We start from the raw sequence: 114,388 nt of genomic DNA on the forward strand, positions 1-114,388 counted from the left end.
TGGCGGGTCGCGCTCGCCTGCGTCGAGGGGCTGGGGAGCCTGGGGGACGAGCGTGCCCGCCCGGTCCTGGAGGCGGCGCTGGCGCACCCCCGGCTCGGCACGGCGGCGGCGGAGGCGCTCAGGCGGCTGCCGACGGGGTGAGCGTGCGGACGTACCTGACCTCGGGCACCAGGGCGCCTCCCGCCTCGAAGGCCTCCGCCGCGCCGTCAGGCCGGAAGCCGGCCCGCTCGTAGAAGCGCCGGGCCCGCCTGTTCTCCTCGAGCACCCAGAGGGACATCGCGTCGAACCCGTCCGCGCGGGCCCGCGCGACGGCCTCGGTCAACAGGGCGCGCCCGGTACCCGTGCCTACGCGGTCCGGGTGCACGTAGAGCGCGTACAGCTCCGCGCTCCCGGGCCGGGCGCTCGCGTCGCGGCAGGGTCCGTAGCAGGCCCAGCCGGTCACCGCGGCGCCCGGCGCCCCGGCCACCAGGTTCACCGGCCCGCCCTGTGCGATGAGACGTGCGTGCCGGCGCTCCGCGTCCTCGCCGGCGTCCATCGCGTCCAGATACCCCTGCGGGATCAACCCCGTGTACGCCCACCGCCAGCCGCGCACCCGGATGTCCGCCACGGCGGCGCAGTCGTCGAGGCACATGTCACGTATGCGCACGCCGGGGGCGTACGTGGGATCGGGGCGTGTGGTCACGCGGCCATCCTGGCGTACGTCCCCGGCGCGGGGGCCTGTTCCTCAGCCCCGGAAACCGAGCAGGCCGTGCAGTGTGGTGCCCTTCGTGTTCGCGGCCGCCTTGGTCGCGGGGGCGGGCTTCGGCTCCGGAAGCGCGGCGCAGACCGCGTCCGCGCCGCTGCCGCCGCCGGTCGGCAGGGTGCCGTCGGTGAGGTAGTCCACCAGGTACTCGTCCAGGCAGTCGTTGCCGCTCAGGGTGATGCCGTGGTTGCCGCCGCCCTGCTCGACGATCAGCGAGGAGCCCTTGAGCTTGCGGGCCATGGTGACGCCGCCCTCGTAGGGCGTGGCCGCGTCGTCGGTGGCCTGGAGGATCAGCGCGGGCGGGATGCCGGCGTTCGTGACCCGCACGGGCTCCAGCGGTTCCACCGGCCAGGTGGCGCACGGGGCGTTGTACCAGGTGTTGTTCCACGACATGAAGGGCGCCTTGCGGTGCGCCTGCCAGGTGTCGTTGCGCCAGCTGCTCCACGTCCGGGGCCAGCCGGCGTCGCGGCACTGCACGGCGGCGTAGACGGAGTAGCCGTTGTCACCGCTCCTGTCGACAGCGGCGAACTCCTCGTACGCCGCGGCGAGCGTCTTCTCGTCCTCGTCGTTCACGTACGCCGCGAACGCCTGGGCGAGGCGCGGCCAGTAGCCGTTGTAGTAACCGCCCGGCAGGAAGGTGTCCTCCAGCTCGGCCGGGCCGACCTTGCCGGCCGCCGGGCGCCCCTTCACCGCGTCGCGCATCCGGTACCAGGCGGCTTCGACCCCGGCCGGGTCGGTGCCCAGCCCGTACCGGGCGTCGTTCTTCGCGACCCACGCCATGAAGGCCTTGTGGCGGGCGTCGAAAGCGTGGTCCTGGGCGAGGTTGTCCTCGTACCAGACGCCGTCGGGATCGACGACGGAGTCCAGCACCAGCCGGCGTACGCGCTCGGGGAAGAGCTTCGCGTAGACCGCCCCCAGGTAGGTGCCGTAGGAATAGCCGAAGTAGTTGATCCGCGGTGTGCCGAGTGCCCGGCGGATGACGTCGAGGTCCTTCGCCGCGCTGACGGTGTCCATGTACGGCAGCAGGTCGCCGTGCTTCTCGCCGCAGGCGGCGGCGAAGGAGGCGGCCCGGTTCCGCGCGGTCCTCTCCGCCTCGTGGGACTCCGGCACCGAATCGGGGCGCACGGGCTCGAAGTACTCCGGCACGCAGTCCAGGGCCGGGGTGCTCTTCCCGACCCCGCGCGGGTCGAACCCGATCACGTCGTACTGCGCGGCGAGCTCGCCGGGCAGCGAGGACGCCACGAAGCCCGCCATGGAGAGCCCGCTGCCGCCGGGGCCGCCCGGGTTGACCAGCAGGGGGCCCTGCGAGGTCTTCGCCGTGTGCGGGATCCGGGAGAGGGCGAGGGTCACCTGCCTGCCCGACGGGTTGTCATGGTCGAGCGGCGCGCGGACGGTTGCGCATTGCAGCGCCGGATACGTCTTCGTCCCGCAGCCCTTCCATGAGAGCGGTGCTGCGGCGGGTGGCGCGGCGGACGGGGCGGGCGGGGCGGACGCGGTGGAGGGTACGGCGGTCACCAGACCCGCGACCGTGGCGCCCGCGGCGACCAGGATTGCTGCACGTTTCGTCATAGGGCCTCCCGAGGCCGGGGAACGGGCTGTGGGTGGCACAGCCCCCGCCGCATGCTTCCCTCAACCGGCTCGGGAAGGACACGTGTCGCCGAGAGTTGACCCGTTCGGGCAGGGAGACCGCTGCGCTCAGAGCAGGGTGAGCTGGGTGGCGCCGGGCGTGTCGCCGTCCGGGAGGGCCTTCGGGGCCTCGGGGGCGACGCGGCGGGCGCCGCCCCGGTCGGCGGGGCCGATGCCGTACTCGGCCGCCAGCTCGTGCACCCGGCGGGTGATGCTCCGCTGGTACCAGGTCGGCGCGTACGCCCCGTCCGCGTACATCCGTTCGTACCGGTGGACGAGGTGCGGGTGGTGACGGGTGAGCCACTGCATGAACCACTCGCGGGCGCCCGGTCGCAGATGCAGGACCAGCGGAGTCACCGAGGTCGCTCCGGCGGCCGCGACGGCGCGGACCGTCGCGCGCAGCTGATCCGGGTGGTCGCCGAGGAAGGGGATGACGGGGGCCATCAGGACACCGCAGCCGATTCCGTTGTCCGCCATGGCGCGGACGACGTCGAGACGGCGCCCGGGTGAGGGTGTGCCCGGCTCGACCGTGCGCCAGAGTTCGTGGTCGGTGAAACCGACGGAGACGGAGACGCCGACCTCGGTCACCTCCGCGGCCTGTCGCAGCAGGTCGAGATCGCGCAGGATCAGCGTGCCCTTCGTGAGGACGGAGAAGGGGTTCGCGTGATCGCGCAGCGCCGCGATGATGCCGGGCATCAGCCGGTAGCGGCCCTCGGCCCGCTGGTAGCAGTCGACGTTCGTGCCCATCGCGATGTGCTGGCCGTGCCACTGACGGGAGGCCAGATGGCGGCTCAGCAGCTCGGCGGCGTTGACCTTCACGACGATCTGGGAGTCGAAACCGAGACCGGTGTCCAGGTCCAGGTAGCTGTGGGTCCTGCGGGCGAAGCAGTACACGCAGGCATGGGTGCAGCCCCGGTAGGGGTTCACGGTCCACTCGAACGGCATCCGGGACGCCCCCGGCACCCGGTTCACGATCGAGCGGGCCCGGATCTCGTGGAACGTGATCCCCCGGAATTCAGGGGTGTCGAAGGTGCGCGTGGTCACCGCGTCCGCAGCGAAGAGCGCGCCGCTCCCCGCCTTTGTGGTGTTCTCTGCCAGATTGTCCCAGCGCATGGACGCCTCCTCGGTAGTACTCCGCAGACAATAGAACATGTGTTCCCTTGATCGTGCGTGCCAGCGCGCCGGGCCCGATTTTGAGGCGCCGTACCCGAGGTGGTTGGCTCAGCGGGACCCCGAACAACCGAGTGCTGGAGGAGCAGGCATGGCGCAGGTCGAGGCCACGACAGAGCGGATCATCGCGGCGGACGCAGAGACGGTGTTCGACGCGCTGGCCGACTACAAGGAGGTCCGGGGCAAGGTGCTGACCGGACACTTCAGCGAGTACGAGGTGCGCGAGGGCGGAGACGGCGAGGGCACCCTCGTCCACTGGAAGCTCCAGGCGACCAGCAAGCGGGTCCGCGACTGCCTGCTCGAGGTCACCGAGCCGACGGACGGGCAGCTGATCGAGAAGGACCGCAACTCCACGATGGTCACCACCTGGACCGTCACCCCGGCCGGCGAGGGCAGGTCCAAGGCCGTCGTCACGACCGTGTGGAACGGCGCCGGAGGCATCGGCGGGTTCTTCGAGAAGACCTTCGCCCCCAAGGGCCTCGGCCGGATCTACGACGAACTCCTCCAGAACCTCGCCACCGAGGTCGAGAAGTAGCCCTGCTCCCCCTGTTGTCGGCGCAACGGCCGGCCTCACCGGAACGAGTGGTTCTCCGGGGTGGCCGGTTGCGCGCCGCAGTGCCTCCCACCGGCGCATAAGCCCTCCGTGTGCGCCGTGCGCGCGCCCGGTGGCGTTTGCCCCGCCTTGCCGCCTGATGCGAGAAATGGGCGGTGCGGCTGCGACAAGGGGAGCGTCACGTGGTGGGTGGGATCACTCTGGTGGAGGACGAGCCGGGAGGCACGGAGCACAAGCCGCCGGGGACCCGTGCGGAGCCCGGCGCCGAGGCGGGGTCCGAGCCGCCCCCGCCACCGTCCGCCTCCCTCCCGCCCGCACCGCCGGACGGGATCAGCCCCCGCCGGATCCGGCTGGTCTTCCTCGGGCTGATGCTCACCCTGCTGCTCGCGGCGCTCGACCAGATGATCGTCGCCACCGCCCTGCCGAAGATCGTCGGTGAGCTGCACGGCCTGGACAAGATGTCCTGGGCGGTCACCGCCTATCTGCTCGCCTCCACGATCGGCCTGCCGCTCTACGGGAAGCTCGGCGACCTCTTCGGCCGCAAGAGCGTCTTCCAGTTCGCCATCGTCGTCTTCGTCATCGGATCCGCCCTCGCCGGCTGGTCGCGCACCATGGACGAACTCATCGCCTTCCGGGCCGTCCAGGGCATCGGCGGCGGCGGACTCATGATCGGTGTCCAGGCGATCATCGCCGACATCGTCCCGGCCAGGGAACGAGGCCGCTACATGGGCCTCATCGGGGCCGTCTTCGGCCTCGCCTCGGTGGCCGGACCGCTCCTCGGCGGCTTCTTCACCGACCACGCCTCCTGGCGCTGGTGCTTCTACATCAACGTGCCGTTCGGCCTCGTCACCCTCGTCGTCATCGCCCTCGTACTGAAGCTGCCCAAACCCGCCGTCCGCCCCCGCCTCGACGTGCTGGGAGCGCTGCTCCTGGCAGCCGCGTCGACCTGCCTCGTGCTGCTCACCAGCTGGGGCGGCACGGAGTACGCCTGGGGCTCCCGGACCATCCTGGGTCTCGCCGCCGGGGCAGCCGGAACGACCCTGCTCTTCCTCGTCGTCGAACACCGGGCCGCCGAACCGATCATCCCGCTGCGCCTGTTCCGCGACTCCGTCTTCAACGTGACCTCGCTGGTCGGCGCGGTCGTCGGGGTCGCCCTCTTCGGGGCGGCCAGCTACCTGCCGACCTACCTCCAGATGGTCGAGGGCGTGTCCGCCACCGAGTCGGGGCTGCTGATGCTGCCCATGATGGGCGGCATCGTCATCTCCTCCGTGGTCTCCGGTCACCTGGTCTCGCGCACCGGCCGCTACCGCGTCTATCCACTGGTCGGCGGAGCCGTGTCGGCCGTCGGCATGTGGCTGCTCTCCCTGCTCGACACCGGCACCTCGGCGCTGGAGTACGGCCTCTGGCAGGCCGTGCTGGGCGTCGGGATCGGCCTGGTCATGTCCATCCTGGTGCTGGCCGTCCAGAACTCCGTGCGCCCGTCCGACCTCGGCACCGCCACCAGTGCCCACAACTACTTCCGGCAGATCGGCGGCAGCGTGGGAGCCGCGATCTTCGGCACCCTCTTCGCGGGGCGGCTCTCGGACGCGCTCGGGGTGCGGCTCCCCTCCGGCGCCGACCTGCCCGACCCGGAGTCCATCACCCCGCAGCTGGTCCACGCCATGGAACCGGCGCTCCGCGACGCCTACATCCAGGCCTACGCCGACGCGATGCCGCGGATCTTCCTCTACCTGGTGCCCGTGCTCCTGCTCGGCCTGTTCCTCGCCTTCTTCCTCAAGGAGAAACCGCTGGTGTCCCACCACACCCCGCAGACCGCCCCCGACCCGACCGTCACGCACTCCGCGATCCCCGCCGCCCGCACCGACCCCGGCCCGCCGCAGCCCGGCCCCGCCGCGGGCGTCCCGGTGTGCGGATGCGTCCAGCACCCCGACGGAACGCAGGTGGGACGTGCCGCGCTCACCCTCATCGACGTACAGGGGCGGCAGGTCGGACGGGGAGCGAGCGGCGACGACGGGCGGTACGCGCTGAGCGCGCCCGGAACGGGTTCCTACGTGCTGATCGCCGCGGCGGGCGGACACCAGCCGCAGGCTGTGAGTGTCACGGTCAGTGACCGGCCGGTGGAACTCGACGTGGTCCTCGGCGGGGCGGGACGGCTCGCCGGCGCGGTCCTCACGCCCGACGGCGCCCCTGTCCGCGACGCGGCGGTCACCCTCACCGACGTACGGGGCGAAGTCGTCGCGACGACCCGCACCGGGCGTGAGGGCGCCTATGTCATCAGCGAGCTGGTGGCCGGTGAGTACACCCTGGCGGCCAGTGCCCCGGCCTTCCGCCCGGCCGCCCTCCCGGTCAGCGTGCAGGCCGCCCGGGAGACCAGGCAGGACATCGAGCTGGCGGGCGGCGCCGTGCTGCGGGGGATCGTACGCGCCCCCGGCGGGCGGCCCGTCGAGGACGCCAGGGTCACGCTGCTGGACGCGGCGGGCAACGTGGCGGGCACCCTCACCACCGGCTCGGACGGGGCCTTCCGGTTCGTGGACCTGTCGACCGGCGAGTACACGGTGATCGCCGCCGGCTATCCGCCGGTCGCCACCGTCCTCCAGCTCCCCGGAGGGGGGAGGACCGAACGCGACCTCCAGCTGGGACACGAGGACTGAACGCGTCCGGCCGCGCGGGGGTGAGCGGGACATCGCGCCACCCGTGGCTTCCGCCCGGCCGCACCGGCTCAGCGCAGCGGGGCTTCCCGGACGAGTCTCATCAGCGCCTTCGCCCCGGGGCTCATGGCCCGGGGCGGCGGAAGCACCACGACGCTCTCGTAGGCAGGTCCGTGCGCTCCGTCGAGCTCGACCGTGGTCAGGGCGCGCGCCTCCGGCTTACGGGAGAAGTGGTGGGGCACCACCGCGATCCCGAGGCCCTCGTGCACCAGCTCCAGCAGGCTGTGGACGTCGTTGACCTCCAGCGCCACCGTGCGGCGGACACCCGCCGCGGCGAACGCCTCGTCCGCTGCGCGCCGGGGCCCCCAGTCCGGGTGGAAGTCGATGAACGACTCGCCGGGCAGCTCGCTCCACGCCACCCGCGAGCCCTTCCGGGCGAGCCGGTGGCCGGAGGCGCACAGGACGACCATGCGCTCCCGCGCCAGCGGCACGAGCTCGCCCCGCCACTCCGGCGGGCTGACCGTCGCCGCGAACGCCAGGTCCAGCCGGCCACCGGCCACCCCTTCCAGCAGGCTCGACGTGCCCTCCTGCCGGAGCCTGATCTCCATGTGCGGATGCTCCCGGTGGAAGGCCGCGAGCAGCCGCGCCGTGCTGACCCCGGCCACGCACTGCTCCACCCCCAGGGTCAGCGTGCCGCGCAGCAGCCCCCGCACGGCGTCGACGGCGTCCCGGGCCGCCCGGGCTCCCGCCAGCGTGCGCTCCGCCTCCACCAGCAGTGCCGCTCCCGCCTCGGTGAGCCGCACGGTGCGGGTCGTACGGCTGAAGAGCGGCGTCTTCAGCTCGTGCTCCAGGGCCCGGACGGACGCCGACAGCCCGGACTGGGACACGGCCAGACGTTCGGCCGCCCGGGTGAAGTGCCGCTCCTCGGCGACGGCGACGAAGTGCTCCAGCTGACGCAGTTCCATGATTGAGCAATCTAGGCGATGAATCCCAGCGGAATCTCCTGTTGGACCGCTGGATCGTTCTGAGCCAGTCTTGGGGGAGCGCACCAGACCTGGCGCGCGACGCCGTGCCCCGTGGAGTGCCCGCATGTACCTTCCGTCCGCCGACCGCTACACCGCCATGCCCTACCGGCGCACCGGACGAAGCGGGCTGCTGCTCCCCGCGCTCTCGCTCGGGCTCTGGCACAACTTCGGAGGCGACCGGACGCCGGAGAGCCAGGGCGAGATCCTGCGCAGGGCCTTCGACCTGGGCATCACCCACTTCGACCTCGCCAACAACTACGGCCCGCCGCCCGGTTCCGCCGAGATCGCCATGGGCCGGGCGCTCAGGACCGATTTCGCCGGGCTCCGTGACGAGATCGTCATCTCCACCAAGGCCGGCTACCACATGTGGGACGGGCCTTACGGGGAGTGGGGATCCCGCAAGAACCTGCGCTCCTCGCTGGACCAGAGCCTGACCCGGCTCGGCCTCGACTACGTCGACATCTTCTACTCCCACCGCTTCGACCCGGACACCCCGCTCGAGGAGACGATGGGCGCGCTCGACACGGCGGTCCGCCAGGGCAAGGCGCTGTACGCCGGCGTCTCCAACTACTCCGCCGAGCAGACCCGCGAGGCCGCCCGCATCCTGAACGGACTGGGCACCCCCCTCCTCATCCACCAGCCGCGGTACTCCCTGCTCGACCGCTGGGTCGAGGACGGCCTGCTGGACGCGCTGGACGAGCTGGGAACCGGTTCCATCGCGTACTCCCCGCTGGAGCAGGGCATCCTCTCCGACCGGTATCTGCACGGCATCCCGGAGGGATCACGTGCGGCGGGGGCCAGCCCCTTCCTGTCGGCCGAGACCGTCACCCCGGACCTCGTGAGCCGGCTGGGCGCACTGAACGACCTGGCGCGTGAGCGCGGGCAGTCCCTCGCCCAGATGGCGCTCGCCTGGGTGCTGCGCGGCGGCCGGGTCACCTCCGCCGTCGTCGGCGCGAGCAGCGTCGCCCAGCTGGAGAACAGCGTGGCGACGGTCGGCAACCTGGAGTTCGGCGAGGACGAGCTCGCGCGGATCGACGAGCTCGTCAAGGGCACCGGCCGCGTCTGACCCCCGCGCCGTCCGCCACCCGCACCCGGGTGGCGGACGGCTTCACCGGACTGGACCAGTGACAGATCACCGGGGCTCTGGTCCGGTGCTGTCCCGGCGCGTACCGTGATGCGGCACGAAGATCCTCTTCCCGGGGACGGGCGGGGGAGTGACCGACCAGCGACAGGACCGCGCACGTGAAGATCCTCGTCAGCGCCGACATGGAGGGCGCCACCGGAGTGACCTGGCCCGCCGACGTGCTGCCCGGCACCCCGCAGTGGGAACGGTGCCGTTCGCTCTTCACCTCGGACGTGAACGCCGCGGCGCTCGGCTTCTACGACGGGGGCGCCGACGAGGTCCTCGTCAACGAGGCCCACTGGAGCATGCGCAACCTGCTTCTCGAGCGGCTCGACGAGCGCGTCCAGATGCTCACGGGCAAGCACAAGTCGCTCTCCATGGTCGAGGGCATCCAGCACGGCGACGTCGACGCCGTGGCGTTCGTCGGCTACCACACGGGCGCGGGCACGGAGGGCGTGCTCGCCCACACCTACCTCGCCAACTCCATCACCGGGGTCTGGCTGAACGGGGTCCGCGCCAGCGAGGGCCTGTTGAACGCCCATGTCGCGGCGGAGTACGGCGTCCCCGTCATCCTGGTCACCGGCGACGACCTCACCTGCGAGGACGCCGGCGGCTACGCCCCAGAGGCGCGCACGGTCGCCGTCAAGGACTACGTCTCGCGTTACGCCGCCGTGTGCCGCACCCCCGCACGCACGGCCGCCGACATCCGGACGGCCGCCGCCGGCGCGACCGCGCTGGCCGGACGCCACGCACCCGTCACGAGTGGGTCCTACACGGTGGAGCTGGAGTTCGACGCCGAGCATCTGGCCGCCGCCGCGACCGTGGTTCCCGGCGTGGCGCCGACCGGCGAGCGGCGCGTCGCCTACACCAGCGGGACGATGTACGAAGGTATTCGCACGTTCAAGGCGGTGACGACGATCGTGTCGGCCGCCGTGGAGGAACAGTATGGCTGAGGCGGACAACCCCACGGTGCCGGCTGACGAGCGGGCGCTGGAGGAGTCGGTGACGTTCACCTCCGAACTGATCCGGATCGACACGACGAACCATGGCGACGGCACCTGCCGGGAACGCCCTGCCGCGGAGTACGTCGCCGAGCGGCTCGCCGACGCCGGACTCGAGCCCGCCCTCCTGGAGCGCACGCCGGGCCGGACGAACGTCGTCGCCCGGATCGAGGGCACGGACCCGTCGGCCGACGCCCTCCTCGTACACGGTCACCTCGACGTGGTCCCCGCCGTGGCGGCCGACTGGACCGTCCACCCCTTCTCCGGAGAAGTCCGCGACGGTGTCGTGTGGGGACGCGGGGCCATCGACATGAAGAACATGGACGCGATGGTCCTCGCCGTCGTCCGCGCCTGGGCACGCGCGGGCGTCCGCCCGCGCCGTGACATCGTCATCGCCTACACCGCCGACGAGGAGGCCAGCGCGCACGACGGTGCCGGCTTCCTCGCCGACCGGCACGCGGAGCTCTTCGAAGGCTGCACGGAGGGCATCAGCGAGTCCGGGGCCTTCACCTTCCACGCCGGGCCGGGCATGTCGCTCTACCCCGTGGCGGCGGGTGAACGCGGGACGGGATGGCTGAAGCTCACCGCAGAGGGCAGGGCCGGCCACGGATCGAAGGTCAACAGGGCCAACGCCGTCAGCAGACTCGCCGCCGCGGTCGCCCGGATCGGTGCGTACGAGTGGCCGGTACGGCTGACCCCGACGGTACGGGCGGCCCTCACCGAGATCGCCGCGCTCCACCACATCCCCGTCGACCCCGACGCCCCCGGCTTCGACGTGGACGAGCTCCTCGGCAAGCTGGGCCCGGCCGCCGCTCTGGTCGAGCCGACCGTGCGCAACAGCGCCAACCCGACCATGCTGGACGCCGGCTACAAGGTCAACGTGATCCCGGGGCACGCCACCGCCCACATCGACGGACGCATGGTGCCCGGCGGCGAGGACGAGTTCCGCGAGACCCTGGACCGCCTGACCGGCCCCGGCGTCGACTGGGAATTCGACCACCGCGAGGTCGCCCTCGAGGCCCCGGTCGACTCGCCGACCTACGCGAAGATGCGCGCGGCCGTCGAGCTGTTCGACCCGGACGCGCGTGTCGTTCCCTACTGCATGTCGGGCGGCACGGACGCCAAGCAGTTCTCCCGGCTCGGCATCACCGGTTACGGCTACTCCCCGTTGAAGCTGCCCGCCGGCTTCGACTACCAGGCGCTGTTCCACGGCGTCGACGAACGGGTACCCGTCGACGCCCTGCACTTCGGCGTCCGGGTCCTGGACCACTTCCTGCGCACCGCCTGACGGTCCGCGCACCCGACGCAGCGCACCGCCCTGACCGAGGAGGGGGAACCGACCATGGTGTCCACAGCGGCGTACGGCACGTGGCCGTCACCGATCGACGCGGCGCTCACCGCCGCGCACGACGGCCGGCCGGAGTTCGTCGGCACCGTCGGCGACGAGGTGTGGTGGACGGAACCACGCCCGGCCGAAGGGGGCCGCCGGGCCCTGGTGCGCCGCACGGCCGACGGCGGCATCCGGTCCGTACTCCCCGGGCCGTGGAACCCCCGGAGCCGCGTCATCGAGTACGGCGGAGTCCCGTGGGCCGGTGCGCCGCGTGAGGAGGGCGGGCCCCTGGTCGTCTTCGTGCACTTCCCCGACCAGCGGCTGTACGCCTACGCGCCGGACGGGCCCGACGAGCCGTGGCCGCTCACTCCCGTGTCGGACGTCGGTGGCGGACTGCGCTGGGTCGATCCGCAGCTGCACCTCGGACGTGCTGAGGTGTGGTGTGTCCTCGAGGAGTTCACCGGCGCGTCGGCCACCGACGTACGGCGCGTGATCGTCGCCGTGCCGCTGGACGGATCAGCTGCCGGCGACCGTGGAGCAGTGCGCGAACTCACCGACGGCGCACACCGGTTCGTCACCGGCCCCCGGTTGTCGCCGGACGGCGCCCATGTCGCCTGGATCGCGTGGGACCACCCGCGGATGCCGTGGGACGGCACCGTCGTCATGCTGGCCGACGCCACCGGTGACGGCGCCTTCACCGGTGCCCGGCCCCTCGCCGGCGGCGACGACGAGTCGGTCGTCCAGGTCGAGTGGGACCGGGACGGATCGCTGCTCTTCGTGTCGGACGCCGGGGGCTGGTGGGAACTCCAGCGGCTCGGGCCCGACGCCGTCGCGGGCGCCGTCGTGCCCGCGGACCGGATCTGCGCCGGCCGGAGCGAGGAGTTCGGCGGGCCGTTGTGGAAGATCGGACTGCGCTGGTTCCAGCTCCTGGACAACGGGCTGATCGCGGTCATCCACGGCCGGGGCACCACCGCCCTCGGCGTCCTCGACCCCGAGACCGGCGAGCTCGTCGACGCCGTGGGCCCGTGGACCGCATGGGCGGAGACACTCGCCGTGCAGGACACCAGGGTCATCGGGATCGCCGCCGGCCCGCACACCTCCTACGAGGTGGTCGAGCTGGACACGGCCACCGGGCACACCCGGGCCATCGGCGCCCCCCACCGGGACGCGGTCGACCCGGCCTACCACCCGGAGCCGCTGATCCGTACCTTCACCGGACCGGCGGGCCGCGAGATCCACGCCCACGTGTACCCGCCACGCCACCCCGGGCGGACCGGGCCGGACGGTGAGCTGCCGCCCTACGTCATCTGGGCCCACGGCGGTCCCACCGGCCGGGCCCCGCTCGTACTCGACCTGGAGATCGCCTACTTCACCTCGCGGGGCATCGGCGTCGCCGAGGTCAATTACGGCGGCTCGACCGGCTACGGCCGCGTCTACCGCGAGCGGCTCCGCGGGCAGTGGGGCGTCGTCGACGTCGAGGACTGCGCGGCAGTCGCCCTGGGGCTGGCGGAGGAGGGCTCGGCCGACCCGGACCGGCTGGCGATCCGGGGCGGAAGCGCCGGAGGCTGGACCGCCGCCGCTTCGCTCACCGGGACCGCCGTGTACGCCTGCGGAGCGATCAGCTACCCGATCCTCGATCTGGAGGGCTGGGCGACCGGAGAGACGCACGACTTCGAATCGCGGTACCTGGAATCGCTGGTGGGCCCGTACGCCGAGGTGCCCGAGCTCTACCGGGAGCGCTCGCCCGTCAACCGCACGGAAGGGCTCACCGCGCCGTTCATGCTGCTGCAGGGCCTCGACGACCCGATCTGCCCGCCCGTCCAGTGCGAGCGGTTCCTCGCCGCGGTGGAGGGACGGGGGATCCCGCACGCCTACCTCACGTTCGAGGGGGAGGGCCATGGCTTCCGTCGCGCAGACACGGTGAGGCGTGCTCTGGAGGCCGAACTCTCCCTGTACGCCCAGACGTTCGGCATCGAGCGCTCCGACGTGCCCCGTCTGGAGCTGGAGAAGTGACCCTGGAGCCCCTCGCCCGCCCGGCCCGGCTGCGCCCCGGCGCACGGGTCGCGGTCGTCGCCCCCAGCGGCCCCGTACCCGTCGAACGGATGGAGCGCGGTCTGGATCTGCTGCGCGGCTGGGACCTCGATCCCGTCGTGGCACCCCACGCACTGGACGTCCACCCCGGGCTCGGCCACCTCGCCGGCACGGACGAGCACCGTGCCCGCGACCTCCAGGAGGCGTGGTGCGACCCGTCGGTCGACGCCGTGCTGTGCGCCAGGGGAGGCTACGGCGCCCACCGCATGGTCGATCTCCTGGACTGGTCCGCGATGAGGGCGGCCGGACCGAAGGTGTTCGTCGGTTACAGCGACATCACCGTGCTGCACGAGGCGTTCGCGCTGCGGGCCGGCTTCTCCACCCTGCACGGTCCCATGGTCGCCACCGAGGTGTTCCTGACGGACGTGGCCACGCAGGAGGCCCTGCGCTCCACGCTGTTCGCGCCGGAGTCGGTGCGGACCCTGGGCCTGGACTCGGCCGCCCCGCTGGTTCCCGGCACGGCCCGGGGCGTCACCTTCGGGGGCTGTGCCTCCCTGCTCGCGGCCGACGCCGGCACTCCCGGCGCCCGTACCTCCGCCGCCGGCGGGCTGCTGGTGCTCGAGGACACGGGGGAGGAGCCGTACCGGCTGGACGGCGTCCTCACCCGGCTGCTGCGCATCGGCGCCCTCGACGGGATATCCGGTGTGGTGTGCGGTTCGTGGGAGGCCTGCGGACCGTACGCAGGTGTGCGGGCCGTCCTCGCCGACCGGCTGGGCGGACTCGGGATCCCGGTGGTCGAGGAGCTGGGATTCGGGCACGGCCCCACCGCGCTGACCGTCCCGCTCGGTGTGCCGGCGGTTCTCGACGTGCCGTCCGACGGCGGCCGGTGCACGCTCACCGTCCAGGTGCCCGCGCTGGTCTGAGCCCGGAGGCTGCGGAGGCCGGTCAGGGCATGCGGCGCGGGGTCCGGAGCGCTGTCTCTCCGGAAGAACCCGGCTCCCGCACGTTGACAGCGGTATGAGGTGTGTCACAGCATGGGCCCGGTCCGGTACTTACCGGTCAGTAATGAGTCCTCGGCGTGGAGGTCCGTGTGTCGCGTGCTGTGCCCAGGTTCCGCCGTCCACTCACCATGCTCGCGGGTGCGGCCCTGCTCGCCCCGCTCGCACTGACCGGTGCCCCTCCGGCGTCCGCGGCCGGCCAGTACACCGTCACCGCCCTGGAGTTCACCGTGCGGGCCGGTGACCGGTCCTGCACCGTGGACGCCGACCTGTACAAGCCGGCCGGTGTCGACGCGCGGCACCCGGCCCCGGCCGTCCTCGCCACCAACGGCTTCGGGGGCAGCAAGTCCGACGGTTCCACCGACGTCATCGGCAAGGCCTTCGCCGAACGCGGCTACGTCGGTCTCGTCTACTCGGGCCTGGGCTTCGGCAAGTCCGGCTGCCTGATCACGCTCGACGACCCGGCGATCGACGGCAGGGCGGCCTCCGGACTCGTCGACTTCCTCGCCGGCACACGTGCCGCGGACGACGGCACCGAAGCCGACTTCGTCGCGTCGGACGGCCCCGGCGACCCGGTGGTCGGCATGATCGGCGGATCGTACGGGGGCGCCGTCCAGCTGGCGACCGCCTCGGCCGACCACCGTGTCGACGCGCTCGTCCCGCTGATCACCTGGAACGACCTGGCCTACTCGCTCGCCCCCAACGCCGCCGGGGCGGTGCGGGGGGTCTCCTCAGGCACGCCCGGCGTCTTCAAGTGGCAGTGGACCAACGGCTTCTACCTGATGGGCGAGGGTCAGCCCCTGCTCGTTCCGGGCCTCGACCCGTCGCGCTTCAACAGTCTCAGCTGCCTGCACTTCGCCGCCCAGGCGTGCGACACCATCCGCCTCCTGAACTCCGGCCGCTATCCCGACGCCGCGACCCGGAAGATGCTGACGTACGCACGGAGCGTCTCACCGGTCTCCTATCTGGCCGGCGTCACCGCACCCACACTGCTCGTGCAGGGCCAGGCCGACAGCCTGTTCAACCTCAACGAGGCGACCGCCACCTACCGGGCGCTGGAGGCCCAGGGCACCACGACGAAGATGATCTGGCAGGCCTGGGGCCACAGCGGCGGCCAGCTGCCCGGCGAACTGGACCTCAGCACCGGCAACCTGGAGACCAGTTACGTGGGCCGGCGCATCCTCGCCTGGTTCGACCGCTACCTCCACCACGACGAAGACACCGCCACCGGGCCCGAGTTCGCCTACTACCGCGACTGGGCGAGCGGGTACGGCACCGCGTCCGGGGTGCCCGGCCTGTCCCGCACGATGTACCTCTCCGGCGACGGTGCCCTGGTGGACAGCCGCTCGGAGGTCACCAGCGGCAGCCGCGGGTACGCCAACTGGCTCCTGCCGACCAGCCACTCCGAGAGCTCGCTGGCCGGGCTCATCGGCCTGTCGGACCCGGCGCCGTACGACACCAAGGGCACCCACCTCGGCTGGACCAGTGCTCCGCTGACCGCGCCGGTGGATGTCGTCGGCGCGCCGAAGGCCACCTTGAAGGTCGTCTCACCCAGGACGGAACGGGTGCAGAACAGTGGCGACGCCGCGGACAAGCTGGTGCTGTTCGCCAAGGTGTACGACGTGGCACCGGACGGCACCCAGAAGCTCGTGAACCGTCTGGTCGCGCCGGTGCGCGTCCCGGACGTCACCCGCCCCTTCACCGTCGAGCTGCCCGGCATCGTGCACCGCTACGAGGCAGGGCACCGGCTGCGCTTCGTGATCGCGGGCAGCGACACGGCGTACTTCGGCAACCGCGGCGTCAAGCCGGTCACCGTGGTCAGCGCCCCGCAGGACACCGGAGTCCTGGAGCTCCCCGTGGCCGGCTGACGGTCACCCGTCCGGCCGCGCTCACCGGTCCCCGGCCCCAGGGCGAGGGCATCCTTGGGTCCGGGGGCCGCCGTTCCCGGCCCCGGACCGAAGACCCAGCGAAAGGGCCCGTTCATGAGCCCCAAGGACGTCTCCAGCGGGAGTGCGGGCGCGTTCGGCCCCGCCCGGATCGCCGTCACCGTCCTGGCGGTGCTGACGATCGTCTTCATCTGCGTGAACACGGCCGAGGTCACCATCCGCGTGATCATTCCGAAGGTCACGATGCCCCTCTGGGCCGCGCTGCTGGGGGTCTTCGTCGCCGGCGCGCTCTGCGGGGCCTACCTGCTGCGCAGGCGGTCGGCCCGCTGAGGGAGGCGGCGGCGCGTCACGGCCGTGCGGTGCGCGGGGCCGAGCGGCCCGCACACGGTCCGGAGTCTGAACGGTGCTCCCGGGGGTATGCGCGGGTCAGCACCCGCCAGGGCGTACCGGGCGGAGAAAGGAACGTGACGTGCGGACTGTCGGTGTCGAGGAAGAGCTGCTGCTCGTCGACGCGGAAAGCGGTGACCCCCGGGCACTGTCGACCGCGGTACTGGCGCTGGCTGAACGCCGCGCCGAGGGGGATTCCGCCTTCGAATCCGAACTGCACGACCAGCAGCTGGAGTTCGCCACCGAGCCACGGGCCAGGATGGCGGACCTGGCGGAGGAGATCCACCGCTGGCGGGCGGAGGCGGCACACAGCGCCGCTGAGGCGGGTGCCGCCGTGGCGGCGCTGGCGACCTCTCCCATGCCGGTCAGTCCGGCCATCGGCGAGGGCGAACGGTACCGGTGGCTGGCGGAGCGCTTCGGCATGACCGCGCAGGAGCAGCTGACGTGCGGCTGTCATGTTCACGTGTCGGTGGACTCGGACGAGGAGGGCGTCGCCGTACTGGACCGGATCAGGCCCTGGCTCCCCGTCCTGCTGGCGCTGAGCGCGAACTCCCCCTTCTGGCAGGCGCAGGACACCTCGTACAACAGCTACCGGAGCAGGGTGTGGGGCCGCTGGCCCTCGGCGGGGCCGATGGAGCTGTTCGGCTCCGCGGACCGCTACCACGAACTGGTCAGGGCGCTGGTCGGTACGGGAGTCCTGCGCGACGAGGGGATGATCTATTTCGACGCGCGGCTCTCCCACCGCTACCCCACGGTGGAGATCAGGGTGGCGGACGTGTGCCTGGACCCGGCCGACACCGTCCTCCTTGCCACGCTCGTGCGCGGCCTGGTCGAGACGGCGGCGCGCGCCTGGCGGGCCGGTGACCCGCCGGACCCGGTGCCGGCGAGCGTGCTGCGTATGGCCGGCTGGCAGGCCGCCTGCTCGGGGATGGAGGGCCCGCTGCTCCATCCGGCGACCATGCGCCCGGAGCCGGCCGCCGATGTGGCGGAGGCACTGCTGGCCCATGTGCGCGACGCACTGGAGGACAGCGGGGACCTCGCGTCGGCGGACAAGGGGCTGCGGGACGTGCTGACGCGGGGAACGGGTGCCCGGGCGCAGCGGGAACTGCTCGCGGCCTCGGACAGCCTCCGGACCGTCGTGACCGAGTGCGCGGTCCGGACGCGCGGCTGACGCACCCGCGGCGGGGCCGCGCGGCCCGCGGACAGGCGGCCCCGCGGAGGTCACCCGGCGAGGTGCCTGTGGCCGTCCGCCTGTTGTTCGTCCACCACGTCGGCCAGCCGGCCCAGCATGGCGCGGTGGCGGATCTGCAGCACCGCGTCGATGGCGACGTTGTGCAGGATGCCGCCGAGCCCCTGCAGCGGGTGCTCGTTCAGCAGGACCAGCGTCTCGTCGCCCCAGGGGCGGATGTCGAACGCGATGCGCGCGGTTCCCAGGGGACCGCTGAGCGCCTCCAGTTCGAGCACCCGCGGCCGTTCCAGCCGGCGTACGACGGTGCGGCCCCGGACATCCTTGGGACCGAGGCGCAGCGTGTACTCGATGGAGGAACCGACCTCGGGCCACCGCCCCTCCAGCGGGCGGGAGTCCTGCGTCCCCACGACCCATCTCCCGTACAGGTCCGGTTGTTCCAGCACCGCCCACAGGGCTTCGGGCGGGTGATGGATCACATGGTGGCGAACGGCCATGGGCACCTCCACGCACGGGCGTCGGGCAGGGGGAACGGCTGTGTGACCACCAGCCATGCTACGTGGCGGGCCCCGAGTCGGCCTCCCGGCCGCGTGCCCGGCGGGAGGCCTCGCGAACACTCACCCGTTCGGCCTAACGGGGTCCTGGCCCTCCCGGGCCGGGACTCCGGGCCCCGGCGGGCCCTACCGCCGGGGATCCGCCGGAAGTCGTGTTCACGGTTCGAGCCCCCGCGCGGTAGACCGGATGGGCGACATACCGGGAGCCCACTCGGACGAGCGAGGAGAGAGCGCATGCGTGCACTGACCTGGCAAGGACGGCGGGACGTCCGTGTGGAGACGGTCCCCGACCCGGTCGTCCAGGACCCGACGGACATCATCGTCCGGGTCACGTCGAGCGGTATCTGCGGATCCGACCTGCATCTCTACGAGGTGCTCGGCCCCTACCTGGAACCTGGCGACATCCTCGGCCACGAGCCGATGGGCGTCGTGGAGGAGACCGGCCGTGAGGTCACCGGCGTCAGGCCCGGTGACCGTGTCGTCGTCCCGTTCAACGTGTCCTGCGGCGACTGCTTCATGTGCGACCAGGGACTGCAGTCCCAGTGCGAGACGACCCAGGTCCGGGAGTACGGGACCGGGGCCGCGCTGTTCGGCTACACCAAGCTCTACGGACAGGTGCCCGGCGGACAGGCCGAGCTGCTGCGCGTCCCCTTCGGCAACACCCTGCCGGTCAAGGTCCCCGAGGGCCCGCCCGACGACCGGTTCGTCTACCTGTCGGACGTCCTGCCGACCGCCTGGCAGGCCGTGGAGTACGCCGCGGTGCCCCCCGGCGGCAGCCTGACCGTCCTCGGACTCGGCCCGATCGGGGACATGGCCGCGCGGATCGCCCTCCATCGCGGTGCCGGGCTGGTCATCGGCGTGGACCTGGTGTCCGACCGCCTGCAGCGGGCCGCCGCCCGGGGCATCAGGACCCTGGACCTGCGGGAGTACGGAAAGAACCTGCCGGACGCGGTGCGCGACCTCACCGACGGGCGCGGCACCGACGCGGTCATCGACGCGGTCGGGATGGAGGCGCACGGTGCGCCCGTGGCCAGAGCAGGGCAGTGGGCCGTGGGCATGCTGCCGGATCCCGCGGCACGCGCCCTCATGGAACGCGCGGGCATCGACCGCCTCAGCGCGCTGCTCACCGCCATCGACCTGGTGCGCCGGGGCGGAACCGTGTCGGTCTCCGGGGTCTACGGCGGCGCGGTGGACCCGCTGCCGCTGCTGAAGATGTTCGACAAGCAGATTCAGCTGCGGATGGGGCAGGCGAACGTCAGGAACTGGGTGCCGGCCATCCTGCCGCTGCTCGTCGACGACGATCCGCTCGGTGTGGACGGATTCGCCACCCACCACCTGCCGTTGGCCGACGGGCCGAAGGCGTACCAGACTTTCCAGGAGAAGGCGGACGGCATGGTCAAGACCCTGCTCAGGCCGTGACCGTCCCCGCGTCCCGCCGGGCAGTGGGCGGGTGTACGGAGCAGGAGGAGCGATGATGAACGCACCCCGGGGCCTGCGTGTCGTGGTGACGGGCGCCACCGGGAACGTCGGGACCAGCGTCGTGCGGGCCCTGGCCGAGGACCCGGCCGTGAACTCGGTCCTCGGCCTGGCACGGCGGCGCCCCGGGCTCACCGTGCCGGGAGTCGAATGGGGCACCGTCGATCTCGAGCACGGCGACAGTCCACGGCGGCTCAGGGAACACCTGTCCGGTGCCGACGCCGTCGTCCACCTCGCCTGGCGGTTCCAGCCCACGCACGACCCCGTCGTCACCTGGCGGAGCAACGTCGAGGGCTCACTGCGGGTCTTCGGGGCGGTTCGCGACGCGGGCGTTCCGGTCCTGGTGCACGCCTCGTCCGTCGGTGCCTACTCACCGGGCCCCAAGCGGGAACCGGGCGTCGACGAGCGGTGGCCCACCCACGGGTGGCCGGACGCGGCGTACTGCCGGGAGAAGGCCTACCTGGAGCGGGTCCTGGACACCTTCGAGCTACGGAACCCGCGGACCAGGGTCGTGCGCATGCGCCCGGGATTCCTGTTCAAGAGGACGTCGGCGAGCGAACAGCGCCGGATCTTCGGCGGTCGTCACCTGCCGGGCGCGCTGCTCCGACCCGGCCTCCTGCCGTTCGTTCCCGACCTCAAGGGTCTGCGCTTCCAGGTGCTGCACACGGACGACGCCGCCGAGGCCTACCGGCTCGCCGTCCTCAACGACGTCCGGGGCGCCTTCAACCTGGCCGCGGACTCCGTGACCGACGCCCGGCAGCTCGGTGAACTGCTCGGCGCCCGTGTCGTCCGCGCGCCCACGTCCCTGGTGCGGGGCGCGCTGGCCGCCGCGTGGCGGACGCACGCCGTGCCCGCGTCCCCGCACCTGTTCGACGCCGTGCTGCGGCTCCCGGTCATGAACAGCGACCGGGCGCGCGAGGAACTGGGCTGGCGGCCCGCGTACTCGGCCTCCGACGCGCTGCGCGCCTTCCTGCACGGGGTCTCCCACGGAGAGGGAGAGGACACCGCTCCACTGGCCGGCAGGACGTTTGGATGACCGCCGCGCGCTCCCAGGGCACGCCACCAGGGAGCTGGTTCCTGCGGGGACCGGCGTCCGGCCTCCGGGTGGCGGCCCGCTTCCTCGGCTGACCCGCCCCCGCGACCGGTGGCCGCGAGGCGCGGCCCCGGCTCGCGGCGGCTGATCCGCCGATCGGGGAGACAGCCGCCCGCCGGGCGGCAAGTATGGCTCCCATGCGCAGACTTGTGGTCCTGGACGCTCCCTCGAACCTCGGGCTGCGGCCCCCCGCCCCCGGCACCGTACCGGGCTGTTACAAGCTGGCGGGAGCGCTCCGGGAGCAGCGCATCGTGCAGCGGCTGAGGGCGTCGGAAGGCGGTGTCGTCGTACCGCCCCGTTACGACCGCGGCGCATGGCAGCCGGGCGACGGCGTCTTCAACGCCGCTGCCATCGCCCGCTACACCCGCACGCTCGCCGACCGCGTCGAAGTGCATGTCAGGGCGGGGGAGTTCCCCGTCGTGCTGGGCGGTGACTGTTCCATCCAGCTCGGCGCCGCCCTCGCGCTGCGCCGTATCGGCCGGTACGGACTCGCCGCGATCGACGGTTCGGCGGACTTCCGGCACCCGGGCAACAGCGAGCACATCGGAGCCGCGGGCGGCGAGGAGCTGGCCCTCTCCACCGGGCGGGGGCAGGCCGACCTCACCGACCTGGAGGGACTGAGGCCCTACCTCAGGGACGAGGACGTCCGGCTCTTCGGCATGCGCGACCGCGACGAGGACCGTGCGGAGCTGGCCGCGCTGAAGATCTCCCACGCGACGGTGGGGGAGATCAGGGAGTGGGGGCCCGCCGAGATCGCCCGAGGCGTGGTGCGGTCCCTGGAGATCCCCGTCCTCGACGGCTTCTGGGTCCATCTCGACGCCGATGTGCTCGATCCGGGCGTGATGCCCGCCGTCGACAGCCCCGACGCCGACGGCCTGCTCCCCGCTGAGCTCGCCGCGCTCCTGCGCCCCCTCGTCCGCTCACCCCGCTGCGTGGGGCTCAACGTCACGATCTACGACCCGGACCTGGACCCCGACGGCTCCGCCGCCGCGTTGCTCACCGACCTGATCGTCGACGCCTTCGCCGAACCGGAGCCGGGCGGGGCGGACCGGTGATCGTCCGGGGCGGCCGGCCCCGTCTCGCCGGGCCGGGGCTTCTGGTGCCGGCAGCGGACCCCGGCTCGGCGCACGGGTCCCCGGTCCCCACGGCCACGGACCGGACGCGAGGGCCCCTGCCGGGTCCGAGTCCGGGGTGCCACGGCGCCCGTCCGCCGCAGGCGCGCGTGCGGGACCGGGCGGACGGCCCGGGGGAGAGCCCCCACGAGCGGACCCGCGGGCCGCGTGGTGGTGCCGCCCGGCCGAACGCCGTCAGGCGGGCAGGTTCCGGTCGACGTACTCGAAGACGGAGCCGTCCGGGTGCAGGGCGATCAGATTGCGGCCGGCCGGGGTGGGCACGGGGCCCGCGACGACCTTCGCGCCCACCCGCGTCAACGCCGCGTGCGCCTCGTCGACGTCCTTGACCGCGATCGTCGCCGAGACCTTGCGCAGCACCTCGAGTTCCGTCTCGGGTCCGCTCATCAGCAGGAAGCAGCCGATCGCGGCCACCGAGACCCCGCCGCGCTCGAAGCGCAGGGCCGGAGTGCCGGTCAGGCCCTCGTAGAAGGCCACCGAGGCCTCCAGGTCGTCGACGCAGATTCGCAGCGTGGTTCCCAGGATCTCCATGCCCACGAGGGTAGTTGCCGACCCGTCCGGATGTGATCCGTTCCCCGGCCGCCACCGGTTCACGCCCGGCAGAGGACCTCGCCGTGCGGCACCATGAACCAGGCGTCGGGCTCCTCGCCCCACGCGCGCCAGGCTTCCGCGATCGCCGTCAGCCGGTCCGCACCCGCGTGTCCGCCGGCCACCGCCAGCTCCGCGTACACCGACGCGGTCGTGCGGTCCGCCCACAGACCGCTCCACCAGGAACGGTCCTCCGGGGTGGCGAAGCACCAGGCCGCCGCCGTGGGCGTGACGTCGTGGAAGCCGGCCTGCCGCGCCCAGGACAGCAGGCGGCGTCCGGCGTCGGGTTCGCCGCCGTTGGCGCGGGCCACCCGGCCGTACAGCTCCTGCCATTCCCGCATCCCGGGCATCTCGGGGTACCAGGTCATGGCCGCGTAGTCGCTGTCGCGGGCCGCGACGATCCCGCCGGAGCGGCAGACGCGTCGCATCTCGCGCAGGGCCCGCACCGGGTCCCCCACGTGCTGGAGCACCTGGTGGGCGTGGACCACGTCGAAGGAGTCGTCGGGGAAGTCGAGGGAGTGGACGTCCGCGGTGGTGAAGTCCACGTTGTCCACACCGCGTCGGGCGGCGGCCTCCGCCGCCCGGTCCAGCACCTCGCTGCTCGTGTCGACAGCGGTCACGGGGCCGGGCGCCACCAGCGCGGCGATGTCCGCGGTGATGGTGCCCGGCCCGCAGCCCACGTCCAGGACGGCCTGGCCCGGCCGGAGCTCACCGATCAGGTAGGCCGCGGAGTTGGCGGCCGTCCGCCACTCGTGCGAGCGCAGTACGGACTCGTGGTGGCCGTGCGTGTAGACGGCTGTTTCCTTCGGCATGGCCGTACGTCCTCTCTCGGACCTCAGTCGCAGGCGATGGGGCCACGCTACGCCGCGATGTCGGATTATGAGATGGGCGTCTCATGATTCGGTCAGTGCCTACATGGGCATCGGGCAGTACACCGTCAGGGCTTCGGGCAGCTTGTCGATCAGCAGGTCCGTTCCGGAGTGCGCGACCTCACCGTCGTAGGCGTACGGAGTGCCCGGCGCGAGGCCGGCGAGCCGCACCTTGCGGCGCCGTACGGCCGCGTGGACGGGCGACCGGGAGAGCGGGCCCGCGATCGCCGCCGCGAGCAGCCGGAGCCCGGGGGTGCGTCCGCCGTGCACCACGCGCACGTCCAGCAGGCCGTCCGCCAGGTTGTGGCGGCGGCCCGGTGCGGGCCCCACCCGCCTGAACAGCCCGTTGCCCACGAACAGCAGCCACAGCGGCCTTCGCCTCCCCTGGAGTTCGGCGGTCAGGGGACGCGAGCCGCGCAGCGCCTCGAAGGCCGCGAGCACTCCGGCGGGCCACCCGCCGATCCTGGGTGCCCAGTGCTCCCGGGTCCGTACCAGCTCCGGATACACGCCCAGGCTGAAGGCGTTGAGGAAGTAGCCGTCCGCCCCGCCCGGCCCCTGCGGTCCCGGGCGGAAGCGGCCCAGGTCGACCCGGACGGCGTCACCCGAGGTGAGCGCGGTGACCGTGTCGTGCACGGTCTCGATGCCGAGGTCGTACGCGAAGTGGTTCAGGGTCCCGCCGGGGAACACGGCGAGCGGCATGCCGTGCGTCGCCGCCACGGCCGCCGCCATGTTGACCGTCCCGTCGCCCCCGCAGACACCCAGGGCCTTACCCTCCCTCGCCGCCTTCTCCAGGCATCCCGGCAGGTCGGCGGGGGCGCACTCCACGGTCTCCGCGAGCGGCAGCGCGTCGCGGATCACGGCCGCCGCGTTGGTGGCGGAACCGGACTCCCGGTTGACGACCACGATCAGATCCTGCCCGGCGCGCAGTGCCGGCGCCTCGGCCGGAGGCCGGCCGGGAGCCGGGAGCTGTCCACGGGTCGGTACGACCCCCCGCAGTGCGAACGCGGCCCCTACGCCGAGCGCCGCGCCGGCCAGCACGTCGCTCGGATAGTGGACCCCGGTGTAGACGCGGGACGCCGCCACCGCCGCCGCGACGGGAGCGACGACCGCGCCCCAGCCCCTGGACTCCAGGGCGACGCCGGTCGCGAAGGCCGCCGCGGACGCCGCGTGCCCGGACGGGAAGGAGGTGGTGATCGGCTGGCGCTTCAGCTGCCTCATCACCGGGACCATGTCCAGTATCGGGCGTTCCCTGCGCACCGCCTGCTTGCCCACGGTGTTGATCGCGGCGGAGGCGACGGCGAGCGAGGCGACGCCGCGCAGGGCGGCCCTGCGGGACCGTGCGCTGGAGCCCAGCGCCGCCATGCCGGCGGCGGCCCCGAACCACAGCAGCCCGTGGTTGGCGCTGCGGCTCAGACGCGGCAGGACGGCGTCGGCGCCGGGCCAGTGTCTCTGGGCCACGCGCTGGAACGCGGCGAGATCCCGCTGGTGGAACCGGGCCCGCCAGTGGCCCGGGGAGGGGAGACTGCTCGATGTCGGCATGGGACAGCGAATACCCTGCGACCGGGCGGTGAACCAGGAGGCGCGCGCGGCGGACTCGACGGAATCTCGATCGAATCGACGGGAAGGCGTGGATTTGCCCCCGCCCCGCCCGTCCCCCCGGGCCGAGGGCGTTGCCCGGAGAAGATTCCTGCCGCTAGCCTGCGTTCGTGATTCCGGTCATTGACCGGAGTGTCGAACGAGATTGGCGGGCGATCATGGGGCGACTCGTCCCTGCGGTGACCAGGGCGCTTGATGTTCTCGAACTCTTCCTCCAGGGGGAGGGGACCCTCTCCGCCCCCGAGGTCACCCGGAAGCTCCAACTGCCGCGGACCACCGTCCACGAACTGCTCACCACGCTCGCCGCGCGGTCCTACCTGGTCACGGTTCCGGAGCAGCCGGGACGATACCGGCTCGGCGTCCGCACGTACCAGCTCGGCAGCCGCTACGCCGAGAAGCTCGACCTCGCGGCCGAGGGCCAGCAGGTGGCCCGTGAGGTCGCCGAGACGTGCGGCGAGACGGTCCATGTCGCGATCCTCGAGGACACCGAGGTCATCTACATCGCCAAGGTGGACTCCACGCACGCCGTACGCATGGTCTCCGCCGCCGGCCGCAAGCTGCCCGCGCACTGCACCTCCGTCGGCAAGCTGCTGCTCGCCGCGCTCCCCGAGGCGGAGCTGGACGCCCGCCTCGACGGGCGCGAGCTCATCGCCATGACCGACAACAGCCTCACCGACGCGGCCGAGCTGCGGGCGGCGCTCGCCGTCGTCCGCAAACGGGGCGTCGCGGTGGAGCACCGGGAGTCGAACCCGGACGTGAGCTGCGTGGCCGCGCCCGTCCGCGACCGGTCCGGACGTGTCGTCGCCGCGCTCTCCATCTCCGTGCCGATGATCCGCTGGAGCGAGGAGCGCGAGGCGGAACTCGCGCAGCTCGCGGCGGGCGGCGCCGACGCGCTGTCCGGCCGGCTCGGGCACCACCGGCCCCAGCTGTGAGGCCGGTCCTGGAGGTGGCCGTGCGCGAGCAGGCCGAGCTGGGCGAGGGGCCGACCTGGGACCAGGCGACGGGGCGGCTGATCTGGGTCGACATACTCTCCGCCCGCGTCCACACCTACGAACCGTCGACCGGCCGCCGCACGGTCATGGCCACCGGCCAGCACGTCGGTGCGGCGAAGCCCCGGGCGGGGGGCGGCCTCGTGGTGGTCCTGCGGGACGGAGCGGGACTGTACGACGCCGACGGTGCCTTCTCCTGGCTGGTCCACGATCCCGTCCCCGGCAGGCGGGGCAACGACGCGGCCGTGGCACCGGACGGCGCGCTCTGGGCGGGCACCATGCGCTACGACGAGGCGGAGGCGGGCGGCTCCCTCTCGCGGATCGCCCCCGACGGCACGGTGAGCAGGGTCGGGGACGCGGTGACGGTCAGCAACGGCACCGGGTGGAGCCCTGACGGCCGGCTCATGTACTACACCGACACCCCCACGCGGCGCATCGACGTCTTCGACGTGGAGGGGGAGCGCGTACTGAACCGGCGCCCCTTCGCAACCGTCGAGCGGGGCTCCGGGTGGCCCGACGGGCTGACGGTCGACGCCGACGGCTGTGTCTGGACCGCCCTGTGGGACGGCGGGGCGATCCGGCGCCACACCCCCGACGGCCGGCTGGACCGGATCGTGGAGCTCCCGGTCCGGCGGCCGACGGCGTGCGCCTTCGGCGGGCCGGACCTCCGTGACCTGTACGTGTCCACCGCCCGGACGGGCCTGGACGCACCTCACCCGCTCTCGGGATCCCTGCTCGTCCTGCCCGGCGTGGGACAGGGGCTGCCCGGGACTCCGTTCGCCGGCTGAGCGGGCGCGGACAGGAAGGCGTATTTCCGCCGCCCGACCGATCCGGTGCGCGGGCGGACCCCCGGGAACCTCCGTATAAAGGGCCCTGAGGGTGACGCAGGCGGAGGGAGGCACCGGGATGCACTGGAGCGAGCGGAAGCCGCCCCGCCCCCTCGGGGAGGATCACGGCCCGGTCCGGTACGGGCCGCCCGCCCCCGACCCGGGCCTTCCCGTGCTGCCGGAGCTCGCCGGAGTGCTGGCCGCCGCGGCGGCACGGACCCGGCCCGAGCCGCCCGGTGGCGGAACGATCCTGCGGGAGGCGGCCCGCGCCTACTGGGAGCGGCGGGGCCTGCACGGCGGACCCGAGGGCGTCGCCGCGGCCCCCGGGATCCAGCCGCTGCTGCTCGCACTGATCGCCGCGCACGGCGGCGATGTGCTCATGCCACGCCCCTGCCCCGCCACGTGGATGCCGCAGGCACGGCTGCTGGGCCTGCCCGCCTACCACGTGCCCACGCCCGCCGAGTGCGGCGGCATCCCCGACCCGTACGCCCTGCTGGAGACCGTGCGCAGGGTCCGGGCCGAGGGCGGCAGGCCCCGGCTGCTCCTGATCTCGGTGGCGGACGACCCGACCGCGACCCTCGCCCCGCCGGAACTCGTCCGCGAGGCGTGCGAGGCCGCGGTCTCCGAAGGGCTGCACATCGTCAGCGACGAGACCTGGCGCGACACACTGCACCGGCCCCACGACACCGTCCTGCTCAGCCCTGCCGAGATGTGCCCCGACGACGTCACCGTCCTGTGCGACCTGGCCGGAGCCCTCACGCCGTCCGCCTGGCCCGTCGCCGTCGCACGCTTCCCGGCCACCGCGCGCGCCGCCGCCCGCCGCGCCAGGGTCCTCGACATCCTCACCGCGCTCGGCGCCCTCGTCGCGGAGCCGGTCGCCAGGGCCGCCGCCCACGCGCTGGGCGAGCCCGAGGCCGTCACGGCCAGGGTCCGGCAGGCGGCGCACCTCCAGGCACACATCGCCCCCGCCGCCCACCGCGCGGTGCTCACCGCCGGCGCCCTGGCCAGGCCCCCGCAGGCCGGACGGCATCTCTACGCCGACCTGGGCCCGCTGCGCACCCGGCTGGCCGACCGGGGCGTCACCGACTCCATGGAGCTGGAGGAGTACCTGACGCGACGTCTCGGCGCTCCCGCGCCCGGCGGGCACCGGTTCGGGGACGAGCTGGGTGCGCTGAGGGTGCGGCTGAGCACGGGTCCGCTGCTCGGCTCAACCCCGGAGCAGCAGATGGCGTCCCTCACTGCGGTGGAGCCCCTGAGATTGCCGCATGTCGCCGGAGCACTGAGCATTTTCGCAGCAGCCCTCGATGAACTCCGATGACAGGAGCCTCTCGATGACGGAACAGACCGAGCGTCCGCACGCCGGACCCGGCCGCGCGCCCGCGGGCCGTCCCGTCGCCGCTCCGCGCCGCCTCGGTGAACTGCGGACCTGGCCCCGCAGTTTCGCCGACCGGCTCACCGCACCGCTCCCGGGTGTCAGGGGCATGACTCGTCTGGCGAGGGAGCGCGCCATGCGGCCCAACGCCGAGGGGCTGCGGGGCATCCACCGGCTGCCGTACGCCCCCGGTCCCCTGCCCGTCGCGGGTCCGGACACCACGGCTGTCACCTGGGCCGGACACGCCAGCTGGGTCGTCCGCATCGGCGGGCTCACCGTCCTGACCGACCCCGTCTGGTCACGGCGCATCCTGGGCACCCCGGCGAGGATCACCCCGGTCGGTGTCCGCTGGGAGGAACTGCCGGCCGTCGACGCGGTCCTGATCAGCCACAACCACTACGACCACCTCGACGCCCCCACACTCCGCAGGCTCCCGAGGAACACCCCGCTCCTGGTCCCCGCGGGTCTCGGCCGCTGGTGCCGGCGCCGCCGCTTCACCTGTGTCACCGAGCTCGACTGGTGGGAGTCGGTGGAGCTGGGCGGCGTCCGGTTCGACTTCGTGCCGTCCCACCACTGGTCCAAGCGCACCCTCCTCGACACCTGCCGGTCCCTGTGGGGAGGCTGGGTGATCGGCGACGCGGGAGGGCACCGGCTCTACTTCGCGGGGGACACCGGCTACGGCCACTGGTTCAAGGAGATCGGCCGCCGCTATCCCGGCCTGGACCTGGCCATGCTGCCGATCGGGGCGTACGAGCCGCGATGGTGGCTCTCGGACGTCCACACCGACCCCGAGGAGGCCGTCCAGGCGTACGAGGAACTCGGCGCCCGTGCGATGGCCCCGATGCACTGGGCGACGTTCCTCCTCTCCGCCGAACCGGTGCTGGAACCGCTCACCCGGCTCCGTACCGCCTGGCAGCGGGCCGGGCTGCCGCGCGCGGACCTGTGGGACCTGCCGGTCGGCGGCTCACGCGTCCTGGAGAGCTGACCGTGCCGGGCGGGAGCACCGGCCGCTCAGCCGGCCAGACGCGTCCGCAGCCGCCGCCACAGCGCCGGCGTCCCGCTGATCACCAGGGTCAGCGCGACCGCCGCGAGTACGCCCTCCCACGGCTCGGGGAACAGCGAACCGCCCAGGACCCCGATCAGCTGGTACGTCGCCGCCCAGGCCAGACACGCGGGCACGTCGCCCCGGGCGAACTGCCGCAGCGGCATCCGCCCGAGCAGGCAGGCCAGCATCACGGGTATGCGCCCCGCCGGAATCAGCCGGGACAGCACCAGTACCACCGTGCCGTGCTCGTCCAGCTTCTCCTGCGCCTGGGCGAGCCGCTCGGGAGCGGCCCGTCCGGTGATCGCCTCCAGCCACTTCGAACCGTTCTTGGACGCCACCCCGCGCTTGCCGAGCCAGTACAGGCATATGTCACCGAGGAAGGCCGCGCCCGAGGCCACGGCGAACACGATGAGCAGGGCGAACGGTGACGTCTGGTGGAACGTCACCACGGACACCGAACTCACCAGCACCCCTGTCGGCACCACCGGCACCAGGGACCCCAGCGCCACCAGCAGGAACAACGACGGGTAGGCAACGGCCTGCTGGGTCGACTCGGTCGGCAGCTGCCGCAGCACTTCTTCGATCACCTACGGGCCTCCGGCCTCACATGCTCGCCGTGCCCCAGCCGGTGCACCGCTACCTCCGGTGCCGTGCGCGCCGCCTGCCGCACGAATTCGTCGCCCGGCGCGTGGAACTCGTGCGGCCGGATCCCGTCCATCCCGATCGGCCAGTAGGTGCCGTAGTGCACCGGCACCGCGGCTCGCGGCCTCAGTATCGTCAGGGCGTGTGCGGCGCGTACCGCGTCCAGGTGGTGGTGGCCCAGATTGGGCCCCCAGCCGCCGACAGGCAGCAACGCCACCTCCACCTGCCCCACCGCGTCGGCCATGTCGTCGAACAGCCCGGTGTCCCCGGCGAAGTAGGTGCGGGCCTCGCCCTCGACGACGTACCCGAGGGCGGGCACCCGGTGCGGCCCGACCGGGAGCCGCCGGCCGTCGTGCAGGGCCGGGACCGCGCGCACCAGGACCTCGCCGACCCGCACCACGTCCCCGGGGGCGACCTCGGTGATCCGCAGCCCGCGCGCCCGGCGCAGCAGCCGGAGCCCCGGGACGGCGCCGACGGCGCCCACGGGCACCACCAGCATGCTGCCGGGGGCGAGGCGGGCCAGGGAGGGCAGATGCAGGTGGTCGGAGTGCAGGTGGGAGACCAGGACGGCGTCGGCGACCGCGGCCTCCGGCGGCGGCACGTCACCCCGGCGGCGGCGCAGGTGCGCGAAACGCCGCGCGAAGAGCGGGTCGGTCAGCAACCTGACCCCGCTGTCCTCGATCGTGCAGGTGGCATGACCCCACCAGGTGACCTCCACCGGCCAGCCTCCTCGTCCGCGCCCCAGCCGTCGCCGTACGGGTACGAGGGTAGGCGCTCCGCGCCCCTCCCACGCCGGGGTGCCCCTTCACGCCTGTCCAGGCACGTTCACGGACGGCTACGGAGGGCTACGACAGGGGTAGGGTCGTGGCCAGCATCCGAGTGCGGGGGGATCCGTTCATGGGCGGCGTCGGCGCAGACGTACGGGTGGCGGCCATCGCCAGCCTCACACCACTGGAAGAACTCGACGGGGACCCCTTCCTCGTCGACACCCGCAGCCAGCACGCCATGTGCGCACGCTGGGCGGCGGACCAGGGTTACGTCGTCACGCGCCAGCTCCGCGTCTACGGACTGCGCCCCGACCACCACGCCCTGTGGGCGGGCGCCGACGGCGGGCCGACCGAGCTGTTCGTGGCCCCCAACGACCGGGTGCTGGCACGGGCACTCGTCTCGGTGCCGGACTTCGCGGCGGAGTGCGAGAGACGTGGTGTGCGACTTGAGCTCGCCGGCCTGGAGGAGCCCGTCTACACGGCGCGCGCCAAGGCCGGCGTCCACCGCAGACTCTCCATGCCGACCGCAGGATACGACGGCTGCTGATGACCGGAGGGGACCCGGGGCCAGGGAAGGGTCCGGAACGGCTGTGACAGGCTTTGTGCGGGCCCACCTCGGACACCGGGCCCGGACGTGAGGTGGAACGGCGTGAGTGGCGGGCGATGGCGTACGGCGGGGGGAACCCTCATACGCGTGGTCTCGGTGTGGGCCGTGTCCACCCTCACCATGCTGGCGCTGGCGGGGATCCTGCCCGACTTCCGGCTCCAGGCCGACGACGGCGACACCGTCACGAGGACCGCCTTCACCGCGGCCTGGGGCGCCGGGGCCTTCGGCCTGCTCTCGGCCCTGGTGTGGCCCGTGCTCGTCAGAGCGCTGCTCATCGTCCCGGCGCTGGTACTGGGCGCCCTGGTCTTCTTCCTCAACGGCTCCCTGCTGCTGATCGCCCTGCGCCTCATCCCGGACGGGCGCGGCGACGCGAACCCGGAGACCGCCGTCGTCGTGGCGGCCGTCATGTCCGCCGTCGCCTCCGCGACCTCCACCGCCCTCGCGGTCCGTGACGACGACGCCTACCGGCGCAGACTCTCCCGCCTCGCCGACCGGCGCCGCAGACGCAGCGGCACCCCGATGAGCGCGGACGGAGACCGCCCCGGCCCGCCCGGCATCGTGTTCGTCCAGCTCGACGGCGTGGGCCACGGCGTGCTCGAACAGGCGGCGGCCGACGGCCTCATGCCGACCGTGGCCGGCCTGCTCGCCGACGAGGCGGGCCACCGGCTCACCCCGTGGACCACCGACTGGTCCAGCCAGACAGGCGCCAGCCAGCTCGGCATCCTGCACGGAAGCAACTTCGACGTACCGGCGTTCCGCTGGTACGAGAAGGAGACCGGCACCGTCATGGTCTCCAGCAGACCGGCGAGCGCCCTCGAACTGCAGCGCAGGGCCATCGCCCGCACCCATGACGGCGGCCTGCTCACCGTCGACGGCGCGAGCCGGGGCAACCTCTTCAGCGGCGGCGCCGACCAGCTCGCCCTGGTCCTGTCCATGGCGGCCAGGCTCGGCAAGGGGCGCCGCTCGCGCGCCGGCTACTTCGCCTACTTCTCCGACCCGGCCAACGCCGTCCGCACCGCCCTGTCGTTCGTCGCGGAGGTGGGCCGCGAGATCGGCCAGTCCGTCCGGGCACGGGCGCGGAAGGAGGCGCCCCGGGTCAAGCGCGGTGGGCTGTACCCCTTCATCAGAGCCTTCGCGACCGTCGTCGAACGCGATGTGGTGGTCGCCGCCGTGATCGGCGACATGTTCGCCGGGCGCACCGCCGTCTACGCCGACCTCGTCGCCTACGACGAGGTCGCCCACCACTCCGGGCCGCACAGCAGGGACGCGGAGAAGGTCCTGACGCGGCTCGACCGCTCACTCGGCCTCATCATGAAGATCGCGGACCACACCCCGCGCGACTACCGGATCGTGCTGCTGTCCGACCACGGGCAGAGCCCGGGCGAGACCTTCGCGGGGAAGTACGGTCTCACGCTCAAGGACCTCGTCAGGGCCGGCTGCGGACTGCCCGTACCCCGCCGCGCCCAGCGCACCCGCAGCGCCTCGGAGGCCCGCGACGCGGTGCGCATCGCGCTGCACAGGCCGATCGCCGGGGAGCAGGAGGCCGGACAACCCGACAAGGCCTCCGACCCGGTGGTGCTCGCCTCGGGAAACCTCGGGCTGCTGTCGTTCCCGGACATCGAGGGGCGTGCCTCCCGCGAGCAGCTCGACCGCCGCTACCCGGCACTGCTCAGCACGCTCGCCGCCCACCCGGGGATCGGCTTCCTGCTCGTGCGGAGCCAGAAGCACGGGTCGGTGGTGCTCGGCCGGGACGGGGCGGAGGTCCCGGTCGCGGACCTGACGGACGGCGAGGGGCCGATCGCGGTCTTCGGCGCGGGCGCGGCGGACGCGGTGCGGCGCACCGACGGCTTCCCGCACGTCGCGGACGTCATGATCAACTCGATGTACGACCCCGCGACCGGCCGCGTACACGCCTTCGAGGAGCAGATCGGCTCGCACGGCGGGCTCGGCGGCGCACAGTCGCGGCCGTTCCTGCTGTGGCCGCGGACGCTGACGGATCCACTCGACGCCGTGGCGGCGGAAGCACCGCGCGGGGAGTCGCCGTCCGTGCCGCCCCGGGCGTCCGAGGGCGGCCCGGTCGGGGCGGAAGCGGTACACCGGGTGCTGGCACGCTGGCTCAGGGAGCTCTCCGGCCCGCAGGTCCCACTGCGGCAGGAAGGCTTCGCCGGGACGGTGCGGGTGGACGAGCCGTTCCCGGACGGGCGGGCCCGCGCTGACGTCCCGGGCCCCGCCCGCGAGCCTGACCCGGTCCGCGCCGCTGCTCCCGCCCGGTCCGACGAGCCCGTGCGGTCGGAGAAGCCCGTGCGGTCCGCGGAACCGGGCCGCCCGGAGGAGCCGGCCGCCCTCGTGGTCGAACCCCTTCCGGCCGCCCCTGGACCCGACGGCTCCGCCCCGGGTGCACGCGGCTGAAAGGGCGGCGGGGGGCCTCAGGTGGACTCGCGCCGCACCAGCGTCGGATGGAAGACCACGGACGGCGCGGGGCCGTCGGCCGGCTTGCCGATCTGCTTCAGGAGGAGCCGGGCCATCTCGGCCGCCATCTCCTCCACCGGCTGACGCACGGTCGTCAGCGGCGGGTCGCACGCCACCGCCGCGTTGCTGTCGTCGAAGCCCACCACCGCCACGTCCCCGGGCACGTCCCTGCCCGCCCGCAGCAGGACGGGCAGCGCGCCCAGCGCCATCAGGTCCGAGGCGATGAACACCGCGTCGAGATCCGGCCGCTCGCTCAACAGCCGCCGCATCGCCGAAGCCCCGCCCGTGTGGGTGAAGTCCCCTTCCGCCGTCACCACGTCCCCGATGCCGTGCTGCTCCAGCGCGTCCAGGAACCCGGTCAGACGGACCTGCCCCGCGGGCATGTCCTGCGGGCCCGAGACCGTCCCGATACGCCGTCGCCCCAGGGCCGCCAGGTGATCGGCCGCCAGCTGCGCCCCGGCGCGCTGGTCCGCCTCCACGTAGGTGAGCGGCGAGGGCCTGCGGGGACGGCCCGCCAGCACGGCGGGCAGCCGGGTCTCGTGGAGCAGGCCGGGCAGCGGGTCGTCGGCGTGCGAGGAGATCAGCACCACCCCGTCCACGTGCCCCTGGCGCAGATACGACAACAGCTGGTTACGTGAAGCCTCGTCGTCGGCCAGCATCAGCACCATCTGGATGCCGGCGGGGCGCAGGACGTCCATCAGACCGCCGACGACGCGTCCGAAGTGCGGGTCGGAGAACATCCGGCCGATGAACGGCTCGGAGACCGGGCGGCGTTCGCGTTCCGACACCACGAGGGCTATCGAATCGGTCCGCCGGGTCACCAGCGAGCGCGCCGCACGGTTGGGGACGTAGCCCGTGGTGGCGACCGCCTCCTCCACGACCCGCCGCAGGGCCGGGTCCACCGTGGTGGCCCCGTTGATCACACGGGACACGGTCGCCCGGGAGACGCCCGCCACCGCGGCCACGTCCTCCAGGGTGGCGGGGCGCACGGGCGGCGACACATCGGCAGTCATGCAGTCTTTATACCGGGTGATCCGACGGGCACGCGAAGGGTTCCGGCACGTCAGCGGCCCCGCCCGCGCACAGCGCGGTCAGGTCGGCCAGTTGTTCCCCCCGTGCGGTGACGAGCGCCCGGGCCCGTGCCTTGGCCTCGGCCCGGCTGCCGGCCGTCGTCTCGGAGCGCGAGACCTGCTGCGACTGGCGCAGATGGTCGCGGATCCGCGCCACTACCAGGCGGTCGAAGGCGGTCCCCCCGGTCCTGCGGGCGTCGTCGAGGTCATCGGCCGTCACCATGCCCGGCATGTCGTGTCCCTTGTGCACGTCGGTGTCCGGCAGCCCCATCCGGTCCCGCAGCCGCCGCAGGCCGGCGAGTTCGGTGGCCTGGGCGCTGCGCAGGCGGGCCGCCCAGGACCGCAGCCGGGGGCCGTGGCCCTTCTCCGCGGCGAGGTCCAGCAGGACGACGGCCTGTCCGGTCATGGGAATCATCAACTGGACCCAGGCGGCATCGGTCGCCTGCGTGGAGGGGGAGGCAGCCGCGCTCGGGAGGACGGGGGCCGGATCCGCGCCTCCTCCGCGTCCGCAGGCGGTCAGGGCGCTGAGCAGGAGGAGCAGCGCTGCGGTGCGACGAGCCGCCATCGGCAGGTGGTCCTTGCGTGAGGGCGCCTGCCCGGCCCGGGGACCCGGGCCGGGCAGACGCCGGTGGAGGATGGGCGGACGAGCCGTCAGGGAGTGCCGTCGGCACCGCACTTGATGATGGCGTTGATGCAGTCCCGGACCCGCTGGGCCATCTCGGCCTCGGGCCATACGTTGAAGAAGTCGCCGTGCATGGTGTAGCCGCGTCCGGAGGCCAGCCGGAAACGCGCCGGGTCCCCGTTGACCGGGTAGCGCAGGACCTGGCGCAGCTTGGGCACGGGAACGGGGTGGGTCGACGGGCAGGCTCCGGCCACCGGATAGGACATGTGGCTCTTGTGGTCGGGCGAGTCGAGATCCCTGCCGTTCCAGCACTGCGGGAAGTCCAGGTAGCTCTCCATCATCGATCCCGCGGGGCAGTTGACGAAGTCGTGGGACGGGTTCACCTCGCCGTGGTGCAGGCAGGACCAGCGCGAGAGGGTGTTGTCGCCGGGGCCGGTCGCCTTGGCGTTGCCCGCGACGATCCGCAGACCCCGGGGGAACGGCTTGATCGTCCGGATGATGTCGTCCCGCACCCCTTCACCGAGGTAGTAGAAGGTGGTGCCGGTCGGCTCCACCTCCTTGTTCCCGTCGTACAGCGTGGGGACCCAGTACGAGGACAGGTCGGTCGTGGGGGAGCAGCTGGTCCCGGCCCTCTCCAGTGAGGCCAGGTCGGAGTGGGCGTTGGTGGAGTCGTTGCCGAAGAAGCTGTGCATGTGCGAGGCGCCGGGCAGACCGGGGAGCACGATCGGGTCGTCGGGAGCCCGGTGCGTGTAGGGGCATTCGGCGAGGAACTCGGCGACCCGCACCACGTCGGCGGCGGCCTTCGGCCCGGGCCGCGAGCGGTCGGCGGCCGCGTTGCCCGCGTTGGCCTGGATGAGCGACGCGGCCAGCGCGGCGACTGCGAGCCCCGCGATCCGGTAGCGCCATCGCGACAGGGCTCTGCGCCTGCCGGTTTCGGACGTACGTCTGTCGAGAAGGAGCACGGCACTCCTGTTCCGAGGAAGTGGGGTTCCTCCTGACCGGTCGTCCGGCCAGGGGAGAGAGCGCTCTCTTGAACGAACGTAGGAGCGTGACGTAAGCATGTCAATAACTTGAACGTGATCCTCAACCTCCTGCCTTTCACGCATGGTTGCTGCTTCCGGCGTCGGGAGAGCGCTCTCTCATCCGGTGGGTCGGTCCGTCGGCGGGGAGGGTTGTCAGTGGGGCGCGGCAGGATGGTGGTCATGACGACGAACTCAGCCGGCGTGCTCGCCGACACCGCCGCCTACGCGGCTGCCGTGGAAAAGGCCAAGCGTGCCGCCGCCGCGTACTACACCGCGGGTGAGAGCGCGCTGGACGACGACGCGTACGACCGGCTCGTGCGCGGGATCGCGGCCTACGAGGAGGAGCACCCGCAGGAGGTGCTGGACGCCTCGCCCACGGGGAAGGTCGCCGGCGGGGCGGCGTCGGGGGACGTGCCGCACACCGTGCCGATGCTCTCGCTGGACAACGTGTTCTCCGCCGAACAGTTCGTCACCTGGACCGCGTCCGTGGAGCGGCGGATAGGCCGGCCCGTCGCCGCCTGGAGCGTGGAGCCCAAGCTCGACGGTCTGGCCGTCGCGGTGCGCTACCGGCAGGGCCGCCTCGAGCAGTTGATCACCCGCGGCGACGGTACGGCCGGCGAGGACGTCTCGCACGCGATCGGAACCGTGCTCGGCCTGCCCGAGCGGCTCGGCGCTCCCGTCACCCTGGAGGTGCGCGGCGAGATACTCATGACCGAGGAGCAGTTCGAGCAGGCCAACGCGGTGCGCACGGAACACGGCGCCGCCCCCTTCGCAAACCCGCGCAACGGGGCCGCGGGCACCCTGCGGGCCAAGGATCGCCCGTACCGCGTCGAGATGACCTTCTTCGCCTACGGCGCGCTCGCGCTGCCCGATTCGGGCGAGCTGTCGGCCACTCTGGCCGCCCTCCCGCACAGCGAGGTCCTGGAGTACGTCGCCGGGCTCGGCGTGCACACGGCGGCGGGCACCGCGGTCGCCCCGCGCACCGTCACCACGGCCGAGGAGGTGCAGGCCGGGGTCGAGGGCATCGCCGGTCTGCGCGCCTCGTTGCCGTTCGGGATCGACGGCATCGTGATCAAGGCGGACCTGGCGGCCGACCAGCGCGACGCGGGTTCGGGTACGCGCGCGCCGCGCTGGGCCATCGCCTACAAGCTTCCCGCCGTGGAGAAGGTCACCCGGCTGCTCGGGGTCGAGTGGAACGTCGGCAGGACCGGCATCATCGCGCCGCGCGCCGTGCTGGAGCCCGTCGAGATCGACGGATCCACCGTCAGCTACGCCACACTGCACAATCCGGCCGACATCACCCGGCGCGATCTCCGCGTGGGTGACCAGGTGATGGTCTACAAGGCGGGCGACATCATCCCCCGCATCGAGGCGCCCGTCGCGCATCTGCGCACGGGTGAGGAGCAGCCGGTCGAGTTCCCCGAGGTCTGCCCGCGGTGCGGTTCGGAGATCGACATGAGCGAGCAGCGCTGGCGCTGCACCAGGGGCCGCGACTGCCGCCTGGTCGCCTCCATCTCCTACGCGGCGGGCCGCGACCAGCTGGACATCGAAGGGCTCGGCGCCACCCGGGTCGTCCAGCTCGTCGACGCGGGCCTCGTCCAGGACTTCGCCGACCTCTTCACCTTGGAGCGGGAGCAGCTGCTCTCCCTGGAGCGTATGGGGGAGACCTCCACCGACAATCTGCTGGCTGCCGTCGAGACGGCCAGGACCCGTCCGTTGTCCCGCGTCTTCTGTGCGCTCGGTGTACGCGGCACGGGCCGATCCATGTCGCGCCGGATCGCCCGCCACTTCGCGTCGATGGACCGGATCGTCGCCGCGGACGCGGAGGCGTTGCAGCGGGTGGACGGCATCGGCAAGGAGAAGGCGGCGGCGGTCGTCACGGAGCTGGCGGAGCTGGCGCCGCTGATCGGCAAGCTGGTCGCCGCCGGGGTCAACATGACCGAGCCCGGTGCGACCCCTCCGCCGGAGCCGGGGGAGGCACAGGAGACCGGCGCGGACGACCGGGCGACGACCGGTCTGCCGCTCGCCGGAATGACGGTCGTGGTGACCGGGGCCATGACGGGGATGCTGGGAGAGCTCTCGCGCAACCAGATGAACGAGCTGATCGAACGGGCCGGCGGCAAGTCCTCCTCCAGTGTCTCCAAGCGCACGAGTCTGCTCGTCGCAGGGGAGAAGGCCGGATCCAAGCGGGCCAAGGCCGAGGAACTGGGAGTCCGGATAGCCGCGCCCGAGGAGTTCGCGGAGCTGGTCGAGGGCTGTCTGGTCCAGGAGGCGTGACACGGCACCTTCGGCCCGAACCCTGGGATTGTGAAGAGGGTGGCGTTTCTCTGCCTTCTATCGCATAGTGAGGGCACGATCATGCCTCGCTATCAATGGGTCGGCGAAGGCCGTGGGCGAGGGTGGCAGACCCGAGGGTGAGGGCCGATGCGTTCTTCGCGTGACGGCCGGCGACGCGGTCGGCCGGTCCTCGGGCGGCCCGGCCCCCACGCCGGCGCCACGCACCGGCCAGGACCCGCCAGGGGACTGGCCATCGACCTCGGCAGTTCCGGGGCCCGTGCCTGGATTCCGGGGCAGGGCCTCGTCGCCGGCCCGCCCGCCGGCTGGGAGGGCGGCGCACGCCGGCCGGTGCGGCGGGGACGCATCGTCGACGCGGAGTCCTGCGCCGGACTGCTGTCGTACCTCGCCGAGACCGCGCTGGGCGCCGACCGGCGGGACAGCGTGGTCGCGCTCAGCCATCCGGTGCTGGCCGGACGCGAACACCACGCGCAGGCGAGGGAACTCCTCGCCGCCCTGGACGTGTCCGGTGCCGTCATCCTCAGCAGCGCCCGTGCCGCGGCCGCGTGCGCGGGACGGCTCGACGACGGCCCCGTGCTCGTCGCCGACCTGGGAGCCGAACTCACCGAGGTCGCCCTGCTCGTCGGCGGAACGGTCGTCGACGCCCGCCAGGCCGACACGGGGCTGAGCGATCTCGAACCGCCCTCGACGCCCGTCGGACTCGCCCGGACCGTCGTCGATATGATCACGTCCATGTGGCGTGAGGACCAGCACGGCGCGGTGCGCGGAGCGCTGCGCCGTGGGCTCGTGCTCACCGGTGGCGGAGCGCTGCGCGCCGAGGTCACCGACCGGATCGCGGGCCGCCTCGGTGCGCCCGTGCACATCGTCCGCGACCCCGCGACCGCAGTCGTGCGGGGTGCCGCGCTGGTCCTGGGATCCGCCCTGGGCTCCGCCGCTGCGGATACGGCGCCCGTCCGCCCGGCCCGGCCCAGGTGAGCCCCCTCCTGGGGGCGCCCCGGGGGAGCGCGCCCCCGCGGGGGCCGCACGAGGGACCGCGGGACCGGGCACGGCACCTCCTCGCCGCACTGCTCCTCGTCGTCCTGACCGTTCTGGGGACCGCGACCGCCGGAAGCGCGGCCGGGCCGGCCACCGGGGGCTCCGTCGCCGGGCAGGCCACCGGTCCTGCCGCGTACCTCTCCGGGCCGGCCGCGCCCGCGGCCCGTTCCGCACATGCCACCGGGCGTAGCGCCGACCCCGCCCTCGCCGCCGGGCGCACCGCCGACCCCGCCTTCCGTGCGGCCCACGACCCGGCGCACGTCACCCACAGCGTCGTCGACGACTCCGGACCCCCGGCAGCCGCTCCTCCCGTTCCCGCGTGGCATACGCAGGTCGTTCCCGCGCCCGGGCCGCTCGCGGGCGCCGAACGCCCGCAGGCCCCGCACCACGTTCCTCCACCCGGCCACGGTGCCCTGCCACCGGGGCCGGAGGGCCTTCCGCTGCCTCGCGGCGTCGCGTCCGGGGCCGCGGCCACGCGGCCCGCGGTCGCACGCGACCGGGCGGCGCTGCCCGGTGTGCGGGGCCCTCCAGGGGCGACGGCCGGTCAGCCGGCCGTTCGCCGGTCCTGCTCCACAGACCCGTCGTCCCGCCCTCCCCGCTGAGGCCAGGGCGGACGACGCCCACTCAAGGGGATCCCCATGACTCGCGCCACCACGGTGCGAGCAGTTCTGGCTGCCGCCGTCCTGCTCGTCTCCGTGTTCATCACGCTGACCATGTCACCCAGACTCGGCCTCGACCTCCAGGGCGGCACCCGGATGGTGCTTCAGGCCAAGGACTCGGCCACCGCGAAGGCGGACCGGGAAAGCACCGACCGCACCCTGGAGGTACTGCGGCAGCGCATCGACTCCCTCGGCGTCGCCGAACCGGTCCTGACCCGTTCGGGCGAGGACCGGATCATCGTGGAACTGCCCGACGTCCAGGACCCGCGCCAGGCCGCCGAGGTCCTCGGAAGAACCGCCCAGCTCAGCTTCCACGCGGTGCAGGGCCCCGGGACCGAGGGGACCGAGGACGGGCGGACCGGCTCGTCCGAGGGCGGGCAGGTGCTTCCCGACGAACGAGGAGGCCTGCTCGACCTCGGTCCGGCCCGGCTCTCCGGAGCCGGCGTCAAGGACGCCACCGCTGACTTCGACGCCCAGCAGGGCACCGGATGGAGCGTCTCGCTCGACTTCCACGAGGACGCGGGACGGGACTGGAAGCGGCTCACCGGCGAAGCCGCCTGCAACCCGGCCGGCGACGAACGGCGCCGTGTCGCGATCGTCCTCGACGACAAGGTCATCTCCTCGCCCCAGGTGGACCGGTCGGCCGGATGCAAGGCGGGTCTGCCCTCGGGGTCCACGCAGATCACCGGCTCCTTCAGCGCCGACGAGGCACGTGACCTCGCCCTGCTCATCAAGGGCGGCGCACTGCCCGTACCGGTCGAGATCGTCGAACAGCGGACCGTCGGTCCGACGCTCGGGGCCGAAGCCATCGACGCCAGCGCCCGTGCCGCTCTGATCGGTGCCGCCGCCACCGCGCTCCTCATCACCTTCGTGTACCGGCTCTTCGGCGGTCTCGCGGCGCTGGCGCTGGCCGCGTACGGAGTGATCTCGTACGCCGCCCTCGTCGCCCTGGGGGTCACCCTCACCCTGCCGGGCCTCGCCGGCTTCGTCCTGGCCGTCGGCATGGCGGTCGACGCCAACGTCCTCGTCTTCGAACGGGCCCGCGAGGAGTTCGCCGCCCGCCGTAACGGCACACTCCGCTCCGCGCTGAACGCCGGTTTCCGTAACGCCTGGAGCGCGGTCGCCGACTCCAACGTCACCACACTGATCGCCGCCGGGCTCCTCTTCTTCCTGGGCTCGGGGCCGGTCAAGGGCTTCGGGGTCACCCTCGCCATCGGTGTCATCGTCTCGATGTTCTCCGCGCTCGTCATCGCCCGTGCGCTCACCGAGATCGCGGCAGGATCCCGGTTCGTCAGCGACTACCGGGGCGTCAACGGGATCGCGCGCCCGGGCCGCGTCCGCAGGTGGCTCGACAGGCGCGACCCCCAGCTGTTCCGCGCACCGCACCGCTGGCTGATGGTGTCCGCCGCACTCGTCCTCGTCGCCGTGACCGGCATCCTCGTGCGCGGCGTCGACCTCGGTGTCGAATTCACCGGCGGCCGGCTCGTGGAGTACTCCACCAACAGGCCCGTCGACGTCGGGACCGCCCGCGACACGCTCGCCGCCGCGGGCTTCGCCGACGCCGAGGTCACGACCACGGGCGGAAGCGATCTCTCCGTCCGCACCGGGAAGCTGGACAACGACGGGGAGCACGCCCTGCGCTCCGCGCTCGCCGAAGAGGGGGGCGGGGCCACCAAGATCCGTGACGAGCTGATCGGACCCAGCCTCGGCGACGAACTGCGGCGCAACGCCCTGATCGCGCTGGGCGTGGCCGTGTGCGTGCAGCTCGCCTATCTCGCGGTGCGGTTCCGCTGGACCTTCGCCGTCGCCTCGGTCGGTGCACTCGTGCACGACGTCGTCATCCTGGTGGGTGCCTTCGCGTGGCTCGGACGCACTGTCGACGGGATCTTCCTGGCAGCCCTGCTCACCGTCATCGGCTACTCCGTCAACGACTCCGTCGTGGTCTTCGACCGGGTCAGGGAGCTGTGGGCGCGCAGCCGCCGCACCCCGGTCGCCGATGTGGCCAACCGGGCCGTGCTGCAGACCGTCCCGCGCACCGTCAACACGGGGATGGGCGCCGTCTTCATCCTGGTCGCCCTCGCGGTGCTGGGCGGTGACTCGCTCGCCGACTTCGCGCTCGCCCTCCTCATCGGCGTCTGCGTGGGGACGTACTCCTCCGTGATGACAGCCGTACCGGGGGCGCTCCTCCTGGAGCGGAGCAGCAAGGCCCCGCCGCCGGCCCGCACACGGGCGCCGAAGCGCAGGACGGCGGCCGGGAGGACACGCCGGGACCCCGCCGACAACGGGGCACGCGTGTAGCGCGCCGGGGACGCGACGCGCCGGACGGGGCGGATGAGGCCCTGCCCGGCGCGTACGGCGGTACGGCCGTGGGGACTGCGGCACGCTCCGGACCACTTGCGGTGAGCGGGGTGTGCCGCTCATGCCCGTCGTGCCGCGTGACGCAGGGGGCACCTGGCCGTCCTGGCCGCGGTGGCGCCCCTCCCGGCCCGGAGCGACGTCCCTGGACGCGGCCACCCGTCGGAGGACGAGGCGCGCACACCGGCGTCGAGGGCCCTCTCCGTGTCGGGGCGACAGCGGACCCGACACGGCCGTAACGTCGCGGACACCACCGACCGCGTCGATACGCCTCAGGAGCCGCTGACATGCCCACTGAACCGTTGTCCGCCCACGCCATCGAGGCCGGTCTGCGCGAGCTGCCCGGCTGGCGGCTCGAGGGGGACCGGATCACCCGTACCTACCGGCTGCCCTCGCACTTCGCCGCGGCCGGGCTGACCGTCCATGTCGCCCAGATCCAGGAGGAGCTCGACCACCACTCGCAGCTCACGCTCGGGTACGACACCGTGGCGCTCGCCGTGCACACGCACGACGCGGGTGGCGCCGTCACGCGCAAGGACCTCGACCTGGCCGCCCGCGTCGAGGGCGTTGCCGCCGGACACGGGGCACGGTAGACCGCGACGCCCCGGAGATCAGGCTGCCGGGCCGAAGCGGGGATGTGCGGCGAGCCAGCCCGCGTAGCTGTCGCTGCGCCGCACCGCCTCCGCGTACGCCGAGCGGGTGTGCCCGGTCACCGCTCCGGCCGCGGCGCCGGCGGCTGCGGAGCCCGGATGCCGGCCGAGCAGGTGGCGCCAGCTCAGCGGTGAGCCGGCGAGGGGACGGGTCACCAGGCCCGGGGCCGGGGGGAACGTGGCCCGGCACAGCCCGACCGCCCTGCCCACCTGGACCAGATGGACGACGGACGCCGTGTCCGTCTCGTACACCGACGCCGGCGTGAAGCCCGCCTGTGCGCACGCGGCGGTGAAGCAGTCGGCGAAGCATCCGTCACCGGGTACGTCGGCCCAGCACTCGTCCGCCAGCGCGGACAGTTCGAGTTCGCGCTCGCCGGCCAGCGGGTGGTCGCCGGGCAGCATGACGAACACCGGGTCGACCCCGATGACCTGCCAGACCAGGCGGTCCGCCATCGGCGGCGGGCTCTCCCCACAGGCACCGATCAGGGCGAAGTCGAGTCGGCCGTCGATCAGCAAGGAGGCGATCTCCGCGACCGACCAGGAGGTGTACGTGGTCACCGGCGCCGTCGGGTGCGCGGTGGCCAGCCGGTCGACCAGGCCGCCGAGCAGCGGGCCGTGCGTGCCGCCGAGCCGGAAGCGTTCCACCGTGGACCGGGCATTGGCGAAGCGCACCGCCTCCTCCTGGAGCCCGCTGACCGCGGGCAGCACGACCCGGGCCCTTTCGAGCACCAGCTCGCCGAGCGGTGTGGGCCGCGCTCCGGTGTGGTCCCGGTCGAAGAGCGGGCCGCCGAGGGCCTTCTCGATCCTGCGCAACTGGGCGCTGAGCGCGGGCTGCGCGAGCCCCAGTGCCGCCGCGGCCCTGGTGAGGCTGCCGGTGTCGGCGATGGCCCGTACCGTGCGCAGATGACGTAACTCCAGCTCCATGCGCGCACGTTATGGCCGACGGAGCGCACCGGCAAGACGCGGGGCGCGCTCAGGAGTCGTCCCGTGCCCGGCGCCTGCCAGGAAGCGGTTCGGTCCGTGTCCGGCCAGGGACGCCCGTGAAGCGGTCACGCGGGCGCGGGATCAGGCGTCCTTCCGGGCTGCGGCACGGCGCTGCCGTTTGCCGAGCGGCGCCTGGGAGAGGTCCTCCGCGCTGCTCCTGAGGTTCTTGTAGCCGTAGCCGCGTCCGGCCAGCCACGCCCTCGCCGCCTCCTCGGCGCGCTCGGTCGCCTCCAGGATGTGCTCCTCCTCGTCACCCGAGTCCTGGAAGCGGAAGGTGAAGGCCGGACGCGCCGCCAGGTCGTAGGTGAGGTGCCCCTCGGGGGTGAAGGCCGCGCGCAGGACGTCATGCTCAGCGGCATCGGCCAGCAGCTCGGCCCGCTGACCGGAGCTGAGTCCGTCGAAGACACCACGGACCGTGATACGGAAGGTACGAGTACTCATCCCGCGACCTTAGCCAGCGGCATCAGCGCCGTTCCACCAGGTTTACGCGTCCCCGCCGGGCGGACACGCGGACGGCGCCCCACCACGCATCGAGCCGGTGGGGCGCCGCCGTGCGCGGGGCCGGGCTCAGGCGCCCAGGTTCATCTCCGCCGGGTCGGAACCGAGGCGCTTGCCCTCGTCGAGAGCGGCGAAGGCGGCCAGGTCGTCGGCGTCCAGCTCGAAGTCGAAGACGTCGATGTTCTCCGCGATCCGCGAGGGTGTCACGGACTTGGGGATCACCACGTGGCCGGTCTGGAGGTGCCAGCGGAGCACCGCCTGGGCCGGGGTCCGGCCGTGCTTGTGCGCGACGGCGGCCACCGTCGGGACCTCCAGGAGGCCCTTGCCCGAGCCCAGCGGCGACCAGGCCTCGGTGACGATGCCGTGCTCGGCGTGGAAGGCGCGCGACCTGGCCTGCTGGAGCTGCGGGTGCAGCTCGATCTGGTTGACCGCGGGGACGACGGACGTCTCGCCCAGCAGGCGCTCCAGGTGCTCCGGGTTGAAGTTGGACACACCGATGGACTTGGCGCGGCCGTCGGCGAGGATCCGCTCGAAGGCCTTGTAGGTGTCGACGTAGGCATCCTTGGCGGGCACCGGCCAGTGGATCAGGTACAGGTCCACGTAGTCGAGACCCAGCTTGTCCAGCGACGCGTCGAAGGCGCGGAGCGTCGAGTCGTATCCCTGCTCGGCGTTCCACAGCTTGGTGGTGACGAACAGCTCCTCACGGGCCACTCCGGAGGCGGCGAGGGCCTTTCCCGTGCCCGCCTCGTTCCCGTAGATCGCGGCGGTGTCGATGCTCCGGTACCCGGCCTCCAGGGCCGTTGTCACGGCCGTAGTGGCCTCGTCGTCCGGCACCTGCCAGACACCGAAGCCGAGCTGAGGCATCTCGAGGCCGTTGTTGAGGGTGATGGTGGGGACCTGGCTCACGAGCAGTCGATCCTTTGCGTTGGTCGGTTGGTACTCCCAGCGAGAACGAACGGACGGGCCCAACCATTCCCACCTGCCCGGATCCGGCGAACCGGAAGGGTGTCCATCTGACGCACCGCCAGGTACGGCGGCCGGGCTCAGCGGTACAGGGCGTCGACCTCGGCCGCGTACGCCGTCTCGATGGCCTTCCGCTTCAGTTTCAGCGACGGGGTGAGCAGACCGTGCTCCTCGGTGAACTGGTGCGCCAGGATGCGGAAGGTGCGGATGGACTCCGCCTGCGACACCGCGGTGTTCGCGGCCACCACGGCCCGGCGCACCTCCATCTCCAGGTCGGGGTCACGCACCAGCTCGGCGGCGCTCATCGGCGTGCGGCCCTGCATGGCGAGCCAGTGCTCCACGGCCTCGTGGTCGACGGTGACCAGCGCGGCGATGTAGGGCCGGTCGTTGCCGACGACGATGCACTGCGCGACCAGCGGGTGCGCGCGCACCCGCTCCTCCAGGCCGGTCGGGGCGACGCTCTTGCCCCCGGAGGTCACCAGGATCTCCTTCTTGCGACCGGTGATGGTCAGGTAGCCGTCCTCGTCGAGTGCGCCGAGGTCGCCGGTGGCCAGCCACCCGTCGTGCAGCACGGCGTCCGTGGCCTTGGGGTCGCCCAGGTAGCCCGAGAACACGTTGGAGCCGTGCACCCAGATCTCGCCGTCCCGTGCGATGTGCACCGAGGATCCGGGGATCGGTTGTCCGACCGTGCCGTAACGGGTGCGCTCGGGCGGGTTGGCCGCCGCTGCCGCCGTCGTCTCGGTGAGTCCGTAACCCTCGTAGACCGTGACGCCCGCACCCGCGAAGAACAGCCCGAGCTGCCGGTTCATGCCGGAGCCGCCCGACATGGCGTGCCGCACCCGGCCGCCCATCGCGTCGCGGACCTTGCGGTAGACGACCTTGTCGAAGAACTGGTGCTGCATCCGCAGCCCGGCGGACGGGCCGGGGCCCGTCCCGAAAGCACGCTCCTCCATCGCCTCCGCGTACTTCACCGCGACCTCGACGGCCTTGTCGAACGCCCCCGCTCGGCCCTCGGCCTCCGCCTTGCGCCGCGCGCCGTTGAACACCTTCTCGAAGATGTAGGGGACCGCGAGGATGAAGGTGGGCCGGAACGCGACCAGGTCCGGCATCAGGGCCTTCGCCGACAGCTCGGGCTGGTGTCCCAGTTTGACCCGGCCGCGCAGTGCGGCGATCTCCACCATGCGCCCGAAGACGTGGGCGAGCGGCAGGAAGAGCAGTGTCGCCGCCTCCTCGCCGGGCTTGGAGAGGAACACCGGGTGCCAGCGGCCGACCATGGTGTCGGCCTCGAACATGAAGTTGGCGTGGGTGATCACACAGCCCTTGGGGCGCCCCGTCGTGCCGGAGGTGTAGATCACGGTCGCCACCGATTCGGGGGTCACAGCGCGGCGGTGCCGGTGCACGACCTCGTCGTCGACCAGTGCCCCGGCGTCGACGAGCTCGGTCACCGCGTCGGCGTCCAGCTGCCAGAGCCGGTGCAGGTGCGGCAACCGGTCGATCACCGAACCGATCGTCATCGCGTGGTCCTCGTGCTCGACCATCACGGCCGCGACTTCGGCGTCGTGCAGCATCCACAGGACCTGCTCGGCCGACGACGTGGGATAGACCGGTACCGACTGCGCGCCCACGGTCCAGAGGGCGAAGTCGAAGAGGGTCCACTCGTAGCGCGTGCGGGACATCAGGGCGACCCGGTCGCCGAACCTGATGCCGTGCGCGATCAGTCCCTTGGCGAGCGCGAGCACCTCGTCGCGGAACGCGGCGGCGGACACGTCGTGCCACCGGCCCTCCGCGTCCTTGCGCCCGAGTGCGATCCGGTGGGGGTCCTCCTCGGCGTGGTCGAAGACGGTATCGGCGAGACCGCCGACTTGAGGGGCGGCGGCCATGGGTGGGACAGTGAACTCGCGCAATGACCTGCTCCTTGTGGCGCTCCGCACGGCGCCGCGACGCTACCTCACCGCCCAGGGCCGGGGGAGGGTCCGAAGTCTCCGGAAAACGTGGCATCTGGCCATGCCGACCGTAGAAATCGGGCCAGATGGGCAACGCCCGGGCGGACTTCTGACCGTGGAGTAAGTAGCTGGGGCGGGAATCTCCACCGAATCTGTACGCGGCGCTTACGCCGATTCCGGGTGCGACGGCAGGACCGGTCCGCGGTGCAGACGGTCGCCGCCCGCCAGGATCGCCGCCGCGAGGGCGTCCGCGGCCTCCTGGGCGGTGTCCCTGCGGCGCCCGTGCAGCAGCACGAAATCCACATCCCCGAGCTCCGGCAGACCCGCCCGTGACGGCACCGGCACGAGCCCCGGCGGGATGAGCCCCCGCGTGTGCGCCATGACCCCCAGTCCGGCGCGGGCCGCCGCGACGAGTGCGCTCAGACTCGCACTCGTACACGCGAACCGCCAGGACCTGCCGTGCTCCTCCAGCACCTCCAGGGCGCGGGCCCTGGTGATGCCGGGGGGCGGGAAGGCGATCAGGGGGACCGGGCGCTCGGGATCGATCCGCAGCTGCGGGGCACCGATCCAGGCCAGGGTGTCCTGCCAGACCAGCTGCCCGTGCGTGTCCCCGGTACGCCGCTTGGCCAGGACCAGGTCGAGCCGGCCCGCCGCGAGCTGCCGGTGCAGAGCGCCGGACAGCTCCACCGTCAGCTCCAGCTCGACCTCCGGGTGCTCGCGCCGGAACGACTCCAGGATCTCCGGCAGCCGGGTCAGCACGAAGTCCTCCGAGGCTCCGAAGCGCAGCCGTCCACGCAGCCGGGTGCCCGTGAAGAACGCCGCCGCCCGCTCGTTGGCCTGCAGGATCGTCCGGGCGAAGCCCAGCATGGCCTCCCCGTCCTCGGTGAGGTCCACCCGGTGTGTGTCCCGGCTGAAGAGCTGCCGGCCGGCCTCGGACTCCAGCCGGCGGACGTGCTGGCTGACCGTGGACTGCCGGACGCCCAGCCGGCGTGCCGCCTGGGTGAAGCTCAGGGTCTGGGCGACGGCCAGGAAGGTGCGGAGCTGGACGGGGTCGTACATGAGGCGAGGTTATCGCGATCCGTGATGACAGTCAGTGCGGTGTACGGGTTTCCCGATCGCTGCCCCCGGGAGCACGATGGGCAGGGCACGACCTCACCGAGAGAGTACGGAGCACATGAGCCGCCGCACCAGCCGCCGAATCCCCGCGCTGCCGTCATGGCTGCCGGTCGACCCCTACATCCTGGCGCTGGTCGGCACGGTCGTGCTCGCGGCCCTGCTCCCGGTGTCAGGAACCGGGGCCGAGGTGGCGGGCGGTGCGTCGACCGGCGCGGTGGCCCTGCTCTTCTTCCTCTACGGAGCGCGGCTGTCCACCGCGGAGGCGCTCGACGGCCTGAGGCACTGGCGTCTCCACCTCATGGTCCTGGCCTGCACCTTCGTGGTGTTCCCGCTGCTCGGACTCGCCGGCCACGGACTGGTGCCTCACGTGCTGACCCCGCAGCTCCACGACGGTTTCCTGTTCCTGTGCCTGGTGCCCTCGACCATCCAGTCGTCGATCGCCTTCACCTCGATCGCCCGTGGCAACGTCCCGGCCGCCATCTGCGCGGGCTCCTTCTCCAGCATCGCCGGAATCCTGCTCACGCCCCTCCTGGCGGCGGCGCTGCTCGGCGGCAGCGGGGGAGGGTTCTCGGCGGACTCCCTCGTGAAGATCGTTCTCCAGCTGCTGGTGCCCTTCCTCGCGGGCCAGCTGCTGCGGCGCTGGGTCGGAGGGTTCATCGGCCGGCACCGCAAGGTCCTCGGTCTCGTCGACCGGGGCTCGATCCTGCTCGTCGTCTACACGGCGTTCAGCGAGGGCATGGTGGCCGGGATCTGGCAGCAGGTCACACCGCTGCGGCTCGGCGCACTGCTCGGAGCCGAGGCCGTGCTGCTGGCCGTCATGCTCTCGGTGAGCTGGTACGGGGCGAAGCGACTGGGCTTCGGGCGGGAGGACCGGATCGCCATCCAGTTCGCCGGTTCGAAGAAGAGCCTGGCTGCCGGGCTCCCCATGGCCAGCGTCCTGTTCGGCGCGCACGCGAGCCTCGCGGTGCTGCCCCTGATGCTCTTCCACCAGATGCAGCTGATGGTCTGCGCGGTGATCGCGAAGCGCCGCTCGCGGGATCCGCTCCCGGACGGCGGGACGTCGTCCCAGCACCCGGTCGTGGTGAGCTGACCCCCGAGGGGCGGGGTGACGACGGGTGAGGCCCGATCCCCGCGCCGCCCCACCCCCCGGCAGCCACCGGCACGGCGCGTCCGGTCCCTGACGGACCGGTGGCTCCGGGCCTTTTCACGCCGTCGTCACCGGGCGCCGTCCTCGGCCGGGTCCGCGCAGGATGCGCCCCGTATGCCGGAGAGGCCGGACCCGGTCCGGCTGCGGGCGTTGGCCTCGGCGACGCGGGCGCTCAACAGCTCGGCCGGGCCGAGCGGCCGGAGGCGGGACGGGTCCGCGTCCCACTCGCGGCCTCCGCCGAGCGGGCGGAGCTGGAGGTACGGGCCCTCGTGCCCCATGACCGTGCCCACACGGCCGCTCCCGCCGTCGTGCACGATCGCCCCGACGCCAGGGGCGCCGGCCTCCGTCACCTGGCCGCTCCCCGCCCGATCACGGCGGCAAGGGCGTGCGCCACCGGGGCGGAGCAGATGCCGAGGTGGACCAGGGCGTACCGGCCTGCGCGCGCGCCCTCGCCGCCGTCCGCGTCCGGCCACGGGGTGCGGACGTCCATCGCGGGCAACTGGATGCCGGCGCCGGTGAGTGCGGTGGCCAGGGCGTCGCGCGCGTCGACGGCCTCCTGGATCCTGTCCCCGGCCGCCCGCTCCGCCCCGGGGAGGGGGGCGGGCGCACCGGGCCGGGGCGTCCTGCGGGGGAGGGGCGGCTTCTGCGACGGCGGCGTCATGGCTTCTTCCTTCGATGGTTCTTTCGCGGATTCCTCTGCCCGGCCACCCACACCGGGGCTACGTTGCGTGAGGGGCTCGGTTACGAGAGTGACCCGGTCAGGGGCATGAAACGCCGAGGGCGGGATGTGCTTCCCCGGCGGGTGAGGCAAGTTCCACACGTTCCACGGAGGGCACGATGCCGACGAGGCGCGCGGTCACGGGCCGCAGCAGGGAACCACGCGCACGGTTCGCGGAGGAGCTGCGGCATCTGCGCGCCGAGCGCGGCGAGAGCCTGCGCCAGCTCGGCGAACGGCTGGGCTGGGACTGGTCGTTGTTCGGGAAGATGGAGAAGGGTGAGACGGTCGGCGGGCCCGAGGTGGTCCAGGCACTGGACCAGTACTACGGCACACCGGGTCTGCTGCTGGCGCTGTGGGAGCTGGCGGTCAGCGACCAGACGCAGTTCAAGGAGCGGTACCAGCGGTACATGGCGCTGGAGGCGGAGGCGACGAGTCTGTGGCACTTCGCGGTGAGTGTGCTGCCGGGACTGCTACAGACGCCGGGGTACGCGCGGGAACTGCTGGCGTCCGGCGGGTTCAGTGGGGTACGGCTGACGCAGCAGGTGGAGGCACGGATGGGACGGCGGAACATGCTGGAGGGGGAGGGTGCGCCGCTGTTCCGGACGATCCTGTCGGAAGCGGCTCTTCGGACAGCGTTGCGCAGTGCGGAGGATTGGCGGGAACAGCTCGAGTATCTGTCCGAGATGTCGGAGCGGCCGAACGTCACCCTTCAAGTGCTGCCGCAAAGTGCCGGGTTGCACGGCTTGTCGAGTACTGACGTCTGGTTTCTCCGGCTGCCGGACAGTCGTACTGTGGCGTATACGGAACACGGGTACGGAGGGGAACTCCACGCGGAAAGCGTTGCGGTGGAGCGCATGCAACGTGCGTACGATGCGACGCGTGACCTGGCGCTTTCCCCAGCCGAGTCGCAGAAATTCGTCCTGCGCATGTTGGAGGAAATGCCGTGCGATCCATCGACCTGAGCGCCGCGACCTGGCGCAAGAGCAGCTACAGCAACCAGGATGGTGGCGCGTGCATCGAGATCGCTGATGACTTCGCAGTTGTGGTTCCCGTACGTGACAGCAAGAACCCGCAGGGACCTGCCCTCACGTTCGCGGCGGACGGCTGGTCGTCGTTCGTGTCCGCCGTGAAGGACGGTGCGCTGGGCGCCTGAACCCGCCCTTCCGCGACGGCCCCGTGCAGCGGGCGGGCCGGCTCAGCTCTGGCCCACCGCCGCGTCGAGGGCGATGCGGTGGTCGCCCGCGTACACGTTCATGGACTGGCCGCGCAGGAAGCCGACGAGGGTCAGTCCGCTCTCGGCCGCGAGGTCCACGGCCAGCGACGACGGCGCCGAGACCGCCGCCAGCATCGGTATCCCCGCCATCACCGCCTTCTGCACCAGTTCGAAGGACGCTCGCCCCGAGACCAGCAGGATCACCTGCGAGAGCGGCAGCCGGTCGTCGGTGAGGGCGCGTCCCACGAGCTTGTCGACCGCGTTGTGGCGGCCGACGTCCTCCCGGACGTCGAGCAGCTCGCCCTCCGGCGAGAAGAGCGCCGCCGCGTGCAGGCCACCGGTCCGGTCGAACACCCGTTGCGCGTCGCGCAGCCGGTCGGGGAGGGCGGCGAGCAGCGCGGGCGTCACCCGGACCGGGGGAGTGTCGGCGACGGGGTGGCGGGTCGTGGTGCGGACCGCGTCGAGACTGGCCTTGCCGCAGAGTCCGCAGGACGAGGTGGTGTAGACGTTGCGCTCCAGCGTGATGTCGGGGACCGCGACTCCGGGCGCGAGCTTCACGTCCACCACGTTGTACGTGTTGACGCCTTCGGCGGTGGCGCCCGCGCAGTACACGATCGACTGCACCTCGGATCCCTCCCCGATCACGCCCTCGCTCACCAGGAAGCCCGCCGCGAGCGCGAAGTCGTCACCCGGGGTGCGCATCGTGATGGCGAGCGGCCTGCCGTTCAGCCGGATCTCCAGTGGCTCCTCCGCTACGAGCGTGTCGGGACGGGTCGTGACCGCCCCGTCCCGGATGCGGAGGGTGCGGCGACGCTCGGTGACCCGTCCCATAGCCGTTACACCCGATTCTGTACGTGTCGGTAGCCGAAGCGGCCCTTGATACAGAGGTTGCCACGGGTCGCCGGGCCGTCGTGCGGCGAGGTGACCTGGACGATCTCGCTGGTCCCGTACGCGAGTGTCAATGCGCGGAAATCGTCTACAGTATGCGCCCGCCAGGGGTCGATACGCGTGACAGCGGGTGTCCTGTCCGTCGCGTTTCCGGTGCGGCGGCCGGAGTGTCCGCGAGAGTTCCCAAGGAGCTGTTCGAGACGCTCCAAGCTCGGGCCCGTATTCCTGTGGGGTTACGTGCCTCTGTACCGATCGGTAGCAACCAAGACTGGACAGTTCCTGCCTGACGTAGCGAGGGGAACCCGTACATGACCGGCTCACGTGTCGTGGCGCTCGGCCACTATCAGCCTGCCAAGGTCCTCACCAACGACGACCTGGCGGCCATGGTCGACACCAGCGACGAGTGGATCACCAGCCGGGTCGGCATCAAGACCCGGCACGTGGGCGGCCCCGGTGAATCCGTGGACGAACTGGCCGCGCACGCCGCGGCCAAGGCCCTCGCGTCGGCCGGACTCCAGCCGGCGGACATCGACCTGGTCCTCGTCGCCACCTCCACGGCCATCGACCGCTCGCCGAGCATGTCCGCCCGGGTCGCCGCGCGCCTGGGCATGAGCTCGCCGGCCGTGATGGACATCAACGTGGTGTGCTCCGGATTCACCCACGCGCTGGCCACCGCCGACCATGCGATCCGGGCCGGGGCCGCGTCCCGGGCCCTCGTCATCGGCGCCGACAAGATGGGTGACATCGTCGACTGGACCGACCGCTCCACCTGCGTCCTCATGGGTGACGGAGCGGGTGCCGCCGTCGTCACCGCCGACCCGGACGTGAGCGGAAGGCCGGGGATCGGTCCCGTCCTGTGGGGGTCCGTGCCCGGTATGGGCAACGCCGTGAGGATCGAGGGCACGCCACCGCGGTTCGCGCAGGAGGGGCAGTCCGTCTACCGGTGGGCGACCACGCAGCTGCCGCCCATCGCCCGCAAGGTGTGCGAGCGGGCCGGTGTCACGCCCGAGGACCTCGCCGCCGTCGTCCTCCACCAGGCCAACCTGAGGATCATCGAGCCCGTCGCACGGAAGATCGGTGCGGTCAACGCGGTCATCGCCCGTGACGTGGTGGATTCCGGCAACACCTCGGCCGCGTCGATCCCCATGGCGCTGTCGAAACTGGTGGAGCGCGGCGAGGTCGAGAGCGGTGCGCCGGCCCTGCTCTTCGGCTTCGGCGGGAACCTCTCGTACGCGGGTCAGGTGATCCGCTGCCCCTGAGGGCCCCGGCGTGGCATTGTGCTCGGTAGACTGCATACGATAAGCAATTGCCCGGCGCCCGGAGGGGGACCGCGATGTTGTCCGCAGGACTGCCGCAAGGAACGGTGCCGAAGCTGGAGCGGCCGGGGCCGTTGCGTGAGCGCGTGTACGAGGCGCTTCTCGAGCTCATCACCACGCGTGCCCTGCGCCCCGGCCAGCACCTGGTGGAGAGTGAACTGGCCGGGCACCTCGGGGTGTCGCGGCAGCCGGTGCGCGAAGCGCTCCAGCGGCTGAACACCGAGGGCTGGGTGGATCTGCGCCCCGCGCAGGGCGCCTTCGTGCACGAACCCACCGAGGAGGAGGCGGACCAGCTGCTCTCGGTCCGCACCCTGCTGGAGGCCGAGGCCGCCCGGCTGGCCGCCGCCCACGCGGGGCAGCCGGGCATCGAGGCCCTGGAGGAGCTCTGCTCGCAGGGGGAGCAGGCGGTCGCCGCCGACGACGTCGACCTCGCCGTCGCCACGAACGCCGCGTTCCACGCCAAGGTCATGGAACTCGCGGGCAACGTCGTCCTGTCCGAGCTCGCCGCCCAGGTCGACCGCCGGGTCCGCTGGTACTACACGCCGGTGGCCCGCCAGCGCGGCACCCGGTCCTGGATCGAGCACAGGGAGCTGATCGCCGCGATCGCCTCCCGGGACGAACAGCGGGCGACCGCGATCATGCGGGCGCACACCGAGCACACCCGGCAGACGTACCACCGACGCGAAGAGGCCTGACCGGGGCCGGACGCGAGACACGGAAGGCCGGGGCCCAGGCCCCGGCCTTCTCTCCGTACCGGCCTTCTCCGCGCACCGGCCGTAGGTCTTCGCACCCTGGCCCGCGCCCCCGCGCCCCCGCGCCCCCGCGCCCCCGCGCCCCCGCGCCCCCGCGACCGCCGGCGCCGCGCCCGGCGCGCCGCCCACGGGACGCATCTTTGTCCTGAGTGTGGAGAAAGTTGGAGCGGATTCCTGCGCAACTTCTTCCCACTCCGGTGAACCGCTGCTACGTTCCCCTCGAAAGCCCGACGGACTGGCCGATGTGGCGGGGAGGGACGCGTGAGACGCATGACGGCACGACCCGCGAACACGCATCAGGCGCGACTGCTCCGGCTGTTGCGTGACGGAGGGCCCAACTCCCGCGCACAGCTCGGGGACCAGGTCGACCTCTCGCGGTCCAAGCTCGCCGTCGAGGTGGACCGGCTCCTGGAGACCGGACTCGTCGTGGCCGACGGACTGGCCGCGTCCCGGGGCGGTCGCCGGTCCCACAACATCCGGCTCGCCCCCGGACTGCGCTTCCTCGGTGTGGACATCGGTGCCACGTCCATCGACGTGGCCGTCACCAACGCCGAGTTGGAGGTGCTCGGCCACCTCAACCATCCGATGGACGTACGGGAAGGGCCTGTCGCCGTCTTCGAGCAGGTCCTGGCGATGGCGGCCAAACTCCGGGCGTCCGGGCTCGCCGAAGGCTTCGACGGCGCCGGTATCGGCGTCCCGGGACCGGTCCGCTTCCCCGAGGGCGTACCGGTCGCGCCGCCGATCATGCCGGGCTGGGACGGCTTCCCGGTCCGCGAGGCGCTCAGCCAGGAACTGGGCTGCCCCGTCATGGTCGACAACGACGTGAACCTGATGGCGCTGGGGGAGCAGCACGCGGGCGTCGCCCGTTCCGTGGGCGACTTCCTCTGCGTCAAGATCGGTACGGGTATCGGCTGCGGCATCGTGGTGGGCGGAGAGGTCTACCGCGGTACGACGGGCAGCGCCGGGGACATCGGCCACATCCAGGTGGAGCCGGACGGGCGGGCCTGCGCCTGCGGCAACCGGGGCTGCCTCGAAGCGCACTTCAGCGGCGCCGCCCTCGCCCGTGACGCCGAGGACGCGGCCCGCACCGGCCGGTCCGCGGAGCTGGCGGCGCGGCTCGACGGGGCCGGGCGGCTCTCGGCCGTCGACGTGGCCGCCGCCGCGGCGGCCGGTGACCCCACGGCGCTGGACCTGATCCGTGAGGGCGGCAACAGGGTCGGTCAGGTCATCGCGGGACTCGTCAGCTTCTTCAACCCCGGCCTCGTCGTGATCGGCGGCGGGGTGACCGGACTCGGCCACAACCTCCTGGCCAGCGTACGCACCCAGGTCTACCGGCAGTCCCTGCCGCTGGCCACGGGCAACCTCCCCATCGTCCTCGGTGAGCTGGGGCCCGTAGCCGGAGTGACCGGCGCGGCCAGGCTCATCAGCGACCACCTGTTCTCGCCGGCCTGACACACGGGCCGGCGCGCCGTACGGCACGCGCTCCGCAGCTCCACCCGTAAGCAGCCCCCCGAGCTCCGTCCGCAGCACCGCACAGCAGTACCACCCAGCATTCCCGTCAGCAGTACGGCACTGCCGGCACTGCGCCCTGCCCGCTCACCGGCCTACCCCGCGATCTCGGCCCCGCCCGAGCAGGGGAGACCTCGTTCGCCGAGGGGATCCGTCATGGCACCAGAACCACCCCTGCTCACGATGTCCGGCATCACCAAGTCGTTCCCCGGTGTACGCGCCCTCGACGGCGTGGACCTGGAGGTGCTCGCCGGTGAAGTCCACTGCCTCCTCGGCCAGAACGGCGCCGGCAAGTCCACCCTCATCAAGGTGCTGGCCGGAGCCCACCAGCCCGACGACGGCGCCATCACCTGGGGCGGCGAACCCGTCCAGCTGTCCTCGCCGATCGCCGCGATGCGCCTGGGAATCGCCACCATCTACCAGGAACTCGACCTGGTGGAGGGCCTGTCGGTCGCGGAGAACGTCTTCCTCGGACATGAACCGACCAGCGCGGGCTTCGTCGTCCGGACACGTGAGGCCCGCACCGCGGCCGCCGCGCTCCTCGAACGCCTCGGACACCCGGAGATCGACCCGGCCCGCCCGGTCGGCGACCTCTCCGCAGCCCACCAGCAGATCGTCTCCATGGCGCGGGCGCTCTCCCACGACGTACGGCTCATCGTGATGGACGAGCCGTCCGCCGCACTGGACCCCGACGAGGTCGACAACCTCTTCCGGATCGTCGACGCCCTCACCGCCGACGGGGTGGCCGTCGTCTACATCTCGCACCGGCTGGAGGAGATCCGCCGCATCGGTGACCGGGTGACGGTGCTCAAGGACGGCAGGGCCGTCGCAGTGGGGCTTCCCGCCAAGTCCACCCCCACGCGCGACATCGTTGCCATGATGACCGGGCGCAACGTCGAGTACGTCTTCCCGGAACGGCCCGCACCCGGCGCCCGGTCCACGGCCGACCCCGTGCTGAAGGTCGAAGGGCTATGTCGCAAGGGCGAGTTCGAGCCCGTCGACCTGGAGCTGAGGCCCGGCGAGATCGTCGGCCTCGCGGGGCTCGTCGGCTCGGGACGCTCGGAGATCCTGGAGACCGTCTACGGCGCGCGGAAACCGACCGCGGGCCGCGTCCTCGTCGGCGGCACCCCCCTGCGCGCCGGCAGTGTCCGGGCCGCCGTGGCCGCCGGAATCGGCCTGGCACCCGAGGAACGCAAGGCGCAGGCCCTGCTGTTGACCGAATCCGTCACCCGGAACGTCTCGGTCTCCTCCCTGTCCCGCTTCTCCCGTGCCGGCTGGCTCGACCGGGGGGCCGAGCGCCAGGCCGCCAGGACCGCGACCCGCGAACTGTCCCTGCGGCCCGACAACCCTGACGCCGCTGTCCGCACCCTCTCCGGCGGCAACCAGCAGAAAGCGGTCCTGGCCCGCTGGCTGCTGAGGGGCTGCCGGGTCCTGCTGCTCGACGAACCGACCCGCGGCGTCGACGTCGGCGCCCGCGCCGAGCTCTACGCCGTGATCCGCCGGCTGGCCGACGAAGGCCTCGCCGTTCTGCTCGTCTCCAGCGAAGTGCCCGAAGTGCTGGGCCTCGCCGACCGGGTGCTGGTGCTCCGGGAAGGCCGTGTCGTGCACACGGCCGACGCCAGGGAGCTCGACGAGCACCGTGTCCTCGACCTCGTCATGGAAGGGAGCCCGACGTCATGACACAGCCCGCACCGCCGGCGCAGCACCACGGGCCGGAGAAGGGGACCGCGACAGGCCCCGCTGCCGCGCCGCCCTCGAAGCAGGGCGGTGGCCTGCGCGCGCTCGGCCTGCGCGCCGACGTCCGCAACCTGTCGCTGCTCGGTGTCCTCGCCGTGCTGGTGGCGGTCGGAGGCTTCACCGAACCGGACGCGTTCCTGGACACCGGGAACCTGCAACTGATCCTGACCCAGTCCTCGGTCATCGGGGTCGTCACCGTCGGTATGACCCTGGTCATCATCGGCGGCGGCATCGACCTGTCGGTCGGCGCGATGGTGGCACTCGCGTCCGTCTGGGCGACGACACTGGCCACCCAGGACTTCGGCTTCGCGGGCATCCTGTTCACCGCCGTGACCGTCGGCCTCGCCGCCGGGCTCGTCAACGGGGTGCTCATCGCCTACGGGCGCATGGTCCCCTTCATCGCGACGCTCGCCATGCTGGCCTCGGCACGCGGACTCGCCCTGCAGATCACCGACGGCAAGACACAGATCGTCACCGTGCAGTCCGTCCTCGACCTCGGCCTGCCCGACAGCTACGTGCTCGGCATCCCGCCGCTGGTGCTCGTCTTCGCCGCGGTCACCGTCGTCGGCTGGCTGGTCCTCAACCGGACCACCTTCGGCCGCCGTACGGTCGCCATCGGCGGCAACGCGGAAGCGGCGAGGCTCGCGGGCATCGACGTACGACGTCAGCGGCTGTACCTCTACCTGCTGTCCGGGCTCTGCTGCGGCATCGCCGCCTTCATGCTCATCATCCTGTCCGGATCGGGCCAGAACACCAACGGAAACCTGTACGAACTCGACGCCATCGCCGCCGCGATCATCGGCGGGACCCTTCTGAGCGGAGGCCGGGGCACGATCGTCGGATCCGTACTCGGTGTCCTGGTCTTCACCACGATCACCAACATCTTCGCGCTGAACAACCTGCAGAGCGACGTCCAGCAGATCGCCAAGGGCGCCATCATCGTCGCCGCCGTCCTCGTCCAGCGCCGCACCCTGCGCGGAGGCGAGACCTGAGCCCCTCCCGCGTGCCGCAGCACTGATCACCCACCCGCCGTTCCGCACGAGCCACACCGGATGAAGGGTTTGACAGCCATGCCAGAAACCAGCCGCAGAGGACTGCTCTTCGGCACCGCGGCCGTCTCCGCGGGAGCCTTCCTCACCGCCTGTACCAGCAACGAGCCGAAGGAGAAGGCGACCGCGCAGAGCAATCAGCCGGCCGCCGACGACAAGCCGGGCACGCCCGTCACCATCGGCTTCGCGGGTCCCCAGGCCGACCACGGGTGGCTCAACGCCATCAACGTCAACGCCAAGTCGCGGGCCGAGAAGTACTCCGAGGTGACCCTGGAGATCACCGAGGGCTCCAACGACACCGCGGCCCAGATCGGCCAGGTCAAGACCCTCATCAACAAGAAGGTCGACGTCCTCGTCGTCCTCCCCGCCGACGGCAAGGCGCTCACCCAGGTCGGCCTGGAAGCCATGAAGGCCGGCATCCCCGTCGTCAACCTTGACCGTATCTTCGCCTCACCGCAGGCCTACCGCTGCTGGGTCGGCGGCGACAACTACGGCATGGGCCTCAACGCCGGGCACTACATCGGCGAGCAGCTCAAGGACAAGCCGAACGCCAAGGTCGTCGAGCTCGCCGGCATCGACAACCTGGAACTCACCAAGCAGCGCAGCCAGGGCTTCGCCGACGCGCTCAAGAACTACTCCAACATCAAGCTGGTGGCCCGTCAGGCGGCGGACTTCACCGTGGAGTCAGGCCAGGCGAAGATGGCGCAGCTCCTCCAGGCGCAGAAGCAGTTCGACGCCCTGTGGAACCACGACGACGACCAGGGCGTGGGCGCGCTGCGGGCCATCCAGCAGGCCGGACGCGACGAGTTCATCATGGTCGGCGGGGCGGGCGCCAAGTCCGCGATGGACGCCATCAAGGCCGACAACAGCGTCCTGAAGGCGACCGTGCTCTACCCGCCCACGATGGCGGCCTCGGCGATCGACCTGGCGCGCGCGCTCGGTCAGGGCAAGGGCATCTCCGGACTCTCGGAGATGGAGATACCGACCTCGCTGACCCTGTACTCGGCCGTGGTGACGAAGGAGAACATCGACCAGTACCTGCCGACGGGCTTCAGCTGATCCAGCACCGCCGCCGCCACCGAACCACCGACGAGGAGGAAGCCCGCATGGCCCGTAGGGAAGAAACGGAGCAGGTGACCGAGGCACCGCCGCCGACGGCGACGCTCGGCGTCGGCATGGTCGGATACGCGTTCATGGGTGCCGCCCACTCCCAGGGGTGGCGCACCGCGGGACATGTCTTCGACCTGCCGGTGAGACCCGCTCTCGCCGCGATCTGCGGACGCGACCGTACGGCCGTCGAGGCCGCCGCCGCCCGGCACGGATGGGCCGCGGCGGAGACCGACTGGCGCGCCCTGATCGCCCGGGACGACGTGCAGCTGGTCGACATCTGCACGCCCGGCGACAGCCATGCGGAGATCGCCATCGCCGCGCTGGAGGCGGGCAAGCACGTGCTGTGCGAGAAGCCGCTCGCCAACACGGTCGCCGAGGCGGAAGCCATGGCGGAGGCCGCGGAGCGGGCGGCGGTCCGCGGCCAGGTGGCGATGGTGGGCTTCAACTACCGCAAGGTGCCCGCTCTCACCTATGCCCGCACGATGATCGAGGAGGGCAGGCTGGGGGCCCTGCGGCACGTACGGGCCACCTACCTCCAGGACTGGCTGGTCGACCCCGAGTCGCCGCTCACCTGGCGGCTCGACCGCGACCGTGCCGGGTCCGGCGCGCTGGGCGACCTCGGCGCGCACATCGTCGACCTGGCCCAGTACCTGGCCGGGGAACCCCTGGTCGGGGTGTCGGCGGTGAGCGAGACGTTCGTACGCGAGCGGCCCCTCCTGGCCGGGGCCGCCGCCGGGCTCTCGGGCACCGCGGACGGTACCGCGCGGGGGGCGGTCACCGTCGACGACGCGACGCTGTTCACCGGGCGGCTGGCATCGGGCGCCCTCGCCTCGTTCGAGGCGACCAGGATGGCGGCGGGCCGTAAGAACGCCCTCCGCCTGGAGATCAACGGAGAGCTGGGCTCGATCGCGTTCGACCTGGAACGGCTCAACGAACTCTCCTTCCACGACCACACGGAGCCCGCCACCAGCGCCGGATTCCGCCGGATCCTCGTCACCGAACCCCAGCACCCCTACCTGGAGGCGTGGTGGCCGCCGGGCCACGGTCTGGGCTACGAGCACACCTTCGTCCACCAGGCGCGTGACGTGGTGCGCACGATCGTCGAGGGGCGCGCCCCCGTGCCGTCGTTCGCCGACGGGCTTCAGGTGCAGCGGGTGCTCGCCGCCGTCGAGGAGAGCGCCGCCAAGAACTCCGTACACACACCGGTCCCCTTCTAGGAGGTCCCGCGCATGCCCCGTCCCTTCACCCTCTTCACCGGCCAGTGGGCCGACCTGCCGTTGGAGGAGGTCTGCCGGCTGGCCCGGGACTTCGGTTACGACGGGCTCGAACTCGCCTGCTGGGGCGACCACTTCGAGGTCGACAAGGCCCTTTCGGATCCCGGCTACCTCGACGGGCGCCGGCAGTTGCTCGACAAGTACGGCCTGAAGTGCTGGGCGGTCTCCAACCACCTCGTCGGCCAGGCCGTCTGCGACAACCCGATCGACGAACGCCACCAGGGGATCCTGCCCGCCCGCATCTGGGGGGACGGGGAGCCGGAAGGCGTCCGGCGACGGGCCGCCGAGGAGATCGAGAACACCGCCCGGGCGGCCGCCGCGTTCGGCGTCGACACGGTCATCGGCTTCACCGGGTCCTCGATCTGGCACCTGGTCGCCATGTTCCCCCCGGTCCCGCCCCACATGATCGAGCGGGGCTACGAGGACTTCGCGGAGCGGTGGAATCCGATCCTGGACGTCTTCGACGCCGAGGGGGTGCGTTTCGCGCACGAGGTGCACCCGAGCGAGATCGCGTACGACTACTGGACCACCCACCGGGCCCTGGAGGCCGTGGACCACCGGCCCGCTTTCGGCCTGAACTTCGACCCGAGCCACTTCGTGTGGCAGGACCTCGACCCGGTCGGCTTCCTGTACGACTTCCGGGACCGCATCTACCACGTGGACTGCAAGGAGGCCCGGAAGCGTCTCGACGGCCGCAACGGACGTCTCGGCTCACACCTGCCGTGGGGGGACCCCCGGCGTGGCTGGGACTTCGTCTCGGCGGGACACGGCGACGTGCCCTGGGAGGACGTCTTCCGGATGCTGCGGTCCATCGGCTACGAGGGGCCGGTCTCCGTGGAGTGGGAGGACGCGGGCATGGACCGGCTGACGGGGGCGCCGGAGGCGCTGGCATCACTGAAGCGGTTCGACTTCGATCCGCCCAGCGCGTCGTTCGACGCCGCGTTCGGCGGCGGCGACTAGCCGGGGGTGTGGCCGGGGCCCTCCTTGCCCCTTCCGGGGGGAGCCCCGGGTGGCCGGAGAGGTCCGGCGAGCTCTGAGAACCGCGCGGGCGGGCGCCGGGGGGCGTTGCGCCCCGCGGCGGTCCCGCCTGCCCGGACGCCCCTTTGTCCACCCCCGGGTAAAAGTTCAACCCACCAGCTGTGCAAGGGCTTTCCGTACCGGACGAACACAGCTACCGTCCCATACGTGTACACGACATGACTCGCGTCACCGGGGCCCCGCGGCTCCGGTGACGAGCGCGGCAGTCCCCGCGCGGAACGGCACTACGCACCGGCCCGAACAACCGGCACACTCCGGAGGACGCACGTGCACAGAAGCAGCAGACGGCTACGCGCCCGAAAGACGCTCGCCCTCTTCACCGGCGGACTGCTCGCCGCCGCGACCCTCACCCTGGGCTCCTCGCCCGCCGCCACCGCCGACGTCAAGGCAGCCGTGGCCGCGCAGGACGCCGCCGAGGACTTCCAGCAGGTCACCCTCGCCAAGGGCGCGGCCGAGACCGGCGAACCCATCTCGCTGGCGGTGCTCCCGGACCGCAGCGTGCTGCACACCTCGCGCGGCGGCGAGCTGCGGATCACGGACAGCGCGGGCAACACCCGGGTCGCAGGCACCATCCCCGTCTACTCGCACGACGAGGAAGGTCTCCAGGGCGTGGGGATCGACCCGGGCTTCGCCCAGAACCGGGCGATCTACCTCTACTACGCGCCGCCGTTGGACACCCCGGCCGGCGACGCCCCCGAGAACGGCACAGCCGCCGACTTCGCGAAGTTCGAGGGGGTGAACCGGCTCTCCCGCTTCGTGCTCAAGGAGGACGGCACCCTCGACAACGCCAGCGAGAAGAAGGTCCTCGACATCCCGACCACGCGTGGCATGTGCTGCCACGTGGGCGGCGACATCGACTTCGACGCGCAGGGCAACCTCTACCTCTCGACGGGCGACGACTCCAACCCGTTCGCTTCCGACGGCTTCTCGCCGCTGGACGACCGGGCCGACCGCAACCCCGCCTTCGACGCCCGGCGCACCTCCGGCAACACCAACGACCTCCGTGGCAAGATCCTCCGGATCAAGGTCGCCGACGACGGCTCGTACACCGTCCCCGAGGGCAACCTCTTCGCCCCGGGCACGGACAGGACGCGCCCCGAGATCTACGCGATGGGCTTCCGCAACCCCTTCCGCTTCAGCGTGGACCAGGCCACCGGCATCCTGTACGTCGGTGACTACGGCCCCGACGCGGGCGCCGCGGACCCGAACCGCGGACCGGCCGGACAGGTGGAGTTCGCCCGGGTGACGAAGCCCGGCAACTTCGGCTGGCCCTTCTGCGCCGGTGACAACGATGCCTACCGGGACTACGACTTCGCGACGCAGACCTCGGGACCGGCCTTCGACTGCGCCGCTCCGAAGAACGAGTCGCGGTACAACACCGGTCTGGTCGACCTGCCGCCCTCCGAGGCCGCCTGGATCCCGTACGACGGCGCGTCGGTACCGGAGTTCGGCACCGGCTCCGAGTCCCCGATGGGCGGGCCCGTCTACCACTACGACGCCGACCTCGACTCGCCGGTGAAGTTCCCCGAGGAGTACGACGGGGACTTCTTCGCGGGAGAGTTCGGCCGGCAGTGGATCAAGCGCATCGAGCAGGACGCCGACGGCGCCGTCCAGTCGATCAACGACGTCCCGTGGACCGGCACCCAGATCATGGACATGGCGTTCGGGCCGGACGGGGCGCTGTACGTCCTGGACTACGGCCTCTCCTGGTTCGGCGGCGACGAGCACTCTGCGCTGTACCGCATCGAGAACGCCACCGGTGGCCGCTCACCCATCGCCGAGGCCTCGTCCGACAAGACCTCCGGGGTCGCACCCCTCCGGGTGAAGTTCTCCTCGGCCGGCACGGCCGACGGTGACGGCGACGCCCTGACGTACGCCTGGGACTTCGGTGACGGCGGCACGTCGACGGCGGCCGACCCCACGTACACGTACAAGAAGAACGGCACCTACACCGCGACCGTGACCGCCAAGGACCCGACGGGCCGCACCGGCTCGGCGAGCGTGCACGTGACCGTGGGCAACACGGCGCCCACCGTCGTGCTCCAGGCCCCGGCCGACGGGCAGCCGTTCGAGTTCGGCGACGCGGTGCCCTTCAAGGTGACCGTCACCGACCCGGAGGACGGCACCGTCGACTGTTCCGAGGTGGAGGTCAAGTTCACCCTCGGCCATGACAGCCACGGCCACGACATCACCACCGAGCACGGCTGCGAGGGCACCATCAAGACCGCCATGGAAGGCGGCCACGACCCGAACGCCAACATCTACGGCGGGATCTCGGCGTCCTACACCGACGGCGGAGGCGGCGGACAGGCAGCGCTGACCGGCCGTGACGGGGCGAAGCTCCAGCCCCGCCACCGCCAGGCCGAGCACTTCGACGACTCCTCCGGTGTCACCACCCCGAGCAAGACCAGCGCACACGGCGGCAGGACCGTCGGTGACATCGACAACGACGACTGGATCTCCTTCACCCCGTACATCCTCGACGGCTCCACCAAGCTCACCGCCCGTACGTCCTCGGCCGGCGCGGGAGGCTTCCTCGAAGTGCGGGCCGGATCGCCCACCGGCAAGATCCTCGGCTCCGCACCGGTCCCGGTGACCGGCAGCTGGGACACCTTCCAGGACATCGACGTGCCGCTGCGCGGCGCACCGAAGAAGGCCACACAGCTCTTCCTGGTCTTCAAGGGCGGAACCGGAGCTCTCTACGACGTGGACGACTTCGAACTCTCGAACAGCCCGGTCGACCGGACCGCGAAGCGCGTCCTCGTGTTCTCCAAGACGGGCGGCTTCCGGCACGACTCCATCCCCGAGGGCATCGCCGCGCTCAAGGAGCTGGGCAAGGACACCAACATCACGGTCGACTCCACCGAGGAGTCCGGCCAGTTCACGACCAGCAACCTGGCGCGCTACGACGCCGTCGTCTTCCTGTCGACGACGGGGGACGTCCTGAACGCCGGCCAGAAGAAGGCGTTCGAGAACTTCGTCTCCACCGGCGGCGGTTACATGGGTGTCCACGCCGCGGCGGACACGGAGTACGACTGGGAGTTCTACGGCGGGCTCGTCGGGGCCTACTTCGACTCGCACCCGCAGATCCAGCCCGCGACCGTCCGTGTGGAGAACCACGACCACCCGGCGACCGCGCACCTGGACGAGGCCTGGGACCGTACCGACGAGTGGTACAACTACCGCACCAACCCGCGGGACAAGGCCCAGGTCCTGGCCACCCTGGACGAGACCACGTACACCGGCGGCACCATGAAGGGTGACCACCCGATCGCCTGGTGCCAGGCGTACCAGGGCGGCCGCTCCTTCTACACCGGCCTCGGGCACACCAAGGAGTCCTACGCCGAACCCGCCTTCCGCCAGCACCTGCTGGGCGGTCTGCGCTACGCCGCCGGACAGGTGAAGGCCAACTGCAAGCCGGACACCGGCTACCGGTCGCTCTTCAACGGCAAGACGCTGGAAGGGTGGAAGCAGGCCGGTCCCGGGAAGTTCGTCGTGGCCGACGGTGAGCTGCGCTCCGAGGGCGGCATGGGCCTGCTGACCTACCAGGCCAAGGAGCTGAAGTCCTACTCGCTGAAGCTCGACTGGAAGATGGCGGGAGACGACAACTCCGGCGTCTTCGTCGGCTTCCCCGAGTCGGACGACCCGTGGTCCGCGGTGAACAAGGGCTACGAGGTGCAGATCGACGCCACCGACGCGGCGGACCGCACGACCGGCGCCGTCTACACCTTCAAGTCCGCCGACATCAAGGCGCGCGACCGGGTACTGCGTCCGCCCGGCCAGTGGAACAGCTACGAGATCAAGGTCCAGGGCGAACGGCTCCAGGTGTTCCTCAACGGGGTGAAGATCAACGACTTCACCAACACCGACCCGGCCCGCAGCCTCAAGGACGGCTACTTCGGTCTCCAGAACCACGGAGCCGACGACCAGGTGTCCTTCCGCAACATCCAGCTGAAGGAGCTGCCCTCCTCGTAGGGCGGCCACCTCCTGCGCCGGCGGTGGGCGGGAAGCGCACCACTTCCCGCCCACCGCCCACCACCCCTCTTCATCCCCCCAGGGAGGCAGCCCGTGAGCGCACGTGCCGTTCGTACCGGAGTCTGGTTCATCGGAGCACGCGGCTCCGTCGCCACCACCGCCACCGCGGGGTGCGCGGCCATCGCGGCAGGGCTCCACCCGCCGACCGGCATGGTCACCGAGACACCCCCCTTCGCCGACAGCGGGCTGCCACCGCTGGCCTCCCTCGTCTTCGGCGGCCACGACACCCTCGACTGCCCCCTGCCCAAGCGGGCGGAGGCCCTGGCGGCCGGGGGAGTGCTCCCGCACGGTCTCCCTCCCGCCGTCGAGGCCGAACTCACCGCCGCCGACGCCGAGATACGGCCCGGCGGCCCGCTCCCGGGTGACACCCGCACCGACGAGGAGATCATCGGCGCCTTCGCCGCCGACATCTTGGACTTCAGCCACCGCCACACACTGGCCCGCACGGTCGTGATCAACGTCGCCTCGACCGAACCCGCCCCGGGCGAGGACGACGCCCGCCTGCCCGCCAGTTCCCTCTACGCGGCGGCCGCGCTCCGCGCCGGCTGCCCCTACGCCAACTTCACCCCCTCCACCGGGCTGCGCAGCCCGCGCCTCCAGGACGCCGTCGCCTCCTGCGGACTTCCCCACGCCGGCCGAGACGGCAAGACAGGCCAGACGCTGCTCCGCTCCGTGCTCGCACCGATGTTCGTCCAGCGCGCACTGCCGGTGCGGGCGTGGTCGGGCACGAACCTGCTGGGCGGCGGGGACGGGGCGGCGCTGGCCGACCCGGCTGCCGCGGCCGCCAAGAACGCGGGTAAGGAGCGCGTACTCGCCGACACGCTCGGGGCGGCCCCGGAAGGCGAGGTCCACATCGACGACGTACCGGCGATGGGGGACTGGAAGACCGCGTGGGACCACATCGCCTTCGACGGTTTCCTCGGCTCGCGGATGATCCTCCAGACCATCTGGCAGGGCTGTGACTCCGCCCTCGCCGCACCGCTGGTCCTGGACCTCGCCCGGCTGCTGGCCCGTTCCCACGAGACGGGCCTGACCGGGCCACGACCCGAACTCGGCTTCTACTTCAAGGACCCGGACGGAGGTCCGGCCGCCCTCTCCGACCAGTACGCGGAACTGCTGGCCTTCGCCGGACGTCTGCGAGCCGCCCGGTGAGGCCCCTGCGGCTGCTCGCGGCGGTCACCGGCGCCCCCCGGCTGCTCAACGGGCCACAGGCCCCGGCCGCTGCCGGCCGGACCTCCCCAGTCAGCCTGTCCGGTGCGGGCGGGACTGCGCCCCCACCGGACAGGCCCGGTGCCCGCGCGCACCTGCGGGCCTGGTCGGAGCTGCTGCGCGTGTCGGCGCTGTTCACCGTGCCGGGTGACGCGCTCGCCGGCGCGGCCGCCGTGGGGCGGCGCCCCGGCCGGGGCACGGCACTCGCGGCCGGGGCCTCGCTGTGCCTGTACGAGGCGGGCATGGCGCTCAACGACTGGGCGGACCGCGAGGAGGACGCCGTCGACCGCCCGCACCGGCCCATCCCCTCGGGCCGCGTCGCGCCAGGGGCCGCACTGGCCGCGGCGGGTGTCCTGACCGCGGCGGGCCTGGCCCTGGCCGCCCGCGCGGGCCGCCCGGCTCTGGCCGTGGCATCCGGCCTCGCGGCCACGGTCTGGGCCTACGACCTGCACCTCAAGCACACGAGGCTGGGCCCGGCCGCGATGGCCGCGGCGCGCACGCTCGACCTGCTGCTCGGCGCGACCGCGACCGCCACCGGGAGCCCGGGGGCAGGGGCCGCCACCGTGCGGACCGCCGTGAGGAGTGCGGCGACGGCGGCCGACGGGGGAGGAGCGGCCCCCGCCGCCGCACCCGGTGCCTGCGCCGCGCTCCCCGCCGCCCTCGTCCTCGGCGCCCACACCTACGCCGTGACCGCCGTCTCCCGGCACGAGGCGCAGGGCGGGTCCACCGAAGCGCCGCTGGCCGCCCTCGCCGGGGTCGCCGCAATCGGGGCCGCCGTCCTGCGCGGCCGGACAGCGCCGGAAGGACCACCCCCCACTCCCGCCGAACGCCTCCTGCTCCACGCCTTCGGCGCCGCCTACCTCCGCACCGCCGCGGTCCCCTTCCTGCACGCCGCGCTCAACCCCTCCCCGCCTCTCACCCAGCGCGCCGTCGGCGGCGGGATCCGGGCGATGATCCCGCTCCAGGCCGCACTCGCGGCCGGGGCCGGGGCACCCGTCCACGGCCTCGCGGTCATGGGGCTCGTCCCTGTCGCCCGCGCCCTCGCCCGGAAGGTGAGCCCCACGTGACCCTCCGTCTCGGCTACGGCACCAACGGACTGACCGACCTCCGGCTCGACGACGCACTCGGCCTCCTCGCCGACCTCGGCTACGACGGCGTCGGCCTGACCCTCGACCACATGCACCTCGACCCGCTCGCCCCGGACCTCGCCACCCACACCCGCAAGGTGGCCCGCAGGCTCGCGGGACTCGGCCTCGGCGTCACCGTCGAGACCGGCGCACGCTATGTCCTCGACCCCCGGCGCAAGCACGGACCCTCCCTCCTCGACCCCGACCCGGAAGCCCGCGCGGCCCGCACCGCACTGCTCGTCACGGCCGTCGAAGTGGCGGCCGACCTGGGAGCCCACGCCGTGCACTGCTTCAGCGGCATCACTCCGCCCGGCACCACCACGGACACCGCGTGGCAGCGGCTGACCGGCGCACTGGAGCCCGTGCTGGACGCCTCCGACCGCGCCGGCGTCCCCCTGGCGGTCGAGCCGGAACCCGGCCACCTCCTCGGTACGCTCGCCGGCTTCCACCACCTCCGCACCCTCCTCGGCGACCCGGGCTCACTCGGACTCACCCTGGACATCGGCCACTGCCAGTGCCTGGAGCCCGCCTCCCCGGCCGACTGTGTGAAGGAGGCCGCCCCCTGGCTCCGCCACGTCCAGATCGAGGACATGCGACGCGGGGTCCACGAGCACCTGCCGTTCGGTGACGGCGAGATCGACTTCCCGCCGGTCCTCCACGCGCTCGACCACAGCGGATACACCGGGCTCACCGTGGTCGAACTGCCCCGGCACTCCCACGCGGGCCCCGAACTCGCCCGCGAGTCCATCGACTTCCTGCGCCGGGCGACCGGGACGACGAACGGAGCCGCACCGTGCTGATCAGCCGCGAGGAACTCGACAGCCGGCTCCCGGGCGCGGTACGGGCCTGGCTCGACGAAGCGCTCGCCGAGGCCTCGCACGCAGCGGACCACCCCGGCGCGGACAGCGGCACCCCGCCCTGGGAGCTGCGGTTCGCGTCGGCGGGACGGCACTGCGGACTCGAGCACGCGGACTCCGTGCGCGCGCTGCTGCTCGTCGAAGCCCGTGCGGGGCTGCCCGCCGTGACCAGGCTCTACGAGCAGGGCACCGCCGCCGAACGCCGCGCCGTCCTCCTGACCCTGCACCGGCTCGAGCTCGGCGCCGCCGCGCTCCCGCTCGTAGAGGACGCCCTGCGCACCAACGACACCCGGCTGGTCGCCGCAGCCGTCGGCCCGTACGGCGCGGCCCACCTCGACGCGCACGGCTGGCGGCACGCCGTCCTGAAGTGCCTCTTCACCGAGGTCCCGGTCGAAGCCCTCGACCGGCTCGGTGAACGGGCCCACGGCGACCTCGAACTCGCCCGCATGCTGCGCGACTTCGCAGCCGAGCGCACCGCTGCGGGACGCGCCGTCCCCGCCGGTCTGCGGACCGTCCTCGACCTCACCGCCCCGGCCCCCGTCGCCGCCCCCACGTCCACGTCCACGGAGGAACACCGATGAGGATCTTCGACCCCCACATCCACATGACCTCCCGCACCACGGACGACTACCGGGCGATGTACGACGCCGGGGTCCGCGCCCTCGTCGAACCCTCCTTCTGGCTCGGCCAGCCCCGCACCTCGCCCGCCAGCTTCTTCGACTACTTCGACGCACTCCTCGGCTGGGAACCCTTCCGCGCCTCCCAGTACGGCATCGCCCACCACTGCACGCTCGCCCTCAACCCCAAGGAGGCGAACGACCCCCGCTGCACCCCCGTCCTGGACGCCCTGCCCCGGTACCTCGTGAAGGACTCCGTCGTCGCCGTCGGTGAGATCGGCTACGACTCGATGACCCCCGCGGAGGACAACGCCCTCGCCGCCCAGCTCCAGCTCGCCGCCGGCCACGGCCTTCCCGCGCTCGTCCACACGCCCCACCGCGACAAGCTCGCCGGCCTGCGCCGGACCATCGACGTCATCCGTGAATCGGACCTCGCCCCGGAGAGGGTGCTGCTCGACCACCTCAACGAGACGACCGTCGAGGACGCCCTCGACAGCGGCTGCTGGGCCGGCTTCTCCATCTATCCGGACACCAAGATGGACGAGGACCGCATGATCACCGTCCTGCGGAACCACGGCACCGACAGGATCCTCGTCAACTCGGCCGCCGACTGGGGCAAGAGCGACCCGCTCAAGACCCGCAAGGTGGCCGACACGATGCTGAAGGCCGGGTTCGACGAGGACGACGTCGACAAGGTCCTCTGGCGCAACCCCGTGGCCTTCTACGGGCAGAGCGGCCGGCTCCAGCTGGACATCGCGTCCCCCGGCCCGCTCCACGAGGGCAACTCCATTCTCCGCGGCGGGGAGTGAGCGATGCGCTTCCGCCACCCCGACGGCTCCACCGTCCACCTCGCCTACTGCACCAACGTGCACCCCGCCGAGACACTCGAAGGAGTCCGCGCGCAGCTGCGCGACCACTGCGAACCCGTACGGCGGAGACTCGGCCGCGACCGCCTGGGCATCGGCCTCTGGCTCGCCAAGGACGCCGCCCGCACCCTGATCAACGACCCTGCCGCCCTGCGCTCGCTGCGCGGGGAACTGGACCACCGCGGTCTGGAAGTGGTCACCCTCAACGGCTTCCCCTACGAGGGCTTCGGCGCGCAGGAGGTCAAGTACCGCGTCTACACACCGGACTGGACCGACCCCGAGCGCCTCGCCCACACCACCGACCTGGCCCGCCTGCTCGCCGCCCTGCTCCCCGACGACGTCACCGGCGGCAGCGTCTCCACCCTGCCGATCGCCTGGCGCACCCCCTTCGCCGACGACCCGACGGCCGCCGGCACGGCCCGGAAGGCGCTCACCACACTCGCCCAGCGGCTGGACGCCCTCGCCGAACTGACCGGCAAGGACATCAGGATCGGCCTCGAACCCGAACCCGGCTGCACCGTGGAGACCACCGCCGAGGCCATCGGCCCCCTCACCGCGGTGGGCCACGAACGCATCGGCATCTGCGTCGACACCTGTCACCTCGCCACCTCCTTCGAGGACCCGGACACCGCGCTCGACGCACTCCGCGCCGCCGGGGTCCCCGTCGTCAAGGCGCAGCTCTCCGCGGCGCTGCACGCCGAACACCCGCACCTCCCGGACGTGCGCGCCGCCCTGGGCGCCTTCGCCGAACCCCGTTTCCTCCACCAGACACGCACCCTGACCGCGGCGGGCCTCCGCGGCACCGACGACCTCGACGAGGCGGTCTCCGGCGGCGCCCTCCCCGACAGCACCCCCTGGCGCTCCCACTTCCACGTGCCCCTCCACGCGCCCCCCGCGCCCCCGCTCACCTCCACGCTCCCCGTGCTCCGGTCCGCGCTCACCCGTCTCGTCGGCGGACCGGCGCCCCTCACCCGGCACCTCGAGGTGGAGACGTACACCTGGCAGGCGCTGCCCGCCGAGCTGCGCCCACGCACCCGCACCCAGCTCGCCGACGGCATCGCCGCCGAACTCACCCTCGCCCGCGACCTCCTCGTCGACCTCGGACTGAAGGAGCTACCGTGACCGCACCCGTCACCGGCCCGCGCCCCACCCCCCTGCTCGTCCTCGACGTCGTCGGCCTCACCCCCCAGCTGCTCGACCACATGCCGAACCTCCGGGCCATGGCCGGAGCCGGAGCACAGGCGCCCCTCTCCACCGTCCTGCCCGCCGTCACCTGCGCCGCCCAGTCCACCTTCCTCACCGGCACCACCCCCGCCGAACACGGCATCGTCGCCAACGGCTGGTACTTCCGCGAGCTCGGCGACGTCCTCCTGTGGCGCCAGCACAACGGGCTCGTCGAGGGGGACAGACTCTGGGACGCGGCGCGGCGCGCCCACCCCGGGTACACCGTCGCGAACATCTGCTGGTGGTACGCGATGGGCGCGGACACCGACTGGACCGTCACGCCCCGCCCCGTCTACTACGCCGACGGCCGCAAGGAACCCGACTGCTACACCAGGCCCCCCGCACTGCACGACGAGCTCACCGAGAAGTTCGGCACCTTCCCCCTGTTCCACTTCTGGGGCCCCGGCGCCGACCTCGTCTCCTCGCAGTGGATCATCGACGCCACACGGCACATCCTCGCCACCCGCACCCCCGACCTGGCCCTCTGCTACCTCCCGCACCTCGACTACGACCTCCAGCGCTACGGTCCGGACGACCCCCGCTCCCACCGGGCCGCAGCCGAGCTCGACCGGGCCGTGGCACCCCTGCTCGACGACGCCAGGGCAGGGGGCCGCACCGTGGTGGCGCTCTCCGAGTACGGCATCACCCGGGTCGACCGGCCCGTGGACATCAACCGCGCCCTGCGCCGCGCCGGCCTGCTGGAGGTGCACACCCAGGACGGCATGGAGTACCTCGACCCGATGGCCTCCCGTGCCTTCGCCGTCGCGGACCACCAGCTGGCCCACGTCTACGTACGCCGGCCCGAGGACCTCGACGCGACCCGCGAAGCCCTCGCGGACCTCCCCGGCATCGAGGAACTCCTCGACGACGAGGGCAAGAAGGCCCATCACCTGGACCATCCCCGCTCCGGCGAGTTCGTCGCCGTCGCCGAGAAGGACGCCTGGTTCACCTACTACTACTGGCTCGACGACGACCGCGCCCCCGACTTCGCGCAGCTCGTCGAGATCCACCGCAAACCGGGCTACGACCCGGTGGAGCTCTTCATGGACCCGCAGGACCCCTATGTGCGGGTCAGGGCGGCATCGGCGGTCGCCCGCAAGAAACTCGGGATGCGTTACCGCATGGCCGTCGTCCCCCTCGACCCCTCACCCATCCGCGGCAGCCACGGCCGCCTCCCCACGAGCGACGACGAAGGTCCGCTCATCCTCTGCTCCACCCCCCACGCGTTCACCGGCCGAGTCCAGGCCACCGAGGTGAAGTCCCTGCTCCTGAAGCTCGCAGGACTGCACTGACCATCCGCCCCGCCCGCATGCCCACAGGGAGATTTGTGATCATGAGCCGTACCCCGAAGGATCCCGAGCTCGCGCGCAGACTCAGCCGCCGCAACGTCCTGGGCGTCGCCGCCGGAGCCACGGCCGCCACTCTCCTCAGTGGCGCCGCCGCCCAGGCGGCGGGCCCGCACGGCAGCCACGGCCAGGGACACGGACACGGCAAGGGACGTGCCGTACTGCCTCCCGGGCGCCTCGGCATCCAGCTCTACAGCCTTCGCGACAAGGTCTCCACCCTGGGATTCGCCCCCGTCTTCGCCGAGCTCGAGAAGTACGGCTACGACGAGATCGAGTTCGCCGGGTACACCCAGGGCTCGGCAGGCCCCCTCACACTCGCCCGGCTGAAGAGGCTGGCCAAGGACCACGGGCTCACCCCCATAGGCAGCCACGTCAACTACTACGACGACAACAACCCGGACGCCTACTCCTTCGCGCAGAACCTCACCAAGGTCCTCGACGAGGCGGAAGCCCTCGGCCTCAAGCACATCGGCACCGCCTCCGGCCCCTTCCGCTACGGCTCCACGGTGGACGGCTGGAAGCGGGCCGCGGAGGACTTCAACACCTACGGCGCCGCCGCCCGCAAGCGCGGCATGAAGTTCTACCAGCACAACCACGCGGAGGAGTTCTCCTTCGCCACCGACAAGCCCGGCGTGCGCCTCTACGACGTCCTGCTCGCCGAGACCGACCCCGACCTGGTCTACCTCGAGATGGACATCTACTGGGCGTTCTGCGCCCAGTTCCGCTTCGGCAAGCGGGTGGACGGCACCCCGGCGCCCTTCAACCCCATCGACTACGTACTCAAGCACCCCGACCGCTACCCCCTCTTCCACGTCAAGGACGGCACACGCGACGACTCCGTCCGCGACGGCTACCGCATGACGGACGTCGGCGACGGCGACATCGACTACAAGAACTTCCTGAGCCGGGTCACCGCGCGCACCCACCGGGGCCGTACGTACCACCACTGGCAGACCGAGCACGACAACCCCGTCGAATCCCTGGCCTTCGCCCGCAAGTCCAGCGAGCACCTGCACTCCCTCCGTGAGAGCCGCTGCGGGGACTGACCGCACACCCGTGCGGGGCCCGGTTCCGCGAACCGGGCCCCACACCGGAGCCGCGGGCCAAAGGGGCCGCCGCGCGACCTCCCGGAGGCCGTAGGCACTTCGCTCACGCGATCCCCTGCCGGTCCGGCCGCAGCGCGAACGCCCGCCCGGCCGCCTCGGGCACCGTGCGTTCCACCGCTGCCACCAGGAGCGCGCGGTGCCTGAGCAGGGGCTCGCGCCGGTCCCCGGCGGCGAGCAGCAGCAGATCGTCGAGTCCGGCGAGCAGCCGCCGCGTGACCTGGGGGCTTCCGGCCGCGCACCACCGGATCTCCTCGAACGCGAGGTCCACCAGGTCCCTCCACCCGGGTACCTCCTGGACGAGCCGTACGTCGCCACGGCGGTCCCGGTGGCACAGCGGGGCGAGCGGCAGCCGAACGGCGGCGGCGAGGAACTGCACGATCCGGTCCAGGCACTGCACCGCGGTGGTGGGATCGTTCACGGACGGCGACAGCGCACGCAGCGCGATGTCCGACAGCTGACGCAGGCCGAACGCCGGGTCCTGGTGCAGGGCGCGCTCGACCCCCACCGAGACCGTGCGCCGCAGGGCGTGCGGCGACGGGGCGGGCCCGCCGTGCACGGTGAGCAGCGGTGTGTCCGGCACCACGAAGTCACCGATGCGAGGCACCAGCCCGAACACGACCCCGTCCCGTCGGGCGACCCGTACCAGTCGTGCCACCGCGACGTCCCGCAGCACCCCCGCGTGCCCGCGGTGGAGCACACACGCGGTCGCGGGGCCGAGGGGCGGTCCGCCGGCCGGTTCCGCGGGCTGCCGTGCGAGCGCGCGCAGCGACTCACGGGTGATGTGGTCGAGCACGGGCCCGACCTGCATGAGCCGCAGGGTCGAGGAGACGTAGCAGACGAACAGCAGCAGGCTCAGGCCGACCAGGCCGAGCGTCAGCAGACTCTGGAGCAGGGGCGCCGAGGCGACTCTGCGGGGGTCGGGCTCCGTCCCGCCCTCGTACGAGGTCAGGACGAGGAGCGAGAACGCGAAGGTCGCCAGGAACACCGTCAGCGTGAGCTTGCTGATCCTGCTCCGTACGAAGATCCGGACGACGCGCGGGGTGAGCTGGCCGCTCGCCATCTGCACGGCCACGAGCGAGATGCTGAACACGACACCGATGAAGGTCATCATCGCCGCGCTGACCGTGGTGACGATCGTCCGGGCGTCCCCGGCGAACGTGAGGAGATCCCCGAGCTCCTCGTACGCCCCTTCCTCCTGCAGACGGCCCACGATGCGGGTGTCCAGCTCGGAGAGGGCCAGCCACAGCCCGAAGGCACCCACGAGACCCGCGGCGGGCGCGAACCAGAAGGTGTCGCGCAACCGTTCGCGCAGTGAGGTCAGGGCACGGGGTGCCCCAGGGGCGCGCCCATGGGTGCCGCTCTTGCCGCTCATACCCGCGAAGGTAGTCCGCGGCCACTGACTGTACGCGGTGCGCCACGGAACGTGAGTCCGCGGGCGTCAGGTCCGCCTCGGAGTGCCCGCACCGCACTGACCACCGAAAACGCAGGTGAGAGGCGCCCCGAACCCCTGGTATTGTTTTCCTTGTCGCCACGGGGAGGACCCCGGGACGACAGACACCTTGTCCGGGTGGCGGAATGGCAGACGCGCTAGCTTGAGGTGCTAGTGCCCTTTATCGGGCGTGGGGGTTCAAGTCCCCCCTCGGACACCAGCGGGAACCCCACTCCGGTGGGGTTCTTCTGCGTTTGCGGGGCGGCAGGCGTCGGTCCCGCGGTGGAGGCCCCGGCCGCACGCGGATCGCGGCCGGGGCCTCCACGCCGTCAGGCGGAGGTGGCTTTCGCCATGACCGGCTCGGTCAGCTGTACGGGTTCCGTGCCGGGGGAGCTGTGCCGTGCCGCCCAGTTCTCCAGTGCGGTGCGGCAGGCGTGGTCCAGGTGGTGGAGCCCCGTGAGATCCAGTGCGACGGGGCGGTCCTGGGGCAGGCCCTCAAGGCTGTCGAGAATCTTCGGCAGCCTCAGGAAGGTCGCGTTCCCCGACAGGTACGCCTGGACCGGGCCCGCTCCCTTGTCGATGACGTCCAGGCTGATGTGCGAGGCGTCCCACGCCGTCTTGATCACGGAGAGCGCCAGACCGATCAGGACTCCCTCGAACATGTTCACCGTGACGATGGCCACGGCTGTCGCCACCAGGATGAACGCCTCGCCCCGGTGCCCGCGCCACAACGTCGCGGCGGTGCGCAGCGGAATCAGCTTCCAGCCCGCGTGGAGCAGGATCCCGGCCAGGGCCGGCAAGGGGATGAGCGCGAGGGCCGACGGGAGCAGCGCCGCGAAGAGCAGCAGCCACACGCCGTGCATGACCCGGGACGCCTTGGTCCTCGCACCGGCCTGGACGTTGGCGGAGCTGCGTACGATGACCGCCGTCATGGGCAGCGCCCCCAGCAGTCCGCACACGGCGTTCCCGGTGCCCTGCGCCATCAGCTCCTTGTCGTACTGCGTGCGGGGCCCGTCGTGGAGCCGGTCCACGGCAGCCGCGCTGAACAGACTCTCCGCGGAGGCGATCAGTGTGAAGGCCAGGATCGTCCCGATCACGCTCACGCTCGCGATCGCGGCGAACGAGTCGGAGCCGGGCAGCCGGACGGCGTCCAGCAGGCCCCGCACCTCGACCTCGGCGACGGGCAGGCCGAACACGAGTGTGGTGAGTGTGGCCAGAGCGACCGCGGCGAGCGCGCCGGGGACCGCCCTCACCTTCTCGGGCATGTACCGCCAGAGCACCATCACCACGATGGTGCCGGTGGCCAGCGCGAGCGACGCGAGCGCCTCGGTACTGACGGCCGCCTCGGCCAGGGCCCCGGGGAGCCCGGCCAGTTTGTCCAGACCGGAAGCCGGGGCCTCCAGGCCGGCCGCCGCGTAGAACTGGCCCGCGATCAGTACGAGCCCGATGCCCGCGAGCATGCCCTCGACGACCGACACCGAGATGGCCCGGAACCAGCGCCCCAGCTTCAGGGCCCCCATGGCGAGCTGGAGCAGTCCGGCGGCCAGCACGATGAGTCCGAGTCCGGCGAGCCCGAAGGTGCGCACGGCTTCGAAGACGAGCACGGTGAGACCGGCGGCCGGTCCCGACACCTGAAGGCTGCTGCCGCGCATGAAGCCCGTGACGAGACCGCCCACGATGCCGGTGATGAGCCCGAGTTCCGCCGGGACTCCGGACGCCACGGCGACACCCACGCACAGGGGGAGGGCGACGAGGAAGACGACGACCGACGCGGTGAAGTCCTGCCGGAGATGGGGGAACCGGCTGTCCGTACGGGCCTTCACAGCGTCTGGAAGGTGTCGGAGGTGGCGTCGTGCGTCAGCACGGCTCCCGTGTGGACCTCGTAGAACCAGCCGTGCAGCCGCAGCCGTCCCTCTGCCACCCGCTGGTCGACGCAGGGGTAGGAGCGCAGCCTGAGCAACTGGGTCAGCACGTGGTTCTGCACGGCCTCGGCCACGGCCGGGTCGTCCACCACCCCTTCGGGGCGGGGAGCCGAGTGCGCCAGCCAGTCCCGCACCGCGGGCACCGCGGTCAGGTCGTCACCGCGGACCAGAGCTCCGACGGCGCCGCAGTGGGAGTGACCGCACACGACGACGTCGGTGACCCCGAGCACCTCCACGGCGTACTCCACGGTGGCCGCCTCGCTCGTGGGCTGCCCGGAGGCGTACGGGGGGACGATGTTGCCGGCGGTCCGCAGTTCGAAGAGTTCACCTGGCCGGGCACCGGTGATGAGGGTGGGGACGACCCGGGAGTCCGAGCAGGTGATGAACAGGACTTGCGGGGACTGGCCGTCGGCCAGCCGGGCGAACTCCTCGGGACGCTCCGTGCACTGATCGCGGAAGGACCGGGCGTGATCGATGAGGGGTTGCATGACAGTTGTTCCTCCTGGCGCGCGGCTGAGGGCGCGTCGGCGTACGTACGAGAACAGCGGGCGCGGGCGGGCAGAGCGGCACGACCGCACGCCGCCGCTCGGGGCGGTGGGGCGCGGTGTGCGGGCGGGGTCTGTCCGCGCCGCGGATCAGCTCAGCAGCGGAACACCTGGAGTGCCGCGGGGGAGTGCGAGGCCGAGGATCTCGACGTGCGGTGCGATCCGGCCGCCGCGACGAGTGCCGTCGCCGCGGGCCGGAACGCGGCGTCAGCCGTGACCAGGCAACGCGAGAGGGGTTCGGCGGTGGCCTGGGCCACGGTGCGGTGCCGGTCGCGGGTGCGCAGCGCGCCGTTCGGGTCGCCTTCGTCAGCAGGGGGGCCGCAGGGGGCGTACTCCTGTCCCGTCTGTGCACCGCCCTGGCTCCTGGAGCCGGCCGCGGGAGCCTCCGGCGCGCTGAGGGAGGAGCGGTGGGCGCCGGCGACGCCGTGGGCGGACGCCGAAGGTGCGGAGGGGGCCGGGAACTGCACGGCGAACAGGATCACGGTGAGCACCGAGAGCACGATCCGGGCCGTCACATCTCGCACCCCGAACCCCCTTCAGCGCTCCGCCTGCTTCGTTCCGAAGACGCTAACAGGATGAAATTCCCATCAGGTTAACCGTCTGTGAAGAGTGTGAAAGCCGGGCAGTGGAACGGTGAAATCATCTGCGCCGAATAACCTCCGAGCGGAAATGCGCCCGCCGCCTCGCTTTCCTCGACGTGGCGCCGGGTGGGTGACGGCCCCGACCGGTGAGGCGCCAGGAAGGCCAGGTCACACCCGATGGTGTGCGGTGCCGCGGTCCGCGCCGGCCCTGCCGTTCGGCTGTCCGAATTGGTGTGGCCGAAATGTGTGCGCGCGTCCACGGGGCGATCGGAACGGGGCACCCCGAGGAGGATTCATTTCCTCTGGCCGGGTCTTTGCGGCGATGTCCGGCGATCGAGGCGCGGCGGGTCGCGTCCCGATCCGCGCCGCATTACGGAAAGGCTATTTCCGGACACATGCTGCGGTTACCGAGAGGCTTTTCGGCCAATGGGGCCGGGCCTCTCCGCGGGTCGGCACGACCGCTCCCGGGCGCCGGAACCGATTCCTCCGTGTGCGCGTGCCGCTCCACGGCGGTTCCCCGGGGCGCTCGTGTCACGATCGGGTCTCGGACGGGCGGGAGGGGGTTGTTTTCGGCCGTGTAATCGATTCCAATCTCCGTTGTAATCGATTCCACGGCCTGTTCCGGTGGTTTCGAGACGCACCGAAACCACAAGGAGGTGGTCCGGAAATGGCGAGCATCAAGGATGTCGCGGCACAGGCGGGAGTCTCCGTCGCCACGGTCTCCCGCGTCCTCAACAGCCATCCCTCCGTCAGCCCGGACGCGCGTGCACGCGTGCACGCCGCCGTCGAGGCCCTCGGCTACCGGCCCAACGCGGTGGCCCGCTCGCTGCGCACCGACCAGACGCGCACCCTCGGGCTCGTCATCAGCGACGTGCTCAACCCCTACTTCACCGCGCTGGCCCGCTCCGTGGAGGAGGAGGCCCGCGCGCTCGGTTACAGCGTGATCATCGGCAACGCCGACGAGCGGCCCGAGCAGCAGGACCACCATGTCCGTACGCTGCTGGACCGCAGGATCGACGGGCTCCTCGTCTCGCCCGCCGACGGTGACTCCCCGCTGCTGCTCGACGTCGCGCGCACCGGTACCCCGATGGTCTTCGTCGACCGCTGGATCCCCGGAGCGGACATTCCCGTCGTGCGCGCGGACGGGCACCGGGCCATCCAGGACCTGGTCGCCCATCTGTACGCCCTCGGCCACCGCAGGCTGGCCATCATCGCGGGCCCGGCGGCCACCACCACGGGCAACGAACGCGTCGAGGCCTTCCGGGAGGCGATGCGGGCCCACGGGCTCGCCCTCCCCGACGCCTACATCGGACAGGGCGACTTCCAGGCGGACAGCGGGCGGCGCGCCACCGAGAACTTCCTGTCGCTGCCCGAACCGCCCGAGATCGTGTTCGCCGCCGACAACCTCATGGCCCTCGGTGCTCTGGACGCCATCCGCGCACGCGGCCTGCGCGTCCCCGAGGACATCGGGATCGCGGCCTTCGACGACATCCCGTGGTTCGTCCACACGGCCCCGCCGATCACCGCGATCGCCCAGCCGACGGGCGAGCTCGGCCGTGCCGCCGTGCGCGCCCTCGTCGACATCGTCGAGGGCCGTCCCCCGCAGTCCGTGACCCTGCCCGCCGGCCTCGTCGTACGCAGGTCGTGCGGCGAGCACGCCTCCACTCCCGGGAGCAACGAGTGAGCGAATCAGTCGAGTTGCTGCGCATCGAAGGCGTACGCAAGACCTTCCCCGGTGTCGTCGCCCTGGACAGCGTCGACTTCGACCTGCGCAGCGGCGAGGTGCACGTCCTGCTCGGTGAGAACGGTGCGGGCAAGAGCACCCTCATCAAGATGCTCTCCGGCGCCTACCGCCCGGACCGCGGGCGGATCCTCGCAGGCGGCCAGGAGGTCCGCATCCACGGGGCGCAGGACGCCGAGAAGCTCGGAATCGCCACGATCTACCAGGAGTTCAACCTGGTACCCGATCTGACGGTCGCCGAGAACATCTTCCTCGGCCGCCAGCCGCGCCGCTTCGGCATGATCGACCGACGGCGCATGGAGGCCGACGCCGAGGTGCTCCTGCGCCGTGTCGGCCTGCACGTCTCACCCAGGGTCCGGGTCCGTGAACTGGGCATCGCCCGGCTGCAGATGGTGGAGATCGCGAAGGCGCTCAGCCTGGACGCCCGCGTACTGATCATGGACGAGCCGACCGCGGTCCTCACCTCCGAGGAGGTCGACAAGCTCTTCGGTATCGTCCGGCAACTGCGCGCGGACGGTGTCGGCGTCGTCTTCATCACCCACCACCTCGACGAGATCGCCGCGCTGGGCGACCGCGTCACCGTCCTGCGCGACGGCCGCAGCATCGACCAGGTACCCGCCTCGACACCCGAGGCGCAACTCGTCCAGCTGATGGTGGGACGCAGCATCGAGCAGCAGTACCCGCGCGAACGCCCGGAGACAGGCGCGCCGTTGCTCTCCGTCCGCGGGCTCACCCGCAACGGCGTGTTCCACGACATCAGCTTCGACGTGAAGGCCGGTGAGGTCGTCGGCCTCGCCGGGCTCGTCGGAGCGGGCCGCACCGAGGTCGCCCGCGCCGTCTTCGGTGCCGACCCCTACGACGCCGGCACCGTCGACGTGCTCGGCGAACGGCTGGCCGGGCACGATGTGACCGCCGCGATGGGCGCGGGCATCGGGCTGGTCCCCGAGGACCGCAAGGGCCAGGGGCTCGTGCTCGACGCCTCGGTGCAGGAGAACCTCGGCCTGGTGACCCTGCGCTCGGCGACCCGCGCCGGACTCGTCGACGTCAAGGGGCAGCGCACCGCCGCCGCCCGCATCGCCGAACAGCTCGGTGTGCGGATGGCTGGCCTCGGCCAGCACGTCCGCACCCTCTCCGGCGGCAACCAGCAGAAGGTCGTCATCGGGAAGTGGCTCCTGGCCGACACCCGGGTGCTGATCCTCGACGAACCCACGCGCGGGATCGACGTCGGTGCCAAGGTCGAGATCTACCAGCTCGTCAACGAGCTGACGGCCTCCGGGCACGCCGTCCTGATGATCTCCAGCGACCTGCCCGAGGTCCTCGGCATGAGTGACCGGGTCCTCGTCATGGCACAGGGCCGCATCGCCGGAGAACTCCCCGCCCACGAGGCCACCCAGGACGCCGTGATGGCACTCGCCGTCAGCGCGACCCCCGTGACAGAGAACGCAGAGAACGCAGAGGAGAGCCCCCGTGGCCACTGACACGCATCCGAGCAAGGCGGGCGCGGGCGGCGCCGGACACACCCTCCGCCGCCTCCTGCTCGACAACGGCGCCCTCACGGCGCTGGTCGTCCTCCTGGTGGCGATGTCGCTGCTCTCCGGCGACTTCCTCACCACACAGAACCTGCTGAACGTAGGCGTCCAGGCCGCGGTGACCGCGATCCTCGCGTTCGGCGTCACCTTCGTCATCGTGTCGGCGGGCATCGACCTCTCGGTCGGATCGGTCGCCGCGCTCTCCGCGACCGTCCTCGCCTGGTCGGCGACGTCAGCGGGCGTGCCCGTCTGGCTGGCGGTCGTCATCGCCGTCGCCACCGGCATCGCCTGCGGGTTCGTCAGCGGTGCCCTGGTCGCGTACGGCAAACTGCCGTCGTTCATCGCGACGCTCGCCATGCTGTCGGTGGCCCGCGGTCTCTCCCTGGTCATCTCCCAGGGCAGGCCGATCCCCTTCCCGGACTCCGTCTCCGTGCTCGGGGACACGCTCGGCGGCTGGCTGCCCGTACCGGTCCTCGTGATGATCGCGATGGGCCTGATAGCGGCACTCGTCCTGGGCCGCACCTACATCGGCCGCTCCATGTACGCCATCGGCGGCAACGAGGAAGCCGCCCGGCTCTCCGGGCTGCGCGTCAAGAGGCAGAAGCTCGTCATCTACGCCCTCTCCGGGCTCTTCGCCGCGGTCGCCGGCATCGTCCTCGCCTCCCGTCTGGTCTCCGCCCAGCCGCAGGCGGCCCAGGGATACGAGCTCGACGCGATCGCCGCGGTCGTCATCGGCGGTGCCAGCCTCGCGGGCGGCGTCGGCAAGGCGTCCGGCACCCTGATCGGCGCACTCATCCTCGCCGTGCTGCGCAACGGACTCAACCTGCTCTCCGTGTCCGCCTTCTGGCAGCAGGTCGTCATCGGAGTCGTCATCGCCCTCGCGGTGCTGCTGGACACGCTGCGCCGCAAGGCCGGTACCGGTGCCGCGTCCGCGGGCGGGGCCTCCGCCGCGCCCGGAGGCCCCGGAAAGGGTCGCAAGGCAGCGATGCGGGCCGGCGTCGCGGTGATCTGCCTGGCCGCCGTCATCGCCGCCGTGACCTTCTTCAAGCCCGGATCCTCCGGCACCACCACCAAGGTGGGCATGTCGCTCTCCACCCTGAACAACCCGTTCTTCGTCCAGATGAAGGAAGGCGCGCAGGAGGAGGCGGAGAAGGCCGGGATCGACCTCACCGTCACCGACGCCCAGAACGACGCGTCGCAGCAGGCCAACCAGCTGGAGAACTTCACCAGTTCCGGAGCGGACTCCGTCATCGTCAACCCGGTGGACTCCGACGCGGTCGGACCCGGCGTGCGCGGTGCCAACAAGGCGGGCATCCCCGTGGTGGCCGCCGACCGCGGCGTCAACAAGGCCGAGGCCGCGACGCTCGTGGCCTCCGACAACGTGGCGGGCGGCAAGCTGGCCGCGAAGACGCTCGCCGACCGGCTCGGCGGCAAGGGCAGCATCATCGTCCTCCAGGGCACCGCCGGTACCTCCGCGAGCCGCGAACGCGGTGCCGGCTTCGCCGCGGGCATCAAGGCGTACCCGGGCATCAGGGTCGTGGCGACCCAGCCGGCCGACTTCGACCGCACCAAGGGCCTGGACGTCATGACCAACCTGCTCCAGTCCCACCCCGGCATCACCGGCGTCTTCGCCGAGAACGACGAGATGGCGCTCGGCGCGGTCAAGGCACTGGGCAGCAAGGCCGGCACGTCCGTCTCCGTCGTCGGTTTCGACGGGACCCCCGACGGCCTGACGGCGGTCGAGGCGGGAACGCTGTACGCGTCCGTGGCCCAGCAGCCCAGGGAACTGGGACGGATCGCCGTGCGGAACGCCGTCCGGGCGGCCGACGGCAAGAAGGTCGACAGCATGGTCAAGGTGCCGGTCAAGGTCGTCACCCGGCAGAACGTCGCCGACTTCTCCTGATCACGGAAGGCATGGCCCAGATGTACGAGAACGATGACTCCGCGTCCCCCCGGTACGACCTCCTGGTCGTCGGCTCGGCCAACGCCGACCTGGTCGTCGGCGTCGAACGCCGTCCCGGCCCGGGGGAGACGGTGCTCGGCTCCGACCTCGTCGTCCACCCCGGCGGCAAGGGCGCCAACCAGGCGGTCGCCGCCGCCCGCCTCGGTGCCCGGACCGCACTGCTGGCCCGGGTCGGCGACGACGCCCACGGGCGGCTGCTGCGCGCCTCGCAGCAGGAGGCGGGTGTCGACACCGGCGGAGTCCTCGTGGGCGGGGCGCCCACCGGCGTCGCCCTGATCACCGTCGACCCGTCGGGCGACAACAGCATCGTCGTCTCCCCGGGCGCCAACGCACGGCTGACCCCCGAGGACATCAGGGCCGCGGGGCCCCTGTTCGCGTCGGCGCGTGTCGTCTCCGTCCAGCTGGAGATCCCGCTGGACACGGTCGCGGAGACGGCCCGTGCCGTCGGTCCCGGGACGCGCCTGGTCCTCAACCCCTCACCGCCCGCGCCGCTCCCGCACGAGGTGCTGGCCGCCTGCGACCCGCTGGTGGTCAACGAGCACGAGGCGCGCTGCATCCTCGGTGAGGGCGCGGGCAGCACCCCGGAAGCGTGGGCCCTGAAGCTCGTCGCCCTCGGTCCGCGTTCGGTGGTGATCACCCTGGGCGCGGACGGCGCGCTCGTCTGCGACACCCGCGCCGGCGACCCCGTACGCGTGCCGAGCCCCCGGGTCGACGCCGTGGACACCACGGGCGCGGGAGACGCGTTCACCGCCGCCCTGGCCTGGAGGCTCGGCCTGGGCGAGGCCCTCGCCCAGGCCGCCGCGTTCGCCGTACGGGTCGGCGCGGCAGCCGTCACCAAGGAGGGCGCGCAGGCGTCCTTCCCGACCGCGGAAGAGGTCGCGGCACTGTGAAGAAGTCCGGCGTCCTGAACCGTGGCCTGGCAGGTGCCCTGGCCGGACTCGGCCACGGGGACGGCGTCCTGATCTGCGACGTGGGCATGCCCATCCCGCCGGGGCCCCGACTGGTCGACCTGGCCTTCCGCGCGGGCGTCCCGTCGTTCGCCGAGGTCCTGGACGGCCTGCTGGACGAGCTGGTCGTGGAGGGGGCGACGGCGGCCGAGGAGATCCGGCGGGCCAACCCGGAAGCCGCCCGTCTCCTGACCGCCCGCCTGCCGGGCCTGACACACGTCCCCCACGAACGGCTGAAGGAACTCACCGCGTCCGCCCGGCTCGTGGTGCGCACGGGAGAGGCCCGGCCCTACGCGAACGTGCTGCTGAGGTGCGGGGTCTTCTTCTGACGCCGCGCCCGGGGTTCGGCGCCCGGGGCCGCCGCGCCCCGGCCGCCGAACCCCGGGCGCGGCGTTCCGGCACGCCCCCGCCGCCTACGGCCGCAGCACCTCCCGGAAGGTGTACACCCCCGACGGCTCCATCCGTACCAGAGCCATCGGCTTGCGGTCCGGATTGCCGTCCGAGGCGAAGGAGACGGGTCCGCTGAGCCCCGACACCGCGGCCGTCCCGCTGAGCTGGAGCAGCATCTGGAGGGTCGCGCCCGTGTTGACCTGCCCCTTGCCGTCCGGGCCCGCCGCGTTGCGCACGGCCACTCCCAACGTCCAGACCGCGTCGTGACCCATGATGACCTGACCGTCCTGGAGGACCTGCATCGTGGCGTCGGCCGCTCCGCCGAACTCCGCCCGGTACAGGGAGAGGAAGTCCGGCAGCGGGTTGTTCGCCTCGGGATAGAGCTCGCCGGCCAGCGCGGGGTGGGCGAGTGACGAGTAGAGGACGGTCACCCGGCTGTCCGTCCACTCGGTACGGAACTTCTCGCGCCGCGCCTCGCTCTCCAGCGAGCCGTAGTAGGCGCCGACCGCGTCGTCCCCCGTGACCAGGGTGACCGGACACCGCCGGTCGGGTGCGGACATGGAGTAGATGAAGTTGCGGATGTCGACGCCCCGGCCCGCGAAGAACACCGCATCGGGCCGCAGGTCGCACACCTTGTCGGCGACGGACGAGAAGGCGTTGGACACGCCGTCCACACCGGAGAGGAACTCCAGCGGTGTGCCCTCGAGTTCCAGACCGCGCTCGGCGGCGGCCCGCGTGAACGCGGTGGCCATGGAGGTGTTGTAGATGTCGTCCTCGTTGCGGTCGCGGATGACGGCGACCTTGAACCCCGGGTCGCTCCGCTGCTGCTTCCTCAGGTAGTTGGCCGCGCCCCTGGCCTGGTCGCGGTTGGGAGCGGAGGTCCGGAAGAAGCCCGGACGCGCCGCGTCGGAAAGGCTGTCGGCGGTCACCGTCGCGCCCATCATCGGGATGCCCGCCTCGCGCAGGGCGTCGACGGCGTTCCGGGTGCCCCCGCGGCTCTGACCGAAGCCGGCGACGCCGACGAGGCGGTCGTCGCCCTCGGAGAGGGCGACGAGGTCGTCGGTGAGGGTCCGCCACTGCTCGGATCGCAGCCCGAGATTGCCCACGAGCAGACGGATCTGCGGCAGATCGCCCCGCCCGGCCCCGAGATCGGGGTCGTTGAGCTCCCGCTGGGCCAGATAGGCCCCCATCAGCTCCCCGCGCAGCCCGTACTTGGCCTCCTCCTCGCCCTTGACCGTCGTCAGCGGCTCCACATAGGCGAGGGAGACGTACTTCTTGCCGGACTCCGCGACGCGATCGTTCTCCGCCTTGATCTTGCCCATGACCTCCTTCAGCGACGGATCGAAGGCGAAGGAGCCGTCACTGACGCCGATGCACTCCTCGCGGGCCCCCTTCTTGAGGATGCCAGGCGCGCATTCCACCTTGTTGTGCTGCCAGGCCTGGTACGCCTCCGCGCCGCCCCACACCGCGGCGGCCAGCACCACGGCGCCGGCCGCGACCCACGGGGCCTTGCGCCGGGGCGGGCGCGGAGGGACGAAGGTGTCGTCGTCGGGAGCTACCACCACGGCTTCCTTTCGTAGCGCTGTGCCATACGCAGCAGCACATGGCGGTCGTGCTCGTCACCGATCGGCCGGCGCAGCGTCAGGAACTCCTCGACGATGTCGGGGTACAGCTCCGCGTATGGATCACCCAGAGGATCCCCGTACGGCTGCGCCGCCCCGTCCGGGCGCGGGTGCGGGGTGATCCACCCGGCCGCGAGCAGCCGGGTGATGGCGCGGCGCGCGGGGTCGCCCCCGGCCACGCCGACGAGGCGTTCGTACCGGTCGCGGGCCGCCTCGGGCAGGGCCCCGTCCCAGCGGCACGGGGCACGCTGGAGCCACGCAAGGTCGGCGCACCACTCGTCCGCGCCCGTCTCGTCGAAGCGGTCCCGCAGATAGTCGACGGCGGAACCGAGGTCGTCCAGCGCCAGGTCGTGGTAGGCGACGGCGCGCAGGTCGCCCCGGGCCACCGCCGCCGCACGCAGCGCCCGGTGCGCGCCCGTCCATGAACCGGGGCCGCCGTCCTCCGGGGCGCCGTCCAGCCGGCGCAGGAGCAGGAAGCGGGTGAGCCGGTGCAGGGCGGGGAGACCGCCGTCGGGTTCCGGCACGGTCCGCAGGTCGTCCGCGCAGTAGCCGACGAACTCCCGCAGCACCGGTTCCTGTCCCTCCCACAGGGCGTCGCAGGTCTCCGCCCGGCCGAGGGTGACCCCGGCGGCGACCCGCGGCATGAGCCGGGCGAGCTGCGCGGAGCAGTCGCGCAGCAGCAGGTCGAGCAGGTCCGGTCCGGCGGACAGAGCGGGCACGGGCAGGACGCTGCCGTCGAGCGGCGCCAGGCACTGGTGGACGCGCGCGTCCCACGGCAGACCGGCGGGCATGCGGCGCAGACTGTCGAGGACGGCGGCGGTCCCCGCGGGGTGGCCCCGGGTGATCTCGTACACGATCCAGCCGAGCCACTGCACCGCGTTGTCGGTACGCGGCAGCACCGAACCGGCCGGCAGCGTGTCGAGTGTGGAGGCCGCCTGCGCCTCGACCTCCCGGCGGCTGAGGTCGCGCAACTGCCCCGCCACCACGAGCGGCCCGGCGGACAACGGCTGGAAGAGGGCGGGCTGCGGCCAGCTGCGGCGGTAGTCGGGGCGGTGGCCGCTGCCGGTCTCCGCGCGGACGAGGGTCTCCGGCCGCTTGCGCGCGGTCGTCACGACGAGGAGCGGATCGGGGCGGCCCGAGCGTTCGCGTGCTTCGAGCAGGAGCGTGAGGAAGGCCTCGCCGGCGGGGGAGTCCGCGTTGTCCAGGAGAGCGAGGCAGTGCGTCGTCCGCAGCCGGTCGGCACGTCCGGAGGCGTAGGCCCCGCGAAGGTCGGCCAGGAACGAGTCGAGCAGGACCCGCTCGGCTTCGGCCCGCTGCGCCGGATACCCGTGGTACAGCCGGTTCACCCCGACGAGGAAGTCGGCCGTCGCACCGCGCCCCGGGCCGGAGGCGGACGTCTCGGCCAGGCGGCGGCGCAGCCGCAGACCGAGCCGCATGCGGACCCCGCCCTGGACGAGAGGGACCACGACGGAGCTCCAGCCGGGCAGCCCGAGACCGGCGAGCTGGGCCACACCGTCGACGATCCCCTGGAGTTCCTGGTACGAGTGCTCCCGCGCACGCCCCGCACGCAGTGCCTCGGCCATGTCGCGGACGGCCTGTTCCCGGCTGCGCGCGTCCACGGCGGTGCCGACGGCGGCGAGCAGGGAACCCAGCGCGGGGAACCCCACCTGGGGGATGCCGTCGTGCCGGGCGCCGAGCTGGAAGGCCATGTCGATCAGTACGTCGATGGGCGTTCCGCCTCGCTCGCCGACGGGTTCCAGATCGATGCTCGCCAGCGGCACCCGCTGCGCCCAGTGGCGCAGATGGCCGGTGAGCGCGGTCTTCCCGCTGCCGCGTGTACCCAGCAGCATGAGGACGGGTACCGGACGCAGCACCCCCTGCTGCCTGTTCAGGATCTCGGCCATGCGCCGGCGCACGGCGATGTCCCGCTCCGACCTGCCGGCTCTCTCGTCGACCATCCAGCTCCCCCCGCGGACCGAACGACGCCCCATGCAAGATCATCGAACTCACTTGTGGCACAAGGCTGTTCGCACGGTCCCCCGCTGATGCCATGCCCGCACGGAGCGCTCCTCATGCGCCTGCCGCACGCCTGAGGCGCACGCCCTTGGAACGAGTGCGGCCTGGCGCGTCAGTTGTTAGGATCGGCCCGTGACTGCCGGGTCGGCCATGGGCCATGTACGAGAGAGGCGCCCGGCCCCCGCATGAGCACGTGGCGGGCGAGAGCCCCGCCACCCTGTCGTGAACAGCCCGCCCCCTGCCGCGTCCACGCGGCACCCCCATCAGCGGACCTCACGACCCGGAGACGTATCCGTACATGTCCCACCACCATCAGCAGGACCCGCACGCGAACCAGCAGGGCGTCGACGTCGTCCAGCTGGACCACCACGCCGTCTACGCCACGGACCGCAGCCTGTCCGCGGAGTTCATCGCCGCCGTCCTGGGCCTGGAGGTCGGTGCCCCGTTCGGGCCGTTCCTGCCGGTCGATCTGGGTAACGGCGTGACCCTGGACTACTACGAACTGCGCGACGAACCGGTGCAGTCACAGCACTACGCCTTCCTCGTCCCGGACGCGCAGTTCGACACGATGATCGCCCGGCTCCAGATGCTGGACGTCACCTACTACGCCGATCCGAGCCACTCCGAACCCGGGCGTGTCAACCGTCTCTTCGGCGGCAGGGGCGCCTACTTCGAGGATCCGGACGGTCACAACATGGAGATCATGACCCGGCCCTACACCCGGCCCAGGTAGCCGCCTCCGTCACGCGTCCACGAGCCCGTCCACCAGTCCGGCCAGTGCCGAGGCCAGCGCGCCGAGTCCCGGCCCGGCCGGACCGCCGGGCTCCGTCATGTACAGGTCGCGCCGTATCTCGATCATCAGCGCGGCGACCCGCCGGTCCGTCCCGTAGTGCTTCAGCGGAACGTACGTACCGGGGAAAGGGCTGTTCAGCCCCGTGCCGCCGAACGCGGAGAACGCGGTCTCCGCCCGGGCCAGGAGCCAGGGCGGGGTGTGGAAGCCGTCGGTGCCCAGGCAGACCGGTGGGCGCGGCCCGGTGCCGTGCAGTTCGTACGGAAGCGCGGTGGCCGGGTAGGAGTGGACGTCGATGACGACGGCGCGTCCCGCGGCGGCGAGCCGTTCGTCGACGGCCGCGGTCATGGCCCGGGCGTACGGGTGGAAATAGCGGTCGAGCAGCGGCTTCGGATCCGCGTCCGGCGGACGGAGCCGTTCACCGTGCGTGGTACGGGTGTAGACCGCTCCCATGCCGGCGGCCAGCATCTCCTCGCGGTCGTCGGGGAACCGCTCGGGATCGACGACCAGCCGCGACAGGCCGTTGACGAAGCGCCAGGGCGCCACCCCGCAGGCTTCGAGGGCGCGAGCCGCCAGACCGGCCGTGTGGGAGTCCGTGATGTGGTCGAGTTCGGTCTCCAGGGCCCGGTCGTCGAGCAGGATGCCCGCACGCACGTGCCCCGGGACCACCCGGGAGGAGTGCGGGACGTGCAGCAGTACCGGTGACCCGGGGGCGCCGGGCAGGAGCTGGAACGGGGGCGGCTCGGGGCTCAACTGTCTGTCCTCACGCGTGTGCGGGGGCGGGCCGGGGGCCCTGGCGGCCGGCCCTCAGGCCGTCGCGTAGTCCGCGAGGGCCGGTTCCAGCAGCCCGAAGGCGACGCCGGCCTCCTCCTCCAGGACCGCGGCGATCTCCGGGTTACCGCTGCCCGCGAGTGTCAGCTCCTGGATGCGCCGGAACAGCACGCGGTGCACCCCGCCCAGCAGGGCGGCGGCCGTGCGCGGCGCGATGTCGTCGTCCGAGGTGCCGGTGGCCTCGGCGAGCACGCGCGCCAGGGCGTCCTCCCGCCGGTCGTGCAGGCCACGCAGGCAGACCGAGAGCGTGGGGCTGTCGGCGATCATCCGGGCGAAGTCGGGGCCGGCGAACCCGGCCACCGGGTCCTGGGCCGCGACGGAGGCCAGGAAGGCGCGGCGGAGCGCGGAGAGCGCCGGCTCACCGGAGGCGCGACCCGCGACCGTGAGGGCAAGGCTCGCGGCGAACTCCTCCTGGTGGTCCAGCGCGAGGTCCTCCTTGCGCGCGAAGTAGTTGGTCACCGTCTTCTTCGCGACCCGGGCGGCGGCCGCGATCTCGGCGATCGTCGTCCGCTCGAAGCCCTGCTCGATGAAGAGCCTGGTCGCGTGGTCGGAGATGAGCCGGCGCGTCTCCCGCTTCTTGGACTCGCGGAGGCCTTCCGGTTCGGCGCTCGTCTGGGTAGCCATGGGGAAAGTTTACCCTCATCGCATTTTTACGTGGGACGGTGCCACGCGTCGCAGGTGAGGACGCGACACGTGCACGTCCCCACGCGTGGGCGCGGCGGGGCCGGCCGGCGGACCCGCCGCGCCCACGGCTTGCGGCGGGCCGGTCGTGAGCGGCGCGGCCGCGTCAGCTCACCCAGACCTCGGCGTCCTCGGCCGGGACGGTGGTGGCGAGCTTCAACTCCTTGCGGGCGGCGACCGTCTTGTTGGGGTCGATGCCGGTGAAGGCGAGGTCGTAGGCGACGTAGAAGTCGTCCGTGTTGCCGGCCGAGGCGGCGTCCTTCCACGCCTCGGCGGTCTCTTCGAGCTGACCACGGAGCTTGACGGTCTCCGGCTGATCCACGCTCTTCAGGGTTGCCAGGTGGGCGTTGAGCGCGGAGGAGACGGCTTTGGCCTGCTTCTTGTAGCCGGCCAGGTCGTCCTCGATCTGGTCCGCCTCGGGCTGGTTGCTCCACAGCGCCTCGTAGACGGCGTTCGCGCCCTTCAGGTAGGCGAGCTGGTCGGCGTCGAGGGACGTGTCCTTGAGCGAGCCGGAGAAGGTTCCGGACTCCTTGGCGTAGGTGCAGCTCACGGCGCGGTCGCCGGTCGCCCAGCTCTGGCTCGTGGGGTAGTAGTAGAAGAGGTTGACGCCCGCGGGTATCGCCCACGTGTCGGAGACGTACTTCTGTGCGACCGCCGGGCACCGCTCGTCGGCGATCTTCGAGGCCCCGCTGTCACCGGGGTAGGCCGACTCGCCCTCGATGGAGAACTCGCCGACGACCTGTCCCTTGTGCGCTTCCCCGCACGGCACGATCTCGACAGCGAACTCCTCGGTCTCGGTCGCCGCGCTGTTCGGGTTGTAGCAGTCTCCCGGAGCGAGCGAGAAGACGGACCGCTGGCGGACCACTTTCTTGGCGCCGTCCTTGGCGCTGTCGATGGCGTCGGCGCAGCCCACCGCGCCGATCGCGAGAAGGGCTGCCGCGGCGGAAAGGCCGCGAGCTGAACGGGACGTGACACCGAAGAACATGACGTGGGCATCCTCAAACGGAAGAGCTGTGAACAGGTGTGCGCATCGTATGGCATAAGTGTGACCATGCTGTGCGCAGGTGTGTTTCGGCTCGCGCCCCCCGCAGGCCTGCTCGTAATGCCCGCCCGGAAGGCCGGAAGGGATGCCGTGGCTCGCTCGACCGACGCCCTTCCGGCTGCACGGCGGGCGGGGTGGGCGGTCGGGGTCTCGACGGTCAACAAGGTTGATCCGTACAGCAGCTGATTGCATATCAGCTCCGGAGTCACCCGGGCGGCGAGCAGTGCTCCGTCGGGTGCTGTCGGGCGGAGCAAGGGCGTGACGCCCGGTCAGCTCGTCGCCGGACTGCGGTGCCGCGCGCCTCGGCGGGGTGGGGGCGGCCGGAGGGTGGGGAGCCGAGTCAAAATTACGCTCGTCGCACTTTTCTGTTGACGGACGATATGCGCTCACTATAAAGTTACGTTCATCGTAAAGATGCCCTCCAGTGAAGGACGTGTATGCGCAAGACCGACACAGCGAACCTCCCCGCCGCCCGGGTCGACGGGCCTGCCGTCCCGCGCCGCGAGGCCGGGCACCGGGTCGCGAAGGCCCCCGGCTCCGCCGCGTTCCGGCGAACGGGCCGCAGGGCGGTCACTCTGCCGCGCCGGAGATCCTTCTGACGCCTGACCACCGCCCACCCGCCCTTCCGACACCGGCAGCAGGAGCCCGCATGCAGATCACCACCAGCACCGTCTCGCTCACCGTCGAGGACGTCGCCGCGTCCCAGGCCTTCTTCACCGCTCACCTCGGATACAAGGAGACCGTCGCCACCGAGGACTTCGCCTCCCTCGCCCGCGAGGACGCCGCGGTCGACATCGTCCTCCTGCGCCGCGGCACGGAGGTCCTGCCGGCCGAGCAGCGTGACCGGAACGCCTCCGGACTGATCCTCGCCTTCACCCTGACGGGTCTGGAGAGCGAGGAGAGGCGGCTGCGCGCCGAAGGAGTGGAGATCACGATGCCGCTGCGCGAAGAGCCCTGGGGCGAGAAGCTGTTCCAGATCACCGACCCCAACGGGGTCGTCATCCAGTTCGTCGAATGGGCCGTAGCGCCGGATGCGGAGCACACATGAGAACACTCCAGACCGCGGCTCTGCTCGCCTCGACCGCGGGAGCCGCGCTGATGGCCGGGCTGTTCTGCGCGTTCGCGTACGCCGTCATGCCGGGGCTGGCCCGCACCGACGACCGGGGCTTCGTCCAGAGCATGCAGCACATCAACCGGGCCATCCTCAACGGCTGGTTCCTCACCCCGTTCCTGCTGCCCCTGCCGCTGCTGGTGCTCGCGACGGTCCTGGCCGTGAAGGGACACAGCGGGGGAGCCCTTCCGTGGATCATCGCGGCCCTCGCGTCGTACGCGGCGGCGTTCCTCGTCACCGGAACACGGAACGTCCCGCTCAACGACATGCTCGACAAGGTGCCGCTCGCCGCGTCCTCCGACCGGCTGGGGGAGGCACGTGCCGCATTCGAGGTCCCGTGGGTCAGGTGGAACACCGTCCGGGCCGTCCTGCACACCGGGTCCCTCGGCGCCCTGCTCTGGGCGCTTCACCTTCACGGCACGGCTGCCGGGGACGTGACCCCGTAGAGCTCCTGCCGCTGCCCGGGGATCAGGCCGCGATGACGACGGCCGGCCTGGTCAGGGCGGGGGTGTCCGACTGCGCCGGGGGCGGGGCGTAGACCACGACCCGCAGCCACACGAACCGCCCCACCCCGGCCACCGCGGACGCCGACACGTACACGGTCTGCTCGACCAGTACGGAGGGGGCGGACTGCACGGCGTGCAGCACGAGCAGCGCACCGGTGGTGAACGCGTAGCTCACCGCCACGGTGAACCCTGACTGCAGGTGGACCCGCCAGCCCCCGCGATCGCTCCGGAAGGAGACACGGCTGTGCAGTTCCGTCGCGATCACCGTCGAGACCACGGTGACCACGGCGTTGGCGACGACCAGCGGCATCCGTTCGCCGAGCAGCACCAGCGCACCACTGGCCGCCAGGCCGACACCGCCCCCGCAGACGACGAAGCGCACGAAGGCCGCGACGAGTGGATGGGCGGTGCGCTTCGTCCGCACGTGCGCGTGGGCGGTCACGGGGAGCCTCCGGGAGGGGTGCTGAACGGGTGCTCCCATTCCACCCGGTACCCGGGGCGGGGGCGTCAGCCGAGCGACGCAGCCGTTCCCCCACTTATCTGGGGGACTTGTCTAGGGGACATCCCCCACAAGCCCCCGGGCTCGCGTCCCCGGACGGTTGTGACGCCCGCGGACCTCGCGTGACTCCCGGCGTTCCCCTCTCGTTGACCAAGGCCGCGTCCCGCTGTCGCGGGGCCCCGGTGCGGAGAGGAGCGGTCGTGCACGAGTGCCCGTCGGAACGCCAGGCACAGGAGGCCCCGGCAGGCCGGGCTAGCCGGTGGACATCCGGTCCGCTTCCCTGGCTCGCTGCGGTCGGCCTGGTCTTCGCCGCGGTGCAACTGGCGTTCGTGGTACCGGGTTCGGGGCTCGCCTGGGACGAGACGGTCTATGTCAGCCAGGTCGGGGGCAACGCCCCTCCGGCCTTCTTCAGCGCCCCCCGAGCCCGTGGGATCTCCTACCTGGTCGCTCCCGTCGCCGCGTTCACCGCTTCCACCACCGCGCTCCGCGTCCACCTCGCCGTCCTGTCCGCCCTCGCGCTGGTCGCCGCCCTGTGGGTCTGGCGGAAGGCGCTGCCCACGCCCGTCCTCGTGGGCGCGGGCGCGTTCTTCGCCGGCCTGTGGCCCGCCCTGTTCTACGGCCCGGCGGCGATGCCCAACCTGTGGTGCGCCCTGGGCGCCCTGGCGGCGGTCGGCTGGGTCGTCAGGGCGATGGGCGGAGCCGTGGGCGCCGCCGGGACGGCCGGCGCGGCGACGGCCGTGGCGCTGGTCGCCCTGATGCGGCCGGCCGACGGTTTCTGGCTCGCGCTGCCGCTGGCCCTGGCGGTCGTCCTGGTGCCCGGCCGGCGCCTGCCGGGCATGTCCGCCGCGCTCACCGGCGGACTCGTGGCGGGTTGCGCGCCCTGGGCCGCCGAGGCGTACGCCAGGCACGGGGGCCTCGGGGCCCGGCTCCACCGGGCCGGCGAGATCCAGGGCGGCCTCGGCTGGAACTTCGCCGTCGACGACCACCTGCGAGCGCTCGCCGGCCGGACCCTGTGCCGCCCCTGCGACATCGCCTGGGAGAGCCCGGCCACCGCGGCGTGGTGGGTGGCACTGCCCCTGCTCACCGTCGGCGGGATCGTGACGGCGCGGCGGAGGGGCCGGGGGACCGCGGCGCTGCTGGCGACGGTGACCGGGGCCTCCATGGCCGTTCCGTATCTCTTCCTGGTCGAGTACGCCGCGCCCCGCTTCCTGCTCCCCGCCTACGCGTTGCTCGCGCTGCCGGTGGCCGAGTACGTGGCGTACCTCTTCGCCCGGGCGAGGCAGGCCCGCAGGCCGGCGGGATTCGCCGCACTGACGCTGGCTCTGGCGGCTCATCTCACCGTCCAGCTCTCCGTGCTCAGCCATGTGGTCCGCGTCAGCCGCACCACTACGGCGGAGTTCGCCGCGGCAGCCGGTGCGCTGAACCGGCTGGGGGTGCGCCCTCCGTGCGTGGTCAGCGGGGTCGACGCCGTGCCGATCGCCTATTACGCCGGATGCGCCTCCCGCCAGACCGGGGGGCACGACGCGAGCATCAGCCCGGAAGCCCTCCGCGCCCTCGCGCGCCGCGTACCGACGGCCGTCCTCGTGACCGGAGGCCACGCACCACCTCCGGTCACCGGCGGCTCACAGGCGGTGCCCCTGCCGCCGGGGAGGGGCACCGGGGCCTACCGGACGTACCTTCTGCACCCCTGAACCACAGCGGGAGGGCCACCCGGTTGCCGGGCCGGCGGAGCCGCGCCCCCGGGGGTGGCGAACGCGTCCGGACGCACCGCCGTTCGCGGTGGACCGGGTCCCGCAGGTGTGAGGCCGCCGGCACCAGCGCCTCGCTCCGGTGACACCGCCACCGGAGCGAGGCCGACTCGTACGGGGGAGGGCGCGTCTGCCGAAATGACCGCGGCGCACGTGTTACGAATGCCTGGGTAGCGGACGGCCACCCGAATCCCATCCGGGCGCCGCCTGAAACGTCCCGGTAATCCGTTCGGCGCGGGAGCTCTCTACCCTCGCTCGGGAATCGTCGGAGCAGCAGACGGAGGCGGTCCCGTGGCCGGCGCAGCAGCACGCGGACGACAGGCCGAGCTCAGCGCGGGGCTGTCCCATCGGATCATCCACGGCTACCGCCGCGCGTACAGGATCGCGGGGGAGGGGCCGGCCATCCTGCTCATCCACGGCATCGGCGACTCGTCGGCGACCTGGGCCGAGGTGATCCCCGAACTGGCCCGCCATCACACCGTGATCGCCCCCGACCTCCTGGGCCACGGAGCCTCGGACAAGCCCCGGGCCGACTACTCGGTGGCCGCCTACGCGAACGGCATCCGGGACCTCCTGGGCGTCCTGGGCATCGAACGCGCCACCCTGGTCGGCCACTCGCTCGGCGGCGGCGTCGCCATGCAGTTCGCCTACCAGTACCCCGAGCGCACCGACCGGCTCATCATGGTGAGCGCGGGGGGCGTGGGACGGGAGGTCAACCCCGTCCTGCGAGCGGTGTCCCTCCCGGGGGCCGACCTGCTCCTGTCCACGCTGCGTCTGCCCGGCATGCGCAGCCAGGTCGGTCTCTTCACCCGGCTGATCAAGCTGCTCGACACCGACCTCGGGCAGGACGCGACCGAACTGCTGGACCTGGTGGACGCCCTTCCCGACAGCACCTCGCGCAGCGCGTTCATCAGCACGCTCAGAGCGGTGGTCGACTGGCGCGGCCAGGTCGTCACGATACTGGACCGCTGCTACCTGGCCCAGGGCATGCCCACGCTCCTGCTGTGGGGTTCACGGGACAGCGTCGTACCCGTGCACCACGCCTACGGCGCCCACGCCGCCATGCCCGGCAGCCGCCTGGAGATCTTCGAGGGGGCCGGTCATTTCCCGTTCCACACCGACCCCGGCCGTTTCCGCGCACTCGTGGAGGACTTCATGCGCACCACGGCCCCGGCCGACTGGAGCCAGGAACGCTGGCGCGAGCTCATGCGCGCGGGCCGCCCGGGCAGCACGGACGGCGCACCGGACCCCGCGTTCGACCGCGCGGTGGACCGCGACCTGCGCGAGGCGAGCGAGCGCAGCGCCACCTGACGACGCAGGCGCTACCGGGGCGGAAGGCGACCTGCCCCGCCCCATCGTCCGCACACCGCAGGCATCGCACGCGGTTGTCCCTCGCATCCGGTGCTCCGACCCGCCGGGCCCAGGTGCATACGGTGTCCCACACCGCTCCGCGTACGGGTCGCCACCGCCACCCTCCAGCCCGTCTGGGCCGGACGGTTCCCACAGGACTCCGTGGACTCCTTCGCGGAGTCACAGGCCGTCCACAGCTGTCAGGCACGGCCCGGCAGCTCGCCCGGCCGGGACAGCGCGCCGTACGAGCACCGACAGCAGCGCCGCCCCGGCGCACAGGACGCCGAGGCCACCCAGACCGGGGAGTGCGTCCCGAAGCACCGGCATCGCCCTGCGACAGCACTTTCCGCTGGCGCTGGGGTGTCACCGCACGTCCGGGGGACGCGCGGCCGACAGCGCGGACGCGGGCCCCCGGACGGGGCGTCAGACGGAACCGGGGGTACGGATGGCGGCGATGTCGAACTGGAGGCGGAGCCGCTCACTGACCATGGCGCCGCCCTCGGCCAGACGGGCGTTGTAGGTCAGGCCCCAGTCGGAGCGGTTGATGGTGGTCGTCCCGTCGAACCCGACGCGCTCATAGCCGAACGGGTCGGTGACGTAACCGATGTACGTGAGGTCCAGGACGACGGGGTGGGTGATGCCCCGGATGGTGAGGTCGCCGGTCATGCGGTAGACGTCCTTGCCGACGAGCTGCACGGCGGTGCTCACGAAGCTGATACGCGGATACTTCGCGGCGTTGAGGAAGTCGCGGCCGACCACGTGCGCGTCGCGCTGCTCGACGCCGGTGTCGACGCTCGCGGTGGCCAGCGAGATCTCCGCCTGGGAACGCGCGGGGTTGCGCCCGTCGAAGTAGAGGCGGCTCTCGTACTCCAGGAACGCGCCGCGCACCGTCGTCACCATGGCGTGCCGCACGGAGAAACCGATCCTGCTGTGCGCGGGGTCGATCATCCACTCACCGCTGAGAGCCGCAAGGCGGGGATCGGGCAGAACTGCAGCACCGTCGGCCGTCGGGGCGGCAGTCGGCTCCTCCGTGCGGGGCTCCGGACGGCGGAGCAAGGAGCTGCGGCTGAAGAGGTTCATGAGGACTTAGTTACTCTGAGGTAAGTGGCGTCCGCAAGAGCCGATCGAAGAACCCGAACATTCATGGTCAGACCTTCACAAGGTGACGTCCCGGCGAAGCGCGGCGGTAGCCGAGCGTGGGCGCTTCCTGCGTCGAAGGACGTACCGGCATCCGGTCCTCCCCCTACGGCCCCGGTGGCCCTCCGGGCGCCGAGGACGTTGAACACGCGCGGCTCTACCGGTTGTGAGGGAAGCGTGATGAACGACCCCGGCCCGGACCCGTCCCTCGACTCCCTCGCCCCGCACTCCCGCGTCCGGCTCCGATCGCCGCACGCCGCGGTCAGCGACCGTTCACCGGGACGCGCTGCGTCCCGTCTGCCGCGAACCGGGACCGGAAAAGCGGTGCAGCCGGTCCGTCCGCGTCATGCCAGCGGTGTGAGCTTCTTCGCCGTACTGCAGTGCTTGGTCCGCCCGTGCCGCCACAGCTGTACCGCGGTCAGTGTGAGGAGTGCGGCGAACACCACGAGGAGGACGCCCGCGATCGTCGTCTGCCTGCCTCCCCGCGCCGGATCGTCGTAGGAGAGCAGGACGGACGCGGACAGCAGCATCCCCGCCAGGTACACCGAGCGGACGCGCCGCAGCTGCCGCACCGCACGAGGAGCAAGAGCAACACGCTTCACGAAAGCCATGCCCCCTCAGTACCCCGTGTCCGGCGGTTGAGACATCGATTCGCCGGCCAACCCCCGTTGCGGGCGAAGCGCCTTGAAGATGACTCATCAACCCTCTGCGGGATTCTCCACGAGCGTGAAGAACCCCGTTACGCGGGCACCAGAAGGGCCTACCCGTCACTCGCCCACCACCGTGAGGAGCCGGCCGTGGCCCTGGTGCAGCTCGACCTTCCCGACCCGATGGCGTGGAGAGGGCGATGGTCGGCCCTCGCCGCCGTGCACGCCGCCTCCGGGCACGGCGAGCGGTGCCGGGCGCTCTGGCCGGTCTGGCACTACGACGACGGGCACGGCAGCTGGGCCGATCTGCACCACCTCGACGGGGGCCGCGCCGTGTTGCTCGGACAGGACCGCAACGACTCCGAGACCTTCTACGCCGAGGCGGCCGACTTCTTCGAGGAGGAGGAGACCGACCTGCTGGCCGGTGCTCCCGAGTGGTGGGAGCCGCCCGTCCGCCGGGTGCGGGAGGCGGATCTCTTCCTCGGCTTCGTGTACGGCTACGACGGCAGCGCCTGGTACCGCGCCGAGTACGAGGCCGAGGACGGTTTCGCGAGTGTGGGGCTGCCCGTGCTCGCCGCGGCCATGACCCGGGGGAAGATCCTCGCCACCGTCCAGCGTCTGCCGGGCGCCGAAGCCGGCCGGCCCGCCTATGAGGCGATCGACGCGCTGGTCGCCGCCGACGGCGAGGCCGATACCGGCCTGGTGGCTGCCGTCGGCCCCTCCGAAGGCTGGGACGCGGAGTCGGGTGCGGCGGCGGCCCGCGCGTTCCTCGCCGCCTGACCGGCGCGGACAACGGCTTCGGGCGGGATCCGGAAGGGCAGCGCCGGGCCGGACCGCGCTCACCGGGTCACCAGGCCCGGAAGGTGGTGCCCGGCCGGTCCGCGGTGCCGACGCGCTCCACGTACAGCAGCGCACCCCGGTGCGGCAGGTAGCTGTCGGGTGCGCTGCGGGACTCGAACGACACCGACTCGAACGGCACCAGGGACGGGAACGCCGGCCCCTGCCCCGTGCCGCACCCGCGACCCTGGCGGCCGGCCGTGAGGACCTGTGGACGCACCTCCGCGACCGATGCCCAAAGCTTCACCCAACCTCCCTATAGTGGTGGCGCGTTGATCGTATGGCCGCAACGCGCGAAGCCGTCTCCCAGGAGTCCGTACGATGACGAGCCCTTCCTTAACCACCGCCTCCACCCCGGGCGGCGGCTGCCCCGCCCGCGCCACCGACGCCCCCGTGCCGCTCAGCGGTCCCGCCTTCCACACCGAACCGCAGGCCCTGTACCGGACCATGCGCCAGTCGTACGGGCCCGTGGTGCCCGTCGAGCTCCCCGGTGGATTCCCCGCCTGGCTGGTCGTCGGGTACCGCGAACTCCACCAGGTCACCAGTGACGGCGAGCTCTTCCCCAGGGACGTCGGACTGTGGAACCAGTGGGAGCACATCCCCGAGGACTGGCCGCTGCTCCCCATGGTCGGACGCCCCATGCCGTCCATCTACTTCACCGCGGGAGCCGAACACAGGCGGCATTCCGCACTGGTGGTGCCCGCGCTCGAGGCCGCGGACCCGTTCGAGATCCGGGAGCACTGCGAGCAGCTGGCCGACCGGCTCGTCGACGGCATCTGCGCCCGGGGGACGGCGGATCTCGTCGCCGAGTTCGCGGAACCGCTGCCCGTGCTCGTCCTGGCCCGCCTCGTGGGCTTCCCCGACGCGGAAGGGGCGGACATCGCCCGGGTCCTCAAGGACCTGGCCGACGGGGGACCCGGCGCCCAGGAGGCGTACGGACGCTTCGGCGCGCACATGAGGCGGCTGGTGGAGGCGAAGCGGGAAGCGCCGGGCGACGACATCACGTCCCGGATGCTCGCCGATCCGGAGCCCTTCACGGACGAGGAGTACGCCCTCGACCTGATGGCCGTCACCGCGGCCGGACACCTCACCACCGCCGACTGGATCAGCAACTCCCTGCGGCTGATGCTCACGGAGGACCAGTTCGCGGACTCCCTCTCCGGAGGGCATCGCAGTGTCGGCGACGCCATGAACGAGGTCCTCTGGGAGGAGAGCCCGACCCAGATCCTCGCCGGCCGATGGGCGGTCCGCGACACACAGCTCGGCGGCCGGACCATACGCGCCGGGGACATGCTCCTGCTCGGTCTGGGAGCGGCCAACACCGACCCGCTGATACGCCAGGAGGCGATGTCCGGCGGAGCGGGGCACCGGGCGGGCAACGGCGCGCATCTGGCGTTCAGCCACGGGGAGTACCGCTGCCCCTTCCCGGCACAGGAGATCGCCGAGACCATCGCGCGTACCGCGATCGAGGTCATCCTCGACCGGCTGCCCGACCTCGAACTCGCCGTCCCCGCCCAGGACCTCGTGCGAAGGCCGTCCGCCTTCCTGCGCGGGATGAACGCGCTGCCCGTCCGGTTCTCTCCCGTACAGACGACAGGAGACCTGCTGTGAACTGCCCGCACACGACCGTGGTCATCGACCCCATGGTCCAGGACCTCGACGGTGAGACGGAACAGCTGCGGGCATCCGCCCCGCTCGCGCGCATCGAGCTCCTGGGCGTCCCCGCCTGGACCGTCACCCGTCATGCCGAGGCCCGCCGACTCCTGCTGGACACCAGGCTCGTGAAGGACCTGGGCGCCTGGGGGCTCTGGCAGAGCGGGGAGGTGACCCACGCGTGGCCGCTGATCGGCATGATCGACGCCGGTCGCTCCATGTTCACCGTGGACGGCGAGGAGCACCGCCGGCTGCGGGCGAAGACCTCCCAGGCACTCACGCCCCGCCGGCTGGAGGCGATCCGCCCGGCCATCGAGCAGTTCACCGAGGGGCTGCTGGACGAGCTCGCCGAGCAGGGAAAGGACGGGGCGGTCGACCTCAAGTCCGTGTTCGCCCAGCCGCTCCCCATGCGGGTCGTCGGGCTGCTGATGGGAGTGGACGAAGCCCTCCACCCCATGCTGACCCGGCAGTACAAGGCCTTCTTCTCGATGCTCACCCCCCAGGAGGAGAGGCTGGCGCTCCTGGCCGAACTCGACGTCTTCTACGCCGAGCTGGTGCGGGAGAAGACCGCGCACCCCACCGACGACCTCACCAGCGCGCTGATCCTCGCCGACGAGGGCGGGGAACCGCTCACGGAGGAGGAGGTCGTCGGCAACCTCAAGGCGATGGTGGCCGCAGGGCACGAGACCACGATCGGGCTCATCCTCAACGCCGTGCGCGCGCTGCTCGCCCACCCCGCCCAGCTGCGCAAGGTGCTGGACGGCGAGATCTCGTGGGAGACGGTGATCGAGGAGACCCTGCGCTGGGACACGCCCACCACCCACCTGCTGATGCGGTTCGCGACCGAGGACATAGAGGTCGGCGACCAGGTGATAGCCAAGGGGGAGGGCGTGGTGATCTCCTACCGGGCCATCGGCCGCGACACCACCCAGCACGGGGACGACGCCGACGCCTTCGACATCACCCGGCCGACGCCGATCCGCCACATGACCTTCGGCCACGGCCCCCACATCTGCCCCGGCGCCGCGCTGTCCCGGGTGGAGGCCGGGATCGCGCTGCCGGCGCTGTTCGGACGGTTCCCCGGTCTGAGACTCGCGATCGCCGACGAGGAGATCCGCAAGCTGCCGGTCATGACCCAGAACGACATGGAGGCCTTCCCCGTGCTGCTGCACGGCTGAGAACCGGGAGCCGCGCGGGCGGGGGAGCTCTCTGCGACCGGGCACACACATCCTCGCCGGGGCTGTGTGCCCGGCCCTCCGTGACTCCCTTGGAAGACAGTGTCGTTCGATATCCCGTACGACGTCCGGTCTTTCGGTGAAAGGGGGCTCCGCGCGGCAACCGATGGCGAGCCGGTGGCGACTGCTGGGTGCACGCCCCGTCCCCGACCTTCAGGAGGATCCTCGTGAGCCGCACTCTGAGGGGAACCCTCGCCGTGCTCCCCGCCGCCTTTCTGCTGGCCCTCATGCCGGGCAGCGCGTCCGCCTACCCGAACCCGGGCGCCGTCAACGGCGACGTCGTCGTCCACGACCCCAGCATGGTCCGCAGCCCGTCCGGCCAGTACCTGCTCTACTCGACCGGTGAAGGGCTCCAGCTCCGCACCTCGACCGACCGCACGGCCTTCGGCCGCTCGGGGAACGCCTTCACCACCAAGCCGAGCTGGTGGAAGAACTACTCCTCCGCCTCCGACCCCTGGGCCCCGGACATCTCGTACCGCGGCGGCAAGTACCTGATGTACTACGCCGTCTCCTCCTTCGGCTCGAACAAGTCGGCCATCGGCCTGGCGGCCTCCACCACCGGGCAGGCCGGCAGCTGGAGCGACTACGGCATCGTGTACACGTCGAGCACGTCGAGCGACTACAACGCCATCGACCCCAACCTGTTCGTGGACGACGACGGCAAGTGGTGGCTGTCCTTCGGCTCCTGGTGGACCGGGATCAAGATGATCCGGATCGACCCGACGACCGGAAAGCAGTACGCCGGCGACACCACCCGCCGCTCGCTCGCCTCCCGGCCCACCGGCACCAAGGCGGTCGAGGCACCCTCCCTCGTGAAGCGCAACGGGTACTACTACCTCTTCGCCTCGTACGACACCTGCTGCGCCGGCACCAGCTCGACGTACAAGATCAAAGTGGGCAGGGCGACCAGCGTCACCGGGCCCTACAAGGACCGCAACGGCGTCAGCATGCTCAGCAACGGCGGCACGCCCGTCATGGAGTCGCACGGCCGCTTCATCGGCCCCGGCGGCCAGTCGGTCCTGGCGGACTCCGACGGCGACCTGCTCGTCTACCACTACTACGACGGCCAGGACAACGGCACCCCGAAGCTCGGCGTCAACCTCCTGAACTGGAGCAGCGGATGGCCCGTCGCCTACTGACCCTGCTGAGCGCCCTCCTGCTGGCGCTCGCCCTGGGGCAGCCCACGTCGGCGTCGGCGGCCGAGGGCCGTCCGTACACCAACCCGGTCAAGAACCAGAAGGGCGCCGACCCCTGGATCTCCTACCACGACGGCAACTACCACCTGGTGTCGACGAGCTGGACCGACGTCATCACCATGAGGAAGTCACCGACACTGGCCGGTCTTTCGACCGCGCCCAGCGTGCAGGTGTGGCAGGGTGACGCCGCTTCGCGCTGCTGCAACATCTGGGCACCCGAACTGCACTACTCGGGCGGTCGCTGGTACCTGTACCACGTGGCCGGACAGAACGTCACCGACTACAACCCCACACAGCGCGTACACGTGCTGCAGAGCGCGGGCCCGGACCCGATGGGCCCCTACACGTACAAGAGCCAGCTGGGCAGCACCTGGATGCTGGATCCGAGCGTGCTCACCGTCAACGGGTCCATGTACCTGCTGGGGAGCGCGAGCGGAGGCGGTACGCAGAACCTCGTCATCGCCCCGATGTCGAACCCGTACACGCTCGGCGGCCCGTTCTCGACGATCTCGAGGCCCACCCACGACTGGGAGAGATCCGGAGGCGCGGTCAACGAGGGGGCCGAGGTGCTCCAGCGGGGCGGGAAGACGTTCATCGTCTACTCCGCCAGCGGCTGCTGGACACCCGACTACAAGCTGGGGCAGCTCACCCTGACCGGATCCGACCCGCTCTCCGCGTCCTCGTGGACGAAGAAGTCCACCCCGGTCTTCCAGCGGGACGACGCCGCCGGGGTCTACGGGCCTGGGCACAACGGCTTCTTCACCTCGCCCGACGGCACGGAGAGCTGGATCGTCTACCACGCCAACGACTCGGCGTCCGACGGCTGCGACAACGGGCGTACCGCGCGTGCGCAGAAGTTCGGCTGGAACTCCGACGGCACCCCGGGCCTGGGCACGCCCGTCGCCCTCGGTACGGCACTCCCCGGGCCCGCCGGCGAGACGGCGGCCACCCCGGCGGCGTACACCGTGGTCAGCCGGGCCACCGGGAAGTGCCTCGACGTGAGCGGTGCCTCGACCGCCGACGGGGCCGATGTCCGGCAGTGGACGTGCGACGGCAGCGCCAAGCAGCGGTGGCGCGTCGACGACCGGGGGGACGACACGAGCAGGCTGGTGAACGTCGCTTCGGGGAAGGTGCTGGACACGGCGGACTGCTCGGCGGCCGACGGCGCGGACCTGCGTCAGTGGTCGTGGCTCGACAACACCTGCCAGCGCTTCCGCTTCCTCACCACCGAGGCGGGGGGCTGGGTGCGCATCGTCAACCAGGCCACCGGGAAGGTCGCCGACGTGGCGGACTGCTCGGCGGCCGACGGCGCCGACATACGGCAGTGGACGTGGCTGAACAACCACTGCCAGCAGTTCAAGCTGCTGCCTGCCTCCTGAGATCGTGCATGCCTCGGGAGGCCCTACCGGTCTCCCGAGGCGCGCCGCAGCTCGCGGGCCCGGCACCCGTAAGCTGCGGCGGCATGGCTGATCTCCTCGCCCTCGCCCCGCACCGCTCCACCACGGCCACCCTCCTCGCCGGTGCGGCGCGGGAGCGCGGCATGGACGTCACCGTCCTGCCGCGTCACGGTCTGCCGGCCCGGCCGCCGGAGAGCGCCCGGGCGCACTACTACGGGGGACCGCTCTTCGGGACCTCGGCCGCCGGACGCTCGGCGTCGCGCTCCTCGAACCGGACGACGGCTGGCTCGACGCCCTGCCGTACGCGTTCACCGGCCGCCGCGTCCGCCGCGTACCGCTCAGCGAGGCCCGCCGCACACCGGGCCCGCTCTTCGCGAAGCCTCCTGCCGACAAGAGCTTCCCGGCCGCCGTGTACGCGGACGGCGCGGCCCTGCGGATCCCCGCAGGACCGCAGGAGGACCCGCTCGTCCAGATCAGCGAAGTCGTCACCTGGGTGAGGGAGTTCCGGCTCCATCTGCTCGACGGGGAGATACGGACCGGCTCGCAGTACGCCTGCTTCGGCCGGCTGGACGTGGCGCCGCTGGACGGCCATGCGGACGAGCCCGCGGTACGCGCGTTCGCCGGGCGTCTGGCCGAGGTGTGCGCGGGAACTCTGCCCAGCGGGGTGGTGCTCGACGTCGGGCTGATGCGCGTGGAGGGCGGTGCGGGGGAGGGGCGGTGGGCGGTGGTCGAGGCCAACATGGCCTGGTTCAGCAACCTGTACGCCGCCGACCCCGCCCGCGCCCTGGACGTGGTGCTCCGCGCGGCGGGCCCGTGTGCCGGAGTCCGGGCACGGGACGCGCCTTTCCGGCGGGCGTGGCAGCGGGGCCCGGCAACCTCGGCGCCGTAGCCGCGCGTGTGGCACCGGGCCCGGCAACCTTCGGCGTCGCCGCGGCGACTACTGGCCGGAACCCCACCTCTTCCCGACGAACGGACCAGGCCATGGCAGCCATTCCACGACGGCGCACCGCTCTCCACCCGGGACCCCGCAGCGCGATGACGGCAGGCGCGGCGGCGCTCCTGACCGCCGCATCGGTCTGGGCCTCCGGGCCGGCGTCCGGCACCGAGGCGGCGACCACCCTCACCGTCGCCAAGGACGGCAGCGGGCAGTACACCACCGTGCAGGCGGCGGTGAACGCGATCCCCGCGGGCAACACCGCACGGGTCGTCGTCTCCATCCGCCCCGGCACCTACCGCGAACTGGTGAAGATCCCCTCGACCAAGCAGAACGTCACCCTCCAGGGCAGCGGTTCCAGCCGCAACGACACCGTCATCGTCTACAACAACGCCTCCGGCACCCGGAAGCCCGACGGCTCGGGCACCTACGGCACCAGCGGCAGCGCGACCGTCGCGGCCGAGGCCGACGGCTTCCAGGCCCGCAACCTCACGATCTCCAACGACTTCGACGAGGCCGCCAACCAGCACATGAGCGGACTTCAGGCCGTGGCCCTGCGGACAGCCGCGGACAAGGTCCTGCTCGACTCCGTGATCGTCACCGGCGACCAGGACACCCTGCTGCTGGACACCGCGTCCAAAGCGGCGCTCGGACGCGTCTACATGACGAACTCGTACGTCGTCGGCAACGTCGACTTCATCTTCGGACGCGCCACCGCGGTGATCGACAAGTCGGTCATCACGCTGAAGAAGCGGTGGGACGGCAGCTCCGCCGGCTACATCACCGCACCCAGCACCGCGGCCGACCGCAAGGGCTTCCTCATCACCCGGTCCACCGTCAACGGCGACGTCTCCGCGTCGTCCTTCCACCTCGGCCGGCCGTGGCACGCGGGCGGCGACGCCTCGCTCGACCCGATGGCCACCTTCCGCGACTCGACACTCGGAGCGGCGGTCAAAGCGGCCCCCTGGACGGACATGAGCGGCTTCTCGTGGAAGGACGACCGCTTCGCCGAGTACCGGAACACAGGGCCCGGCTCCGGCCCGGCCGGCAGCAACCGGCCGCAGCTCACCGACTCCCAGGCCGCGGGGCAGGAGACCGCCGACTGGCTGGCAGGCTGGACACCTTCGGCGTCCTGAGTCACGGTGTGCGGCAGCGAATCGATGAGGCACCCACGGTCGAAGCGCTTCGACTCCCCTATGGACAGTGCCTGTGAGCGAGTCTAGGCTCCACGGTGTCTGTGCATGTCAGAGTGCGAAGGGGAGCACAGCAAGGCGCTGTCGAAGCGCTTCACCCGCTCTCCCTTGCGGTCACCATCTGTAGGGGAGAAGCCGAATGGTCACGCTTGCCGAGGTAGCCCAGCACGCCGGAGTCTCCGCGAGCACGGTGAGCTACGTCCTCAGCGGCAAGCGGTCGATCTCGGCCTCCACCCGGGAACGGGTGGAGAACAGTATCCAGCAGCTGGGCTACCACCCCAACGCAGGTGCCCGGGCCCTCGCGAGCAGCCGGTCCAACATCATCGCGCTCATGGTGCCGCTGCGCACGGACATGTACGTGCCGGTGATGATGGAGATCGCGATCGCCGTCGCCACCGGCGCCCGCACCCACGGTTACGACGTCCTGCTGCTCACCGGCGAGGAAGGGCCGGCGGCCGTCCGGCGGATCGCCGGGAGTTCGATGGCGGACGCGATGATCCTGATGGACGTCGAGCTGCACGACGAACGGCTTCCGCTGCTCCGCGACTCGGGCCGGACCGCCGTCCTCATCGGCCTGCCGGCCGACACCTCCGGGCTGACCTGTGTGGACCTCGACTTCGAGGCCACCGGCGCGCTCTGCGTGGACCACCTGGCCGGCCTCGGACACCGCGAGGTCGCGGTGATCGGCGAAGCGGCCGCCGTCTACGAGCGGCACACCGGCTTCGCCGAACGGACCGTGGACGGCATCCGGGCCAAGGCGCAGGAGGCGGGGATGCGGATCCTGCACCGTCCCTGCGAGGGCGGATACGCCGCCATGGCCGGCACGCTCGGCCGGATCTTCGACGAACGGCCGGGCACGACCGGATTCATCGTCCAGAACGAGGCCGCCGTCGAGCCCCTGCTCAACCTGCTCCAGCAGCAGGGGCGCGCCGTGCCGGAGGACGTGTCCGTCGTCGCCGTCTGCCCCGAGCAGGTGGCCACCCAGGCCTCGGTCCGGCTCACCTCCGTGGCCATCCCGGCGCAGGAGATGGGGCGTCGCGCGGTGGAGCAGGTGGTGGCGAAGCTCGCCGGGCGGGGCACGGACGAGGTGGAGCTGCTGGAGCCCGTACTGACGGTACGTGCGAGTACGGGGCCTGCCCCGGTCTGAGCGGCTTGGAACCGAATCACTCGTACGGGTGGTATGCGCTGTCGCGCGTTGACGCCGGGGCGGTACGTACGGGCTGCGGGAGGCCAACGGGGCCTGGAATCAGCCTGGTTGCTGAAGATCCCGCGTGATAACTTCGCGATCGGTCATACAGGCGGTACCGGCTCGACGGGGGTGGTCGGTGGTGGTGAACGGGCTGCTCGGACCGGGGGAGCCGGATGAGGCCAGGGCGCGACTCGTCGGAGGGCTCGTCAACTTCCTGTGCGTACAGGACTTCGTGACGGACCGCGACCAGTGCGCCCAGTTCATCGCCTTCGTCGCGGAGCAGCTCGGCGCGGAGATCAACTACCCGCGGACCAATCCCCGGGCCGACATGCTGTCCTTCGCCAGGGAACTGCTGAAATACGACAAGGGCCTCGCGGCGCTGACCTTCAGCGTGGGGATCATCGCGGGACCCGACTGCGCGCGCCAGCTGATGAGGATCGCGGAGACCGCGCGGACCGATGAACAAGTCGTGGCCGCCTCATCGGAGTTCACCGACAGGGAGGTGCGGGAGGCGCATCGGCTGCTCGGCGACGCGTGGCGCGTCGGCGAGGCCCGTGTACATGCCGTGCTCGACCACGAGCTGGGGGCCGGGGCACCGTACGGCCGCACACCGGCGGCACTCTTCGACCACCTGTGCGGCGTCAACACCCAGGCCGACGGTCTTCCTCCGGCGCTGGTGCTCGTCGAGGCCGTGGCGTCCTTGGCGCAGCCGGCGTCCCGGGAGGCGCTCAGGGACTGGTCGGACGCATGGGCCCGCGGAGTCGGTGCGGACGTCGTGCGGGCGCTCGAGGAGCGCAGGCGCACGATCGCGGCCCGGCCGCCCGCCGATCCCCAGGTGTCCCGTTGTCTCGTCGTCATGGTGGAGCCCGCGGACGACAGTTCGGCTGATGTCTACGTACGCCATTGGGTCAACGCGTCGCCCGGATACTGGGAGCCTGTGGCCGGGGACATCGAGCGCGTGAGCATGGACACCCTGGCGGGAGCGGTGGAACGCGCGCTCAGCCGGGGTGCCTCACGCTGGGCGGATGTCGGGGAGAGCGAGAACGATCCACCGATCGAAGTGGAATTCGTCCTGCCGTTCCAGTACCTGAATCACGACATGGCCCGCATCGAGCTGGGTACGCGCTCACGTGTCCCGGTGCCGATCGGTCTTCGCTACCATGTCCATCTGCGGAGCCTCGAGCGCATGAGGGCCCGCGACCCTGCGGAGCTCGGCCGGTGGCGGGCCCGCTGGACGCAGTTCAAGAAGGTGGGCGTGGCGGAGGCCCACCGGTGGCACGGGGAACAGGGCGACCGTCTGGAACGCTGGCGTGCCGGCCTCGCGGCGAACCCGCGTCTGACCGCGGTCATACTCGACGTTCCCGCACTGCCCGGCCACGGTCTCGACGCTCTGATCATCGCCATCGAGCAGGGGGTCGGTGTGGCAGCCTGGGACCGCAGGGCGGACAGTCCGGATCTGGCCGGACAGGTGCTCACCCTGCTGCTCGCCCACCCGCCCTCGCAACTGCCGTCGAAAGTCAGTCAGATCCGCAAGGAGGCGGAGGAGTTGGGTCGCGACAGCCTCTCCGTGGGTAAGCACATGGCGTTCTTCTGGGACGACCCGTACCGCCTGGTCGACTGCGAGGAGTTGACAGCATGACCGAGCAGGTCTCGGCAGCGCAGTCCGTCACCCCACCGCCCTGGAGGGTGTTCCACGCGACGGGGCGTCCCCCCGCCGGCGGCCCGCCCGGCCTGCCTCAGCCACCGCCCTGGCGGGTGTTCGCCGGGAGTCCGCTGCAACAGGGTCCCCCGGACGACGCGCAGTCGGCGCTGCGCCGGCTCGGCACCGTGCAGGAGGGCCCGCAGTTACGCGAGGAGGAGATCAACGCGGTCAACGCCGCACTCCTGCTGCGCCGCCCCCTGCTGATCACGGGCCCGCCCGGAGTCGGCAAGTCCACCCTCGCCTATCTGATCGCTCAGGAACTCGGGCTCGGCAGGGTGCTGCCGTGGAGCATCGTCAGCCGCACCACACTGCGCGGCGGGCTGTACGAGTACGACGCCATCGGCAGGGCCCAGGCCATCGCCGCATGGCGTGCCGGAGGGACGCCGGAGGCGGAGGGCGAGAGGGGAGGAGCTCCCGATCTCGGGGACTTCGTCACCCTCGGCCCGCTGGGGACGGCCCTGCTGGCCCACGAGCGCCCCAGGGTCCTGCTCGTCGACGAGCTGGACAAGAGCGACATCGACCTGCCCAACGACCTGCTCCACGTCCTGGAGAACGGCAGCTACGAGATCCCGGAGCTGGTGCGCGCCGGCGCGGCCGAGGTGTCCGTCTTCACCGATGACCCCCGGGGCAGAGCCGTCATCCAGGCCGGCCGGGTCGAGTGCGCGGAGTTCCCCGTCGTCGTGATCACGAGCAACGGCGAGCGCGAGTTCCCGGCCGCCTTCAGGCGCCGCTGTCTTCCGCTGGAGATGCGCCCGCCGAGCCGCGAGCAGCTCGTCTCCATCGTCATCAGTCATCTGGGACGCCGCCCCGAGGGCGTCGAGGCCCTCGTGGACGACTTCGTCAGGCGCCTGGACGGCGGAGGGACCCAGTCCGTCGATCAGTTGCTGAACGCCGTGCAGCTCACCACGGCGCATGGATTCCGGGCCGACAGCGACGGGCGCAAGCTGATCGAGATGCTCCTCCGCGACCTCTCGAAGGGCCGCTGATGAACGGCTCGCCAAGAGAGCGCGCCCCGGACGCGGCCCTCGCGCCGGGCGACTCCGCCGTCCACGAGACGGACGGCGGAGTGAGCTGGCAGGACCTCGCCGACGCCGTATGGCTCGCGGCGGCCTGGCGCCGGGCGGGCCGCGACGCGGACGGGGAGACGGGCCGGGGCCCCGCGCCCTTACCCGGCGACGTGGGGAGCGGGCTTCCCGAGGTCGCGGCTCCACCCTCCGTCCAGGGCGGAGCACAGGACGCCGTGGCCGCCGTGAGCCACCCGGATGTCGAGCTGCTGGACGTCGGCCTGGCCGACGCGCTCGCCCTGAGGCACGGCCCGCCCGACACCGTCCTGCCGGAGGAGGTGCGCCCCGTACGGCGTGGGGTGCCTCTGCCGTTGGCCAAGGCCCTGCGCGGACTGGGCCGGCGTGTCCCCTCGCGGCACGAAAGCCGGCTCGACGAGGCACGCACCGCCGAGAACGGCGTGATCGACGGGCTGTGGATCCCCTATCTCGACCCGGTCCAGGAACGCGCGTTCGATCTGATGCTGCTCGTCGACACCGCGCCCACCATGCCCGTGTGGGAGGACTCCTTACGTCAGCTGTCGGACGAAGCCGTGCGCAGCGGGGCCTTCCGGGACGTCCGTACGGTCGACGTGTCGCTGCCCGGTGGGGCGGCGCCCGTCCTGCGCTGGCCCGGTAACCGGCGCGCCGATCCCGCGGAGCTGCTGGACGGCCGCGGCTCGCGACTGTTCCTCGTGGTGACCGACGGACTGGCTCCGGGCTGGGCCGAGGGCGGCGCCGACGAACTGCTGGGGCGGCTCTCCTCGTCCGGGCCGACGGCACTCGTCCACCTGCTGCCGCCGTATCTGCGCCACCGCTCCTCGGTCTACCCGTTCCGGGCCCGGCTCGACGCCGCCGGATTCGGCGCGCTGAACCGCCACTTCCTCTGCCATCCGCCCCAGGGGGTGCCCGAACACGCCCACCACCTGCCCGACACGGGTGACGGCTCCGTGCCGGTGCCGGTTCTCAGCCTGCGCCCCGGTTCGTTCCGTGCCTGGGCGGACCTGGTCACCGGCGAACGTGGCGTGCGGCGGACGCTGCCCGTGGTGCTGGCCGGTGCGATGGCCAAGGGTGTGGCCGCGGCCGGACTCCGGGCACCGAGGATCGACGGCCCCCGCGCGGCGGCGGACGCGGTGCGCAGGTTCGTCGCGCTGGCCAGTCCGCTCGCCCGGCACCTCGCCGTCCTGCTGGCGGTCGCCCCGCTGCGGTTCGACGTCATCGAGGAGCTGCGGGCGCGCGCCTTCCCCGAGTCCCGTCCCGAGCACCTGGCCGAAGTGATGATGGGCGGCCTCATCGACTGGGAGCGGGACGGCGAGGACGGCCCCGACTTCGCCGACGGCATCCGCGAGGCGTTGCTGGCCACCGGCAACCGCACCCAACTCGCCCGCGCGGTGGGGCTTCTGGCCGAGTCGCGGACCGGCCGGACCCAAGGCGTGCGGCTACGCGCGGCGCTGCGCGACCCGGCGCAGGCGGCACTTCCGGACAGCGGGGCCGGACCGGCGTGGCCGCGCATCGAACTGGCCGTGCTGCGGGCCCTGGGCGGCTTGCCGTACCGGCGGCGCGCGGCGCGTGTGCACGGCGAGCTGCTGCACGGCGCGGGAGCGTCTGCGGGGGTGTCAAGAGATGATAAAGAGGCATCTGATGTGAATGAGCATGGCCCCGCTTCCCCGTCGCATTCGACGGTCCCACCAGGAGGATCTGTGTCGCCCACGACACCACCCGTAGACACCGAGCCGGATGCCCGGAGGGCCGACGAGCGTACGCCCACCACGGCTCCGGAACTACGGTTCGTCCGCACGGGCCAGCCCAAGATCATGGGCAACGTGCCACCGAAGAACCCGAACTTCACCGGACGGGAAAGCCTTCTGGACGCCGTGGAGCGGCAGTTGCGGGAGGACGAGACCA

Annotated in this window: 99 protein-coding genes, 1 tRNA gene and 2 pseudogenes (2 of these 102 running past the window's edge); 67 read left to right on the top strand and 35 right to left on the bottom strand. The window is 72.1% G+C overall.

The annotated features are described in order from the left end of the window. Positions 1 to 141 carry the final stretch of an adenylosuccinate lyase gene (locus ACHFIV_RS09850; RefSeq protein ID WP_398965638.1) on the top strand. 432 nt of this gene lie to the left of the window's left edge, so only the last 141 of its 573 coding nucleotides appear in the window; the start codon falls outside the window, past its left edge; it ends in the stop codon at positions 139 to 141. On the opposite strand, the gene ACHFIV_RS09855 is transcribed toward ACHFIV_RS09850, so the two are convergent. The 3 genes from ACHFIV_RS09855 to ACHFIV_RS09865 form a co-directional block, all read right to left on the bottom strand. After that, on the bottom strand, positions 119 to 682 hold the full coding sequence (locus ACHFIV_RS09855) for a GNAT family N-acetyltransferase (protein WP_398965640.1): 564 nt from the start codon (positions 680 to 682) through the stop codon (positions 119 to 121). The two genes, ACHFIV_RS09850 and ACHFIV_RS09855, sit on opposite strands and share 23 nt — an antisense overlap. A 42-nt stretch (positions 683 to 724) precedes the next feature. Beyond that, the gene (locus ACHFIV_RS09860) at positions 725 to 2,311 is read right to left on the bottom strand and encodes an alpha/beta hydrolase (RefSeq protein WP_398965642.1); all 1,587 of its coding nucleotides are present in this window, start codon (positions 2,309 to 2,311) and stop codon (positions 725 to 727) included. A gap of 126 nt (positions 2,312 to 2,437) precedes the next feature. Beyond that, positions 2,438 to 3,481: an Rv2578c family radical SAM protein gene (locus ACHFIV_RS09865; protein WP_398965644.1), complete on the bottom strand. Its 1,044-nt coding sequence runs from the start codon at positions 3,479 to 3,481 to the stop codon at positions 2,438 to 2,440. A gap of 148 nt (positions 3,482 to 3,629) precedes the next feature. On the opposite strand from ACHFIV_RS09865, the gene ACHFIV_RS09870 reads away from it, so the two are divergent. After that, positions 3,630 to 4,073 carry an SRPBCC family protein gene (locus ACHFIV_RS09870; protein ID WP_398965645.1) on the top strand — a complete coding sequence of 148 codons (444 nt, stop codon included), beginning with the start codon at positions 3,630 to 3,632 and terminating at the stop codon, positions 4,071 to 4,073. Positions 4,074 to 4,273: 200 nt separating this feature from the next. Next, positions 4,274 to 6,742: an MFS transporter gene (locus ACHFIV_RS09875; protein ID WP_398965647.1), complete on the top strand. Its 2,469-nt coding sequence runs from the start codon at positions 4,274 to 4,276 to the stop codon at positions 6,740 to 6,742. 68 nt (positions 6,743 to 6,810) lie between these two features. Here ACHFIV_RS09875 and ACHFIV_RS09880 read toward each other — a convergent pair whose 3' ends face one another. Then, on the bottom strand, positions 6,811 to 7,704 hold the full coding sequence (locus ACHFIV_RS09880; RefSeq protein WP_398965649.1) for a LysR family transcriptional regulator: 894 nt from the start codon (positions 7,702 to 7,704) through the stop codon (positions 6,811 to 6,813). 124 nt (positions 7,705 to 7,828) lie between these two features. On the opposite strand from ACHFIV_RS09880, the gene ACHFIV_RS09885 reads away from it, so the two are divergent. From ACHFIV_RS09885 to ACHFIV_RS09920, 8 genes are all read left to right on the top strand, one after another. Then, positions 7,829 to 8,830, top strand: coding sequence for an aldo/keto reductase (locus tag ACHFIV_RS09885; RefSeq protein ID WP_398965651.1), 1,002 nt, complete (start codon positions 7,829 to 7,831; stop codon positions 8,828 to 8,830). A 176-nt stretch (positions 8,831 to 9,006) separates the two neighbouring features. Further along, entirely contained in the window at positions 9,007 to 9,840 is an 834-nt protein-coding gene (locus ACHFIV_RS09890) for a M55 family metallopeptidase (RefSeq protein WP_398965653.1), read from the top strand. Further along, positions 9,833 to 11,176 carry a M20/M25/M40 family metallo-hydrolase gene (locus tag ACHFIV_RS09895; RefSeq protein ID WP_398965654.1) on the top strand — a complete coding sequence of 448 codons (1,344 nt, stop codon included), beginning with the start codon at positions 9,833 to 9,835 and terminating at the stop codon, positions 11,174 to 11,176. The genes ACHFIV_RS09890 and ACHFIV_RS09895 overlap by 8 nt, the downstream gene beginning before the upstream one ends. A gap of 54 nt (positions 11,177 to 11,230) precedes the next feature. Beyond that, positions 11,231 to 13,231 (top strand): S9 family peptidase, encoded by a 2,001-nt coding sequence (locus ACHFIV_RS09900; protein ID WP_398965656.1) that lies wholly within the window; start codon positions 11,231 to 11,233, stop codon positions 13,229 to 13,231. Continuing rightward, positions 13,228 to 14,172, top strand: a complete 945-nt coding sequence (locus ACHFIV_RS09905) for an LD-carboxypeptidase (protein WP_398965658.1) — start codon at positions 13,228 to 13,230, stop codon at positions 14,170 to 14,172. Before ACHFIV_RS09900 ends, ACHFIV_RS09905 begins: the two co-directional genes overlap by 4 nt. A 206-nt stretch (positions 14,173 to 14,378) precedes the next feature. Beyond that, positions 14,379 to 16,115, top strand: a complete 1,737-nt coding sequence (locus ACHFIV_RS09910; RefSeq protein WP_398965996.1) for a CocE/NonD family hydrolase — start codon at positions 14,379 to 14,381, stop codon at positions 16,113 to 16,115. Positions 16,116 to 16,229: 114 nt separating this feature from the next. Next, positions 16,230 to 16,463, top strand: coding sequence for a DUF1049 domain-containing protein (locus ACHFIV_RS09915; RefSeq protein WP_398965660.1), 234 nt, complete (start codon positions 16,230 to 16,232; stop codon positions 16,461 to 16,463). A gap of 139 nt (positions 16,464 to 16,602) precedes the next feature. Next, on the top strand, positions 16,603 to 17,691 hold the full coding sequence (locus ACHFIV_RS09920; RefSeq protein WP_398965661.1) for a glutamate--cysteine ligase: 1,089 nt from the start codon (positions 16,603 to 16,605) through the stop codon (positions 17,689 to 17,691). Positions 17,692 to 17,741: 50 nt separating this feature from the next. Here ACHFIV_RS09920 and ACHFIV_RS09925 read toward each other — a convergent pair whose 3' ends face one another. Beyond that, positions 17,742 to 18,203, bottom strand: a complete 462-nt coding sequence (locus ACHFIV_RS09925) for an SRPBCC family protein (RefSeq protein WP_398965662.1) — start codon at positions 18,201 to 18,203, stop codon at positions 17,742 to 17,744. Positions 18,204 to 18,494: 291 nt separating this feature from the next. On the opposite strand from ACHFIV_RS09925, the gene ACHFIV_RS09930 reads away from it, so the two are divergent. The 3 genes from ACHFIV_RS09930 (at position 18,495) to ACHFIV_RS09940 (ending at position 21,884) form a co-directional block, all read left to right on the top strand. Then, positions 18,495 to 19,679 (top strand): alcohol dehydrogenase catalytic domain-containing protein, encoded by a 1,185-nt coding sequence (locus ACHFIV_RS09930; RefSeq protein WP_398965664.1) that lies wholly within the window; start codon positions 18,495 to 18,497, stop codon positions 19,677 to 19,679. Positions 19,680 to 19,734: 55 nt separating this feature from the next. Continuing rightward, complete coding sequence (locus ACHFIV_RS09935) at positions 19,735 to 20,772, top strand: NAD-dependent epimerase/dehydratase family protein (RefSeq protein ID WP_398965998.1); 1,038 nt, start codon at positions 19,735 to 19,737, stop codon at positions 20,770 to 20,772. A 194-nt stretch (positions 20,773 to 20,966) separates the two neighbouring features. Continuing rightward, positions 20,967 to 21,884 (top strand): arginase family protein, encoded by a 918-nt coding sequence (locus tag ACHFIV_RS09940; protein ID WP_398965665.1) that lies wholly within the window; start codon positions 20,967 to 20,969, stop codon positions 21,882 to 21,884. Positions 21,885 to 22,136: 252 nt separating this feature from the next. Here the strand turns inward: ACHFIV_RS09940 and ACHFIV_RS09945 are convergent, their stop codons facing one another. The 3 genes from ACHFIV_RS09945 to ACHFIV_RS09955 form a co-directional block, all read right to left on the bottom strand. Next, positions 22,137 to 22,490, bottom strand: a complete 354-nt coding sequence (locus ACHFIV_RS09945; RefSeq protein WP_398965667.1) for a VOC family protein — start codon at positions 22,488 to 22,490, stop codon at positions 22,137 to 22,139. 59 nt (positions 22,491 to 22,549) lie between these two features. Further along, positions 22,550 to 23,359 carry a methyltransferase domain-containing protein gene (locus ACHFIV_RS09950; RefSeq protein WP_398965669.1) on the bottom strand — a complete coding sequence of 270 codons (810 nt, stop codon included), beginning with the start codon at positions 23,357 to 23,359 and terminating at the stop codon, positions 22,550 to 22,552. Positions 23,360 to 23,458: 99 nt separating this feature from the next. Beyond that, positions 23,459 to 24,955, bottom strand: coding sequence for a bifunctional phosphatase PAP2/diacylglycerol kinase family protein (locus ACHFIV_RS09955; protein WP_398965671.1), 1,497 nt, complete (start codon positions 24,953 to 24,955; stop codon positions 23,459 to 23,461). 215 nt (positions 24,956 to 25,170) lie between these two features. Between ACHFIV_RS09955 and ACHFIV_RS09960 the strand changes: the two genes are divergently transcribed. The 4 genes from ACHFIV_RS09960 to ACHFIV_RS09975 all read left to right on the top strand — a co-directional run bounded on the left by ACHFIV_RS09960 (position 25,171) and on the right by ACHFIV_RS09975 (position 29,185). Further along, entirely contained in the window at positions 25,171 to 25,944 is a 774-nt protein-coding gene (locus tag ACHFIV_RS09960) for an IclR family transcriptional regulator (protein ID WP_398965673.1), read from the top strand. Between the two features lie 20 nt (positions 25,945 to 25,964). Continuing rightward, complete coding sequence (locus ACHFIV_RS09965; RefSeq protein WP_398965674.1) at positions 25,965 to 26,789, top strand: SMP-30/gluconolactonase/LRE family protein; 825 nt, start codon at positions 25,965 to 25,967, stop codon at positions 26,787 to 26,789. A 118-nt stretch (positions 26,790 to 26,907) separates the two neighbouring features. Beyond that, a complete protein-coding gene (locus tag ACHFIV_RS09970; RefSeq protein WP_398965675.1) occupies positions 26,908 to 28,146 on the top strand; it encodes an aminotransferase class I/II-fold pyridoxal phosphate-dependent enzyme in 1,239 nt (412 codons plus the stop codon). 13 nt (positions 28,147 to 28,159) lie between these two features. Then, the gene (locus tag ACHFIV_RS09975) at positions 28,160 to 29,185 is read left to right on the top strand and encodes an MBL fold metallo-hydrolase (RefSeq protein WP_398965677.1); all 1,026 of its coding nucleotides are present in this window, start codon (positions 28,160 to 28,162) and stop codon (positions 29,183 to 29,185) included. 26 nt (positions 29,186 to 29,211) lie between these two features. Here the strand turns inward: ACHFIV_RS09975 and ACHFIV_RS09980 are convergent, their stop codons facing one another. Both ACHFIV_RS09980 and ACHFIV_RS09985 read right to left on the bottom strand, forming a co-directional pair. Next, positions 29,212 to 29,832: a DedA family protein gene (locus tag ACHFIV_RS09980; protein WP_398965678.1), complete on the bottom strand. Its 621-nt coding sequence runs from the start codon at positions 29,830 to 29,832 to the stop codon at positions 29,212 to 29,214. Then, the gene (locus tag ACHFIV_RS09985) at positions 29,829 to 30,605 is read right to left on the bottom strand and encodes an MBL fold metallo-hydrolase (protein ID WP_398965680.1); all 777 of its coding nucleotides are present in this window, start codon (positions 30,603 to 30,605) and stop codon (positions 29,829 to 29,831) included. Before ACHFIV_RS09985 ends, ACHFIV_RS09980 begins: the two co-directional genes overlap by 4 nt. Positions 30,606 to 30,784: 179 nt before the next feature. Between ACHFIV_RS09985 and ACHFIV_RS09990 the strand changes: the two genes are divergently transcribed. Both ACHFIV_RS09990 and ACHFIV_RS09995 read left to right on the top strand, forming a co-directional pair. Beyond that, positions 30,785 to 31,201 carry a hypothetical protein gene (locus ACHFIV_RS09990; RefSeq protein ID WP_398965999.1) on the top strand — a complete coding sequence of 139 codons (417 nt, stop codon included), beginning with the start codon at positions 30,785 to 30,787 and terminating at the stop codon, positions 31,199 to 31,201. 102 nt (positions 31,202 to 31,303) lie between these two features. Beyond that, entirely contained in the window at positions 31,304 to 33,670 is a 2,367-nt protein-coding gene (locus ACHFIV_RS09995) for a phage holin family protein (protein WP_398965682.1), read from the top strand. 17 nt (positions 33,671 to 33,687) lie between these two features. On the opposite strand, the gene ACHFIV_RS10000 is transcribed toward ACHFIV_RS09995, so the two are convergent. From ACHFIV_RS10000 to ACHFIV_RS10010, 3 genes are all read right to left on the bottom strand, one after another. Then, positions 33,688 to 34,743: a LacI family DNA-binding transcriptional regulator gene (locus ACHFIV_RS10000; protein ID WP_398965684.1), complete on the bottom strand. Its 1,056-nt coding sequence runs from the start codon at positions 34,741 to 34,743 to the stop codon at positions 33,688 to 33,690. 7 nt (positions 34,744 to 34,750) lie between these two features. After that, on the bottom strand, positions 34,751 to 35,365 hold the full coding sequence (locus tag ACHFIV_RS10005) for a DUF305 domain-containing protein (protein ID WP_398965686.1): 615 nt from the start codon (positions 35,363 to 35,365) through the stop codon (positions 34,751 to 34,753). A gap of 86 nt (positions 35,366 to 35,451) precedes the next feature. After that, complete coding sequence (locus tag ACHFIV_RS10010) at positions 35,452 to 36,384, bottom strand: DUF1996 domain-containing protein (protein WP_398965688.1); 933 nt, start codon at positions 36,382 to 36,384, stop codon at positions 35,452 to 35,454. A gap of 240 nt (positions 36,385 to 36,624) precedes the next feature. On the opposite strand from ACHFIV_RS10010, the gene ligA reads away from it, so the two are divergent. The 4 genes from ligA (at position 36,625) to ACHFIV_RS10030 (ending at position 43,381) form a co-directional block, all read left to right on the top strand. Then, positions 36,625 to 38,721, top strand: coding sequence for an NAD-dependent DNA ligase LigA (gene ligA, locus ACHFIV_RS10015; RefSeq protein ID WP_398965690.1), 2,097 nt, complete (start codon positions 36,625 to 36,627; stop codon positions 38,719 to 38,721). 147 nt (positions 38,722 to 38,868) lie between these two features. Beyond that, entirely contained in the window at positions 38,869 to 39,714 is an 846-nt protein-coding gene (locus tag ACHFIV_RS10020) for a rod shape-determining protein MreC (RefSeq protein ID WP_398965692.1), read from the top strand. A gap of 698 nt (positions 39,715 to 40,412) precedes the next feature. After that, the gene (gene secD / locus ACHFIV_RS10025; RefSeq protein WP_398965693.1) at positions 40,413 to 42,731 is read left to right on the top strand and encodes a protein translocase subunit SecD; all 2,319 of its coding nucleotides are present in this window, start codon (positions 40,413 to 40,415) and stop codon (positions 42,729 to 42,731) included. A 344-nt stretch (positions 42,732 to 43,075) separates the two neighbouring features. Further along, complete coding sequence (locus ACHFIV_RS10030) at positions 43,076 to 43,381, top strand: 4a-hydroxytetrahydrobiopterin dehydratase (protein WP_398965695.1); 306 nt, start codon at positions 43,076 to 43,078, stop codon at positions 43,379 to 43,381. Positions 43,382 to 43,399: 18 nt separating this feature from the next. Here ACHFIV_RS10030 and ACHFIV_RS10035 read toward each other — a convergent pair whose 3' ends face one another. The 5 genes from ACHFIV_RS10035 to ACHFIV_RS10055 all read right to left on the bottom strand — a co-directional run bounded on the left by ACHFIV_RS10035 (position 43,400) and on the right by ACHFIV_RS10055 (position 48,885). Further along, positions 43,400 to 44,362 (bottom strand): LysR family transcriptional regulator, encoded by a 963-nt coding sequence (locus ACHFIV_RS10035; RefSeq protein WP_398965697.1) that lies wholly within the window; start codon positions 44,360 to 44,362, stop codon positions 43,400 to 43,402. A gap of 141 nt (positions 44,363 to 44,503) precedes the next feature. After that, positions 44,504 to 44,863, bottom strand: coding sequence for a DUF6204 family protein (locus ACHFIV_RS10040; protein ID WP_398965699.1), 360 nt, complete (start codon positions 44,861 to 44,863; stop codon positions 44,504 to 44,506). Positions 44,864 to 44,989: 126 nt separating this feature from the next. Continuing rightward, positions 44,990 to 45,826: an aldo/keto reductase gene (locus ACHFIV_RS10045; protein ID WP_398965700.1), complete on the bottom strand. Its 837-nt coding sequence runs from the start codon at positions 45,824 to 45,826 to the stop codon at positions 44,990 to 44,992. A 137-nt stretch (positions 45,827 to 45,963) separates the two neighbouring features. Beyond that, a complete protein-coding gene (locus tag ACHFIV_RS10050; RefSeq protein ID WP_398966001.1) occupies positions 45,964 to 47,763 on the bottom strand; it encodes an AMP-dependent synthetase/ligase in 1,800 nt (599 codons plus the stop codon). Between the two features lie 228 nt (positions 47,764 to 47,991). Continuing rightward, on the bottom strand, positions 47,992 to 48,885 hold the full coding sequence (locus ACHFIV_RS10055) for a LysR substrate-binding domain-containing protein (RefSeq protein WP_398965702.1): 894 nt from the start codon (positions 48,883 to 48,885) through the stop codon (positions 47,992 to 47,994). A 115-nt stretch (positions 48,886 to 49,000) separates the two neighbouring features. Between ACHFIV_RS10055 and ACHFIV_RS10060 the strand changes: the two genes are divergently transcribed. Continuing rightward, the gene (locus ACHFIV_RS10060) at positions 49,001 to 50,032 is read left to right on the top strand and encodes a bile acid:sodium symporter family protein (RefSeq protein ID WP_398965704.1); all 1,032 of its coding nucleotides are present in this window, start codon (positions 49,001 to 49,003) and stop codon (positions 50,030 to 50,032) included. A 125-nt stretch (positions 50,033 to 50,157) separates the two neighbouring features. On the opposite strand, the gene ACHFIV_RS10065 is transcribed toward ACHFIV_RS10060, so the two are convergent. Beyond that, on the bottom strand, positions 50,158 to 50,439 hold the full coding sequence (locus tag ACHFIV_RS10065) for a hypothetical protein (RefSeq protein WP_398965706.1): 282 nt from the start codon (positions 50,437 to 50,439) through the stop codon (positions 50,158 to 50,160). Further along, positions 50,436 to 50,750, bottom strand: coding sequence for a hypothetical protein (locus ACHFIV_RS10070; RefSeq protein ID WP_398965708.1), 315 nt, complete (start codon positions 50,748 to 50,750; stop codon positions 50,436 to 50,438). The genes ACHFIV_RS10065 and ACHFIV_RS10070 overlap by 4 nt, the downstream gene beginning before the upstream one ends. Positions 50,751 to 50,926: 176 nt before the next feature. Here ACHFIV_RS10070 and ACHFIV_RS10075 point away from each other — a divergent pair, with 176 nt between their 5' ends. Both ACHFIV_RS10075 and ACHFIV_RS10080 read left to right on the top strand, forming a co-directional pair. Beyond that, positions 50,927 to 51,769: a helix-turn-helix domain-containing protein gene (locus ACHFIV_RS10075; RefSeq protein ID WP_398965710.1), complete on the top strand. Its 843-nt coding sequence runs from the start codon at positions 50,927 to 50,929 to the stop codon at positions 51,767 to 51,769. Continuing rightward, positions 51,751 to 51,960 (top strand): DUF397 domain-containing protein, encoded by a 210-nt coding sequence (locus ACHFIV_RS10080; RefSeq protein ID WP_398965713.1) that lies wholly within the window; start codon positions 51,751 to 51,753, stop codon positions 51,958 to 51,960. Before ACHFIV_RS10075 ends, ACHFIV_RS10080 begins: the two co-directional genes overlap by 19 nt. Positions 51,961 to 52,002: 42 nt before the next feature. On the opposite strand, the gene fdhD is transcribed toward ACHFIV_RS10080, so the two are convergent. Together fdhD and ACHFIV_RS10090 are read right to left on the bottom strand one after the other, a co-directional pair. Continuing rightward, on the bottom strand, positions 52,003 to 52,851 hold the full coding sequence (gene fdhD, locus ACHFIV_RS10085) for a formate dehydrogenase accessory sulfurtransferase FdhD (protein ID WP_398965715.1): 849 nt from the start codon (positions 52,849 to 52,851) through the stop codon (positions 52,003 to 52,005). A 5-nt stretch (positions 52,852 to 52,856) separates the two neighbouring features. Then, complete coding sequence (locus ACHFIV_RS10090; protein WP_398965718.1) at positions 52,857 to 53,117, bottom strand: hypothetical protein; 261 nt, start codon at positions 53,115 to 53,117, stop codon at positions 52,857 to 52,859. 99 nt (positions 53,118 to 53,216) lie between these two features. On the opposite strand from ACHFIV_RS10090, the gene ACHFIV_RS10095 reads away from it, so the two are divergent. From ACHFIV_RS10095 to ACHFIV_RS10175, 17 genes are all read left to right on the top strand, one after another. Next, positions 53,217 to 54,167: a beta-ketoacyl-ACP synthase III gene (locus tag ACHFIV_RS10095; protein ID WP_398965721.1), complete on the top strand. Its 951-nt coding sequence runs from the start codon at positions 53,217 to 53,219 to the stop codon at positions 54,165 to 54,167. 74 nt (positions 54,168 to 54,241) lie between these two features. Beyond that, a complete protein-coding gene (locus ACHFIV_RS10100; RefSeq protein ID WP_398965724.1) occupies positions 54,242 to 54,919 on the top strand; it encodes a GntR family transcriptional regulator in 678 nt (225 codons plus the stop codon). Between the two features lie 327 nt (positions 54,920 to 55,246). Then, entirely contained in the window at positions 55,247 to 56,428 is a 1,182-nt protein-coding gene (locus ACHFIV_RS10105; protein WP_398965727.1) for an ROK family transcriptional regulator, read from the top strand. Positions 56,429 to 56,641: 213 nt separating this feature from the next. Beyond that, a complete protein-coding gene (locus ACHFIV_RS10110; protein WP_398965729.1) occupies positions 56,642 to 58,165 on the top strand; it encodes a sugar ABC transporter ATP-binding protein in 1,524 nt (507 codons plus the stop codon). Beyond that, complete coding sequence (locus ACHFIV_RS10115) at positions 58,162 to 59,214, top strand: ABC transporter permease (protein WP_398965732.1); 1,053 nt, start codon at positions 58,162 to 58,164, stop codon at positions 59,212 to 59,214. The genes ACHFIV_RS10110 and ACHFIV_RS10115 overlap by 4 nt, the downstream gene beginning before the upstream one ends. A 78-nt stretch (positions 59,215 to 59,292) precedes the next feature. Further along, on the top strand, positions 59,293 to 60,330 hold the full coding sequence (locus ACHFIV_RS10120; RefSeq protein ID WP_398965735.1) for a substrate-binding domain-containing protein: 1,038 nt from the start codon (positions 59,293 to 59,295) through the stop codon (positions 60,328 to 60,330). A gap of 47 nt (positions 60,331 to 60,377) precedes the next feature. Then, positions 60,378 to 61,598, top strand: coding sequence for a Gfo/Idh/MocA family protein (locus ACHFIV_RS10125; RefSeq protein WP_398965737.1), 1,221 nt, complete (start codon positions 60,378 to 60,380; stop codon positions 61,596 to 61,598). Between the two features lie 12 nt (positions 61,599 to 61,610). Then, positions 61,611 to 62,615, top strand: a complete 1,005-nt coding sequence (locus ACHFIV_RS10130) for a sugar phosphate isomerase/epimerase family protein (protein ID WP_398965740.1) — start codon at positions 61,611 to 61,613, stop codon at positions 62,613 to 62,615. Between the two features lie 345 nt (positions 62,616 to 62,960). Continuing rightward, positions 62,961 to 66,668, top strand: a complete 3,708-nt coding sequence (locus tag ACHFIV_RS10135) for a ThuA domain-containing protein (protein WP_398965743.1) — start codon at positions 62,961 to 62,963, stop codon at positions 66,666 to 66,668. Between the two features lie 93 nt (positions 66,669 to 66,761). Further along, positions 66,762 to 67,880: an inositol-3-phosphate synthase gene (locus ACHFIV_RS10140; RefSeq protein ID WP_398965746.1), complete on the top strand. Its 1,119-nt coding sequence runs from the start codon at positions 66,762 to 66,764 to the stop codon at positions 67,878 to 67,880. A gap of 152 nt (positions 67,881 to 68,032) precedes the next feature. Continuing rightward, entirely contained in the window at positions 68,033 to 69,004 is a 972-nt protein-coding gene (locus ACHFIV_RS10145) for an SCO3242 family prenyltransferase (protein ID WP_458575927.1), read from the top strand. Then, entirely contained in the window at positions 69,001 to 69,864 is an 864-nt protein-coding gene (locus ACHFIV_RS10150; RefSeq protein ID WP_398965749.1) for a sugar phosphate isomerase/epimerase family protein, read from the top strand. Before ACHFIV_RS10145 ends, ACHFIV_RS10150 begins: the two co-directional genes overlap by 4 nt. Next, on the top strand, positions 69,858 to 70,502 hold the full coding sequence (locus tag ACHFIV_RS10155) for an EboA domain-containing protein (protein ID WP_398965752.1): 645 nt from the start codon (positions 69,858 to 69,860) through the stop codon (positions 70,500 to 70,502). The genes ACHFIV_RS10150 and ACHFIV_RS10155 overlap by 7 nt, the downstream gene beginning before the upstream one ends. Then, positions 70,499 to 71,347 carry a TatD family hydrolase gene (locus ACHFIV_RS10160; RefSeq protein WP_398965755.1) on the top strand — a complete coding sequence of 283 codons (849 nt, stop codon included), beginning with the start codon at positions 70,499 to 70,501 and terminating at the stop codon, positions 71,345 to 71,347. Before ACHFIV_RS10155 ends, ACHFIV_RS10160 begins: the two co-directional genes overlap by 4 nt. 3 nt (positions 71,348 to 71,350) lie before the next feature. Then, a complete protein-coding gene (eboE, locus tag ACHFIV_RS10165; protein WP_398965757.1) occupies positions 71,351 to 72,526 on the top strand; it encodes a metabolite traffic protein EboE in 1,176 nt (391 codons plus the stop codon). Beyond that, positions 72,523 to 73,920 (top strand): nucleotide pyrophosphatase/phosphodiesterase family protein, encoded by a 1,398-nt coding sequence (locus ACHFIV_RS10170; protein ID WP_398965760.1) that lies wholly within the window; start codon positions 72,523 to 72,525, stop codon positions 73,918 to 73,920. The genes eboE and ACHFIV_RS10170 overlap by 4 nt, the downstream gene beginning before the upstream one ends. A 41-nt stretch (positions 73,921 to 73,961) precedes the next feature. Then, the gene (locus tag ACHFIV_RS10175; RefSeq protein ID WP_398965763.1) at positions 73,962 to 75,020 is read left to right on the top strand and encodes a sugar phosphate isomerase/epimerase family protein; all 1,059 of its coding nucleotides are present in this window, start codon (positions 73,962 to 73,964) and stop codon (positions 75,018 to 75,020) included. A gap of 103 nt (positions 75,021 to 75,123) precedes the next feature. Here ACHFIV_RS10175 and ACHFIV_RS10180 read toward each other — a convergent pair whose 3' ends face one another. After that, positions 75,124 to 76,452, bottom strand: a complete 1,329-nt coding sequence (locus ACHFIV_RS10180; protein ID WP_398965766.1) for a DUF2254 domain-containing protein — start codon at positions 76,450 to 76,452, stop codon at positions 75,124 to 75,126. A gap of 189 nt (positions 76,453 to 76,641) precedes the next feature. Here ACHFIV_RS10180 and ACHFIV_RS10185 point away from each other — a divergent pair. Next, positions 76,642 to 76,729: transfer RNA gene (locus ACHFIV_RS10185), tRNA-Leu, on the top strand. A 109-nt stretch (positions 76,730 to 76,838) separates the two neighbouring features. Here the strand turns inward: ACHFIV_RS10185 and ACHFIV_RS10190 are convergent. The 3 genes from ACHFIV_RS10190 to ACHFIV_RS10200 all read right to left on the bottom strand — a co-directional run bounded on the left by ACHFIV_RS10190 (position 76,839) and on the right by ACHFIV_RS10200 (position 79,500). Beyond that, positions 76,839 to 78,332: a SulP family inorganic anion transporter gene (locus ACHFIV_RS10190; RefSeq protein ID WP_398965769.1), complete on the bottom strand. Its 1,494-nt coding sequence runs from the start codon at positions 78,330 to 78,332 to the stop codon at positions 76,839 to 76,841. Next, positions 78,329 to 78,919, bottom strand: a complete 591-nt coding sequence (locus ACHFIV_RS10195; protein WP_398965772.1) for a carbonic anhydrase — start codon at positions 78,917 to 78,919, stop codon at positions 78,329 to 78,331. Before ACHFIV_RS10195 ends, ACHFIV_RS10190 begins: the two co-directional genes overlap by 4 nt. A 152-nt stretch (positions 78,920 to 79,071) precedes the next feature. Then, positions 79,072 to 79,500: a hypothetical protein gene (locus ACHFIV_RS10200; RefSeq protein WP_398965774.1), complete on the bottom strand. Its 429-nt coding sequence runs from the start codon at positions 79,498 to 79,500 to the stop codon at positions 79,072 to 79,074. A 724-nt stretch (positions 79,501 to 80,224) separates the two neighbouring features. Here ACHFIV_RS10200 and ACHFIV_RS10205 point away from each other — a divergent pair. Genes ACHFIV_RS10205 through rbsD form a run of 5 tightly spaced genes read left to right on the top strand, consistent with a single transcriptional unit; the run spans position 80,225 to position 86,066 of the window. Continuing rightward, on the top strand, positions 80,225 to 81,241 hold the full coding sequence (locus tag ACHFIV_RS10205; protein WP_398965777.1) for a LacI family DNA-binding transcriptional regulator: 1,017 nt from the start codon (positions 80,225 to 80,227) through the stop codon (positions 81,239 to 81,241). Beyond that, a complete protein-coding gene (locus ACHFIV_RS10210; protein WP_398965780.1) occupies positions 81,238 to 82,776 on the top strand; it encodes a sugar ABC transporter ATP-binding protein in 1,539 nt (512 codons plus the stop codon). The genes ACHFIV_RS10205 and ACHFIV_RS10210 overlap by 4 nt, the downstream gene beginning before the upstream one ends. Continuing rightward, positions 82,766 to 84,730 (top strand): ABC transporter permease/substrate-binding protein, encoded by a 1,965-nt coding sequence (locus ACHFIV_RS10215; protein ID WP_398965783.1) that lies wholly within the window; start codon positions 82,766 to 82,768, stop codon positions 84,728 to 84,730. Before ACHFIV_RS10210 ends, ACHFIV_RS10215 begins: the two co-directional genes overlap by 11 nt. Positions 84,731 to 84,750: 20 nt before the next feature. Then, entirely contained in the window at positions 84,751 to 85,680 is a 930-nt protein-coding gene (locus tag ACHFIV_RS10220; RefSeq protein ID WP_398965786.1) for a ribokinase, read from the top strand. Then, the gene (gene rbsD, locus ACHFIV_RS10225; RefSeq protein ID WP_398965788.1) at positions 85,677 to 86,066 is read left to right on the top strand and encodes a D-ribose pyranase; all 390 of its coding nucleotides are present in this window, start codon (positions 85,677 to 85,679) and stop codon (positions 86,064 to 86,066) included. Before ACHFIV_RS10220 ends, rbsD begins: the two co-directional genes overlap by 4 nt. An 84-nt stretch (positions 86,067 to 86,150) precedes the next feature. On the opposite strand, the gene ACHFIV_RS10230 is transcribed toward rbsD, so the two are convergent. Both ACHFIV_RS10230 and ACHFIV_RS10235 read right to left on the bottom strand, forming a co-directional pair. Continuing rightward, positions 86,151 to 87,692 carry an ABC transporter substrate-binding protein gene (locus tag ACHFIV_RS10230; RefSeq protein ID WP_398965791.1) on the bottom strand — a complete coding sequence of 514 codons (1,542 nt, stop codon included), beginning with the start codon at positions 87,690 to 87,692 and terminating at the stop codon, positions 86,151 to 86,153. Further along, positions 87,683 to 89,707 (bottom strand): ATP-binding protein, encoded by a 2,025-nt coding sequence (locus ACHFIV_RS10235; protein WP_398965794.1) that lies wholly within the window; start codon positions 89,705 to 89,707, stop codon positions 87,683 to 87,685. The genes ACHFIV_RS10230 and ACHFIV_RS10235 overlap by 10 nt, the downstream gene beginning before the upstream one ends. 356 nt (positions 89,708 to 90,063) lie before the next feature. Between ACHFIV_RS10235 and ACHFIV_RS10240 the strand changes: the two genes are divergently transcribed. Then, positions 90,064 to 90,498, top strand: a complete 435-nt coding sequence (locus tag ACHFIV_RS10240; protein WP_398965797.1) for a VOC family protein — start codon at positions 90,064 to 90,066, stop codon at positions 90,496 to 90,498. 9 nt (positions 90,499 to 90,507) lie between these two features. Here the strand turns inward: ACHFIV_RS10240 and ACHFIV_RS10245 are convergent, their stop codons facing one another. The 3 genes from ACHFIV_RS10245 to ACHFIV_RS10255 form a co-directional block, all read right to left on the bottom strand. Beyond that, the gene (locus tag ACHFIV_RS10245; protein WP_398965800.1) at positions 90,508 to 91,308 is read right to left on the bottom strand and encodes an N-formylglutamate amidohydrolase; all 801 of its coding nucleotides are present in this window, start codon (positions 91,306 to 91,308) and stop codon (positions 90,508 to 90,510) included. 54 nt (positions 91,309 to 91,362) lie between these two features. Next, positions 91,363 to 92,010: a TetR/AcrR family transcriptional regulator gene (locus ACHFIV_RS10250; protein ID WP_398965803.1), complete on the bottom strand. Its 648-nt coding sequence runs from the start codon at positions 92,008 to 92,010 to the stop codon at positions 91,363 to 91,365. 163 nt (positions 92,011 to 92,173) lie between these two features. Continuing rightward, the gene (locus ACHFIV_RS10255; RefSeq protein WP_398965806.1) at positions 92,174 to 93,052 is read right to left on the bottom strand and encodes a septum formation family protein; all 879 of its coding nucleotides are present in this window, start codon (positions 93,050 to 93,052) and stop codon (positions 92,174 to 92,176) included. A gap of 494 nt (positions 93,053 to 93,546) precedes the next feature. Here ACHFIV_RS10255 and ACHFIV_RS10260 point away from each other — a divergent pair, with 494 nt between their 5' ends. The 3 genes from ACHFIV_RS10260 to ACHFIV_RS10270 are packed head-to-tail and all read left to right on the top strand — an operon-like array spanning position 93,547 to position 94,666. Beyond that, on the top strand, positions 93,547 to 93,708 hold the full coding sequence (locus ACHFIV_RS10260) for a hypothetical protein (protein ID WP_398965809.1): 162 nt from the start codon (positions 93,547 to 93,549) through the stop codon (positions 93,706 to 93,708). A 50-nt stretch (positions 93,709 to 93,758) separates the two neighbouring features. Then, on the top strand, positions 93,759 to 94,157 hold the full coding sequence (locus tag ACHFIV_RS10265) for a VOC family protein (RefSeq protein ID WP_398965811.1): 399 nt from the start codon (positions 93,759 to 93,761) through the stop codon (positions 94,155 to 94,157). Beyond that, positions 94,154 to 94,666, top strand: a complete 513-nt coding sequence (locus tag ACHFIV_RS10270) for a DUF1772 domain-containing protein (RefSeq protein WP_398965814.1) — start codon at positions 94,154 to 94,156, stop codon at positions 94,664 to 94,666. Before ACHFIV_RS10265 ends, ACHFIV_RS10270 begins: the two co-directional genes overlap by 4 nt. A gap of 22 nt (positions 94,667 to 94,688) precedes the next feature. On the opposite strand, the gene ACHFIV_RS10275 is transcribed toward ACHFIV_RS10270, so the two are convergent. Further along, a complete protein-coding gene (locus ACHFIV_RS10275; RefSeq protein WP_398965817.1) occupies positions 94,689 to 95,168 on the bottom strand; it encodes a hypothetical protein in 480 nt (159 codons plus the stop codon). Positions 95,169 to 95,425: 257 nt separating this feature from the next. Between ACHFIV_RS10275 and ACHFIV_RS10280 the strand changes: the two genes are divergently transcribed. Next, a complete protein-coding gene (locus ACHFIV_RS10280; protein ID WP_398965820.1) occupies positions 95,426 to 96,916 on the top strand; it encodes a hypothetical protein in 1,491 nt (496 codons plus the stop codon). A gap of 348 nt (positions 96,917 to 97,264) precedes the next feature. Beyond that, on the top strand, positions 97,265 to 98,284 hold the full coding sequence (locus ACHFIV_RS10285; RefSeq protein ID WP_398965823.1) for an alpha/beta fold hydrolase: 1,020 nt from the start codon (positions 97,265 to 97,267) through the stop codon (positions 98,282 to 98,284). 462 nt (positions 98,285 to 98,746) lie between these two features. Here the strand turns inward: ACHFIV_RS10285 and ACHFIV_RS10290 are convergent, their stop codons facing one another. Both ACHFIV_RS10290 and ACHFIV_RS10295 read right to left on the bottom strand, forming a co-directional pair. Next, positions 98,747 to 99,403, bottom strand: coding sequence for a YceI family protein (locus ACHFIV_RS10290; protein ID WP_398965825.1), 657 nt, complete (start codon positions 99,401 to 99,403; stop codon positions 98,747 to 98,749). A 401-nt stretch (positions 99,404 to 99,804) separates the two neighbouring features. Further along, a complete protein-coding gene (locus ACHFIV_RS10295; RefSeq protein ID WP_398965827.1) occupies positions 99,805 to 100,071 on the bottom strand; it encodes a hypothetical protein in 267 nt (88 codons plus the stop codon). Between the two features lie 186 nt (positions 100,072 to 100,257). Between ACHFIV_RS10295 and ACHFIV_RS10300 the strand changes: the two genes are divergently transcribed. Then, the gene (locus ACHFIV_RS10300; protein WP_398965830.1) at positions 100,258 to 100,887 is read left to right on the top strand and encodes a proteophosphoglycan 5; all 630 of its coding nucleotides are present in this window, start codon (positions 100,258 to 100,260) and stop codon (positions 100,885 to 100,887) included. 67 nt (positions 100,888 to 100,954) lie between these two features. On the opposite strand, the gene ACHFIV_RS10305 is transcribed toward ACHFIV_RS10300, so the two are convergent. Then, positions 100,955 to 101,191: a hypothetical protein gene (locus tag ACHFIV_RS10305; RefSeq protein WP_398965832.1), complete on the bottom strand. Its 237-nt coding sequence runs from the start codon at positions 101,189 to 101,191 to the stop codon at positions 100,955 to 100,957. A gap of 74 nt (positions 101,192 to 101,265) precedes the next feature. Between ACHFIV_RS10305 and ACHFIV_RS10310 the strand changes: the two genes are divergently transcribed. The 10 genes and pseudogenes from ACHFIV_RS10310 to fxsT all read left to right on the top strand — a co-directional run. Continuing rightward, a complete protein-coding gene (locus tag ACHFIV_RS10310) occupies positions 101,266 to 102,555 on the top strand; it encodes a cytochrome P450 (RefSeq protein WP_398965834.1) in 1,290 nt (429 codons plus the stop codon). Continuing rightward, positions 102,552 to 103,775 carry a cytochrome P450 gene (locus ACHFIV_RS10315; RefSeq protein ID WP_398965837.1) on the top strand — a complete coding sequence of 408 codons (1,224 nt, stop codon included), beginning with the start codon at positions 102,552 to 102,554 and terminating at the stop codon, positions 103,773 to 103,775. The genes ACHFIV_RS10310 and ACHFIV_RS10315 overlap by 4 nt, the downstream gene beginning before the upstream one ends. Positions 103,776 to 104,059: 284 nt before the next feature. Then, positions 104,060 to 104,971 carry an arabinan endo-1,5-alpha-L-arabinosidase gene (locus ACHFIV_RS10320; RefSeq protein ID WP_398966007.1) on the top strand — a complete coding sequence of 304 codons (912 nt, stop codon included), beginning with the start codon at positions 104,060 to 104,062 and terminating at the stop codon, positions 104,969 to 104,971. Continuing rightward, positions 104,953 to 106,407 carry a family 43 glycosylhydrolase gene (locus ACHFIV_RS10325; RefSeq protein ID WP_398965839.1) on the top strand — a complete coding sequence of 485 codons (1,455 nt, stop codon included), beginning with the start codon at positions 104,953 to 104,955 and terminating at the stop codon, positions 106,405 to 106,407. The genes ACHFIV_RS10320 and ACHFIV_RS10325 overlap by 19 nt, the downstream gene beginning before the upstream one ends. An 83-nt stretch (positions 106,408 to 106,490) precedes the next feature. Then, positions 106,491 to 107,314 (top strand): annotated as a pseudogene (locus ACHFIV_RS10330) (ATP-grasp domain-containing protein). 215 nt (positions 107,315 to 107,529) lie between these two features. Beyond that, positions 107,530 to 108,495, top strand: a pseudogene (locus tag ACHFIV_RS10335) (pectinesterase family protein); the annotation flags it as partial. 196 nt (positions 108,496 to 108,691) lie between these two features. Further along, positions 108,692 to 109,699, top strand: coding sequence for a LacI family DNA-binding transcriptional regulator (locus ACHFIV_RS10340; protein ID WP_398965842.1), 1,008 nt, complete (start codon positions 108,692 to 108,694; stop codon positions 109,697 to 109,699). A 181-nt stretch (positions 109,700 to 109,880) separates the two neighbouring features. Beyond that, positions 109,881 to 111,380 (top strand): VMAP-C domain-containing protein, encoded by a 1,500-nt coding sequence (locus ACHFIV_RS10345; RefSeq protein ID WP_398965844.1) that lies wholly within the window; start codon positions 109,881 to 109,883, stop codon positions 111,378 to 111,380. Further along, positions 111,377 to 112,429, top strand: coding sequence for an AAA family ATPase (locus ACHFIV_RS10350; protein WP_398965846.1), 1,053 nt, complete (start codon positions 111,377 to 111,379; stop codon positions 112,427 to 112,429). Before ACHFIV_RS10345 ends, ACHFIV_RS10350 begins: the two co-directional genes overlap by 4 nt. Continuing rightward, positions 112,429 to 114,388 carry the beginning of an FxSxx-COOH system tetratricopeptide repeat protein gene (gene fxsT, locus ACHFIV_RS10355; RefSeq protein ID WP_398965849.1) on the top strand. Its footprint extends 2,378 nt past the window's final position, so 1,960 of the gene's 4,338 nt are visible here — the first part of the coding sequence; it begins with the start codon at positions 112,429 to 112,431; its stop codon lies beyond the right edge, outside the window. Before ACHFIV_RS10350 ends, fxsT begins: the two co-directional genes overlap by 1 nt.

Source organism: Streptomyces sp. ALB3, assembly GCF_044385685.1.
Lineage (GTDB): Bacteria > Actinomycetota > Actinomycetes > Streptomycetales > Streptomycetaceae > Streptomyces.

What these genes read in the sequence shown, in the direction of transcription:
- ACHFIV_RS10035 (WP_398965697.1), bottom strand. Translation starts at nt 44,362, where the DNA reads ATGGAGCTGGAGTTACGTCATCTGCGCACGGTACGGGCCATCGCCGAC.
- eboE (WP_398965757.1), top strand. Translation starts at nt 71,351, where the DNA reads ATGCGCTTCCGCCACCCCGACGGCTCCACCGTCCACCTCGCCTACTGC.
- ACHFIV_RS09895 (WP_398965654.1), top strand. Translation starts at nt 9,833, where the DNA reads ATGGCTGAGGCGGACAACCCCACGGTGCCGGCTGACGAGCGGGCGCTG.
- ACHFIV_RS10295 (WP_398965827.1), bottom strand. Translation starts at nt 100,071, where the DNA reads ATGGCTTTCGTGAAGCGTGTTGCTCTTGCTCCTCGTGCGGTGCGGCAG.
- ACHFIV_RS10120 (WP_398965735.1), top strand. Translation starts at nt 59,293, where the DNA reads ATGCCAGAAACCAGCCGCAGAGGACTGCTCTTCGGCACCGCGGCCGTC.
- ACHFIV_RS10235 (WP_398965794.1), bottom strand. Translation starts at nt 89,707, where the DNA reads ATGGTCGACGAGAGAGCCGGCAGGTCGGAGCGGGACATCGCCGTGCGC.
- ACHFIV_RS10290 (WP_398965825.1), bottom strand. Translation starts at nt 99,403, where the DNA reads ATGAACCTCTTCAGCCGCAGCTCCTTGCTCCGCCGTCCGGAGCCCCGC.
- ACHFIV_RS10205 (WP_398965777.1), top strand. Translation starts at nt 80,225, where the DNA reads ATGGCGAGCATCAAGGATGTCGCGGCACAGGCGGGAGTCTCCGTCGCC.
- ACHFIV_RS10265 (WP_398965811.1), top strand. Translation starts at nt 93,759, where the DNA reads ATGCAGATCACCACCAGCACCGTCTCGCTCACCGTCGAGGACGTCGCC.
- ACHFIV_RS10070 (WP_398965708.1), bottom strand. Translation starts at nt 50,750, where the DNA reads ATGACGCCGCCGTCGCAGAAGCCGCCCCTCCCCCGCAGGACGCCCCGG.
- ACHFIV_RS09940 (WP_398965665.1), top strand. Translation starts at nt 20,967, where the DNA reads ATGCGCAGACTTGTGGTCCTGGACGCTCCCTCGAACCTCGGGCTGCGG.
- ACHFIV_RS10115 (WP_398965732.1), top strand. Translation starts at nt 58,162, where the DNA reads ATGACACAGCCCGCACCGCCGGCGCAGCACCACGGGCCGGAGAAGGGG.
- ACHFIV_RS09945 (WP_398965667.1), bottom strand. Translation starts at nt 22,490, where the DNA reads ATGGAGATCCTGGGAACCACGCTGCGAATCTGCGTCGACGACCTGGAG.
- ACHFIV_RS10000 (WP_398965684.1), bottom strand. Translation starts at nt 34,743, where the DNA reads ATGACTGCCGATGTGTCGCCGCCCGTGCGCCCCGCCACCCTGGAGGAC.
- ACHFIV_RS09885 (WP_398965651.1), top strand. Translation starts at nt 7,829, where the DNA reads ATGTACCTTCCGTCCGCCGACCGCTACACCGCCATGCCCTACCGGCGC.
- ACHFIV_RS10175 (WP_398965763.1), top strand. Translation starts at nt 73,962, where the DNA reads ATGAGCCGTACCCCGAAGGATCCCGAGCTCGCGCGCAGACTCAGCCGC.
- ACHFIV_RS10260 (WP_398965809.1), top strand. Translation starts at nt 93,547, where the DNA reads ATGCGCAAGACCGACACAGCGAACCTCCCCGCCGCCCGGGTCGACGGG.
- ACHFIV_RS10050 (WP_398966001.1), bottom strand. Translation starts at nt 47,763, where the DNA reads ATGGCCGCCGCCCCTCAAGTCGGCGGTCTCGCCGATACCGTCTTCGAC.
- ligA (WP_398965690.1), top strand. Translation starts at nt 36,625, where the DNA reads ATGACGACGAACTCAGCCGGCGTGCTCGCCGACACCGCCGCCTACGCG.
- ACHFIV_RS10095 (WP_398965721.1), top strand. Translation starts at nt 53,217, where the DNA reads ATGACCGGCTCACGTGTCGTGGCGCTCGGCCACTATCAGCCTGCCAAG.
- fdhD (WP_398965715.1), bottom strand. Translation starts at nt 52,851, where the DNA reads ATGGGACGGGTCACCGAGCGTCGCCGCACCCTCCGCATCCGGGACGGG.
- ACHFIV_RS10105 (WP_398965727.1), top strand. Translation starts at nt 55,247, where the DNA reads ATGACGGCACGACCCGCGAACACGCATCAGGCGCGACTGCTCCGGCTG.
- ACHFIV_RS10325 (WP_398965839.1), top strand. Translation starts at nt 104,953, where the DNA reads ATGGCCCGTCGCCTACTGACCCTGCTGAGCGCCCTCCTGCTGGCGCTC.
- ACHFIV_RS09970 (WP_398965675.1), top strand. Translation starts at nt 26,908, where the DNA reads ATGCACTGGAGCGAGCGGAAGCCGCCCCGCCCCCTCGGGGAGGATCAC.
- ACHFIV_RS10100 (WP_398965724.1), top strand. Translation starts at nt 54,242, where the DNA reads ATGTTGTCCGCAGGACTGCCGCAAGGAACGGTGCCGAAGCTGGAGCGG.
- ACHFIV_RS09880 (WP_398965649.1), bottom strand. Translation starts at nt 7,704, where the DNA reads ATGGAACTGCGTCAGCTGGAGCACTTCGTCGCCGTCGCCGAGGAGCGG.
- ACHFIV_RS09925 (WP_398965662.1), bottom strand. Translation starts at nt 18,203, where the DNA reads ATGGCCGTTCGCCACCATGTGATCCATCACCCGCCCGAAGCCCTGTGG.
- ACHFIV_RS10250 (WP_398965803.1), bottom strand. Translation starts at nt 92,010, where the DNA reads ATGGCTACCCAGACGAGCGCCGAACCGGAAGGCCTCCGCGAGTCCAAG.
- ACHFIV_RS09930 (WP_398965664.1), top strand. Translation starts at nt 18,495, where the DNA reads ATGCGTGCACTGACCTGGCAAGGACGGCGGGACGTCCGTGTGGAGACG.
- ACHFIV_RS10125 (WP_398965737.1), top strand. Translation starts at nt 60,378, where the DNA reads ATGGCCCGTAGGGAAGAAACGGAGCAGGTGACCGAGGCACCGCCGCCG.
- ACHFIV_RS10310 (WP_398965834.1), top strand. Translation starts at nt 101,266, where the DNA reads ATGACGAGCCCTTCCTTAACCACCGCCTCCACCCCGGGCGGCGGCTGC.
- ACHFIV_RS10270 (WP_398965814.1), top strand. Translation starts at nt 94,154, where the DNA reads ATGAGAACACTCCAGACCGCGGCTCTGCTCGCCTCGACCGCGGGAGCC.
- ACHFIV_RS10130 (WP_398965740.1), top strand. Translation starts at nt 61,611, where the DNA reads ATGCCCCGTCCCTTCACCCTCTTCACCGGCCAGTGGGCCGACCTGCCG.
- ACHFIV_RS10255 (WP_398965806.1), bottom strand. Translation starts at nt 93,052, where the DNA reads ATGTTCTTCGGTGTCACGTCCCGTTCAGCTCGCGGCCTTTCCGCCGCG.
- ACHFIV_RS10320 (WP_398966007.1), top strand. Translation starts at nt 104,060, where the DNA reads ATGCCGGGCAGCGCGTCCGCCTACCCGAACCCGGGCGCCGTCAACGGC.
- ACHFIV_RS09915 (WP_398965660.1), top strand. Translation starts at nt 16,230, where the DNA reads ATGAGCCCCAAGGACGTCTCCAGCGGGAGTGCGGGCGCGTTCGGCCCC.
- ACHFIV_RS09900 (WP_398965656.1), top strand. Translation starts at nt 11,231, where the DNA reads ATGGTGTCCACAGCGGCGTACGGCACGTGGCCGTCACCGATCGACGCG.
- ACHFIV_RS10350 (WP_398965846.1), top strand. Translation starts at nt 111,377, where the DNA reads ATGACCGAGCAGGTCTCGGCAGCGCAGTCCGTCACCCCACCGCCCTGG.
- ACHFIV_RS10075 (WP_398965710.1), top strand. Translation starts at nt 50,927, where the DNA reads ATGCCGACGAGGCGCGCGGTCACGGGCCGCAGCAGGGAACCACGCGCA.
- ACHFIV_RS10220 (WP_398965786.1), top strand. Translation starts at nt 84,751, where the DNA reads ATGTACGAGAACGATGACTCCGCGTCCCCCCGGTACGACCTCCTGGTC.
- secD (WP_398965693.1), top strand. Translation starts at nt 40,413, where the DNA reads ATGACTCGCGCCACCACGGTGCGAGCAGTTCTGGCTGCCGCCGTCCTG.
- ACHFIV_RS09860 (WP_398965642.1), bottom strand. Translation starts at nt 2,311, where the DNA reads ATGACGAAACGTGCAGCAATCCTGGTCGCCGCGGGCGCCACGGTCGCG.
- ACHFIV_RS09975 (WP_398965677.1), top strand. Translation starts at nt 28,160, where the DNA reads ATGACGGAACAGACCGAGCGTCCGCACGCCGGACCCGGCCGCGCGCCC.
- ACHFIV_RS10030 (WP_398965695.1), top strand. Translation starts at nt 43,076, where the DNA reads ATGCCCACTGAACCGTTGTCCGCCCACGCCATCGAGGCCGGTCTGCGC.
- ACHFIV_RS10040 (WP_398965699.1), bottom strand. Translation starts at nt 44,863, where the DNA reads ATGAGTACTCGTACCTTCCGTATCACGGTCCGTGGTGTCTTCGACGGA.
- ACHFIV_RS09870 (WP_398965645.1), top strand. Translation starts at nt 3,630, where the DNA reads ATGGCGCAGGTCGAGGCCACGACAGAGCGGATCATCGCGGCGGACGCA.
- ACHFIV_RS10180 (WP_398965766.1), bottom strand. Translation starts at nt 76,452, where the DNA reads ATGAGCGGCAAGAGCGGCACCCATGGGCGCGCCCCTGGGGCACCCCGT.
- ACHFIV_RS10060 (WP_398965704.1), top strand. Translation starts at nt 49,001, where the DNA reads ATGAGCCGCCGCACCAGCCGCCGAATCCCCGCGCTGCCGTCATGGCTG.
- ACHFIV_RS10160 (WP_398965755.1), top strand. Translation starts at nt 70,499, where the DNA reads ATGAGGATCTTCGACCCCCACATCCACATGACCTCCCGCACCACGGAC.
- ACHFIV_RS09950 (WP_398965669.1), bottom strand. Translation starts at nt 23,359, where the DNA reads ATGCCGAAGGAAACAGCCGTCTACACGCACGGCCACCACGAGTCCGTA.
- ACHFIV_RS09990 (WP_398965999.1), top strand. Translation starts at nt 30,785, where the DNA reads ATGGGCGGCGTCGGCGCAGACGTACGGGTGGCGGCCATCGCCAGCCTC.
- ACHFIV_RS09910 (WP_398965996.1), top strand. Translation starts at nt 14,379, where the DNA reads ATGCTCGCGGGTGCGGCCCTGCTCGCCCCGCTCGCACTGACCGGTGCC.
- ACHFIV_RS10005 (WP_398965686.1), bottom strand. Translation starts at nt 35,365, where the DNA reads ATGGCGGCTCGTCGCACCGCAGCGCTGCTCCTCCTGCTCAGCGCCCTG.
- ACHFIV_RS10240 (WP_398965797.1), top strand. Translation starts at nt 90,064, where the DNA reads ATGTCCCACCACCATCAGCAGGACCCGCACGCGAACCAGCAGGGCGTC.
- ACHFIV_RS10340 (WP_398965842.1), top strand. Translation starts at nt 108,692, where the DNA reads ATGGTCACGCTTGCCGAGGTAGCCCAGCACGCCGGAGTCTCCGCGAGC.
- ACHFIV_RS10055 (WP_398965702.1), bottom strand. Translation starts at nt 48,885, where the DNA reads ATGTACGACCCCGTCCAGCTCCGCACCTTCCTGGCCGTCGCCCAGACC.
- ACHFIV_RS10110 (WP_398965729.1), top strand. Translation starts at nt 56,642, where the DNA reads ATGGCACCAGAACCACCCCTGCTCACGATGTCCGGCATCACCAAGTCG.
- ACHFIV_RS09960 (WP_398965673.1), top strand. Translation starts at nt 25,171, where the DNA reads ATGGGGCGACTCGTCCCTGCGGTGACCAGGGCGCTTGATGTTCTCGAA.
- ACHFIV_RS09865 (WP_398965644.1), bottom strand. Translation starts at nt 3,481, where the DNA reads ATGCGCTGGGACAATCTGGCAGAGAACACCACAAAGGCGGGGAGCGGC.
- ACHFIV_RS09935 (WP_398965998.1), top strand. Translation starts at nt 19,735, where the DNA reads ATGAACGCACCCCGGGGCCTGCGTGTCGTGGTGACGGGCGCCACCGGG.
- ACHFIV_RS10020 (WP_398965692.1), top strand. Translation starts at nt 38,869, where the DNA reads ATGCGTTCTTCGCGTGACGGCCGGCGACGCGGTCGGCCGGTCCTCGGG.
- ACHFIV_RS09955 (WP_398965671.1), bottom strand. Translation starts at nt 24,955, where the DNA reads ATGCCGACATCGAGCAGTCTCCCCTCCCCGGGCCACTGGCGGGCCCGG.
- ACHFIV_RS10195 (WP_398965772.1), bottom strand. Translation starts at nt 78,919, where the DNA reads ATGCAACCCCTCATCGATCACGCCCGGTCCTTCCGCGATCAGTGCACG.